The 115,343-nt window shown below is 61.4% G+C and carries 95 protein-coding genes and 4 pseudogenes (2 of these 99 only partly in view); 78 read left to right on the top strand and 21 right to left on the bottom strand.

What is annotated here, in order from left to right; genetic code table 11:
- The 17 genes from aceE to IVB26_RS29705 all read left to right on the top strand — a co-directional run.
- Nucleotides 1–723 carry the end of a pyruvate dehydrogenase (acetyl-transferring), homodimeric type gene (gene aceE / locus IVB26_RS29785; RefSeq protein ID WP_247968637.1) on the top strand. Its footprint begins 1,965 nt before the window's first position, so the window shows 723 of its 2,688 coding nt (coding positions 1,966–2,688); its start codon lies off the left edge, out of view; it ends in the stop codon at nucleotides 721–723.
- A 23-nt stretch (nucleotides 724–746) separates the two neighbouring features.
- Nucleotides 747–2,312 (top strand): dihydrolipoyllysine-residue acetyltransferase, encoded by a 1,566-nt coding sequence (locus IVB26_RS29780; RefSeq protein ID WP_247968636.1) that lies wholly within the window; start codon nucleotides 747–749, stop codon nucleotides 2,310–2,312.
- 16 nt (nucleotides 2,313–2,328) lie between these two features.
- Nucleotides 2,329–4,071: a dihydrolipoyl dehydrogenase gene (gene lpdA, locus IVB26_RS29775; protein ID WP_247968635.1), complete on the top strand. Its 1,743-nt coding sequence runs from the start codon at nucleotides 2,329–2,331 to the stop codon at nucleotides 4,069–4,071.
- A gap of 47 nt (nucleotides 4,072–4,118) precedes the next feature.
- The gene (locus IVB26_RS29770) at nucleotides 4,119–5,450 is read left to right on the top strand and encodes a dicarboxylate/amino acid:cation symporter (RefSeq protein WP_247968634.1); all 1,332 of its coding nucleotides are present in this window, start codon (nucleotides 4,119–4,121) and stop codon (nucleotides 5,448–5,450) included.
- 39 nt (nucleotides 5,451–5,489) lie between these two features.
- A complete protein-coding gene (locus IVB26_RS29765; RefSeq protein ID WP_247968633.1) occupies nucleotides 5,490–6,662 on the top strand; it encodes an acetyl-CoA C-acetyltransferase in 1,173 nt (390 codons plus the stop codon).
- 106 nt (nucleotides 6,663–6,768) lie between these two features.
- Complete coding sequence (gene phbB, locus IVB26_RS29760; protein ID WP_247968632.1) at nucleotides 6,769–7,494, top strand: acetoacetyl-CoA reductase; 726 nt, start codon at nucleotides 6,769–6,771, stop codon at nucleotides 7,492–7,494.
- Nucleotides 7,495–7,497: 3 nt separating this feature from the next.
- Nucleotides 7,498–7,890 (top strand): acyl-CoA thioesterase, encoded by a 393-nt coding sequence (locus tag IVB26_RS29755; RefSeq protein WP_247968631.1) that lies wholly within the window; start codon nucleotides 7,498–7,500, stop codon nucleotides 7,888–7,890.
- Nucleotides 7,891–7,911: 21 nt separating this feature from the next.
- Nucleotides 7,912–8,337: a TIGR01841 family phasin gene (gene phaP, locus IVB26_RS29750; RefSeq protein WP_247968630.1), complete on the top strand. Its 426-nt coding sequence runs from the start codon at nucleotides 7,912–7,914 to the stop codon at nucleotides 8,335–8,337.
- Nucleotides 8,338–8,406: 69 nt separating this feature from the next.
- Complete coding sequence (locus tag IVB26_RS29745) at nucleotides 8,407–10,683, top strand: NADP-dependent malic enzyme (protein WP_247968629.1); 2,277 nt, start codon at nucleotides 8,407–8,409, stop codon at nucleotides 10,681–10,683.
- A gap of 50 nt (nucleotides 10,684–10,733) precedes the next feature.
- Nucleotides 10,734–12,056 (top strand): NAD(P)/FAD-dependent oxidoreductase, encoded by a 1,323-nt coding sequence (locus tag IVB26_RS29740; RefSeq protein ID WP_247968628.1) that lies wholly within the window; start codon nucleotides 10,734–10,736, stop codon nucleotides 12,054–12,056.
- 50 nt (nucleotides 12,057–12,106) lie between these two features.
- A complete protein-coding gene (locus tag IVB26_RS29735) occupies nucleotides 12,107–13,498 on the top strand; it encodes a cytochrome ubiquinol oxidase subunit I (protein WP_247968627.1) in 1,392 nt (463 codons plus the stop codon).
- Nucleotides 13,495–14,499 (top strand): cytochrome d ubiquinol oxidase subunit II, encoded by a 1,005-nt coding sequence (locus tag IVB26_RS29730; protein ID WP_247968626.1) that lies wholly within the window; start codon nucleotides 13,495–13,497, stop codon nucleotides 14,497–14,499. Before IVB26_RS29735 ends, IVB26_RS29730 begins: the two co-directional genes overlap by 4 nt.
- 214 nt (nucleotides 14,500–14,713) lie before the next feature.
- Nucleotides 14,714–16,387 carry a sensor histidine kinase gene (locus IVB26_RS29725; protein ID WP_346732841.1) on the top strand — a complete coding sequence of 558 codons (1,674 nt, stop codon included), beginning with the start codon at nucleotides 14,714–14,716 and terminating at the stop codon, nucleotides 16,385–16,387.
- Nucleotides 16,377–17,753 carry a sigma-54-dependent transcriptional regulator gene (locus IVB26_RS29720; RefSeq protein ID WP_247968624.1) on the top strand — a complete coding sequence of 459 codons (1,377 nt, stop codon included), beginning with the start codon at nucleotides 16,377–16,379 and terminating at the stop codon, nucleotides 17,751–17,753. Before IVB26_RS29725 ends, IVB26_RS29720 begins: the two co-directional genes overlap by 11 nt.
- A 131-nt stretch (nucleotides 17,754–17,884) precedes the next feature.
- On the top strand, nucleotides 17,885–19,603 hold the full coding sequence (locus tag IVB26_RS29715; protein WP_247968623.1) for a PHA/PHB synthase family protein: 1,719 nt from the start codon (nucleotides 17,885–17,887) through the stop codon (nucleotides 19,601–19,603).
- Nucleotides 19,604–20,384: 781 nt separating this feature from the next.
- On the top strand, nucleotides 20,385–21,440 hold the full coding sequence (locus IVB26_RS29710) for a sugar phosphate isomerase/epimerase family protein (protein WP_247968622.1): 1,056 nt from the start codon (nucleotides 20,385–20,387) through the stop codon (nucleotides 21,438–21,440).
- Between the two features lie 13 nt (nucleotides 21,441–21,453).
- The gene (locus IVB26_RS29705) at nucleotides 21,454–22,626 is read left to right on the top strand and encodes a Gfo/Idh/MocA family protein (protein WP_247968621.1); all 1,173 of its coding nucleotides are present in this window, start codon (nucleotides 21,454–21,456) and stop codon (nucleotides 22,624–22,626) included.
- Nucleotides 22,627–22,654: 28 nt separating this feature from the next.
- On the opposite strand, the gene IVB26_RS29700 is transcribed toward IVB26_RS29705, so the two are convergent.
- From IVB26_RS29700 to IVB26_RS29690, 3 genes are all read right to left on the bottom strand, one after another.
- The gene (locus tag IVB26_RS29700; RefSeq protein ID WP_247968620.1) at nucleotides 22,655–22,846 is read right to left on the bottom strand and encodes a hypothetical protein; all 192 of its coding nucleotides are present in this window, start codon (nucleotides 22,844–22,846) and stop codon (nucleotides 22,655–22,657) included.
- A gap of 662 nt (nucleotides 22,847–23,508) precedes the next feature.
- Entirely contained in the window at nucleotides 23,509–24,315 is an 807-nt protein-coding gene (locus IVB26_RS29695) for an enoyl-CoA hydratase/isomerase family protein (RefSeq protein ID WP_247968619.1), read from the bottom strand.
- Nucleotides 24,316–24,417: 102 nt separating this feature from the next.
- Complete coding sequence (locus IVB26_RS29690; protein ID WP_247968618.1) at nucleotides 24,418–25,350, bottom strand: winged helix-turn-helix transcriptional regulator; 933 nt, start codon at nucleotides 25,348–25,350, stop codon at nucleotides 24,418–24,420.
- Nucleotides 25,351–25,370: 20 nt separating this feature from the next.
- Between IVB26_RS29690 and IVB26_RS29685 the strand changes: the two genes are divergently transcribed.
- From IVB26_RS29685 to IVB26_RS29655, 7 genes and pseudogenes are all read left to right on the top strand, one after another.
- Complete coding sequence (locus IVB26_RS29685; RefSeq protein WP_247968617.1) at nucleotides 25,371–26,345, top strand: enoyl-CoA hydratase/isomerase family protein; 975 nt, start codon at nucleotides 25,371–25,373, stop codon at nucleotides 26,343–26,345.
- Between the two features lie 96 nt (nucleotides 26,346–26,441).
- Complete coding sequence (locus tag IVB26_RS29680; protein WP_247968616.1) at nucleotides 26,442–28,172, top strand: class I adenylate-forming enzyme family protein; 1,731 nt, start codon at nucleotides 26,442–26,444, stop codon at nucleotides 28,170–28,172.
- A 47-nt stretch (nucleotides 28,173–28,219) separates the two neighbouring features.
- The gene (locus tag IVB26_RS29675; protein WP_247968615.1) at nucleotides 28,220–29,437 is read left to right on the top strand and encodes an ABC transporter substrate-binding protein; all 1,218 of its coding nucleotides are present in this window, start codon (nucleotides 28,220–28,222) and stop codon (nucleotides 29,435–29,437) included.
- A gap of 71 nt (nucleotides 29,438–29,508) precedes the next feature.
- Nucleotides 29,509–30,753: an acyl-CoA dehydrogenase family protein gene (locus IVB26_RS29670; RefSeq protein WP_247968614.1), complete on the top strand. Its 1,245-nt coding sequence runs from the start codon at nucleotides 29,509–29,511 to the stop codon at nucleotides 30,751–30,753.
- Entirely contained in the window at nucleotides 30,750–31,823 is a 1,074-nt protein-coding gene (locus tag IVB26_RS29665) for a phosphotransferase family protein (protein ID WP_247968613.1), read from the top strand. The genes IVB26_RS29670 and IVB26_RS29665 overlap by 4 nt, the downstream gene beginning before the upstream one ends.
- 21 nt (nucleotides 31,824–31,844) lie before the next feature.
- Nucleotides 31,845–32,601, top strand: a pseudogene (locus tag IVB26_RS29660) (acyl-CoA dehydrogenase family protein); the annotation flags it as partial.
- Nucleotides 32,602–32,909: 308 nt separating this feature from the next.
- On the top strand, nucleotides 32,910–33,842 hold the full coding sequence (locus IVB26_RS29655; protein ID WP_247968612.1) for a winged helix-turn-helix transcriptional regulator: 933 nt from the start codon (nucleotides 32,910–32,912) through the stop codon (nucleotides 33,840–33,842).
- Between the two features lie 16 nt (nucleotides 33,843–33,858).
- Here IVB26_RS29655 and IVB26_RS29650 read toward each other — a convergent pair whose 3' ends face one another.
- Nucleotides 33,859–35,070, bottom strand: coding sequence for an ABC transporter substrate-binding protein (locus IVB26_RS29650; protein ID WP_247968611.1), 1,212 nt, complete (start codon nucleotides 35,068–35,070; stop codon nucleotides 33,859–33,861).
- 157 nt (nucleotides 35,071–35,227) lie between these two features.
- Between IVB26_RS29650 and IVB26_RS29645 the strand changes: the two genes are divergently transcribed.
- The 17 genes from IVB26_RS29645 to IVB26_RS29565 all read left to right on the top strand — a co-directional run bounded on the left by IVB26_RS29645 (nucleotide 35,228) and on the right by IVB26_RS29565 (nucleotide 51,984).
- On the top strand, nucleotides 35,228–36,043 hold the full coding sequence (locus tag IVB26_RS29645; RefSeq protein ID WP_247968610.1) for an ABC transporter ATP-binding protein: 816 nt from the start codon (nucleotides 35,228–35,230) through the stop codon (nucleotides 36,041–36,043).
- Complete coding sequence (locus tag IVB26_RS29640; RefSeq protein ID WP_247968609.1) at nucleotides 36,040–36,765, top strand: ABC transporter ATP-binding protein; 726 nt, start codon at nucleotides 36,040–36,042, stop codon at nucleotides 36,763–36,765. Before IVB26_RS29645 ends, IVB26_RS29640 begins: the two co-directional genes overlap by 4 nt.
- A 2-nt stretch (nucleotides 36,766–36,767) precedes the next feature.
- The gene (locus tag IVB26_RS29635; RefSeq protein ID WP_247968608.1) at nucleotides 36,768–37,655 is read left to right on the top strand and encodes a branched-chain amino acid ABC transporter permease; all 888 of its coding nucleotides are present in this window, start codon (nucleotides 36,768–36,770) and stop codon (nucleotides 37,653–37,655) included.
- A gap of 2 nt (nucleotides 37,656–37,657) precedes the next feature.
- Nucleotides 37,658–38,671, top strand: coding sequence for a branched-chain amino acid ABC transporter permease (locus IVB26_RS29630; protein ID WP_247968607.1), 1,014 nt, complete (start codon nucleotides 37,658–37,660; stop codon nucleotides 38,669–38,671).
- A gap of 39 nt (nucleotides 38,672–38,710) precedes the next feature.
- Nucleotides 38,711–39,862: an iron-containing alcohol dehydrogenase gene (locus tag IVB26_RS29625; RefSeq protein ID WP_247973301.1), complete on the top strand. Its 1,152-nt coding sequence runs from the start codon at nucleotides 38,711–38,713 to the stop codon at nucleotides 39,860–39,862.
- Nucleotides 39,859–40,317: an acyl-CoA thioesterase gene (locus IVB26_RS29620; RefSeq protein ID WP_247968606.1), complete on the top strand. Its 459-nt coding sequence runs from the start codon at nucleotides 39,859–39,861 to the stop codon at nucleotides 40,315–40,317. The genes IVB26_RS29625 and IVB26_RS29620 overlap by 4 nt, the downstream gene beginning before the upstream one ends.
- Nucleotides 40,318–40,332: 15 nt before the next feature.
- On the top strand, nucleotides 40,333–40,797 hold the full coding sequence (locus IVB26_RS29615) for an SRPBCC family protein (RefSeq protein WP_247968605.1): 465 nt from the start codon (nucleotides 40,333–40,335) through the stop codon (nucleotides 40,795–40,797).
- A 33-nt stretch (nucleotides 40,798–40,830) separates the two neighbouring features.
- Nucleotides 40,831–41,595, top strand: coding sequence for an enoyl-CoA hydratase/isomerase family protein (locus tag IVB26_RS29610; protein WP_247968604.1), 765 nt, complete (start codon nucleotides 40,831–40,833; stop codon nucleotides 41,593–41,595).
- Nucleotide 41,596: 1 nt separating this feature from the next.
- Nucleotides 41,597–42,478 carry an FAD binding domain-containing protein gene (locus IVB26_RS29605; RefSeq protein WP_247968603.1) on the top strand — a complete coding sequence of 294 codons (882 nt, stop codon included), beginning with the start codon at nucleotides 41,597–41,599 and terminating at the stop codon, nucleotides 42,476–42,478.
- Nucleotides 42,471–42,968, top strand: a complete 498-nt coding sequence (locus IVB26_RS29600) for a (2Fe-2S)-binding protein (RefSeq protein ID WP_247968602.1) — start codon at nucleotides 42,471–42,473, stop codon at nucleotides 42,966–42,968. Before IVB26_RS29605 ends, IVB26_RS29600 begins: the two co-directional genes overlap by 8 nt.
- Nucleotides 42,965–43,726 carry an N-acyl homoserine lactonase family protein gene (locus tag IVB26_RS29595; protein WP_247968601.1) on the top strand — a complete coding sequence of 254 codons (762 nt, stop codon included), beginning with the start codon at nucleotides 42,965–42,967 and terminating at the stop codon, nucleotides 43,724–43,726. The genes IVB26_RS29600 and IVB26_RS29595 overlap by 4 nt, the downstream gene beginning before the upstream one ends.
- Nucleotides 43,719–46,154, top strand: coding sequence for a xanthine dehydrogenase family protein molybdopterin-binding subunit (locus tag IVB26_RS29590; RefSeq protein WP_247968600.1), 2,436 nt, complete (start codon nucleotides 43,719–43,721; stop codon nucleotides 46,152–46,154). Before IVB26_RS29595 ends, IVB26_RS29590 begins: the two co-directional genes overlap by 8 nt.
- Entirely contained in the window at nucleotides 46,138–46,890 is a 753-nt protein-coding gene (locus IVB26_RS29585) for an SDR family oxidoreductase (protein WP_247968599.1), read from the top strand. The genes IVB26_RS29590 and IVB26_RS29585 overlap by 17 nt, the downstream gene beginning before the upstream one ends.
- Nucleotides 46,891–46,918: 28 nt before the next feature.
- On the top strand, nucleotides 46,919–48,472 hold the full coding sequence (locus IVB26_RS29580) for a class I adenylate-forming enzyme family protein (RefSeq protein ID WP_247968598.1): 1,554 nt from the start codon (nucleotides 46,919–46,921) through the stop codon (nucleotides 48,470–48,472).
- A gap of 7 nt (nucleotides 48,473–48,479) precedes the next feature.
- On the top strand, nucleotides 48,480–49,964 hold the full coding sequence (gene gabD / locus IVB26_RS29575; RefSeq protein ID WP_247968597.1) for an NADP-dependent succinate-semialdehyde dehydrogenase: 1,485 nt from the start codon (nucleotides 48,480–48,482) through the stop codon (nucleotides 49,962–49,964).
- A 79-nt stretch (nucleotides 49,965–50,043) separates the two neighbouring features.
- Nucleotides 50,044–50,811: an SDR family NAD(P)-dependent oxidoreductase gene (locus IVB26_RS29570; RefSeq protein ID WP_247968596.1), complete on the top strand. Its 768-nt coding sequence runs from the start codon at nucleotides 50,044–50,046 to the stop codon at nucleotides 50,809–50,811.
- A 39-nt stretch (nucleotides 50,812–50,850) separates the two neighbouring features.
- Complete coding sequence (locus IVB26_RS29565; RefSeq protein ID WP_247973300.1) at nucleotides 50,851–51,984, top strand: NADH:flavin oxidoreductase/NADH oxidase; 1,134 nt, start codon at nucleotides 50,851–50,853, stop codon at nucleotides 51,982–51,984.
- A 71-nt stretch (nucleotides 51,985–52,055) separates the two neighbouring features.
- Here the strand turns inward: IVB26_RS29565 and IVB26_RS29560 are convergent, their stop codons facing one another.
- On the bottom strand, nucleotides 52,056–52,472 hold the full coding sequence (locus IVB26_RS29560; protein WP_247968595.1) for a MarR family winged helix-turn-helix transcriptional regulator: 417 nt from the start codon (nucleotides 52,470–52,472) through the stop codon (nucleotides 52,056–52,058).
- A gap of 319 nt (nucleotides 52,473–52,791) precedes the next feature.
- Between IVB26_RS29560 and IVB26_RS29555 the strand changes: the two genes are divergently transcribed.
- The 10 genes and pseudogenes from IVB26_RS29555 to IVB26_RS29510 form a co-directional block, all read left to right on the top strand.
- Nucleotides 52,792–54,570: an AMP-binding protein gene (locus IVB26_RS29555; RefSeq protein ID WP_247968594.1), complete on the top strand. Its 1,779-nt coding sequence runs from the start codon at nucleotides 52,792–52,794 to the stop codon at nucleotides 54,568–54,570.
- Nucleotides 54,571–54,580: 10 nt separating this feature from the next.
- Nucleotides 54,581–55,765: a beta-ketothiolase BktB gene (gene bktB / locus IVB26_RS29550; RefSeq protein WP_247968593.1), complete on the top strand. Its 1,185-nt coding sequence runs from the start codon at nucleotides 54,581–54,583 to the stop codon at nucleotides 55,763–55,765.
- An 18-nt stretch (nucleotides 55,766–55,783) separates the two neighbouring features.
- The gene (locus IVB26_RS29545) at nucleotides 55,784–56,968 is read left to right on the top strand and encodes a lipid-transfer protein (protein WP_247968592.1); all 1,185 of its coding nucleotides are present in this window, start codon (nucleotides 55,784–55,786) and stop codon (nucleotides 56,966–56,968) included.
- A 12-nt stretch (nucleotides 56,969–56,980) separates the two neighbouring features.
- The gene (locus IVB26_RS29540; protein ID WP_247968591.1) at nucleotides 56,981–57,424 is read left to right on the top strand and encodes a MaoC family dehydratase N-terminal domain-containing protein; all 444 of its coding nucleotides are present in this window, start codon (nucleotides 56,981–56,983) and stop codon (nucleotides 57,422–57,424) included.
- Between the two features lie 9 nt (nucleotides 57,425–57,433).
- Nucleotides 57,434–57,853, top strand: coding sequence for a MaoC/PaaZ C-terminal domain-containing protein (locus IVB26_RS29535; protein ID WP_247968590.1), 420 nt, complete (start codon nucleotides 57,434–57,436; stop codon nucleotides 57,851–57,853).
- A 22-nt stretch (nucleotides 57,854–57,875) separates the two neighbouring features.
- On the top strand, nucleotides 57,876–58,703 hold the full coding sequence (locus tag IVB26_RS29530; RefSeq protein ID WP_247968589.1) for an SDR family NAD(P)-dependent oxidoreductase: 828 nt from the start codon (nucleotides 57,876–57,878) through the stop codon (nucleotides 58,701–58,703).
- Nucleotides 58,704–59,146: 443 nt separating this feature from the next.
- A complete protein-coding gene (gene panD / locus IVB26_RS29525) occupies nucleotides 59,147–59,620 on the top strand; it encodes an aspartate 1-decarboxylase (protein ID WP_247968588.1) in 474 nt (157 codons plus the stop codon).
- Between the two features lie 7 nt (nucleotides 59,621–59,627).
- Nucleotides 59,628–60,515: a 3-methyl-2-oxobutanoate hydroxymethyltransferase gene (panB, locus tag IVB26_RS29520; protein ID WP_247968587.1), complete on the top strand. Its 888-nt coding sequence runs from the start codon at nucleotides 59,628–59,630 to the stop codon at nucleotides 60,513–60,515.
- Nucleotides 60,512–60,631, top strand: a pseudogene (locus tag IVB26_RS29515) (pantoate--beta-alanine ligase); the annotation flags it as partial. The gene panB and the pseudogene IVB26_RS29515, both read left to right, overlap by 4 nt.
- A 138-nt stretch (nucleotides 60,632–60,769) precedes the next feature.
- Nucleotides 60,770–61,349: pseudogene (locus IVB26_RS29510) on the top strand (NAD(P)H-dependent flavin oxidoreductase); the annotation flags it as partial.
- 307 nt (nucleotides 61,350–61,656) lie between these two features.
- Here IVB26_RS29510 and IVB26_RS29505 read toward each other — a convergent pair.
- Nucleotides 61,657–61,893, bottom strand: coding sequence for a hypothetical protein (locus IVB26_RS29505; protein WP_247968586.1), 237 nt, complete (start codon nucleotides 61,891–61,893; stop codon nucleotides 61,657–61,659).
- A gap of 928 nt (nucleotides 61,894–62,821) precedes the next feature.
- Nucleotides 62,822–63,160 carry an H-NS histone family protein gene (locus IVB26_RS29500; protein WP_247968585.1) on the bottom strand — a complete coding sequence of 113 codons (339 nt, stop codon included), beginning with the start codon at nucleotides 63,158–63,160 and terminating at the stop codon, nucleotides 62,822–62,824.
- A 482-nt stretch (nucleotides 63,161–63,642) separates the two neighbouring features.
- On the opposite strand from IVB26_RS29500, the gene IVB26_RS29495 reads away from it, so the two are divergent.
- From IVB26_RS29495 to IVB26_RS29420, 16 genes are all read left to right on the top strand, one after another.
- Nucleotides 63,643–64,347, top strand: coding sequence for a hypothetical protein (locus tag IVB26_RS29495; protein WP_247968584.1), 705 nt, complete (start codon nucleotides 63,643–63,645; stop codon nucleotides 64,345–64,347).
- A gap of 2,322 nt (nucleotides 64,348–66,669) precedes the next feature.
- Nucleotides 66,670–77,403 carry a VCBS domain-containing protein gene (locus IVB26_RS29490; protein WP_247968583.1) on the top strand — a complete coding sequence of 3,578 codons (10,734 nt, stop codon included), beginning with the start codon at nucleotides 66,670–66,672 and terminating at the stop codon, nucleotides 77,401–77,403.
- A 514-nt stretch (nucleotides 77,404–77,917) separates the two neighbouring features.
- On the top strand, nucleotides 77,918–78,133 hold the full coding sequence (locus IVB26_RS29485; RefSeq protein WP_018458240.1) for a hypothetical protein: 216 nt from the start codon (nucleotides 77,918–77,920) through the stop codon (nucleotides 78,131–78,133).
- A gap of 101 nt (nucleotides 78,134–78,234) precedes the next feature.
- A complete protein-coding gene (locus tag IVB26_RS29480; RefSeq protein ID WP_038974510.1) occupies nucleotides 78,235–78,741 on the top strand; it encodes an A24 family peptidase in 507 nt (168 codons plus the stop codon).
- Between the two features lies 1 nt (nucleotide 78,742).
- Nucleotides 78,743–79,708, top strand: coding sequence for a Flp pilus assembly protein CpaB (gene cpaB / locus IVB26_RS29475; RefSeq protein ID WP_247968582.1), 966 nt, complete (start codon nucleotides 78,743–78,745; stop codon nucleotides 79,706–79,708).
- Complete coding sequence (locus IVB26_RS29470; protein WP_247968581.1) at nucleotides 79,708–80,913, top strand: AAA family ATPase; 1,206 nt, start codon at nucleotides 79,708–79,710, stop codon at nucleotides 80,911–80,913. The genes cpaB and IVB26_RS29470 overlap by 1 nt, the downstream gene beginning before the upstream one ends.
- The gene (locus IVB26_RS29465) at nucleotides 80,910–82,334 is read left to right on the top strand and encodes a CpaF family protein (protein WP_247968580.1); all 1,425 of its coding nucleotides are present in this window, start codon (nucleotides 80,910–80,912) and stop codon (nucleotides 82,332–82,334) included. Before IVB26_RS29470 ends, IVB26_RS29465 begins: the two co-directional genes overlap by 4 nt.
- On the top strand, nucleotides 82,331–83,263 hold the full coding sequence (locus IVB26_RS29460; RefSeq protein ID WP_247968579.1) for a type II secretion system F family protein: 933 nt from the start codon (nucleotides 82,331–82,333) through the stop codon (nucleotides 83,261–83,263). The genes IVB26_RS29465 and IVB26_RS29460 overlap by 4 nt, the downstream gene beginning before the upstream one ends.
- Nucleotides 83,260–84,168, top strand: a complete 909-nt coding sequence (locus tag IVB26_RS29455; RefSeq protein WP_247968578.1) for a type II secretion system F family protein — start codon at nucleotides 83,260–83,262, stop codon at nucleotides 84,166–84,168. The genes IVB26_RS29460 and IVB26_RS29455 overlap by 4 nt, the downstream gene beginning before the upstream one ends.
- 2 nt (nucleotides 84,169–84,170) lie before the next feature.
- Complete coding sequence (locus tag IVB26_RS29450; protein ID WP_247968577.1) at nucleotides 84,171–84,818, top strand: methyltransferase family protein; 648 nt, start codon at nucleotides 84,171–84,173, stop codon at nucleotides 84,816–84,818.
- 51 nt (nucleotides 84,819–84,869) lie between these two features.
- Nucleotides 84,870–85,316 carry a hypothetical protein gene (locus tag IVB26_RS29445; RefSeq protein ID WP_247968576.1) on the top strand — a complete coding sequence of 149 codons (447 nt, stop codon included), beginning with the start codon at nucleotides 84,870–84,872 and terminating at the stop codon, nucleotides 85,314–85,316.
- A gap of 9 nt (nucleotides 85,317–85,325) precedes the next feature.
- The gene (locus tag IVB26_RS29440) at nucleotides 85,326–86,663 is read left to right on the top strand and encodes a pilus assembly protein TadG-related protein (RefSeq protein WP_247968575.1); all 1,338 of its coding nucleotides are present in this window, start codon (nucleotides 85,326–85,328) and stop codon (nucleotides 86,661–86,663) included.
- Nucleotides 86,660–87,079: a TadE family protein gene (locus IVB26_RS29435; RefSeq protein WP_346732839.1), complete on the top strand. Its 420-nt coding sequence runs from the start codon at nucleotides 86,660–86,662 to the stop codon at nucleotides 87,077–87,079. Before IVB26_RS29440 ends, IVB26_RS29435 begins: the two co-directional genes overlap by 4 nt.
- A gap of 444 nt (nucleotides 87,080–87,523) precedes the next feature.
- Nucleotides 87,524–89,176, top strand: coding sequence for a type II and III secretion system protein family protein (locus IVB26_RS29430; RefSeq protein WP_247968573.1), 1,653 nt, complete (start codon nucleotides 87,524–87,526; stop codon nucleotides 89,174–89,176).
- Nucleotides 89,177–89,188: 12 nt separating this feature from the next.
- Nucleotides 89,189–89,587 (top strand): hypothetical protein, encoded by a 399-nt coding sequence (locus IVB26_RS29425; protein ID WP_028144167.1) that lies wholly within the window; start codon nucleotides 89,189–89,191, stop codon nucleotides 89,585–89,587.
- Between the two features lie 167 nt (nucleotides 89,588–89,754).
- Entirely contained in the window at nucleotides 89,755–90,204 is a 450-nt protein-coding gene (locus IVB26_RS29420) for a tetratricopeptide repeat protein (protein ID WP_247968572.1), read from the top strand.
- A gap of 37 nt (nucleotides 90,205–90,241) precedes the next feature.
- Here the strand turns inward: IVB26_RS29420 and IVB26_RS29415 are convergent, their stop codons facing one another.
- The 12 genes from IVB26_RS29415 to IVB26_RS29360 all read right to left on the bottom strand — a co-directional run bounded on the left by IVB26_RS29415 (nucleotide 90,242) and on the right by IVB26_RS29360 (nucleotide 101,277).
- Nucleotides 90,242–91,006, bottom strand: a complete 765-nt coding sequence (locus tag IVB26_RS29415) for a hypothetical protein (RefSeq protein WP_247968571.1) — start codon at nucleotides 91,004–91,006, stop codon at nucleotides 90,242–90,244.
- 211 nt (nucleotides 91,007–91,217) lie between these two features.
- Nucleotides 91,218–94,340 (bottom strand): efflux RND transporter permease subunit, encoded by a 3,123-nt coding sequence (locus IVB26_RS29410; protein WP_247968570.1) that lies wholly within the window; start codon nucleotides 94,338–94,340, stop codon nucleotides 91,218–91,220.
- Nucleotides 94,337–95,578 (bottom strand): efflux RND transporter periplasmic adaptor subunit, encoded by a 1,242-nt coding sequence (locus IVB26_RS29405; protein ID WP_247968569.1) that lies wholly within the window; start codon nucleotides 95,576–95,578, stop codon nucleotides 94,337–94,339. Before IVB26_RS29405 ends, IVB26_RS29410 begins: the two co-directional genes overlap by 4 nt.
- Nucleotides 95,579–95,631: 53 nt before the next feature.
- The gene (locus tag IVB26_RS29400) at nucleotides 95,632–95,913 is read right to left on the bottom strand and encodes a hypothetical protein (RefSeq protein WP_247968568.1); all 282 of its coding nucleotides are present in this window, start codon (nucleotides 95,911–95,913) and stop codon (nucleotides 95,632–95,634) included.
- A 37-nt stretch (nucleotides 95,914–95,950) separates the two neighbouring features.
- On the bottom strand, nucleotides 95,951–96,229 hold the full coding sequence (locus IVB26_RS29395; protein ID WP_247968567.1) for a hypothetical protein: 279 nt from the start codon (nucleotides 96,227–96,229) through the stop codon (nucleotides 95,951–95,953).
- A 15-nt stretch (nucleotides 96,230–96,244) separates the two neighbouring features.
- Nucleotides 96,245–96,802, bottom strand: a complete 558-nt coding sequence (locus tag IVB26_RS29390; protein WP_247968566.1) for an HdeD family acid-resistance protein — start codon at nucleotides 96,800–96,802, stop codon at nucleotides 96,245–96,247.
- A 139-nt stretch (nucleotides 96,803–96,941) separates the two neighbouring features.
- Nucleotides 96,942–97,421 (bottom strand): DUF992 domain-containing protein, encoded by a 480-nt coding sequence (locus IVB26_RS29385; RefSeq protein ID WP_458309377.1) that lies wholly within the window; start codon nucleotides 97,419–97,421, stop codon nucleotides 96,942–96,944.
- Between the two features lie 6 nt (nucleotides 97,422–97,427).
- Nucleotides 97,428–98,021: a hypothetical protein gene (locus tag IVB26_RS29380; RefSeq protein ID WP_247968564.1), complete on the bottom strand. Its 594-nt coding sequence runs from the start codon at nucleotides 98,019–98,021 to the stop codon at nucleotides 97,428–97,430.
- An 11-nt stretch (nucleotides 98,022–98,032) separates the two neighbouring features.
- On the bottom strand, nucleotides 98,033–99,154 hold the full coding sequence (locus tag IVB26_RS29375; protein WP_247968563.1) for an AI-2E family transporter: 1,122 nt from the start codon (nucleotides 99,152–99,154) through the stop codon (nucleotides 98,033–98,035).
- Nucleotides 99,155–99,195: 41 nt separating this feature from the next.
- Entirely contained in the window at nucleotides 99,196–99,435 is a 240-nt protein-coding gene (locus IVB26_RS29370; RefSeq protein WP_247968562.1) for a hypothetical protein, read from the bottom strand.
- A 30-nt stretch (nucleotides 99,436–99,465) separates the two neighbouring features.
- A complete protein-coding gene (locus IVB26_RS29365) occupies nucleotides 99,466–100,905 on the bottom strand; it encodes a basic amino acid/polyamine antiporter (protein ID WP_247968561.1) in 1,440 nt (479 codons plus the stop codon).
- Between the two features lie 147 nt (nucleotides 100,906–101,052).
- Nucleotides 101,053–101,277 carry a DUF6894 family protein gene (locus IVB26_RS29360; protein WP_247968560.1) on the bottom strand — a complete coding sequence of 75 codons (225 nt, stop codon included), beginning with the start codon at nucleotides 101,275–101,277 and terminating at the stop codon, nucleotides 101,053–101,055.
- Between the two features lie 255 nt (nucleotides 101,278–101,532).
- On the opposite strand from IVB26_RS29360, the gene IVB26_RS29355 reads away from it, so the two are divergent.
- Complete coding sequence (locus tag IVB26_RS29355) at nucleotides 101,533–102,246, top strand: Bax inhibitor-1/YccA family protein (RefSeq protein WP_247968559.1); 714 nt, start codon at nucleotides 101,533–101,535, stop codon at nucleotides 102,244–102,246.
- Between the two features lie 18 nt (nucleotides 102,247–102,264).
- Here the strand turns inward: IVB26_RS29355 and IVB26_RS29350 are convergent, their stop codons facing one another.
- Together IVB26_RS29350 and IVB26_RS29345 are read right to left on the bottom strand one after the other, a co-directional pair.
- On the bottom strand, nucleotides 102,265–102,768 hold the full coding sequence (locus IVB26_RS29350; RefSeq protein ID WP_247968558.1) for a DUF1269 domain-containing protein: 504 nt from the start codon (nucleotides 102,766–102,768) through the stop codon (nucleotides 102,265–102,267).
- 361 nt (nucleotides 102,769–103,129) lie between these two features.
- Nucleotides 103,130–103,291, bottom strand: a complete 162-nt coding sequence (locus tag IVB26_RS29345) for a DUF3551 domain-containing protein (protein WP_247973299.1) — start codon at nucleotides 103,289–103,291, stop codon at nucleotides 103,130–103,132.
- A 394-nt stretch (nucleotides 103,292–103,685) separates the two neighbouring features.
- Between IVB26_RS29345 and IVB26_RS29340 the strand changes: the two genes are divergently transcribed.
- The 10 genes and pseudogenes from IVB26_RS29340 to IVB26_RS29295 form a co-directional block, all read left to right on the top strand.
- Nucleotides 103,686–104,789: an efflux RND transporter periplasmic adaptor subunit gene (locus IVB26_RS29340; protein ID WP_247973298.1), complete on the top strand. Its 1,104-nt coding sequence runs from the start codon at nucleotides 103,686–103,688 to the stop codon at nucleotides 104,787–104,789.
- Nucleotides 104,786–107,842 (top strand): efflux RND transporter permease subunit, encoded by a 3,057-nt coding sequence (locus tag IVB26_RS29335; RefSeq protein WP_247968557.1) that lies wholly within the window; start codon nucleotides 104,786–104,788, stop codon nucleotides 107,840–107,842. Before IVB26_RS29340 ends, IVB26_RS29335 begins: the two co-directional genes overlap by 4 nt.
- Before the next feature lie 144 nt (nucleotides 107,843–107,986).
- The gene (locus IVB26_RS29330; RefSeq protein ID WP_247968556.1) at nucleotides 107,987–109,420 is read left to right on the top strand and encodes a basic amino acid/polyamine antiporter; all 1,434 of its coding nucleotides are present in this window, start codon (nucleotides 107,987–107,989) and stop codon (nucleotides 109,418–109,420) included.
- Nucleotides 109,421–109,446: 26 nt separating this feature from the next.
- Nucleotides 109,447–110,709 (top strand): annotated as a pseudogene (gene arcA, locus IVB26_RS29325) (arginine deiminase).
- Between the two features lie 142 nt (nucleotides 110,710–110,851).
- Nucleotides 110,852–111,670, top strand: coding sequence for a hypothetical protein (locus IVB26_RS29320; protein WP_247968555.1), 819 nt, complete (start codon nucleotides 110,852–110,854; stop codon nucleotides 111,668–111,670).
- A gap of 33 nt (nucleotides 111,671–111,703) precedes the next feature.
- Nucleotides 111,704–111,940, top strand: coding sequence for a hypothetical protein (locus IVB26_RS29315; protein WP_247968554.1), 237 nt, complete (start codon nucleotides 111,704–111,706; stop codon nucleotides 111,938–111,940).
- Between the two features lie 517 nt (nucleotides 111,941–112,457).
- On the top strand, nucleotides 112,458–113,489 hold the full coding sequence (locus IVB26_RS29310; RefSeq protein ID WP_247968553.1) for a sensor histidine kinase: 1,032 nt from the start codon (nucleotides 112,458–112,460) through the stop codon (nucleotides 113,487–113,489).
- A gap of 86 nt (nucleotides 113,490–113,575) precedes the next feature.
- A complete protein-coding gene (locus IVB26_RS29305) occupies nucleotides 113,576–114,205 on the top strand; it encodes a response regulator (protein WP_246919229.1) in 630 nt (209 codons plus the stop codon).
- A gap of 162 nt (nucleotides 114,206–114,367) precedes the next feature.
- Nucleotides 114,368–115,003: a response regulator transcription factor gene (locus IVB26_RS29300; RefSeq protein WP_247968552.1), complete on the top strand. Its 636-nt coding sequence runs from the start codon at nucleotides 114,368–114,370 to the stop codon at nucleotides 115,001–115,003.
- 103 nt (nucleotides 115,004–115,106) lie between these two features.
- A protein-coding gene (locus IVB26_RS29295) for a PepSY domain-containing protein (RefSeq protein WP_346732837.1) crosses the window boundary here: on the top strand, nucleotides 115,107–115,343 show its 5' portion. The gene runs 84 nt beyond the window's last position; 237 of the gene's 321 nt are visible here — the first part of the coding sequence; it begins with the start codon at nucleotides 115,107–115,109; the stop codon falls past the right edge of the window.

The following is a 115,343-nucleotide window of genomic DNA, read 5'->3' as shown; positions in this document are numbered from 1 at the left end:
ATCTCCTACGATCCCACCTTCGCCTACGAGGTGGTGACCATCGTGCGCGAAGGCATGCGCCGCATGTATGAGGCGCAGGAGGACGTCTACTATTACATCACGCTGATGAACGAGAACTACCCGCACCCCTCGCTCGCCGAAGCGGGCAAGGGGGCGGAGGAGGGCATCCTCAAGGGACTCTATCTGCTGAAGAACGGTGGAGAGACGGCGAAGAAGGGACCTCGCGTCCAGCTCGTCGGCTCGGGCACGATCCTTCGCGAGGTGATCGCGGCGGCGGATCTGCTCAAGGCGGACTTCGGCGTGACCGCCGACATCTGGAGCGCGACGAGCTTCAACGAGCTGCGTCGCGACGGCATGGCCACTGAACGCTGGAATCTGCTGCACCCGACGGAGCCGCGCCGCAAGAGCTGGGTCGAAGCGAAGCTCGAAGCCCATTCGGGCCCGGTCGTGGCGTCGACCGATTACATGCGCAACTATCCCGATCAGATCCGAGAGTATGTCCAGGCGGCCGGCCGCCGCTACGTCGTGCTCGGCACCGACGGCTTTGGCCGCAGCGACTATCGCGTCAAGCTGCGAAAATTCTTCGAGGTCGACCGGCACTACGTCGCGATCGCCGCGCTGAAGGCGCTGGCCGACGAAGGCACGATCAAGCCCGCGATCGTCGCGGAGGCCATCGCCAAGTACCAGATCGACGCCGGGCGCGCTGCGCCGTGGACCGTGTGAGACAGCGAGCCGAGGGCAGAGCGATGAGTGGTCTGATCGACATCAAGGTTCCCGACATCGGCGACTTCAAGGACGTGCCGGTGATCGAAGTTTTCGTCAAGCCGGGCGACAAGGTAAAGGCTGAGGATCCGCTGGTTGCGCTGGAATCCGACAAGGCGACCATGGAGGTGCCGTCGCCTCGTGAAGGCGTGGTGAAATCGGTGGTCGTCGAGGTCGGGGACAAGGTGAGCGAAGGCACGGTGATCGTGCAGTTCGATGGCGCAGGAGGCGAGCTGGCCGAGGCGCGGCCGGTCGTCAGCGCTCCGCCGTCACCCGTCAGCGCGCCGGCCGGCGTCGCCGAGGTGCGCGTTCCTGATATCGGCGACTTCAAGGACGTCCCGGTCATCGAGATCTTCGTGAAGCCCGGCGACAGCGTGAAGGCGGAGGATCCGCTGATTGCGCTCGAGTCGGACAAGGCGACGATGGAAGTCCCGGCGCCGCTCTCGGGTACCGTGCGCGAGATCAAGCTGAAGACCGGTGACAAGGTCAGCGAGGGTGCGGTCATTCTCGTGCTCGCAACCGGCGAGGGGGCGGTGGCTGCGCCAGCAGCTGCTGCGCCGATACCTGCGTCAACGTTACCTGCCGCGGCCCCCGCGGCGCAGGCCGGTGCGGTGGACGAGAAGGCCTTTGCGCTCGCCTATGCGGGCCCCGCAGTCCGCAAGCTAGCGCGCGAACTCGGCGTCGATCTCGGCAAGGTCAAGGGTACAGGCAATCATGGCCGTGTCCAGCGCGAGGACGTCGAGGCCTTCGCCAGGGGCGGGGCCGCACCCGCCAAGCCGCAGCCTGCGGCAGCAGGCGGCAGCGGCGTTGGCGGCATCGATCTGTTGCCCTGGCCCAAGATCGATTTCGCCAAGTTTGGTCCGGTCGAGCGCAAGGAGCTCGGCCGCATCAAGAAGATTTCGGCGGCCAATCTGCACCGCAACTGGGTCGTGATCCCGCACGTCACCACGCATGACGAGGCCGATATCACCGAACTCGAGCAGTTCCGGGTGAAGATGAACAAGGAGCTGGAGAAGAGCGGCGTCAAGCTCTCGCTGCTGCCCTTCATGGTGAAGGCAGCCGTCGCTGCGCTGAAGAAGTTTCCGGAATTCAACGCCAGCCTCGATGGCGACACGCTCGTCTACAAGAATTACTGGCACATCGGCTTTGCCGCGGACACGCCGAACGGCCTGATGGTGCCAGTCATCCGCGATGCCGACAAGAAATCGATACCGGACATCGCCAACGAGATGAACGCGCTCGCCAAGCTGGCGCGCGAGGGCAAGATCAAGCCCGACCAGATGCAGGGCGGCACCTTCTCGATCTCCTCGCTCGGCGGCATCGGCGGCATCTATTTCACGCCGATCATCAACGCGCCCGAGGTCGCGATCATGGGCGTCTGCAAGGGCTACTGGAAGCAGCATTCGGCGGACGGCAAGACCTGGACATCGCGTCTGACCTTGCCGCTGTCGCTGTCCTGGGATCACCGCGTCATCGACGGTGCGGCGGCCGCGCGCTTCAACGTCTATTTCGCCAATGTGCTCGCCGATCTGCGGCGCGTGATGTTCTGAGGTTGGGGAGCGCAGTATGGCTCAGATCGAAGTCAAGGTTCCCGATATCGGCGACTTCAAGGATGTCGCTGTCATCGAGGTGTTGGTGAAGGCCGGCGAGACCGTCGCGGTCGACACCAGCCTCATCATGGTCGAGTCCGACAAGGCGTCGATGGAGATCCCGTCCTCGCACGCCGGTATCGTCAAGGAAGTCAAGGTCAAGGTCGACGACAAGATCAGCGAGGGATCTGTCATCCTCATGCTGGAGACGGCGGGAGCCGCGGCTGCAGCAACGCCGGCCGCGGCATCGCCGCCGGCCGCAGCGGCGCCACCCGTCGCACCCGCCGCCGCGTCCCATGCGGGCAAGGCAGATCTCGAATGCGACATGCTTGTGCTGGGTGCGGGCCCCGGCGGCTACTCCGCCGCCTTCCGCGCTGCCGATCTCGGCATGAAGACCGTGCTGGTCGAGCGTTACGACACGCTCGGCGGCGTCTGTCTCAACGTCGGCTGCATCCCGAGCAAGGCGCTGTTGCACACGGCGTCCGTGATCGACGAGGTCAAGCATCTCCCCGCCCATGGCATCACCTTCGGTGCGCCGCAGGTCGATCTCGACAAGCTGCGCGGGTTCAAGGACGGCGTCATCAAGAAGCTGACCGGCGGCCTTGCCGGCATGGCAAAGGCTCGCAAGGTCGAGGTCGTGACCGGCATCGGTACTTTCCTCGATCCGCATCACGTTGAAGTGGTCACCGCGGCTGGCAAGAAGACGGTCAAGTTCGCCAAGGCCATCATCGCTGCGGGCAGCCAGGCCGTGAAGCTGCCGTTCCTTCCCGAAGATCCGCGGATCGTCGATTCGACCGGTGCGCTGCAACTGAAATCTATCCCCAAGCGCATGCTGGTAATCGGCGGCGGCATCATCGGCCTCGAAATGGCGACGGTTTATTCGACGCTCGGCACGAGCATCGATGTCGTCGAGATGCTCGACGGCCTGATGCAAGGAGCCGACCGTGACCTGGTCAAGGTCTGGGAGAAGATGAACGCGCGCCGATTCGACAAGGTCATGCTGAAGACCAAGACGGTCGGCGCGAAGGCAACCGAAGCCGGGATCGAGGTGAGGTTCGAGTGCGAGCAGGCGCCTGCGGAGCCGCAGGTCTACGACCTCGTTCTCGTGGCGGTCGGCCGAAGCCCGAACGGCAACAAGATCGGCGTCGGAAAGGCCGGTGTTGCCGTAACCGAGCGCGGCTTCATCAACGTCGACAACCAGATGCGCACCAACGTCGCGCATATCTTTGCGATCGGCGACATCGTCGGCCAGCCGATGCTGGCGCACAAGGCCGTGCATGAGGGGCATGTCGCCGCCGAGGTCGCGCACGGCGAAAAGTCGTATTTCGACGCGCGGCAGATTCCGTCCGTCGCTTATACCGATCCCGAAATCGCCTGGGCGGGCAAGACCGAGGACCAGTGCAAGGCCGAAGGCATCAAGTTCGGCAAGTCGGTCTTCCCCTGGGCGGCATCCGGCCGTGCCATCGCCAACGGCCGCGACGAGGGTTTTACGAAGCTGCTGTTCGATACGACGACCCACCGCGTCATAGGCGGTGGCATCGTCGGCACGCATGCAGGCGATCTCATCAGCGAGATCTGCCTTGCGATCGAGATGGGCTGCGAGCCTGCCGACATCGGAAAGACCATTCATCCGCATCCGACGCTCGGCGAGTCCATCGGCATGGCGGCAGAGGTGTTCGAAGGCCACTGCACCGATCTGCCGCCGCAGAAGAAGAGATAAAGCCGGTTGCCGATCCGGGCGGCCGCAGCGAGACCATGGAGGAAAAGATGTCTGGAACCATCGCCGCGACAGTGACGACGCAGAAGAAGCCATTCTACCGAATTCTCTATGTTCAGGTGATCGCGGCCATCGTGCTCGGCATCATCGTCGGCTGGGTTTCGCCCGAACTCGGGAAGAACGAGTGGATCAAGGCGATGGGTGACGGCTTCGTCAAGCTCATCAAGATGGCGATTGCGCCGATCATCTTCTGCACGGTCGTGTCCGGCATCGCTCACATCTCGGAGGTCAAAAAAGTCGGACGGGTTGCGGTCAAGGCGCTGATCTACTTCGAGATCGTCTCGACGCTTGCGCTGGCGCTGGGCCTGATCGTCGGCAACGTTATCCAACCGGGGGCAGGCTTTCAGGGGCAATCGAACGCCGCAGCAGTCGCCGGCTATGCCAAGCAGGCGAGCGAGATGAAATCGGTCGATTTCGTCCTGCATGTCATTCCGGACACCGTGGTCGGCGCGTTTGCCCAGGGCGAAATCCTGCAGGTCCTGTTCTTTGCCATCCTGTTCGGCTTTGCACTGATGGGGCTCGGCGAACGAGCTCACACCGTGCGCTCCTTTATCGACGACGTCGCGCACGCGATGTTCGGCGTCATTTCGATCGTGGTGAAGGCCGCGCCGATCGGGGCTTTCGGTGCGATGGCCTACACGATCGGGCGGTACGGCCCGCAGGCATTGGGTAACCTGGCCGGACTCATCGCCACTTTCTATCTGACCGCGCTGCTCTTCGTGTTCGTCGTGCTGGGTTTGATCGCTCGTTTCGCCGGCTTCTCCATCTTCCAGTTCCTCAAATACCTCAAAGATGAGCTGCTGATCGTGCTCGGCACGTCGTCCTCGGAGAGCGCGCTGCCACAAATGATGGAAAAGCTGGAGAAGCTTGGCTGCTCCAAGCCGGTTGTCGGCCTGGTCGTCCCGACCGGCTATTCTTTCAATCTCGACGGCACCAACATCTATATGACGCTGGCCACGCTGTTCATCGCCCAGGCGATGAACGTGCAGCTCAGTTTCGGCGAGCAGATGACGATTCTCATCGTCGCCATGCTCACGTCGAAGGGCGCCTCGGGTATCACGGGTGCGGGCTTTATCACGTTGGCGGGCACGCTCGCGGCCGTCAGGCCAGAACTGCTTCCCGGCATGGCAATCGTGCTCGGCATCGACAAGTTCATGAGCGAATGCCGTGCGCTGACCAATCTGTGCGGCAACGGCGTCGCCTGCGTGGTGGTGGCCTGGTGGGAGGGCGAGCTCGATCGCGACAAGCTGCGCCTCGGACTCCAGCGCGACATCGACCCGACCGACTTCGAGACCGCGGTGTCGGAGGGAAGGGGTATTTGACGTTCGGATCTTTGAATCGAAACAAACAGGGAGTTGGTGATGACTGAGGTCGTAATTGTGTCCGCCGCGCGAACGCCGGTAGGTTCCTTCAATGGGGCATTCGGTTCGCTGACCGCCCATGAACTCGGTGCTGTGGCGATCAAGGGTGCTCTCCAGCGCGCCAAAGTCGCTCCTGAAGAGGTCGACGAAGTCATTCTCGGCCAGGTCCTCGCCGGCGGCGAGGGGCAAAATCCGGCACGGCAGGCCGCGATGGCAGCCGGTATTCCGCAGGAGAAGACGGCGTGGGGCATGAACCAGCTCTGCGGCTCGGGCCTGCGCTCGGTCGCTCTGGGCCTGCAGCAGATCGCCAATGGCGATGCCAAGGTCATCGTCGCCGGCGGCATGGAATCCATGTCGATGGCTCCGCACCTGTCGCACCTGCGCAACGGCACCAAGATGGGCGACGTCAAGTTCGTCGATTCCATGCTGATGGATGGCCTGCTGGATGCGTTCCACGGCTATCACATGGGCGTCACGGCGGAGAACATCGCCGCCAAATGGCAGATCACCCGGGAAGAACAGGACGCGTTCGCGACCGGCTCGCAGAACAAGGCCGAGGATGCTCAGAAGGCCGGCCGCTTCAAGGACGAGATCGTTCCCGTCACCGTCAAGACCAGGAAGGGGGACGTCGTCGTCGACCAGGACGAATACATCCGTCCCGGCACGACGCAGGACGCGCTCGCCAAGCTGAAGCCGGCGTTCAACAAGGAAGGCTCGGTGACCGCGGGCAATGCGTCGGGCCTCAACGACGGTGCAGCGGCCCTGGTTCTGATGAGCGCGGACGAAGCCGCCAAGCGTGGTCTTACCCCGCTTGCCAAGATCGTCTCCTGGGCGACCGCGGGCGTCGATCCCGCCGTCATGGGCTCGGGGCCAATCCCTGCTTCCCGAAAAGCGCTCGAGAAGGCCGGGTGGAAGGTCAAGGACCTCGACCTCGTCGAAGCCAACGAAGCCTTTGCGGCGCAGGCCATCGCCGTCAACAAGGATATGGGCTGGGATCCGTCGATCGTGAATGTGAACGGCGGTGCCATCGCCATCGGCCATCCGATCGGGGCCTCCGGCGCGCGCGTGCTGACGACGCTTCTGTTCGAGATGCAGAAGCGCAACGCAAAGAAGGGCCTTGCCACGCTGTGTATCGGCGGCGGCATGGGCGTCGCCCTGACGGTGGAACGTTAGGCCTGACTTAATCCGCAAAACAGCGCGGGCGGCGCGCGCCGTCCGCGAGAAACCGAGGTTCGCGAGAGCCGAGGCAAAACAAGACGAGCCAATTACAGGAGGGATCATGTCCAGAGTTGCGGTGGTGACCGGCGGAACGCGCGGCATAGGTGAAGCCATCTCGGTTGCTCTCAAGGCGGCCGGCTACAAGGTGGCCGCGAGCTACGCCGGCAACGACGAAGCGGCCGCCAAGTTCAAGGCCGAGACCGGCATCAACGTCTACAAATGGGACGTGTCGAGCTACGAGGCCTGCGCCACCGGCCTAAAGCAGGTCGAAGCCGACCTTGGTCCGGTGGATGTGCTCGTCAACAACGCCGGGATCACCAAGGACGGCATGTTCCACAAGATGACGCCGGAGCAGTGGTACGCGGTCATCAACACCAATCTGAACTCGTTGTTCAACATGACCCGGCCGGTGTGGGAGGGCATGCGTGAGCGCAAGTTCGGTCGGGTGATCTGCATCTCCTCGATCAATGGCCAGAAGGGCCAGATGGGGCAGGTCAACTACTCCGCCGCCAAGGCGGGCGACATCGGCTTCGTGAAGGCGTTGGCCCAGGAGGGCGCGCGAGCCGGCATCACCGTGAACACGATTTGCCCGGGCTATATCGCCACCGAGATGGTCAAGGCGATCAACCCGGAGGTGGTGGCCAAGAACATCCTGCCGCAGATCCCAGTCGGGCGCCTGGGCGAGCCGCACGAGATCGCGCGTACCGTCGTGTTCCTGGCGTCTGATGATGCCGGCTTCATCACGGGATCGACGATCTCGGCGAATGGCGGCCAGCATATGGTTTGAGCCATGTCGATCCAGCCACGAGGGGATCTCACGACGCGAACGCTGGCCATGCCGGCGGACGCGAATCCGAGCGGCGACATCTTCGGCGGTTGGGTGCTTTCGCAGATGGACATCGCGGGCGGCATTCATGCCGGCCAGCGCGCGCAAGGCCGCGTCGCGACGGTGGCGATCGAGGCGATGCATTTCATCAAGCCGGTCCATGTCGGGGATGTCCTCTGCGTGTACGCGTCGCCCGAGCGTGTCGGGCGCACGTCGCTGGCGATTCGCCTGGAGGCCTGGGCGCTGCGCAGGCGCCTGGGGGACCGTGTGAAGGTGACGGAAGGCATCTTCACCTTCGTCGCGCTCGATGCCGAGGGACGACCTGCGCCCATCCCGCCCACTCAAGCTGACCAGTAACGACCAATGAAGGAGAGGGAAATGTCCGACAGCAAACCGAAAGCAGGCGCCGCCGACTGGGGCCTTCCGGGGGTCGACTTCGCCAAGCTCGTAGAATCCTGCCAGATCAGCGGCGTCGATATGAAGGCGTTGCTCGACATGGAAAAGAAGAACATTGACGCCCTGATCGAGGTCAACCGCTCGCCCTATGAGAGCTGGCGAAACCTGATGGCGCGACAGGCGGAGGTCTTCCAGGAAACGATGACGGCGATCGCTGCCGAAGCCGGCAACGAGGCCGCGGTGGGAAGGCGCACCGAGATCGCCCGGCAAGGCTTCGAGACGGCCCTCGCCAACATGCGCCAACTCGCTCAGATCGCGACCGAACAGCAGAAGCAGACGATCGACATACTGCGGCGGCGTTTCGAGGAGGGTATGGCCGCGATGCGCACAAAGGGCGGCAGCACCTAGAGGTCGACTGCCGCATCTCGCAGGCGCGGCGCAATCTGCCTAACGAATAGGGTAAAATCGGGGAATACGATGGATCAGAATCTGAGGGAAGCCGCACTCGAATATCACCGCCTGCCGAGGCCGGGAAAGATTTCGGTGGTTCCGACCACGGCAATGGCGACTCAGCGCGATCTGTCGCTGGCCTATTCTCCCGGCGTGGCCGAGCCTTGCCTGGTCATCGCCAAGGATCCCCTGCAGGCCGACCAGTTGACCGCGCGCAGCAATCTCGTAGCCGTCGTCACCAACGGCACCGCTGTGCTCGGGCTTGGGAATATCGGCGCGCTTGCGGGCAAGCCCGTCATGGAAGGCAAGGCGTGCCTGTTCAAGAAGTTCGCCGGCATCGACGTCTTCGACATCGAGCTTGCCGAGGAGGATCCCGATGCGCTGATCGAAACCATCGCCAGGATGGAGCCGACCTTCGGCGGCATCAACCTTGAGGACATCAAGGCGCCGGAATGCTTCTACATCGAACAGCAGCTTCGCAAGCGCATGAAGATTCCGGTCTTCCATGACGATCAGCACGGCACTGCGATCATCGCCGCGGCGGCGATCCTCAACGGATTGAAGCTAGTCAAGAAGAATATCGCTGACGTGAAGCTGGTGTGCTCGGGCGCCGGCGCTGCGGCGCTGGCGTGTCTCGATCTCATCGTCAGTCTCGGTCTGCCGCAAAACCGGATCATCGTCACGGACGCGAAGGGCGTCGTCTATGCCGGCCGTACCGAAGGCATGGACGACAACAAGGCGCGCTATGCCGTGAAAACGGAAGCGCGAAAGCTCGACGAAATCATCGACGGCGCGGATATCTTTCTCGGCCTGTCGGCCGGCAATGTGCTGACCCAGGACATGGTCAAGAGGATGGCGCGGGATCCCCTGATCTTCGCCATGGCCAATCCGATCCCGGAAATCATGCCGGAAGACGCTTTGGCGGTGCGCCCCGATGCGATCCTCGGCACCGGGCGCTCGGACTACCCCAACCAGATCAACAACGTCCTCTGCTTTCCCTTCATCTTCAGGGGCGCGCTCGACTGCGGAGCGACGATCATCAATGAGGAGATGAAGCTTGCGACGGTGCGTGCGCTGGCAGATCTCGCGATGGCGGAAGTGCCCGAGGTGGTCGCTGTCGCGTACAAGGGGGAGAATCTGCGCTTTGGCCGCGACTATCTCATTCCAAAGCCGCTCGATCCGCGGCTGATCGAGGTCGTGGCCCCGGCGGTTGCCAAGGCTGCGGCGGACAGCGGCGTCGCCAGGCGCCCGATTGCGGACATGGAAGCCTATCGCCAGCAGCTGAGCCGGTTCGTCTACCATTCCGGCAACGCGATGCAGCCGGTGTTCTCGGTGGCGAAGGAAAGCGGAAAGTCGCTGATTCTGGCCGAGGGTGAAGACGAGCGCGTGCTGCGCGCGGCACAGGTGGTCGTCGACGAGCGGATCGCAAAGCCGTTGCTGGTCGGCCGGCCGTCGACCATCGAGGAGCGGATCAGGTCTTTCGGTCTCCGACTCAGACCAGGGAGCGACTGCGAGATCATCGATCCGCTCGATTCAGAGGTCTATTCCCAATGTGCGGATGTCTACCACGGGCGCAGGAAGCGTGATGGAGTGTCAGCGGCGCTGGCGCTTTCCGAGACGCGCAGCAACGCGACTGTGCTCGCCTCGATCCTTCTCGAAAGGGGGCTCGGCGACGCGATGCTGTGTGGGGTCATCGGCAGGACGTCCGATCACCTGACGGCGATCCGCAACGTGATCGGCACGCGTGACGGCCTGCGGACGCTCGCCGTGATGCAGATGCTCATCCTGCAGCAGCATCAGCTGTTCATTTGCGACACCCACTGCAATCTCAATCCGACCGCCGAGCAGGTTGCCGACATCGCATTGATGGCGGCGTCGGAGGTGAGCCGATTTGGCATTACCCCTCGGGTCGCGTTGCTGTCGCATTCGAGCTTCGGAAGCTCCGCGGTCCCGGATGCGCACAAGATGCGCGAGGCGCGGGCGATTATTCTCGAACGATCCCCCGATCTCGCGGTCGAAGGCGAGATGCGCGGCGACGCGGCGTTGTCGCCGTCGGTGCTGCACCACGAGTTCCCGGAGTCTGGTTTCGAGGGGCCCGCGAACGTGCTGGTGATGCCGAATCTCGACGCCGCCAACATCTCCTACAATTTGCTCAGGATGGCGGCGGGCCAGGGACTGACGGTCGGCGGCATCCTGCTCGGCGCGGCAAAGCCGGCCCACATCCTCACGCCATCGTCCACGGTTCGGCGAATCGTGAACATGGCGGCGGTCGCGGTCGCGGATGCAGTGTCCGAGAGGGCCTGATCCGGAGGATATGCTTGGGCGGGTTGTGAGCGCGCTTGGTCGAGGCCATCATGAGTAAGCCGCAATTGGGAAAACCCCGGATTGTGATCGTCGGAGGCGGAGCCGGCGGATTGGAACTCGCGACGCGCCTCGGCGACAAATACGGACGCAAAGGTAAGTTCGACATCACGCTGATCGAGCGAAACCGCACCCATGTGTGGAAGCCGAAGCTGCACGAGATTGCAGCCGGCAGCATGGATATCTCGGCTCACGAGGTCGACTATCTCGCGCAGTCCTATTGGCACGGCTTCCGCTACCGCATCGGGGAGATGATCGGGATCGACCGGGACAAGCGGCAGGTGCTGGTGGCGCCCTATCTCGATTCGGAAGGCCGGGAAGTCACTCCGAAGCGAATATTCGACTATGACGTCCTCGTGGTGGCCGTTGGAAGCCAGAACAACGATTTTGGCACGTCCGGTGTTGCTGATCATGCCATCAAGCTGGAATCGCAGCTTGATGCGCGGCGGTTTCATGAACGCATGGTCAATGCCTGCATTCGCGCGCATGCCCAATCTGCGCCTCTGGGATTACACCAGTTGAAGGTCGCAATCATTGGCGCCGGCGCGACCGGCGTGGAGCTCGCGGCCGAACTGCACAGGACGACACGCGAAGTGGTGGCGTACGGCCTCGACCAGGTCGATCCCCAGAAGGACATCAGGATCACGCTGATTGAAGCTGCTGATCGCGTGCTTCCCGCGCTGCCCGAACGTGTGTCGAAAGAGACGGAGAACCTGCTCGCCAGACTGGGTGTCAATGTGCTGACCGGCGCCAAGGTGTCCGAAGTCGGCTCCGACCGGGTGAGCCTGACCGACGGTCGCACGATCCCTGCCGAACTGATCGTCTGGGCGGCTGGCGTCAAAGCGCCCGATTTCCTGAAGGATATCGCCGGCCTGGAGACCAATCGCATCAATCAGCTGGTGGTCCGGCCGACATTGCAGACGACGCGCGACGACGGCATTTTTGCCATCGGCGATTGCTCGGCCTGCTCATGGGGTGAGCGCGGCAACGTCCCGCCGCGCGCGCAGGCGGCGCATCAGCAGGCGTCCCATCTCTATTCCCAGATTCCGCGCCATCTCCGGGGCGAGCCGCTGAAGGATTATCGCTACAGGGATTTCGGCTCACTGGTATCGCTCGGCGAATTCAGCACGGTCGGCTCGATGATGGGCGCGCTCGTGGGCGGCAGCCTCGTGTTCGAAGGCATGTTCGCGCGGATGATGTACCTGTCACTCTACAAGATGCACGAACACGCGCTGCATGGTTCGGTCAAGGTCGCGCTCGACACGCTGGCCCGGCTGATCACCCGGCGCACCGAACCGCATGTGAAGCTGCATTGAGGCGCATTTCATTCACGTAGCAGGTGCTGCGTGAACCCGGAGGAATGTCGATGGACGCCGTGTTCCTTGCTCGCATGCAGTTCGCCGGCAACATCACGTTCCATATCCTGTTCCCGTCGATTTCGATTGCGCTCGGCTGGGTGCTACTGTTTTTCAGGTTCAAGTATCTGCGCGCGACCGATCCGCAGCAGAAGATCGACTGGCTTCGCGCTTACCGTCAATGGACCAAGGTGTTCGCCCTGACTTTCGCGCTTGGCGTCGTCAGCGGCGTCACCATGAGCTTCCAGTTCGGCACCAACTGGCCGGGTTACATGGAGCGTGTCGGCAACATCGCCGGCCCGTTGCTCGGCTATGAGGTTCTGACCGCCTTCTTCCTGGAAGCGGGCTTTCTCGGCGTCATGCTGTTCGGCCATCGCCGGGTCGGCGAGATGGTTCACCTCGGTGCGACCATCCTCGTCGCCTTCGGCACGCTGATGAGCGCATTCTGGATCCTCGCGCTCAATTCGTGGATGCAGACGCCTGCCGGATACGACATTGTGGACGGTCAGTTTCATGCGCGCAGCTGGCTGGAGATCATCTTCAATCCGTCCTTCCCGTATCGCCTGGTCCATATGATACTGGCGTCCACATTGACCTGTGCGTTCCTGCTGATCGGCGTCAGCGCCTGGCAGCTGCTGAAAGGCGTCGCCACGGCTAGTGCGTCACGGGTGCTGCGGACCGGGCTTATCCTGGCCGCGCTGGCCGCACCGGCGCAGATGGTGGCGGGCGACTTTCACGGGCTCAATACGCTGAAGCATCAGCCGCAGAAGATCGCGGCGGTCGAAGGCATCTGGGAAACGACCCGAGGGGCGCCATTGCTGCTGTTCGCGATCCCGGACGATGCGGCGAGGACAAATCGTTTCGAATTGGGCATACCGAAGCTTGCTAGCCTGATCCTCCGGCACGATCCCGAAGGGGAGCTCAAAGGGCTGAATGAGTTTCCCTCGGCGCATCCGCCAGTCCTGCCGCTGTTCTGGTCATTTCGGATCATGGTGGGTGCCGGCATCCTGATGCTGCTGGTCAGCTGGCTCGGTCTGTGGCGGCATTGGCGCGATGGCTGGGATTTCGCGAAAATGCCGCAGTCGATGCTCGGGATATTCACAGGGATGACCTTTGCCGGCTGGGTGGCGACCATTGCCGGATGGTACGTTACGGAGATTGGCCGGCAGCCTTTCATCGTTTCCGGTCTCATTCGGACCGCTGACGTTGCTTCACGCGTGCCGTCATCGAGTATCGCTGTGACATTCGTCGTCTATGTCGCGCTCTATCTGGTGCTGCTCGCCGCCTATATCGGCGTCCTCAAATATATGGCCGAGACTGCCGACAAGAAGTCGTACGCGAGTACGTCGGCCGCCCTGCCAGGGGAGCCGCAGCCATATCAGCGCGAGGGAGAATTCGCATGACCTCGATGTCGTTCGATGAACTGCTGCCGCTCATCTTCATCGGCTTGATGGGCGTGTCGCTGCTCGTCTATGTCGTGAGTGACGGATACGATCTCGGGGTCGGCATGCTGATGCACCGGGCGACACCCAAGGAGCGCGATACGATGGTCGCATCCATCGGCCCGTTCTGGGACGCCAACGAGACCTGGCTGGTGCTCGGCGTTGGGCTGCTCCTGATTGCTTTCCCCAAAGCGCATGGGCTGGTGCTGTCGGAACTGTACCTGCCGACCGCGCTCATGCTGGTCGGCCTGATCCTGCGCGGCGCGGCCTTCGATTTCAGGGTCAAGGCCAGGGCCAGCCGGAAGGCGATGTGGGACCGGCTGTTCATCGCCGGCTCAATGCTCGCGTCGGTCTGTCAGGGCTGGATGCTCGGCCGCTATATCAGCGGCTTCGGAGAGGGGTGGAACTATCCGATCTTTGCCGGCGCCATCGCCGTCGCGCTGCCGATGGCGTACGCGCTGCTTGGCGCCACCTGGCTGGTGATGAAGACGGATGGCGCACTGCAGAGCAAGGCGATCGCGTGGAGCAAGATTGCCTGGCCGCCCATGGTCATCGGCCTGATCCTGATTTCGATGGCGACACCCTGGATTAGTGAAACCGTCCGCGTGCGGTGGTTTACCTTGCCGGCGATCATCGCCGTCGCATCGATTCCGATGACCGCAGCCATCGCGCTCGTGGCAGTCCGCGTGTTGCTCGGCTCACCTGCAGTGCGTGGCGCGCTCTGCTGGTTGCCGTTTGCCTTGCTCGTGCTCGTTTTCCTGCTCAGCTTTCTCGGCCTCAGCTACAGTATCTATCCCTTCGTGGTGATCGACCGGCTCACGGTCTGGGACGCCGCCAGCAGCCCGGATTCGCTCAAGATCATCCTGATCGGGGTCTGCCTCACGCTGCCCGTCATCATCGCCTATACCGGATTTTCCTATCGCGTATTCCGAGGCAAAACCATAGAGTTAGATTATGCGTGAGCCATCCTTTGCCATGGCCCATGCTCCTCGGTTTGTTCTGGTTCACAAGATGACGGAGCTTCCATTCCCCGTGAACATCAAAAGGGGCGGTGAAGTCGGTTCGACGGCGTCCAGCTCCATGCGTTGGCTTGTTCGCGGAACAGCTGCCCTTGCCTTGGTCGCAGCCGCTTCCTGGCTCGGATATGCCCTGGCCTTGCAACGTGGACTTGACCGTTTGCACGTTGCAGCTCAGCAGCGGCTTGCGGTGGAAGCGGCCAGGCTCGACGGTCATCTCTCCAGGTTTGAATATTTGCCGTCACTGCTCGAGACGTCCGCGAGCGTCTTCAAATTGCTCGGCGATCCCACCGATCCCGCGCTGCAGCAATCGGTCAGCCTATATCTGAAGTCGATCAATCTGCTTGCCGGGGCCGACAACCTTTACGTCCTGAGCGTCTCGGGTGAAGCCTTGGCCGCCGCCGACTTCGATGATCCCGGCACGCCCGTCGGCCGGAATCTGTCATATCGCCCTTATGTGAGCGAAGCCCTCGCGCGTGGCCGGGGCGCGTTCTTCGGTGTCGGCATCACCAGTGCGCGCGCCGGCTATTATCTCTCCTATGCTCTGAAGGAGGGCGGGGCGACCAAAGGGATCGCCGTGGTCAAGGTCAATTTGGATTCGTTCGAGCGCGGTTGGCGCGATCTTGCCGGCGACGCACTGCTCCTCGACGAACGGGGCGTGACGATACTCGCCTCGCGCGACGTGTGGCGCTACCGCCCGGCGGCACCGCTATCGCCTCAATTGCGCGACGAGATTGCGCGGTCCAAGCCTTACGCCGATTACGATCTGAGGCCGCTCGGATGGACTATCCTGGCTGCGTCCGAGGGTGGTAGCGCGCATGTCGCCACCGAGGACGGGGCGGCGTACATGGTCACGGAGCTTTCGATCAATCGGGGCCTCTGGAGGCTCGTGCTTCTCGACGATGAGGCCCCGGCCCGGCAGACCGCGCTGATCATCGGCGCGTTGTCGGGGCTTGCCTCCATCGTCGCTCTGCTGGGGCTCGGGCTCGTGTTGCAGCGCCGCCGAGAGATCAAGCAACGCCTGGCCAACCAGGCGGCATTGCAGGCGGCAAATGATCAGCTCGAGACACGGGTGCAGGAACGGACCGCCGAATTGCGCGCTGCACAGGACGAGCTGGTTCATGCCGGCAAGCTGGCGGCCCTCGGACAGATGTCAGCCGGAATTGTGCATGAACTGAACCAGCCTTTGGCGGCGCTGCAGACAGCGGCCGACAATGCGATCCTGCTGGTCGATCGCGGATCGGTCGGCGATGCCCGCGGAAACCTCGCCCGCATTGGTGAACTGGTGCGTCGGCTCGGAAGGCTGACCGGGCAGCTCAGAGTCTTCGCCTACAAGTCGAGCAGCCCGCTTGACGCCGTTCCGGTCGAACTGGCCTTGAATGAGGTGCTCAAGATACTCGCCGGACGCGTCAAGGAAGGGGGCGTGAACGTCGTGACCCACATTGACGCCGATCTCGGCGTGGTCGCCGACCAGGCAAGGCTCGAGCAGCTGTTGTGCAACATTGTGGCGAATGCACTGGATGCGGTCGAGAGCGCGGAACGCAAGTCCATCGTGATCCGGGCGACCAGGGAAGAAGGGCAGACCGCCCGGTGCCGCATCGCCATCAGCAACAATGGCCCTGCGATCGCTCCCGACGTTCTCAGGCGCATGTTCGAGCCGTTCGTGACGACCAAGCCCGCGGGCAAGGGCCTCGGCCTCGGCCTGATGCTGTCCAACCATATCGCGCGTTCCTTTGGCGGCGAATTGCACGGGCGAAATCTTCCAAGCGGCGCCGAATTCGTCGTGATCCTTCCATTGGCCGAGCTGACAGAGGCGGTTTCGCATGGGCGATGACCTATCCATTGGCGTGATCTACGTCGAGGACGACGAGGACGTCCGCATTGGCGGCGTTCAGGCGCTCGAACTTGCAGGGTTCTCCGTCTCCGGTTTTGCGTCAGTCGAGACCGCCCACACGTCCGTGCGTGCCGACATGCCCTTCGTCGTGGTCTGCGACGTGCGGCTGCGCGGCAAGAGCGGTCTTGATTGGCAGTCCGATCTGCGCAGATTGGATCAGGACCTGCCCGTGATCCTGATCACGGGACATGGCGATATCTCCATGGCCGTGCAGGCGATGCGAAATGGTGCCTACGACTTCATCGAAAAGCCGTGCTCATCGGAGCAACTCGTATCCGTGGTCCGCAGGGCGGCTGAAAAGAGACGCCTGACCCTCGAGGTTCGCTCGCTTCGGTCTGCGCTGTCGGACCGTCAGGGAATCGAGGCAAGCCTACTCGGCCGGTCCCCGCAGATCCAGGAAGTGCGCAGACTCGTATCTACCCTGGCCTCGACCAATGTGGACGTGACGATCTACGGCGAGACCGGTACAGGAAAGGATGTGGTCGCGCGTTGCCTGCACAATCACAGCGGGCGCCGCGGTGGCAATTACGTCGCTGTCAATTGCGGCGGACTGCCCGAGTCGCTTGTCGAAAGCGAGTTGTTCGGCCACGAAGTCGGAGCCTTCACCGGAGCCACCCGCCAGCGTATCGGGAAGATCGAATATGCCAACGGCGGAACGCTGTTCCTCGACGAAATCGAGAGCATGCCGTTGAGCGTCCAGGTGAAGCTGCTGCGATCACTCCAGGACCGCTCGATTGAGCGGGTCGGAACCAACAAGCCGATCGCGGTGGACTGCCGTGTCGTGGCGGCGAGCAAGTCGAACTTGCTGGAGCTGAGTGAAAAGAAACTATTTCGCGCGGATCTCTACTACCGTTTGGGGGTCGCGTTCATCGAGCTGCCGCCGCTTCGGGAACGACGCGAAGACATTCCGCTGCTGTTTGAGCATTTTACGCTGGATGCCGCGAGACGCTTCGAGCGCGATGCGCCGATACTTGACGATCAGACGATGTCCGCGCTGCTGGCTTATTCGTGGCCCGGCAATGTACGTGAGCTTCGCAACGTCGCCGACCGTTTCGTGCTGGGCGTGCTCGACGGCAAGGCGATCAACAAATCCGGGTTTGGCACGTCGGATCTGTCGTTGCCTCGACAGCTCGAAAACATCGAGCGGTCAATCGTCGAGGACGCTTTGCGCCGCAAGCAGGGTGACGTGCAGGCGACTGCGGTGCTGTTGGGGATCCCCAAGCAAACCCTCTACGACAAGATCAAGCGTCTCGCCGTCAATGTCGACGGCATCCGGGAAGGCTCGGTCGTTCGCTCCGGCGCCTGACGTTCCGGAGCAGCTGTGCCGTGCACGCGGCGAGGTTGGCATGCGCATGGCGAAGGAAGAAGGGCGCCGGATAGAAGCTGCCCATGCTCGAATGCAATACATCATCCCGGTTGCAGAGTGAGGAATATCCAATGGATCGGCCATTCAATATACCTGATGAGTTCGTCGATGGCTTCGCGAAGGCGGGCGCGAGCCTGTGGCGATCGTTGAGCTGGCCGATAAATGGTGAAAGCGACGGTGCAATGCGCAACTCGCCTCTGGCTCCTTCGGGGCGTATCGCCGAGTTGCAGGCTGACTATCTGAAGGGCTTATACCGACTTACAGAGCACTTCATGACATCGGCAGCAGGCGGGCAGGGCAACGGGGGTATCGAACCCGCGCGCGGCGATCGCAGGTTCAACAGCGCGGAGTGGCGGGAGAATTCGCTCTACAGCCTGCTGAAGCAATCTTACCTGCTGAATTCGCGCTACGCTACCGAGTTCGTCGAAGCGCTGGATATGGAAGATAAGGAAAAGCATCGGCTTCGCTTCTTCACGCGTCAACTCGTTGAAGCGATGAGCCCGACCAATTTTATCGCCACCAATCCCGATGTGATCAAGCTTGCGACCGATACCGATGGTCAAAGCCTCAAGATAGGCCTGGACAATTTGGTGGCGGATCTGGGCAAAGGCAATTTGACGATCACGGACGAGACCGCATTCGAGGTCGGAAAGGACGTCGCAACGTCCAAGGGCGCGGTCGTATTCGAGAACGAGCTGTTTCAGCTCATTCAATACGATCCGGCAACCGAGCAGGTGGCCGCGCGGCCCCTGTTGATCGTGCCGCCCTGCATCAACAAGTTCTATATCCTGGACCTGCAGCCGGCCAATTCCTTCGTGCGGTTTGCCGTTGAGCACGGGCAGACCGTGTTCGTGGTGTCCTGGCGCAATCCTGACGCTTCCTGCGGGCATTTTGGCTGGGATGACTATGTCGAACACGGTGCGATGCGGGCCATCGAGATCGTCCAATCGATCTCTGGTGCCGATAAGATCAATGTCGTCGGCTGGTGTGTCGGAGGTACCATCTTGTCGTCGGCGCTGGCGATTCTGCGGACGCGCGGCGACGAAAAGGTCGCCAGCGTCACCCTGCTGACCACCATGCTCGATTTCCGCGAGCCCGGCGATCTCGGCGTCTTCGTAGACAAGGAAAGCGTGCGCCAGCGCGAATTGACGATCGGCAATGGCGGCATCTACCGCGGGGCGGAGTTGGGATTCGTCTTCCAGACCCTGCGTTCGAAAGAGCTGATATGGCCGAATGTGATCAACCATTATTTGAAGGGGAAGCTGCCCGAGCGCTTCGATCTCCTGTTCTGGAACGCGGATGTCACCAATCTGCCTGGGCCGATGTATTGCTGGTACATCCGCAACATGTATCTGGAGAACAATCTCCGGAATGCCAACAGATTGTCGATGTGCGGCACTCCGGTTGATCTGGGGCGGGTCGACCTGCCAGCCTACGTTCTGGCGACCGTCGAGGACCACATCGTGCCGTGGCGTTCCGCCTACCGCACGACAGGCCTGTTCGGCGGCGACACCCGGTTTGTTCTGGGCGCGAGCGGGCATATCGCCGGCGTGATCAACCCGGCATCGAAAAACAAGCGAAGCTACTGGGTGTCTGGCGAGCGATGCGAGGATCCGGCAGCATGGCTGGCGGGTGCGGAAGAGAAGGCGGGCAGCTGGTGGAACGATTGGATCGGCTGGCTCAAGCCGCAGTCGGGAGAGCAGCTGCCGGCGCGCGCGCAGCTCGGCAGTAACCTCTATCCGCCCGGCGAACCGGCGCCCGGCCGATACGTGAAGGCGAAGGCGGACTGAAGGCCGGCAAGCTGGGTGCCTACGGCCTGCGAGCACCGCGCAAACCGTTACTTCGGAACGTGGGTCGGAGGTGGGATTTAGTATTGAAGGACAGTCAGGGGCTCGACGTCCGACACGAAGGGGAAAACCGTCGGTTAGATCGAAAGCCGCACGAGAACGCAGCAGAAAAAAGATCAGGGGTCGGCGTCGCATTTCTGGCTAGTGTGGAGTGGAAATCGCATGCCTATGCGCGCCAACGGATACAGAATCGGCACCTGGGACTCACAGTCTCGAGCTTCGTCTGGCTGGCTTCACTTGCGGGCCAGCGAGATAGATCCAGCAAACAGACCGTTATGAGGGACGGCATATCGACAAGGTTCGGCAAGCCGTTCGCTGGAACGCGCTCTGTCATGCCGCGGAAACCGGCGCGCCGACGGCGCTGCCGATCGGCAGGGCCTATCCGAAATATGGTGGGTGGGGCCGGGAGGGGGAGCGGGTGAAGAGTTCGAGCGACGCAAAAGCGGATCACATCATCAAGTCCGGTAGACCGCACTAAATCTTTGAGACTGCGCGTGCAGTCGAGATAATCGAGCGCACTGGACTGCGCCCCTGCAGTGAGACACGATAATTTACAGTGGCAATGTGGGGCGCCGTAACGCCGTGAGGCGGGAACGCGTCAGCCCCGTGGTGGGTAGTGTTCGAACATCTTGTCTGGAAACAAGCGCGGGGAGACGCGTTTTGGTGCGATAGGTAGCTCAGCGGCTGCGCCGCGTGGCGCATCCCGCGTATAAGGACGCATGCGATGAAGATGATCAAGGGACCGGCGATATTCCTCGCCCAGTTCGCGGCCGACGCGGCGCCGTTCAACTCCTTCGACAAGATCTGCGGATGGGCGGCTTCGCTCGGCTACGCGGGGATCCAGATTCCGAGCTGGGATGGGCGACTCTTCGACCTGAAAATGGCCTCGGAATCGCAGGACTATGCCGACGAGGTGAAGGGCGTAGCGGCTCGCCACGGGCTTACGATCACCGAGCTCTCGACCCATCTCCAGGGCCAGCTCGTTGCCGTTCACCCGGCCTATGACGCGGCATTCGACGGCTTCGCCGTGCCGGAGGTGCGTGGCAACGCCAAGGCCAGGACGGAGTGGGCCGTCGACCAGGTCAAGCGCGCGATCCTGACGTCCAGGCGGCTCGGGATCACGGCACAAGCGACCTTCTCCGGCGCGCTCGCCTGGCCCTATGTCTATCCCTGGCCGCAGCGTCCTGCCGGTCTCGTCGAGACCGCTTTCGACGAGCTCGCCAGGCGCTGGCGGCCGATCCTCGATTTTGCTGATGAGCACGGCGTCGACCTCGCCTATGAGATCCACCCGGGCGAGGACCTTCACGACGGCATCTCCTATGAGATGTTTCTCGAGCGGGTGAACGGTCACAAGCGCGCGAACCTGCTCTACGACCCCTCGCACTTCGTGCTGCAGCAGCTCGACTATCTCGACTACATCGACATCTACCACCAGCGCATCAAGGCATTCCACGTCAAGGATGCCGAGTTCAATCCGACCGGCCGCCAGGGCGTCTATGGCGGGTTCCAGAGTTGGGTCGACCGTGCCGGCCGCTTTCGATCGCTCGGCGACGGTCAGGTCGATTTCGGCGCCATCTTCTCCAAGCTCACGCAATACGATTACGACAGCTGGGCGGTGCTGGAATGGGAATGTGCGCTGAAGCATCCCGAGCAAGGCGCGCGCGAGGGGGCCGAGTTCATCAAGAGCCACATTATCCGCGTCACCGAGAAGGCCTTCGACGATTTCGCGGGCGCCGGCACCGACGACGCAGCGAACCGCAAGATGCTCGGCATCTCCTGAGGGAGGAGAAGACATGACGATCGAAGCAAGCAACGAAGCCGGCAATCGCGGTCGCATCCGGCTCGGCATGGTCGGCGGCGGCCAGGGAGCCTTCATCGGCGCAGTCCACCGCATCGCCGCTCGCATCGACGACCAGTTCGAGCTCGTGGCCGGCGCGCTCGCCTCGGATCCAGTCCGGGCTCAGGCCTCCGCGAAGGAGCTCGGCATCGCCGACAACCGCGCCTATGGCTCCTTCGAGGAGATGGCGAAGGCGGAAGCCGCCCGAGCCGGCATCGAGGCGGTCTCCATCGTGACGCCCAACCACATGCACAGTCCGGTCGCGAAAGTCTTCTTGGAAGCCGGAATTCACGTCATTTGCGACAAGCCACTGACGACGACCGTCGCAGAGGCCGAGGAGCTTGTGGCCTTGGTCAGGAAGACGGGCCGGGTTTTCGTGGTGACGCACAACTACACGGGTTATCCCATGGTCCGGCAGGCCCGGGCCATGATCGCGAATGGGGACCTCGGCGAGATCCGGCTGGTCCAGGCCGAATATCTCCAGGATTGGCTGACGGAGCGATTGGAGGCAAGCGACCACAAACAGGCGGCATGGCGCACGGACCCGGCCCGGTCGGGCGCCGGCGGGTGCATCGGCGACATCGGCACCCACGCCTATAATCTCGCCTGCTTCGTCACCGGCCTTGAGCTCGACGAGCTGCTCGCCCAACTGTCGACATTCGTCGAGGGCCGGCGCCTCGATGATGATGTTCAGATTCTTCTCAAGTGGAAGGGGGGCGCCAAGGGCATGCTGTGGGCGAGTCAGGTCGCCGTCGGCAACGAGAACGGCCTCACGCTGCGCGTCTATGGCAGCAAGGGCGGTCTCGAATGGGCGCAGGAGAATCCGAACCAGCTCTGGTTCACCCCGTACGGCCGGCCCAGGCAGCTGCTAACCCGCGGCGGCGCTGGTGTCTTGGGCGAAGCGGCCCGTGTCACCCGCGTGCCTTCTGGTCACCCTGAGGGCTACCTTGAAGGTTTCGCAACCATTTATGCCGAGGCAGCGCGCGCCATTCGCGCCGCAAGAACCGGTGAGAAGCCCGATCCCGAAGTCATCTTCCCGACCGTTGAGGATGGCTTGGCAGGCGTGAAGTTCATCGATGCTGCTGTAACGTCCTCGGCATGCAAAGGCACCTGGGTTCGGATCACCTAACGGCTCGCGTCTGTCATGAGGCGCTCGGTCAGGCCATCGACGTACCCTTTCCACGGGATCGCTTTGCCGCTTCGAAATTGATGCCAAGGACCGGATGAAGCGCCAGGACTTCGTCGAGCAAATCGAGGCGATGGCTGACAAGGAAGCGCAGCCGGAATTCAAGCCCGCAAGCTAAAGGGCCGGATTGTTCTGCGAGGAAAGGCACGGCCCCAAGCGCCATCAAAAGGCAAGGCGCTCTCAATCTCGCGCACATCCTTGGAATCTCGTCAAGGAATGTGCATGTTTGTTGGGCAGGGAGAAACTATGCGGATTCTTTTTGCGTTGTTTTGATGTTGATTTCGGCTGCGGGTGGATATTTCTATGCGAAGTCAGAGCCGCCGTATTTCTCCAAGGCGTTTCCTGACGTGGGCGCTAAACCCTCGACACTGAATTTGGGTTGTGAAGCTGTATCCCAAGGCTCTGTCTATGAGGATCGGGCCAAGCATACTGCGAACGCGCCGAGTGCGCGGCATGGCAGCTGTGGTTTGCGGGCGCGAAGTCCGAGTTCAATGTCCAAGGCAAGGCGCTGTGGCTGCCAGCCGTGACGAGCGAGCGCGAACCAAGCGCTCTTGTGGTTGGATTTCCCTTTGTAAGCCATTGATCTCCAATGACCGGCTTTTGACTCAGTTGGAAAATTTTTCCTGAAAAATCGACACTGGCAGCGTGTCTCTTAATCAGCGGGTCCCAGGTTCGAGCCCTGGTGCGCCCACCACCCTTAAGAGATTGGCCCGCAAGGGCTTTTTTAAATTGTTCGGCAGAACAAGCCGGGTCTCGTGCGACGTTCCGAGTTGCACGCTGTCCTGCTGTATGACTTTTCCTCGGCCAAGGTACGCAGCACGGCGCTCAGAGGCCGCGGAACCGCGGCTTGCGCTTCTCGGCAAAGGCTTGGATCGCTTCCTTGTGGGTGGGACTACGAAGGGTCAGGAATTCGTAGGCCATGGAAGCATCGAGGATCGAGTGCGCAAGCTGCTGTAACCCTACATTGGCGCATACCTTGCTCCAGCGGATAGCATCTCGCGGGCCGTCCGCGAGCCGTTGCGCCATCTCTTGTACTTTGCGATCGAGACCATCTCGCGGGACCACGTGGTTCACCAGTCCCATGCGTTCGGCATCGCGTGCCTGAATGGCATCTCCGGTCATGAGATATTCCTTCGCTCGAGCGTATCCAATGAGCTGGGGCCATATGATTGCCCCTCCATCTCCAGCGACAACGCCGGCTTTGACATGCGGATCACCGATCGTAGCATCGTCCGCCATGTAGATGATGTCGCAGAAGAGGGCGATCGTAGCCCCCAGTCCCACGCACGGGCCGTTCACTTTCGCGATGATCGGCTGCTCGAGGTCGAGCAGCGAATAGATGATCCGCTTCGCGCTCACCCGGGAAAGATAGTTGCCCGGACCTCCGTGCTCGTCGGCGTGCTCCTTCATCGCACGGAGATCGCCGCCAGCGCAGAACGCCTTGCCGGCTCCCGTCAGCACGACGACATCTGTCTCTTCGTCTTTCGCAACGTCGTAAAAGATGTCGGATAGCTCTTCATGAAGCTCGTGATTCACGGCATTGTACTGTGCCGGCCGATTGAAAGTCAGCGTCAGGATGCGCGCCTCACGCTCGGCCCTGATTTCGCGGTAGCGTGTATAGTCGACACTCATTTCATTTCCTCCTCGGGTTAGATAACAATATTATCTATTACTGCGCGGCGATACTTCGAGTTGCCTGTGGAGCGAGCTTCAGCCCGACACGGTCAGGCCGTGCTATCTTGCACGGAAAGCCAGATCGTCAAAGGCCGCGCGAACTCCGCAAGATCCGCAGCAGAACAGAGCGCGCAACCGGTGGCCGCAAGGGATGTGCGTAAGCTCCGTCAGGCTTTCGCCACGCGCGAGCCAACGCTCGCCCCAGGTAAGAAGTGCTAAGGGCACTTCATAGAGGTCGTGCCCCTTTTCCGTCAGCCTGTAGACAAAGCGCGTCCCTTGGTCGGAAATTGGGCTCGCGATGAGAACACCGAGTTGAGCCAGCCGCTCGAGCCGGCTCGACAGGATGTTGGGAGCAATTCCGAGATGCTCCTCGAATTCGCTGAATCGTTTTGTTCCCAGGAAGCACTCGCGGATCACCAAAGAGCTCCAACGGTCTCCGATAACGCGCAGCGTGTATGCTATCGGACATGTCCCTGAGCGATCGATCACATCAAGATCGGGCATGCGCTGCCGCTTGTGACCGATAAGGTCCGCAGAGGCTCGATGCATCGAAACGACCGCGATGTCGCGGGAACGGATGGGTTCTCGGCAATGCGAGCAGCGGAATTCGGCCACGAACGGATGCCCGCCTCTCTCGTGAGTGACGACGGTCCTCTGGCGCGGCCTCGCCTTGGTTTCCTGCCACCGCGATCCCCATCTCATTGCGCTGAGGAGGCACGCGGTGAAGTCTCTTCCCATGTCTGTCAGTCGATATTCGACCGGGGCGCCACGACCTTCGAGCATATGCCTCTCGAACAGCCCGCCTTCTGACAGCATACCCAACCTTGCCGTAAGGACTTTCGGCGAGATAGCCAAACGCTCCTGAAATTCGCCGAACCTTGTGGCGCCTTCGAAAATTGCTTCGCGAAGAATCATCCAGGACCAGGCGTCTCCCAAAAGCTCGCCCGTCCGGTAGATCGGATCAAAATGTGATGTGCCCTTCCCACGTTTCATAATTCCGTATCGAACGGATTTTGATTCCGTACAAGGGTTATGGAGTTCGCAGCGCACTCAGATTCCTCACGAATATGCCGATGCGGCAACGCAGCGACGATTGTAACTTGCGTAAGGGAAGTAATCATGTATTCTTCCCTTATGCAAGCATGCATATGGAGGATCAAAATCAAATGGCATACGAGAAACTGATCTACGATCGTAAGGGCGAGATCACGACGGTCACGCTCAACAGGCCGAAGGTTCACAACGCGCTGGACAAGCAGCTTTCGGCCGAATTGAACCAAGTGTTTCGTCAGGTGAGGGCCGATCGGGCCTGCCGCGTCCTGATCCTAAAGGGGGCCGGCGACACATTCTGCGCGGGCGACGACATCAAGGAGTTCAATCAGTGGGAGCCCGACGACGCATACTGGCAGGTCGAGCTGTACCAGGAGACGGTCAACATCCTCGAGAACCTCACACCGGTGACGATTGCGGCGGTCGACGGCGTCTGCACCGGCGGCGGTCTTGAGCTCACTCTGGTGTGCGATTTCGTAATCGCAACGGATCGCTCCCGCTGGGGCATGCCGGAGATCGATTGGGACATCACCCCGGGTTGGGGCGGCATTTCTCGCATCAACCGCTTTGCCGGTCGCCGCAAGGCAAAAGAATGGAACATGATCGGCGCCCTGTTCAGCGCGCAAACCGCAGAGCGTTATGATCTCGTGAATCGCCTGTGCGCGCCTGCCGAGCTCGACAAGGAGGTCGATGCCCTGGTGAAGGTCATGCTCGCCAAGAACCCCATCTCGCTCCGTCGAACCAAGTTCGCCCTGAACAAGAGCGCTGACATGACCGTCGACCAGGCGCTGTCTCTCGAACGCCCGATCCAGCCGCATCCATTCCTGAAGCCTGTGACCGGCGTGCCGAAGGATTCGACCGCGGGCATCTCCGATTTCACCACGAAGGAAGGTCGTGAGAAGCGTCGGCGTCTCTCCCGGGACTTTTGGCAGAGCTAGTCGTCTGTCGCTCCCGGAGGCCAATCGTTTCCGGGAGCGAGCGCTGCAAAACAACAGCTGCAAAACGGCAGCGGATATCACGGGTGGAATCAATCCATGGTCGCGCAAGGAACAGATGCCGCATTTCCAAGCCGTTCGGACGTCGACCGGTTGCTGACCGAGCCGGGGGGGCCGTTCGAGATGCACAGCATCGGAATCGGTCCAACGTCGGCGAGGGTCTACAAGAGTACTCCCCTGCATCTTGGTGCTGTGTTTGAGCGCGGGCAGTCATGGCCCGATCGAGAATACCTGGTGTACGATAGTGAGCGACTGACGTTTGATCGTCATCGTCAGATGGTCCGGCGGCTCGCTCGAGAGCTGCTGGAATCGTATGGAGTGAAGAAGGGCGATCGAATCGCGATCGCCATGCGTAATCTTCCGGAGTGGTCTGTCGCCTTTTGGGCCGCGGTGACAATCGGTGCGATTGCGGTGCCCCTGAACGCCTGGTGGACCGGCGCCGAACTGAGCTATGGAATTGACGACTGCGGCGCGCGGGTCGTGATCCTCGATGCGGAGCGATATAGCCGTCTTCGGACCTTCATTCCAAAGAACAAGATCAGCGCCACTATCGTCGCGCGTGGTACCGAAATCACGCCAGAGGTGCGAACCTTCGCATCGATCGTGGATCGCAATGACGATGCCGAAGCCGATTGGCCCAGTGCGGTCGAGATCGACCCGGATGATCCCGCAACAATCTTTTATACATCGGGAACTACGGGACGCGCCAAAGGCGCGCTCAGCTCGCATCGCGCCGTCTGCACGTTCTTGAGCAACGTGTCGATCGCTCGCGCCCGCACCGTCCTTCGCGAGGGCGCGACGTTACAGCAGCTTTCCCAGATGTCGGCAGGGCAATCCACGGCTCTTCTTGCCGTCCCGCTCTTTCACGTGATCGGCTGCTACGCGCACCTGGTTTCTGCGATGGCAAGCGGCGGAAAGATCGTTCTGATGTACAAGTGGGATGCGAACCAGGCGCTCGAGCTCGTCGAAAGAGAAAAGGTCAACAGCTTCACCGGAGTACCGACGATCGTTCTGCAGGCCTTAGCCAGCGCGCAACAATCGGGGCGCGATCTCTCCAGCTTGCAGGCGATCGGATTTAGTGGCGCACCGGCTCCTCCTGAACTTCCCTCCCAGATTGGTAATGCCCTTCCCCGATCTATTCCCGGCAACGGATACGGCTTGACCGAGTCCTCAGGTCTTATCAGCGCGGTGTGGGGGCGCGACTACCTCAGCCATCCAGGCAGCGTTGGGTATCCGCTCCCAGGCGTTGATGTGAAGGTGGTGGATCCAGAGTCCGGCCAGACGGTTGCGACCGGGCAGATCGGCGAGATCTGGGTGCGCAGCGCGGGTGTGATCCAAGGTTATTGGAATAACCCGGAAGCGTCGGCCGCGGCAATTACGGACGGTTGGCTGAAGACGGGAGACCTCGGTCGGCTCGACGCAGACGGCTTCCTGTACATTGTCGATCGTACCAAGGACATCATCATCCGGGGCGGCGAGAACGTCTACTCGATAGAGATCGAGAATTCGCTCCTATCCCATCCGCAAGTCCTTGAAGCCGCCGTCATCGGGCTGCCTCACCCTGAGCTAGGCGAGGAAATCGCCGCCGTCGTCCAAGTCCGCTCCAATGCTTCTACAACTGAAGAAGACCTGATCTCGTATGCGCTTGAGAATCTGGCGCGCTTCAAGGTGCCGAGCAAAATTCACATCAGGAGGCAGCCTCTTCCAAGAAACGCGGCAGGGAAGGTCCTGAAAGGCGAACTTCGAGACGACTTGTCCAGCTCGAAATGAGAGCGGCTGGCAAGGTTCGTCATTCAGCCACAGATGAGGGTAGCGCAATGTTCGCATCAAGGTCAGCTACAGTGATTGCTGGTTTGTTGGTAGTCCTGATTGGAAGCGCCCACGCAGAGAAACTGTATGGACCGGGAGTCAGCGATACCGAAATCAAGATCGGCAATACAATGCCGTACAGCGGGCCGGCATCCTCGCTCAGTACCATAGGCAAGGCGCTCGACGCGTATTTCAAGATGATCAACGCGAAGGGTGGCGTGAACGGCCGCAGGGTCCAGTTCGTCAGCCGCGACGATGCGTTCTCGCCGCCGAAGACGGTCGAGCAGACGCGCAAGCTGGTCGAGGACGACGGGGTTTCCCTGATCTTCGGAACCATTGGCACCGCGCCCAACACCGCGACCCAGAAATATCTGAACACCAACAAGGTGCCTCAGCTATTCATCGGGTCTTCCGCGGAGAAGTGGAACGATCCTGCTCATTTTCCGTGGACGATGGCTCTCTCATGGCAGCCGAACTACGCCGACGAGGCGAAAATCCATCTGCGCTATTTCAGAGGCAAATATCCTAGCGGCAGGGTCGCAATCCTCTATCAAAACGACGACGCCGGTAAGGAGTTCATGAAGGGAGTGAAGGAGGCCTTGGGCAACGACGAGTCGAAGGTCGTAGCTCTGGCTCTTCCGTTCGACCTGCAATATCCGACGATCGATTCCGAAATCGCGCGGCTTGCGACGACGAAGGCCGATGCCTTCATGATCTACAGCGTTACCCCCCGGGCCTGCGCCCAGGCGATCCGGACAGCCTATACCATCGGATGGCGTCCCGACTTGCGCTTTCTTTCCGGTAGTTGCCCGAATATCGAAGCGGTACTGAAGCCCGCCGGCCTCGAAAAAGCGGAAGGGCTTGTCACAATGCTGTCGGTCAAACTGGTGACGCCGGCGACCCAATCAGAACCTGACGTCGCCGAGTTCATTGCTTTCATGAGGGACTATGTGCCCGACGTCGTGCAGAGCGACTCCTACGCCGTCTACGCTTACCTTCTCGGCAATGCGCTCCGCGAAGTGCTCACGCGTTGTGGGGACGATCTGACACGAGAGAACATCATGAAGCAGGCATCGAGTTTGAAAGATATTCGCCTGCCGCTGCTCCTGCCTGGCATCAGCATCAATACGAGCTCTTCGGACTATCGGCCGATCCGAGATGCGTACCTCGCCCGGTTCGACGGAACGGAATGGGTCATCTTCGGAGACGCACTGCGCGGAGACTGATGAGCATTGGCGGTGTCAATTCGCGTCAATGATCGAGCTGCAGCTACCCCTGGCATGAAAGGACCAAGAGAATGGATTTTACTCTGAGTGAGCAGCAGCGCGTCTGGCGCGACCGAATCGTCGGGTTCATGCACCAGCACATCTACCCGTCCGTCTCGACCTACGAATCTCAGATCGCGGGTTTCGGTCCCGATCGTTGGCGCGTCGTTCCGATCGTTGAAGAGCTTAAGCAACGGGCCAAATCGCAAGGTCTTTGGAATCTGTTCCTTCCCCCGTCCGATCATCATGACACAGACGAATTCAAGGGCGCCGGGCTCTCGAATCTCGAATACGCGTTATGCGCCGAGGAGATGGGCAAGGTCTTCTTCGCCTCCGAAGTCTTCAACTGCTCGGCGCCCGATACCGGCAACATGGAGGTGCTTCACCGCTACGGGACCAAGGAGCAAAAAGAGCGGTGGTTGCGACCGCTCGTGCAAGGTGAGATCCGGTCAGCCTTTTTGATGACGGAGCCGGCGGTAGCGTCGTCCGACGCCACCAACATCGAAACCTCCATAAAGCGAGATGGCGACCACTACGTCGTCAATGGAAGGAAGTGGTGGTCATCCGGTGCTGGAGATCCGCGCTGCAAGATCGCGATCGTGATGGGCAAGACTGCGACGACCGGCCCGGCCCATCAGCAGCAGTCTCAGATCCTCGTTCCACTCGACACCCCGGGTGTCAGCATCGAGAGGATGCTTCCGGTGTTTGGATATGATGATGCGCCCCACGGCCACGCACAAATCCTGCTCGACAACGTGCGTGTCCCGGCCGCCAATCTGCTGCTCGGTGAGGGAAGAGGATTCGAGATCGCGCAGGGACGCCTCGGGCCGGGCCGCATCCATCATTGCATGCGCACGATCGGCGTCGCTGAAACTGCGCTGGAGAAGATGACGACGCGGCTGCTGAATCGCACGGCCTTCGGGAAGAAGTTGTCGGAGCAGTCGATCTGGGAACAGCGAGTCGCGGAAGCTCGTATCGACATCGAGATGGCGCGTTTGCTTTGTCTCAAGGCGGCAGACATGATGGACAGGGTCGGCAATAAGGAGGCGAAGCTGGAGATCGCAATGATCAAGGTTGCCGCTCCCCGGGCGGCCCTGCGAGTGATCGACGATGCCATTCAGGCGCACGGCGCAGCCGGCGTAAGCGAAGACTTCGGCCTTGCTCGCGAATACGCCTTGATGAGGATCATGCGCTTGGCCGACGGCCCTGACGAGGTTCACAACCGCCAGATCGCTCATATCGAGTTCAAGAAGCGCCTTGGGGGAAGAAAGTCGTGATAACGAGGAGCGATATCGAAGATCAGCTCACGCCGGTAGCTACTGCGGACGGCCGCTCCCGCACCGTCGGACCCCGCCTGCTCGCCTGGCTGAAAATGAACGTCCCGGAGCTGGCGGAGCCGATCACGATCGCGCAAATCGATGGCGGTCAATCGAACCCTACCTACAAGGTCCAGAGCGCCTCAGGTGCGTACGCACTGAGAAGGAAACCTATGGGCAAGCTGCTACCGTCTGCCCATGCGATCGATCGCGAGTACAAGGTAATGGCGGCTCTTCGAGGAACGGGTTTTCCGGTGCCGCGGCCCATCGCCTTCTGTGCGGACGAGGAGGTGATCGGATCGGCTTTCTATGTGATGGAGTGGATCGATGGCGGGCACCATTGGGATGGTACGCTGCCGCAGCTCAGCGCACGAGAGAGGCGCGCTCTCTACAGAGCCGAGGTTTTAACCCTGGCACGCCTTCACATGATCGATCCCGAGACCATCGGTTTGTCGACTTACGGCAAGCCGGGGAACTATTTCTCCCGTCAGATCGACCGCTGGTCTAAACAGTACCGAGCCTCGGAAACGCAGCGGATCGATCCCATGGAGAGGCTGATACGCTGGCTTCCCGCCACGGTGCCGCCACAGGAGAGGGTGTCGATCGTGCATGGCGATTACCGTCTCGACAATCTGATCTTCTCCAGGAATGACACGCAGATCGCGGCCGTCCTGGACTGGGAGCTTTCCACACTCGGCGATCCCTTGGCTGACTTCACCTATTTTCTGTCCCACTGGGTGATTCCTCCGGATGGTCGGAGCGGGCTCGCCGGATTGGATCTCGATGCATTGGGCATTCCAGGCATCGAGGAAATGGTCGCACTCTATACTGAGCAGACGCACAGGCGGAGCATATCTGACCTGAATTGGTACCTCGCTTACAATCTCTATCGTATTGTCTGCATTGGGCAGGGTGTGATCGGTCGGGTGCGCGATGGCACGGCGGCACATCCACGTGCCGCCGAAATGGAATCGCGGATCGAGCCTCTGGCGCAGACCGCGTGGTCCTTTGCCGAGCGGGCAGGGGCCTGAATCGGAGCGACTCCAAGCGGCGCCTCCACCGAGCCTGGAACCGGATCTGACCTGCAAGGCGTCCGCACGCAAGCCCGGCTCGACGGAGACCACTACGCCTTGAACGGCCAGAAGACCTTCATCACCAACGGGCAGTGCGCGGATCTCGTGGTTGTTGTCGCGCGCACAGGCGGCCCGGGCGCGAACGGGGCTCTCATTAATCGTGCTGGAGACGGAGGATGCGCCGGGTTTCCGCCGAGGATCTCGACAAGATCGGCCTCAATGCGTCAGATACATCCGAGCTGCTTTTTGAAGAGACGATCGTTCCGAGGGGAAATCTGCTCGGCTCCGAGGAAGGCAAGAGCTTCGTCCAGCTCATGCAGCAATTGCCGCGCGAGCGGCTATTGATCGCAATCGCCTCGGTGGCGGCGATGGAGAGAGCGGTGGATCTTACCGCCGAATACACCAGGGAGCGAAAGGCATTCGGCAAGCCGATCTTGGAGTTTCAGAACACGAGCTGGCCGAGAGAAAGGCCGAGGCGACCATAGCGAGAGTCTTCGTCGACTGGTGCGTTGAGCGCCTGATCCAAGGCGAGCTGGATGCGACGACCGCGTCGATGGCAAAGTGGTGGTGCTCCGAAAAGGAGGTCCAGACAGCGGACGAATGCCTCCAGCTGCATGGGGGATACGGCTACACGGAGGAGTACCCTATCTCACGCATGTTCGTGGACGCACGCATTCAGAAGATCTATGGCGGCACTAACGAGATCATGAAAATGCTGATCGCGCGCTCCCTCTGAGCTCTGCCGGGAAGCCGGCTGCCATCAGCGAGGGCAGGTCCGGGCCGATCAGGGGTGGGCCGCATTCTGCAGTTGTGAACTGGCATTCAGTGGTCTAGTTGTCTTTGGAGCAACAGTCCGCATTTTCCGGTCGTTCTCCAGGCATTTGCTCTTGGAGCCGGAAGGACCAGTCCGATTTTGCAGCGCCGGAGTGTTATTTGGCTCGCACGAACCCCGTCAGCAGCCCAAGCGCGCGAAAGACTCGGCCCGCCAGCAAACCCACGGGAACATCCGGCCTCCGGGAGCGGAATTGCTCGGTTGCGCGTACGGTGGTCATCCTCTCGGACGCGTGGACCTTCCTGGTGATTCGAGAGGCATTTTTTGGCGCTCATCGATTCGAGGAATTCCGCTCGATGCTGCAGATACCGAGGGCGACCTTGACGGATCGGCTGCAGCGCCTGGTGTCCGAGGGGATTTTCAAAAGGATCGAGTATTCCCAGACGTCGAGCTGGGTCGAATACCGCCTGACCCGCTCGGGTATCGATTTCTACCCGACCTTCATGGCTCTCATGCAGTTCGGGGACAAATGGCTCTCCGAGAACCACGGCGTACCTCTGCAACTGGTGCACGCCGATTGCGGCAAAGTGAGCAAGCCCTTCGTTGCTTGCTCCCATTGTCTGAACAAGGTGACGGCGCGCCACGTCACCTATCGCGACGGCCCCGGGGCAGGGCTTGTCAACGTCGAACCATCCAAACGTTCGCGGCGGTCGTCCGATGATGAGCAGTTCAATCGGGGGCGGCCAAGCTCGGTTTCGCGTGCTCTACAGGTCATCGGGGACCGGTGGAGCTTCCTGGTCATTCGGGAAGCGTTCTTCGGGGCGCGGCGGTTTGACAAACTGCAGTCCGAGCTAGGTATCGCCCCGAACATCCTGTCCGACCGACTCACCCGGCTCGTCGAGCGCGGGATCTTCATGAAGAGGATGTACCAAAGCGGGCCGGATCGCTTCGAGTACCTTTTGACGCCAATGGGCTTTGATCTTTATGGTCCCCTGGTCACCATGATGGCATGGGGCGACAAATGGAGATCGAACGGGAAGGCACCGCTGATCCTGACCCACATCGATTGCGGTCACGATTTCACGCCAACCGTGATCTGCAACGAGTGCAAGAATCCTGTACAGGCGCACGCGATGCAATATCGCATGCGTTACAATCCAGACCGCTACGGCGGCAAAAAAAGCAGCCGGGCATTGCCCGGCTGAAGTTTGGGAGAACCAGCTACTTCTGGATCAGCGGACATTTGCTTTCGGAAAGTGGCCGGAAGGCTTCGTCTCCCGGGATCACTGCCCGCAGCTTGTAATAGTCCCAGTCATACTTGGATTCTTCGGGCTTCTTCACCTCATAGACGTACATGTCGTGGACGAAGCGGCCGTCTTCCCGGATGCGTCCATTCTTGGCGAAGAAGTCGTTGACCGGGATTTCGCGCATCTTCGCCATCACCGTCTTGGCGTCGTCGGTGCCGGCAGCCTTGATGGCATTGAGGTAGTGCATGGTCGATGAATAGTCGCCGGCGTCGCCCATATGCGGCATGCGCTTCATCTTGGCGAAAAAGCGCTTCGCAAAGGCTCTCGTCTCCTCGTCACGATCCCAATAGAATGCATTGGTCAACACCAGACCCTGCGCGGACCGCAAGCCCATCGAGTGGATATCGGTGATCCAGACCAGCAAGCCGGCCAGCGTCTGCGTGACACCGAACTCCCTTGCCGATTTCAGCGCGTTGATGAAGACCGTACCTGAGCCTGCGATCGCGACGACGTTTGCTTTCGATGCCTGGGCCTGGAGCAGGAACGCCGCATGGTCGTTGGTGTCGATCGGATAGCGTACCGTTCCTGCGATATTGCCGCCGTTGGCCTTGACGACGGCACTGGTGTCGGCCTCGAGGGCATGCCCGAAGGCGTAGTCGGCGGTCAGGAAGTACCATGATTTCAGGCCTTCCTTGATCAGCGCCTTACCTGTGCCCTGCGCAAGCGCATACGTGTCGTAAGCATAGTGGATACTGTTGGGGGTGCAGGAATCGCCCGTCAACCGTGACGTGCCGGAGCCGTTGACGATCGCGATCCGTCCCTTCTCCTTTGCGACATTGGTGACCGCCAGCGCGATGGAGGAGTTGATCAGGTTGGCGATCATGTCGACCTTGTCGACGTCGTACCATTCCCGCGCCTTGGCGATCGCGACCTCGTTGCGGTTCTGATGATCGGCCGCAACGACCTCGATCGGCTTGCCGAGCACGCTGCCGCCGAAATCCTCGACAGCCATCTTCACGGCAGTGACGGAGCCTTCGCCTGACTCGTGCGAGAATTGGCCGGACATATCGGTCAGGACACCGATTTTGACGACTCCGTCGGAAAGCCCAGTGTTTTGTGCAAGGGCTGGGGCCGCCGCCCCTAGCGCCAATGTCACGCCCAAGCTGAACCGAAAAATCACTCTCATTGCTCCCTCCCTGCTTGGCCTTCGGAGATGCCCCGAAAGCGCTCTTGACTTTTGACTTGCATAACTAGACTAATTTGTTATGGTTCTGTCAAGTGACCTCGACGCCGCGTGATGTCGCGCCGCTTGGATCACGAGAAATCAGATGAGGAAGCGCGGGATGAGCCAGGCCGAGCGCAGTCGTGCTGCGCCGAATGATTGCGTTCTCGAAGCACAGAGCTTGCGAAAAGAGTTTCGTGGGTTCGTCGCGGTCGCAGGCGTCAACCTGAAGATAAAGCGCGGCAGCATTCACGCCTTGATCGGACCAAACGGTGCGGGCAAAACCACCGTGTTCAATCTGTTGACGCGCTTCCTTCCGCTCTCTTCGGGGCGGATCAGCTTCGAGTCCGAGGACGTCACCGCCTTGCGACCCGATCAGCTTGCTGCGCGCGGCCTCGTGCGTTCGTTCCAAATTTCGGCTGTGTTCGCCAATCTCTCGGTGGCCGACAACATCAGGCTGGCGCTGCAACGACCCATGCTGTCTGCACTGCGCTTCTGGGCCGGCAATAAGGCTGCGACATTCGGCGAAGACAGGATTTCAGGGCTGCTTGGGCAAGTGGGGCTTGAGAGCTATGCGCGGGAGCGCGCCGGCGATCTGCCATATGGTCGAAAACGGGCGCTCGAAATTGCGACGACCCTCGCGGCCGATCCGAAAGTCATGTTGCTGGACGAGCCAACCCAGGGGCTCGGACATGAGGACGTCGATCGGGTGACCGATCTGATCCGCCGCGCGGCACAGGGCCGCACCGTTGTGATGGTCGAGCATAACATGAAAATGGTCGCCCAGATTGCCGATACCATCACAGTGCTGCGGCGAGGTGAGATCATCGCTGAAGGCGCCTATCAGGAGATAGCCGCGAATCCGGAGGTGGTAGAAGCCTATCTCGGGTCCAAGCATCGAGGCGACCGCTCGCAGTCGGGGGCGCGCGCATCATGACCGCCGAGCTCCTTGAGCCGCATGTCGCTGCGCTGAGTGTGCATAACCTGCACGCTTGGTACGGCGAATCCCACATCCTGCATGGCATGAACCTGTCGCTCGGGCAGGGCGAGATCGTCGCGCTGCTCGGCCGCAACGGTAGCGGACGGACGACGACCTTGCGCGCCATCGTCGGTCTGGTGGACCGCCGCGCCGGATCCATCACGGTGTATCAGCGTGAGGCGATCGGGATGAAGCCACACCTCGTGGCGCGACTCGGCATCGGCTACTGCCCCGAAGAGCGCGGCATCTTTTCCAGCTTGTCTTGTGAAGAAAATCTCATGCTGCCACCGAAGCAGCGCGACGGAGGCATGTCGGTCGAACAAATTTACGAATTGCTGCCAAACCTCGCCGAGCGTCGTCGCGCTCAGGGGACGCGATTGTCTGGTGGCGAGCAACAGATGCTGGCCATTGCTCGGATCCTGCGTAGCGGGGCGCGCATTCTGCTGCTCGACGAGATCTCCGAAGGCTTAGCGCCGGTTATCGTGGACAGATTGTTCGATCTGGTCATCAGGCTGAAAAGCCTCGGCTACACAGTCCTGCTGGTCGAGCAGAACAAGTACTTTGCCCAGCCGCTGGCCGATCGTTTTCTCGTCGTCGAGCGCGGCGAGGTCGTCATGCAGCTAACCCGTGACGAACTCGACGGCAACGCCGCCGCTGTCGATCGCGTCCTTGGTATCTAGAGGTGGTCGCAATGTTCGATATCCCGCTCCAAGTCCTGCTCGGTCAGATTACGATTGGGCTGGTCAACGGTTGCTTCTACGCGATGCTGAGCCTTGGGCTCGCAATCATCTTCGGCCTCTTGAATGTGATCAATTTCGCGCACGGGGCACTCTATATGCTGGGTGCTTTCGGCGGCTATCTGCTGTTGCAGATATTTGGAGTCGATTATTGGTGGTCCCTGGTCATCGCGCCAATTGGCGTCGGAGTGATCGGTGCTGCCATCGAGCGGCTATTCCTGCGCAGGCTGGCTGGGGTCGATCATCTCTATAGCCTGTTGTTCACGTTCGGGCTCGCGATCTTTCTCGAGGGCATCTTCCGCGACATCTATGGCGCTGCTGGCCGACCGTATCCGGTGCCGGCAGCCCTGAGAGGCGTTGTCGACATCGGCTTCATGCGACTGCCGGTCTACCGGCTATGGATCGTCCTGGCGTCGCTTGCGATGTGCGGTGGCATCTGGCTGCTGATCGAGAAGACCAAGCTCGGCTCCTATTTGCGAGCAGGCACCGAGAACCCGAGGCTGGTTCAGGCTCTCGGGATCAACGTTCCGGTCATGATCACGATGACCTATGCGCTTGGCGCGGCTCTCGCGGCCTTCGCTGGTGTGCTCGCAGCGCCGCTCTATCAGGTTCAACCGGCGATGGGCTCAAATCTTCTCATCGTCACCTTCGCGGTCGTGGTGATCGGCGGGTTAGGCTCTCTATCTGGTGCCATCCTCGCAGGCCTAGCGCTCGGCGTCTTGGAAGGACTTTCAAAAGTGATCTACCCGGAAGTTTCCTCAACTGTTGTTTTCATTGCCATGGCGGCGATCCTGTTGATCCGGCCCGCGGGCCTGATGGGACGGGAGGCATGAAGATGCGTACTTCCACCGCGATCCTCCTTGCAATCGTTACGGTCGGCGTGGCCGCGCCGCTCGGCGGGCTCTATCCGCTGTTCCTGACGAAGTGTCTCGCGTTTGCGCTGTTCGCTTGCTCCTTCAATTTCTTCACTGGCAATGTTGGGCTATTGTCGATCGGCCATGCCGCCTTCTTCGGCCTGGGCGCTTATGTCGCTGGACACGCGCTCAAAGTCTGGGGGATGACGCCGGAATTTGCGCTCGGATTGGCCGTGCTTGTCGGAGCGTCGCTCGGCTTTATCATGGGTGGGATGGCGATCCGCCGCCAGGGCATCTATTTCGCCATGGTCACCCTTGCGCTGGCGCAGATGGTCTATTTCTTCTGTCTGCAGGCGCCCTTCACCGGGGCCGAGGACGGATTGCAGCGGATTCCTCGCGGGCGGCTGTTTGGACTAATCCCGCTCGACAATGATCTCGCGATGTATGGTTTCGTGTTGGTCTCGGTCGCTGGTGCCATATGGGGATTGCAGCGGTTGATGGAGGCACCGTTCGGGCAGGTGCTGCTTGCGATCCGGGACAACGAGCCGCGCGCGATGTCGCTCGGCTACGATTGCCGCGGCTACAAGCTCATGGCCTTCGTGATCTCGGCGTCGGTCGCGGCTCTTGCCGGCGGACTGAAGGCTCAGACCCTTGGCCTTGCATCTTTGCCCGATGCGCATTGGACCCAATCCGGCAACGTCATTCTGATGTGCCTGCTCGGCGGCCTCGGCACGGCTGTCGGCCCGATCGTCGGCGCCACTTTCATTGTGGCGCTGGAGGGCTATCTGGCCGACTTCGGAGTGGTCAACATCATGGGAGTAACGATCGATTTGTCGACCAAAATTCCGATCGTGATCGGTGCCATCTTCATGCTGTGCGTGCTGGCGTTCCGCAAGGGAATCGTCGGCGAGATTGTTGACCGGACGAAGCAGCATGTTCGGAACGCGCAAGCCGCCGCGGTCACCAAACAGGTTGACACGCTGCTGCAAAAGTAGTTCAGTTATGAAAGTGAGATATTGAAGGGAACTACCCACGTGCACGGCTTCACGTTTCAATCGACAAAGTCTTCGCTGGTCGAGCCGGGAAGTTCAGCTCGCATCGGCGAGCTGGCGCGTGATCTCGGCTGCCGTTCGGTGCTGCTGATCTCTGATCCCGGCGTCGCGGCTGCCGGGCTGCTGCAGCCCGGCCTCGACGGACTGAAACGCGCGGGCATTGCCGTGACGCTTTTTACCGACGTCAAGGCGGATCCTCCGGAGCACGTGATCATGGCCGGGGTGCAGCAGGCGGTGGCGGCCAAGGTCGATGGCATCGTGTCCATTGGTGGCGGAAGTTCAATGGATACCGCAAAGCTGGTGGCTCTTCTTGCCGTCGGCAAAGAGCAGCTTTCGGACATCTATGGCGTGGGACTTGCCAAGGGGCCGCGCTTGCCGCTGATCCTCGCACCGACAACGGCCGGCACGGGCTCGGAGGTGACGCCGATCTCGATCGTCACAACCGGTGAAAACGAAAAGAAGGGTGTGGTCTCGCCGGTGTTGCTACCGGATTGGGCCGTGCTCGATGCCGATCTCACGCTCGGTCTGCCGCCGGCGGTAACGGCCGCCACCGGTATCGATGCGATGGTGCACGCGATCGAGGCCTACACCTCGAAACGACTGAAGAACCCGGTTTCTGACTGCCTGGCGCGCGAGGCCCTGCGATTGCTGGGCAGCAACATTCATGCGGCCTGCACCAACGGCAACAATCGCGAGGCGCGCCAGGCCATGCTGCTCGGCTCGATGCTGGCAGGAATGGCCTTTGCGAATGCGCCCGTCGCAGCCGTGCATGCCTTGGCCTATCCGGTCGGCGCCCGTTTCCACGTCCCACATGGCCTGTCCAATTCGCTCGTTCTTCCGGGCGTGTTGCGGTTCAATGCGACTGCGGCCCAGCCCCTCTATGCCGAGATCGCCCAGGTCCTGCTTCCCAGCCGGAAGGGCGGCGCGCAGGACCTAAGCGCTGCGCTCATCGACTATCTGTCTAACCTGCCAGTGTCGCTCGGACTGCCCACGCGGCTGCGCGACGTCGGCATTTCACACAATCATCTGCCTCAACTCGCGGAGGACGCGATGAAGCAGCAGCGGCTGCTCATCAACAACCCGCGTGAGGTATCGCTGGACGACGCGCGCGCTATCTACAGCGAGGCGCTATGACAGAGCGTGCCAGCCCACACTGCCGCGCCGATTACGCGCACTTCCGGGCGATAACGACGCGCTGGATGGACAACGACGCCTATTGCCACGTCAACAATGCGGTCTACTATTCCTTCTTCGATACCGCGGTCTGCCAATATCTGATTGAGACCGGCTTTCTCAACGTGCGACAGAGTCAGGTGATCGGCCTGGTCGCCGAAACAAAATGCCGATACTTCAAGGAAATCGCTTATCCGTCGATCGTGCACGCGGGCTTGCGCATCGGGCGACAAGGCCGCACCAGCATCACCTATGAGATCGGCCTGTTCAGGGACGACGAGGATGAGGCGTGCGCGCAGGGATACTTCGTCCATGTTTATGTCGATCGTGCATCGAACCGGCCGGTACCGCTGCCCGAGCGATTAAAGTCAGTCATCGTGCCGCTTCACGTGCGCGGCCACACCGTTGCGGCCTGAGCGGGAGATACCTCCATGGACATGTTCGGAAAGATTGAGCTGAGGGCGTCGCGAGAGCAGGTGTGGCACGCCCTCAACGACCCCCTCATCCTAAAGGCCTGCATTCCCGGCTGCGAGGAGCTCGATCGGACCGCAGATGACGAGTTCATCGCCACTGCGGTCATCAAGGTTGGGCCGATCAAGGCGAAGTTCAAGGGCAAGGTCCGCTTGTCGGATATCCAGCCGATGGTCGGTTACAGCATATCCGGGGAAGGGCAGGGTGGCATCGCCGGCTTCGCCGCCGGCTCCGCCAAAGTTCAGCTTGAGGACATGCCCGAAGGTACTGCGCTGTCGTACTATACGGAGGCCAAGGTCGGAGGGAAGCTCGCCCAGCTCGGCGCGCGATTGATCGATTCGACCGCGAAGAAGCTTGCCGCGCAGTTCTTCGACGAATTTCGCGGGCAAGTCGAGAAGCAGAGCGCCGCCGCCGACCACGCGTGACGTCGGACAGAAGCCTGAATGTGAGGGACTGCCGTGTCGGACATCAGTTGCACTCTTGACGGTCGCGTCGCGTCGGTGACGATCAACCGTCCCCACGTGCGCAATGCCATGACGCTTGCGATGTGGAAGGGAATGGCCACGACTTTCAGGGAGCTGGGCGCGAACAGGGAGGTTCGCACCATCATTCTGACCGGCGCCGGCGAAAGCTTCAGCGTGGGCGCGGATGTCTCCGAGTTCGATGCAATCCGGGCGGATGCGGGCGCGAGCGCGGCCTATGAGATGGCGGTCGATTCCTGTTCCGATGCGATCGCCGGCGTCCCGCAGCCGGTGATCGCGGTCATCACCGGATATTGTCTCGGTGGCGGCTGTCATCTGTCGATGGCCTGCGATTTCCGCTTTGCCGCTCCAACTGCTTCGCTGGGCATACCTGCGGCGAACCTGTCGATCGTCTATGGTGTCCGCAGCACCAGACGGCTACTTGCCCTCGTCGGACTGACCAATGCAAAGCGGATCCTTTATACGGCGGAACGGGTCGGTTCGCGAGAGGCACTGAAGATCGGTTTGGTCGACCGCGTTTGCGACGATCCCCTTCACGATGCCCTGAGCCTCGCCGCGCAGACGTGCGAGAAAGCACCGCTGTCGATCTCCGGTGCCAAATACATTCTCAATGACGCGGCGCTGGCGGACGGAGGTCTCCTCGCGCAGGCGATGATCGATTGTGCCTCCAATAGCGATGACTATCGAGAGGCTCGCAAGGCATTCGCCGAGAAGCGGAAGCCGGATTTCAGGTGGTGCTGACATGAAGCCGCCGCCCTTTGAGTATCTGTCCGTCGACAGCGTGCAAGCCGCGACCGCCGCGCTGGCGGGGGCGAACGGCGATGGCAAGCTGCTGGCCGGCGGGCAAAGTCTAATGCCGATGCTCAATTTCCGCCTGCTGCGTCCTTCGGTGCTGATCGACATCAATCGCATTCCCGGTCTCGCCTATATCAGGGATGAGGGCGATCGGATCCGGATCGGCGCGCTGACGCGACATCGGATGATCGAGACCTCCGACCTGGTCGCAAGGCAACTGCCGGTCATGAGCGAGGCCATGGCCCATGTCGCGCATCTCGCCATCCGCAACCGTGGCACGATCGGTGGCAGCCTCTCGCATGCGGACCCGGCGGCCGAACTGCCGATGATGTCGATGCTGCTCGATGCGAAGCTCGAGCTCGCATCCGCAGAGGGCCGACGGACCCTCAATGCCTCTGAATTCTTCATCGGTGCCCTGACGACGGATTTGTCGGACGCCGAGATGCTCGTGTCTGTCAGTTTCCCAAAAGTGCCACCGAGCGCCGGCTGGGCGTTCGAGGAGGTCGCGCGTCGGTCTGGCGATTTCGCGCTTGCTTGTGTCGCGATTTGTCTCGAGCGGAGTGGCGATCGCGTCTCTCATGTTCGGATCGGTATGATGGGTGTCGGCGAGACGCCGATGCGCGCGACAGAGACGGAGGCGCAGCTGACCTCGGGGCGGCCGTTCGACGATCCCCTCATGGCTGCTGCCGTGAGTTCGATCCGGGCATCCGTCGAACCCAATACGGACCTGCACGCCTCCGCGGACTATCGCCGGCATCTCGTGGGCGTGCTGGCCGAGCGCGCCCTTCGTAAAGCTTGGTCGCGCGCGACGGAGGCGAGACATGGCTAAATCAATCTCTATCTCCGTAATGGTCAATGGCCGCGCGTATCGGCGCGAGGTCGAGCCCCGGCTGCTGCTGTCCGACTTCCTTCGCATCGAGCTCGGTTTGACCGGCACGCACGTGGGTTGCGAGCACGGGGTTTGCGGCGCCTGCACGGTGTTGGTGAATGGTGACAGTGCGCGCTCGTGCCTTCTCCTGGCTGCACAGCTCGATGGTGCGGAGATTACGACGGTAGAGGGTCTTGCGACTCCGGCGGGAGCTCATCCCGTCCAGAAGGCATTCCATGATCACCACGCGCTGCAATGCGGGTTCTGCACACCGGGGATGCTGATAACGGCGGTCGATCTCCTCGAGAAGTCGCCGCTGGCGAGTGATGAGGAGATCCGCGAAGGGCTGTCCGGCAACCTGTGCCGCTGCACGGGATACGAGAACATCGTCCGCGCCGTCAGAGCGGCTGCGGACGCGCTCAAGAGCGAGAATCGGGAGAGCGCGCCATGAAGATGCATTTCCTCTCCGGCGGCCGCTTGCGGATGCGCAAGAGTATCTATTTTCCCGATGCCGATCGTGCCGAGACCGTTGAGCTGCCTGTCTCCAGCGTGTTGCTTCGCCACGCCAAGGGCAATGTGCTGTTCGACACGGGCTGCCATCCCGAGGTTGCGACCGACCCGGACGGGCAATGGGGCGGCATGGCGCGCGTCATGACGCCGATCATGCCAGCCGGTGACAATGTGCTGGAAGGGCTGAAGGCTGTCGGCTTGACGGCGGACGACATCGACGTCGTCGTCTGTTCGCATCTCCATACGGATCATTGCGGTTGCAACCAGTTCTTCCGCAAAGCACAATTCCTGGTCCGCAAGGAGGAACTCGACGTTGCGAGGGGACCGTCCGCCGCCGAGGCAGGCTATTTGCGGGCCGACTGGGATCATGCTCTGGACTATCAGGAAGCAAGCCACGACCTTGACCTGTTCGATGATGGCGCGATCAAGCTCATTCATCTGCCTGGCCATACCCCCGGTCTGATGGGCGCGCTGGTCACGCTTCGCAACAGCGGCCGATTTCTGCTGGCGTCCGACGCGGTCAGCATCCGCGGTAATCTGGATGCCGATATCATTCCGAAGAATACCTGGAACAAGGAGGTCTGCCGCCAAACATTCCAAAGAATCAGGCAGATCGAGGCGCAGGGCGCCACCGTGATCTGCGGGCATGATGCCACCCAATGGGAGAACCTGCGGAAGGGGGCGGATTGCTATGATTGACGGCAAGCCTATCCCGGCTGTCGAGCACGGCTGCTCGGCAGATAGTCCAGCTACCGGGCCCAAAATCGTCGGCGCACGCGTCAAGCGTACCGAGGACGCACGCTTGCTGGTCGGCAAGGGCGCCTTCGTCGACGACCGGCGCACGCCCGGCCTGCTACATGTCGCCTTCCGCCGCAGCGATCATTCGCATGCGTTGATCGAGCAGATCGACTGCGAGGACGCGCGCAACATGGACGGCGTCGTCGCGGTGTTCTCGGCCGAGGACTTGGCCGGCGTCAATGCGATCTTCGCCACGTCGCGGATGAAGAACTATCACGCCACGGCGATCACCGCACTGGCGCGCGACAAGGTACGCTATGTCGGCGAACCCGTCGTCGCGGTCGTGGCGGAGAGCCGCTATATCGCCGAAGACGCGCTCGAGCTCATCAACATCGAATTCGATCCGCTACCCGTCGTGATCGATCCCGAGGAGGCCGCGAAGCCTTCCGCGCCGCTGCTGCACGAGGAGGCCGGCACAAACATTCTCTGCGCGCGCGAGTTCAAGACTGGAGACGTCGATCAGGCGATCGCAGGCGCTGCCGTCCGCGTGTCGGGACGGTTCCGGTTCAGGCGCAAATCGCCACTCGCGATGGAGAACCGGACCTACTTGGCGGAATATGAAGCCGGGCGCGACGAACTGACGCTGCACTCGTCGACGCAGGTGCCGGGCATCGTTCGCGACGCTCTCTCCGAAGCGTTGGATATTCCGGGGAGCCGGTTGCGCGTCATTTCGTCCGACGTCGGCGGCGGTTTTGGCGGCAAGGCGTCGCTCTATGCCGAGGAGATCTTCGTAGCATTCGCCGCGCGGCAACTCGGTCGGCCCGTGAAATGGACGAGCGACCGCATGGAGGATCTCGCGTCCACCAGCCAAGGGTTCGACCAGATCGTTGAGGCTGAACTGGCTCTGGATGCGGAGGGCCGTGCCCTCGCGCTCAAGGCAGACGTCATCGGCGATGTCGGAGCCTATTCGATCTATCCATGGACCGCGGTGATCGAGCCGGTCCAGGTCGTGAGCTTCCTCCCGGGCCCCTACAAGATCCCGAACTATCTCGGGCGTGTCCGAGGTGTTGCGACTTCGAAGCCGCCCATGGGGCCGTATCGCGGCGTAGGCCGCCCGACATCGACCTTCGTTGCGGAACGGCTGATGGACATGGCGGCGCGCAAGCTCGGAATGGACCCCGTGGAGCTGCGGCTGAAGAACATGATCCAGCCGAATGAGTTTCCCTACCGCATCGGATCCGGGATCGTGTGGGATCAATGCGCCTTTACCGAATGCCTGGATGCCGCATGTGAGCAAGCCGACTACCGCGCCTTGCGTGCGCGGCAGGCAGCGGCGCGCGCAGCAGGACATTGGTTCGGGATCGGGATCGCCTGCTATGCCGAGCTGACCGGAATCGGCTCGCGCATTTCGGTTGCCCCGGGCATGCCGATCAACACCGGCACCGAAACCGCTAAAATCGCTATCGATTCCACCGGCGCGATCACCGCCGCGTTCGGCGTCGCCTCGATGGGGCAGGGGCTTGAGACGACGCTGGCGCAGGTCGTCGCCGAGAATCTCGGCGGCCGCGTCGAGGACATCCGGGTGATTCAGGGCGACAGTGCGGCGGTGCCGAATGCCACCGGCAGCTATGCCAGCCGCAGTGCCGTACTCGCCGGCGGTGCCGCGACGCTCGCTGCCCGCGAGGTTAAGGACAAGCTGGTACGAGCGGCTTCGCATCTGCTCGAAGCCAGTCCTGATGATCTCACAGTGCAGGACGGCAAGGTTACCGTGGTCGGCACCGACCGCGCATTGACGTTCCGCCAATTGGCACGTGCCGTCTATCTGGAAATGGGATGCATCCCGGCAGAGAAGCGCGAAGAACTGACCTCGACCAGGACTTACGACCCTATATTCGGCACCAGTGCCACCGCAGCGCATTTGGCCGTCGTCGAGATCGACCCGAACACCTATGAAGTAAGGGTCGACCGCTTCGTGGTGGCCGAAGATTGTGGGCGGCTGATCAATCCCATGATCGTGGACGGGCAGGTTCATGGTGGCGTCGCGCAGGGTATCGGCGCCGCGCTCTACGAAGAGGTCGTCTACAACGACGAGGGACAGAACCTGACCGCCAGCCTCGTCGATTACATCATCCCGACCGCCACCGAAGTGCCCTCGATCGAGGTCGTCCACATCGAGAAGAACTCGCCGACCACGCTCGGCGGCTTCCGCGGCATGGGCGAGGGCGGCACCATCGGCGCGCCCGCGGCGATCGCGAATGCCATCGCGGATGCGCTGTCGCCGCTCGGCATCGACATCTTCGAGCTGCCGGTATCCCCAGAGCGTCTTTTTCGCCTTATCGAGAACGCAACAACAGACCGCAAGGAATTTACTCATGGATATGAAGCTTAAGGGCAAGGTCGCGCTCGTCACCGGCGCGGCGAGAGATGTCGGCCGCGAGATCGCGCTGAGCCTCGCGGCGGAAGGTGCTGCGGTTGCGGTGAACTATAACGGCTCCAAGGAAGCCGCTGCCGCTGTCGTCGCTGAGATCGAGAAGAAGGGCGGCAAGGCGATCGCCTATCAGGCTGACGTGTCCGATTTTGCCGCGGTTGCCGCGATGGTGGACGGCATCGTCAAGGATTTCGGCGGTCTCAATATCGTGGTCAATAACGCTGGCGTCGCCCTGCGCAACCGCTTCACGGATACCAAGCGCGAGGAGTGGGAGAAGCAGATCAACATCTGCCTCTACGGCGCGATCCACGTGTCGAAGGCCGCCGCTCCGCATCTCGAGAAAGCCGGCGACGGCCGCATCATCGCGCTAGTCGGCGACTCTTCGCGGGTCGGCGAATCCGGCCTCGCAATCGTCGCGGCGGCGCGGGCCGGCGTCATCGGCCTCATGAAGTCGCTCGCCCGCGAATTCGGCCGGTTCGGCACTACAGCCAACACGATCTCGCTCGGGCTGATCGAGACCGCACATGACCGAGCCTGGGTCGACTCCAATCGCGACAAGCTAACCAAGTTCTATCCCCTGCGTCGGTTGGGCCAACCGCAGGACATCGCGCCTATGGTGACTTTGTTGGCCTCGCCGCACGGAAGCTGGATTACCGGCCAAGTAATCAGCATCAGCGGCGGGTTCAGCATGGTTTGACAACAAAAACGAGCGACAGGGAGGACACATGCTGCAGACCAGTCTGATTGCGCCAATCCCGGCGCTGATCCAGCGGCATGCCGTGGAACGAGGAAGCAAGACTGCATTCGAGGATGGCGCTGGGAAGATCACGTACGCCGAACTTGCGAGGCGCACGGCGAACCTGGCGGGTCATTTTGCCGATCTCGGCGTGCGCGCGGGCGACACTGTTGCGATCTTCCTTCCCAATTGCGTGCGTTGGGTCGAAACCTGCTTCGCCATCGCCCGGGCCGGCGCGGTCAGCGTACCCATCAGCTATGATGCGACCGAAAGCGAAGTTATCTATCGGCTGCAGGACGCTGCCTGCAGCATGGTCATCACGACCGACGAGCGATCCGATTTCGTTGAGACCATTAGACGCCAGTGTCCCGCATTGAGCAGTGTCGTTCTTGTCGAGCGCGGCTCGAGGACGAGAAAGGGAGCCCGCTACGACGACCTGGCGACGACAGAACCGCGCTCGAATCCGCGGGATTCCCTGTCGATGCATGAACCAGCCTTCATCATCTACACGTCGGGCACGACAGGCCGGGCCAAAGGGGTGTTGCTCTCGACCCATAGCATGCTCTGGATCACGGCGTCGTGCTGGGCGCCCATCGCAATGTTGTCGGAAACGGACACGATTCTGTCGCCGCTACCGCTGTTCCATTCATACGCGCTGAACCTCTCTGTCCTCAGTGTGCTCGCCACGGGGGCTAGCGAGTACATCATGGAGAAATTCTCGACCACCGAAGTGCTCCGGTTGCTCGGCACGGGCAGGTTCACCGTCTTTCCGGGTGTGCCGACCATGTTCCACTATTTGCTGGAGGCGGCGAAGGGCAGGAACGACATTGGGCTGACCGGCGTCCGCCTTGCAATCTCGGCCGGCGCCATCATGCCGGCAACGTTAAATCGCGAATTCGAATCGAGATTCGCGATCAAGTTGCTGGACGGTTACGGCATTACCGAGACCTCGACAATGGTGACCATGAACTGGCCGACCGGCGGGCGAGTGCTTGGCTCCTGTGGCCTACCGGTGCCGGGCCTCTCGGTCCGGATTGTCGATCTGTCCGGGAAGGACGTCCGGTTTGGCGCCGAGGGTGAACTGATCGTGCGTGGGCCGAACGTGATGATCGGCTATCACAACAAGCCGGAGGAGACGGCAAGCGCGCTTCGCGATGGTTGGTATCACACCGGGGATCTCGCGAAGAGCGACGAGAACGGGTTTCTGACGATCACGGGGCGCTTGAAGGAGCTCATCATCCGCGGCGGCCAGAATATCGCCCCCGCCGAAATCGAGGAGATCGTCAATGGCCACGATCATGTAGTCGATTGCGCCGTGGTTGGCGTCCCGCACCAGCATTTGGGCGAGGTGCCGGTGCTGTTCGCGGTAAGTCGCGTCGCGACGCTTGATGAGGAAACGGTTCTTGCGCACTGCCGCAAGCATCTCTCCTCCTACAAGGTGCCCGAAAAGGTGATCTTCGTCGGCGAGATCCCGCGGACAGGCTCCGGAAAGATCATTCGTTTCAAGCTGCGCGAAGCGTTCGACTCCAGAGCCGCAGGATAGGTTTCCAATGACGACACATTTGAAGATCGCCGCGCCCGTGCTCAAGCTCAATGACGCTTCGCTGCTTCGCGATACCTGTCTGGTTGGCGGCGCATGGTCGGCTGCGGACAGCGGCGCGATCCTTACGGTGACCAACCCGGCGTCCGGCGTGACGTTGGCTAACGTACCCAACATGGGCGTCACGGAAACACGCCGTGCGATTGCTGCGGCGGACCAAGCCTGGCCGGCCTGGCGCGCCCGTACCGCCAAGGAGCGTGCAGCAATATTGCGCAAATGGTTCGACCTGATCGTCGCCAACCAGGAAGATCTCGCGGCCATCATGACGGCCGAGCAGGGCAAGCCGCTCGCTGAAAGCCGCGGCGAGATTGCCTATGCTGCATCCTTCATTGAATGGTTCGCGGAGGAAGGTAAGCGCGTCTACGGGGATACCATACCCGGCTTCAGCTCCGATCGTCGCATCATCGTTCTAAAGCAGCCGATCGGCGTCTGCGCAGCCATCACACCGTGGAATTTCCCGGCGGCCATGATCACGCGCAAGGCCGGTCCAGCGCTCGCCGCCGGCTGCACGATGGTGGTCAAGCCCGCAAGCCAGACGCCTCTCTCGGCTCTCGCGCTTGCCGCACTTGCCGAGCGCGCGGGTATCCCAAGCGGCGTTTTCTCGGTTGTCACGGGATCGGCGAGCGCGATTGGCGGCGAGATGACGTCCAATCCGACCGTGCGCAAGGTGACTTTCACCGGCTCGACCGAGGTCGGCAAGAAGCTGATGGCGCAGGCAGCCGCGACCGTCAAGCGCACCTCGATGGAGCTCGGCGGCAACGCGCCTTTCATCGTGTTCGACGATGCAGATATCGACGCGGCAGTGAAGGGTGCGATCGCATCAAAATATCGCAATGCGGGGCAGACCTGTGTGTGCGCCAATCGGCTGTTCGCTCAGGACAAAGTTTACGACGCCTTCGTTGCCCGACTAACCGAGGCCGTGACTGCGTTGAAAGTGGGCGACGGTTTCGAGGCCGGCGTCACCATCGGGCCGCTGATCAACCTCGATGCTGTGGAGAAGGTTGAAGAGCATATCGGTGACGCGGTGAAGAGGGGCGCACGCATTGTCACTGGCGGAAAGCGTCACGCGCTGGGGCACTCCTTCTACCAGCCAACGGTATTGGCGAATGCAACGCCGGACATGCTCATCTTCAAGGAGGAGACGTTCGGTCCGGTCGCGCCGGTGTTCCGCTTCTCCGGCGAGGAAGAGGTGATCAGGCTCGCCAATGCGACAGAGTTTGGACTGGCGGCGTATTTCTATGGGCGAGACATCGGCCGGATCTTCCGCGTGGCTGAGGCGCTCGAGTACGGCATCGTCGGCATCAACGAAGGCATCATTTCCAGCGAAGTGGCGCCGTTCGGCGGAATGAAGGAAAGCGGCAATGGCCGCGAAGGCTCCAAGTACGGGATCGAGGACTACCTGGAGATCAAGTATCTGTGTCTCGGAGGAATCTGAGCTCGTCTTAAAGGCTTGAATGGACTGGAATCCATTCAGAATGCCGGCACTCGCGTCGGTAGGATATTGGGGAGGATGAATGACGCTGTTCGATATGAAGGGCAAGCTCGCGGTGATCACGGGCTCGACGCGCGGCATCGGCCGGGCGATCGCGGAGCGGATGGCGGAACATGGCGCAAAAGTCGTTATCTCATCCCGCAAGAGCGACGCCTGCGATCGAGTGGCCAGAGAGATCAATGATCGGTTCGGCGCGGGCACGGCCCTCTCGATCGCTGCGAACATATCAAGCAAGGAGGATCTTCAACGCCTCATCGAGGAGAGCAACAAGCGGTTCGGCAAGATTGATATTCTCGTCTGTAACGCCGCGTCCAATCCGTATTTTGGTCCTCTCGCAGAGATTTCCGACGACCAGTTCAACAAGGTTCTGACCAACAACATAGTCGCCAACAACTGGATCATCAGCATGGTGGTGCCACAGATGATCGAACGGAAGGACGGCTCGATCATCATCGTGTCCTCGATCGGTGGTTTGACGGGCTCGACTACGATCGGTGCGTACTGCATATCCAAGGCCGCGGACATGCAACTCGCGCGCAATCTCGCGTGCGAGTACGGCCGGCACAATATTCGCGTCAATTGCATCGCGCCAGGTCTCATCAAGACGGATTTTGCCAAGGCTCTGTGGGATGATCCCGAAACGTTGAAATCATCCACCTCGCGCTGCCCGATGCAGCGGATCGGTGTTCCTGACGAAGTTGCCGGCGCGGCCGTGTTTCTCGGCTCGGCCGCCGGAAATTTCATGACGGGGCAGGTTCTCGTGATCGACGGGGGCGTGACGATCAGCTGAGTTTTGTCCGTCCGGCATGATGTCAGGGAATGCTGCCCGATGACTCCTACTCCACTGCTCTTTGCGCCGATCCACCTGCGCGAGCTCTCGTTGAAGAATCGAATCGTCGTCTCTCCGATGGCGACGTATTCGGCGATCGACGGATTCGCGACCGACTGGCACGTTGGACACGTCGCAAAGCTGGCAGCAGGAGGTGCGGGGCTCGTCTTCGTGGAGCAAAGCTCCGTCAACCTGCAGGGCCGGATCACGCATGGTTGCCTTGGCATTTGGGATGATCGCCAGGTCGAAGGGCTGGCGCGACTGGCATCCATCATTCACGATATGAATGCCAAAGCGGCGATCCAGATCGCTCATAGTGGCCGAAAAGGATCATCGCAGCGCCCATGGGAGGGCGGTGGTCCGCTCGGGCCCGCTGATGTTGCAGCCAGCAGCGAAGCCGCGTGGGGCATCGCCGCCTCCAGCAGTCTTCCGTTTGAGGAAGGCTGGCCGGCGCCGCGCACGATGACCGGCGAAGATATCGATCGGGTCGTCGATGATTACCGTGAAGCCTTTCGGCGAGCTAGACAGGCTGGCTTCGACGTCATCGAGTTGCATTGCGCGCACGGCTACCTGCTGCACTCGTTCCTGTCGCCGCTCGCGAACAATCGCAACGACGAATATGGAGGTTGCCTCGCTAACCGTATGCGCCTGCCGCTCCGGCTTGCGGCTGTGATGCGGGAAGAGTGGCCGGCGCACCTTCCTGTCTTCGTCCGGATCTCATCAGTCGATGGAATCGACATCGGCTGGTCCCTCGAAGATTCGGTCGAGTTCGCCAAGGCTTTGAAGCAGGTCGATGTCGACGTCGTCGACTGCTCGTCGGGCGGCATGAAACTACCTCAGGGCAATGCGCTGGTGTCACGCACTGCAGGATTTCAGGTTCCGTTCGCCGAAAGGATCCAGCGCGAGGCGAAGATCCCGACGGTTGCCGTCGGTCTGATCCGCGAGCCCCAGTATGCCGAGAGCGTGCTGGGGGAGGGTAAGGCGACGCTGATAGCGCTTGGCCGTGAACTGCTTTGGAATCCCAACTGGCCGGCGCAGGCCGCGCTGCAGATGGGGTGCGACCCGGATTGGTCGCACTGGCCGGTTCAATATGCCTGGTGGCTCAAGCGCCGCGCTGTCCAGCAAGGAAGATGAGGGTGCAGTTAAAGGTCGCTCGGCCGAACGGGCGTCTCAGAGGTAGGGGCCTCCGACAAGCGGACTTGCGATCATCTGCCTGCGAGCCTCCAGAGATCGGAGAGAATGCTGTCCGGAGTGCCCGCTTTAAGCCGCTTCAGCATGCGTTCTTGATGTTCAGCAAACCGCGCCTTGAGAATCTCAAGCAGCTTCTGTCCTCGGCGGGTGAGATGGATTCGGCGAGTACGGCCGTCTCGGCCGTCGATTACCCGGCTCGCGAGCCCGCTCTCCTCCAATTTGTTGATGATCGGTACCATTCTCGGGCGCTCAACACCGAGGGCGAGGGCGAGGTCGGCCTGGTTGATACCCGGATTGTCCGCGACAATCGCAAGCACAGAGAACTCGGCAGCCGTGATCCTGTCCTCACCGAAAGCGCGGAAAATATCCTCGAACACCGCCATCTGGGCTCGCCGTATCGCGTAGCCGATCGTTCCCTCGAGATAGGACATATCAACCGCTGCAGGAGTGCGCATTGCGGCCCTGGGTTGGCTTCCATTTGGGCTCCTGCCGTATCCAATGGAGGGCGAAGGCCGATGCGCGGCCGGCGACCTGCGTTTGCTCAAAACAACACCTGTCCTCTCAAACTCAGCAATCCTTCTAGTTGAACGATTGAACCTGCGCAGCACGTTTTTGGCTGCGTGAGCGTCACATTGTTCTGGCGCCCAAGCGCGAAGAATCGTCGAATCGTCGGCATAAATAACTTGCATAAAGAAAGTAATAACGTTATCTAGTCCTAAGATAAGGCGGCAATGCCGAGGAGGAAACGCGATGCGAGTGTCGGGCGCTAAACCGCTCGTCTTGGAGGGGCCGAGCCTCTCCGCCCGCGCTTTTCCGAGCTTAGGGGAAATGTTGGCTGCTGCCGCGAAGCGTCACCCCACGAGATCATTTCTCGCGCAGCGCGTTGGCGGCGAGTGGAAATCGCTGACCTATCTGGACGCGCAAATCGAGGCAGGGTTGATTGCGCGCGCCCTGATAGGGCGCGGGCTCGGCGTCGAACGACCGCTGGCGATCTTGTCTCACAACTCGATTGAGCACGCGGTGATCGCACTCGGCGCCATGATTGCCGGGATTCCCGTCGCGCCGATTTCGGCGGTATACTCTCAGCTAGAGGATACAAGCCGGCTGGCTGGGATCTTGGAGACGTTGACGCCGGGACTCGTGTTCGCTCAGGACGAGGATGTCTGTTCGCATGGCTTTCAACTGGCGAAACGCCTGGGGATTCCGACAATCGTCGCTAGGGGTGCATCCCCGGGTGAGGAGAGGCTGGAGCAACTGCTGGACGAAGGGCAGCAATCAAGAGACCCGATCCCTGCGGTTTTCTCCGAGACGATCGCGAAGATACTTTTCACGTCGGGATCAACTGGCACTCCGAAAGGCGTTATCGTGACGCACGGCATGATGTGCTCGAACCAAGAGGCGGTCCGCGAGGTTTGGACGTTTCTGAAGAATGAGCCTCCAGAGATTGTGGACTGGCTCCCATGGAACCATGTTTTCGGTGGCAACCTTGTCTTCAACTGTGTGCTGCGAAACTCCGGTACGCTGTTCATCGACGAGGGAAGGCCGGTACCCGGCCAGTTTGAGCGTACGATAGAGAATATCAAGAGCCGGCCGCCGACCATTCATCTTTCGGTGCCAGGCAGTCTTACGCAATTGACGCGTGCGATGCGATCCGATGCGGAGCTCGCGGAACGTTTCTTTTGTCGTCTGCGCGCTGTGTTCTCCGCCGGCGCCGCCTTGCCACAATCGACCTGGGATGAGCTTCACGCTCTGGCCGCCGAATACGGTCGTCCCGACGTCTCGGTTTTCGTGGGATGGGGAGCGACCGAGACGGGGCCCGTCGTGTCGATCACTCCAAAGGGAAATACTCACTGCAGCAATCTCGGGATTCCGGTCCCCGGGGCCGCGGTCAAGCTGGTGCCTACAGGCGATGCGAACGAGCTGAGAGTCCGTGGTCCAATGGTCGCCCCTGGTTATTGGCGCAATCCGGCGGCGACGGCAGCCGCATTCGACGAGGAGGGATACTATCGAACCGGCGACGCTGGCCGCCTTGTTGACGTGACGGATCCATCGTGCGGAATCCTGTTCGATGGTCGGGTCGCTGAAAACTTCAAGCTGGCGACGGGCACGTGGGTCCAGGCAAGTAAATTGCGTCTCGCAGTCATTGCTGCCGCAAGCCCGGTTGTTCAGGATGTCATCGTCACGGGGCATGATCGCAATGAGGTTGGGCTCCTCATATTCCCGGACGAAACGGGTTGCCGGGAGGTGACTGGAGATATCCATGCAAAGCTCGATGCGTTGATCCGCAGTCGCGAAGTTCGGGCGCGAATTACGTCAGCTATATCTCATCTCGCGCTAGGCGGCTCGGCGTCTCGGATCGGCAGGGCTCTCCTGCTCGCCGATACACCCTCGGCAAAGGACGGCGAGATCACCGACAAGGGATATCTCAACCAGCGGGCGGCGCTGTCTAGGCGCCGTGCCGACATCGAGCATCTGTACCAAGTTCCGACGCCTGCGGATGTCATCACCCTGATTTCTGCAACTGAATGAAAGACCAAAAATGTCGACCGGCATCTTCATCGTGAGCGGTGTCCGCACTCCGATCGGGACTTTCGGCGGTACCCTGAAGGACAAATCGCCGACCGCGCTTGGCGCTGTCGTCGTCAAGGAAGCTATCCGGCGCGCAAATATCGAGCCGGGAATTGTCGACCATTCCGTGTTTGGAACGGTCATTCCGACCGAAGCGCAGGATCTGTTTCTCGGACGGACAGTCGCCATCGAAGCGGGCATGCCCGTCGGTTCGCAGGGGCTGACGGTGAACCGGCTTTGCGGCTCGGGTGCGCAAGCCATCGTCAGCGCGGCCCAGATGATCATCCTTGACGAATCCAGGATCGCGGTTGCTGGAGGGGCCGAAGCCATGAGCCGCGCTCCTCATTCGATTTCCGCGATGCGATACGGTCATAGAATGGGCGACGGCGTCGTCTATGACTGGTTGAGCAACACCTTGGCCGATCCGTTTGGACACGGCGCAATGGGACAAACGGCGGAGAACGTTGCAGATCTGTGTCGCATCACACGTGAGCGGCAGGACGAGTTTGCGCTGACGAGCCAACGACATGCCGCAATGGCAATCGCCGAAGGCCGTTTCAAGGCGCAGATTGTGCCCGTCGAGGTCGATACGCGAAAAGGAGCGATGCTCTTCGATCAGGACGAGCATCCCCGTCCGCAGACCAAGCTCGAGGACTTGGCCAAGCTCAAGCCGGTCTTCAAGCCGGGCGGCACGGTGACAGCCGGAAACGCTTCGGGAATAAACGATGGAAGCGCGGCCGTCGTTCTGGCCAGCGAGGAGGAAGTCAGGCAACGAAACCTCTCGCCGATCGGACGACTTGTATCCTGGGGTCTCGCCGGAGTGTCGCCCGAGATCATGGGCATCGGTCCAGTCAAAGCCGTGCCAATCGCCCTGGAACGGGCAGGCTTGAAGCTCGACGATATCGATGTGATCGAATCGAACGAGGCCTTCGCTGCGCAAGCCCTAGCGGTGACGGATGGGCTCCATCTGCCGCCGGAAAAAGTCAATCCCAATGGAGGCGCAATCGCTCTCGGCCACCCGCTCGGTGCGACCGGAGCAATTCTCACGGTGAAGGCCCTGTACGAGCTGCGCCGCTCGAAGGGGCGCTACGGCGTAGCTACGATGTGCATCGGCGGCGGTCAGGGAATCGCACTCGTCGTGGAAAGTCTGCACTGACCTGATTGGAGGAGCACGATGTCCAAAGTCTATGTGGCTGGGGTCGGAATGATCCCATTCCTCAAGCCCGGAGCGAATGATCCGTACACGGTGATGGGGGCCGAGGCGACGCGTCGCGCTCTTGGAGATGCCGCCCTCGACTATGCCGCCGTGCAACAGGCTTACGTTGGATATGTATACGGCGATTCGACCGCAGGGCAGCGCGCTCTATACCCCGTCGGAATGACCGGGATTCCGATTGTCAACGTCAACAACAACTGCTCGACCGGCTCGACTGCGCTCTACCTTGCGCGCCAGGCTGTCGAAAGCGGCGCCGCGGACTGCGTCCTGGCGCTCGGATTCGAGCAGATGAAGCCGGGAGCCTTGGGGACCATCTTCGCGGACCGTCCGAGCCCGTTCGAAGAGTTCGACGCCTTCGCCGACAAGCTGGTCGATGCGCCAGGTGTACCGCTCGCGCTACGCTATTTCGGTGGTGCCGGCCTCAGTCACATGAAGAAGTATGGCACGTCACTGGCGACGTTCGCGAAGATCCGTTCCAAAGCGAGTCGGCACGCCAAGAACAATCCGCTGGCGCTCTTCCGGAAGGAGGTGACGACTGAGGATGTCATGAACGACCAGGTCATCTGGCCCGGAGTCATGACCCGCCTGAGGGCCTGTCCGCCGACCTGCGGCGCTGCCGCCGCGGTCCTCGTCTCGGAGCAGTACGCCTTGCGCCACGGGCTTCACATGAATGTGCGCATCCGCGCGCAATCGATGACGACCGATACGCCTTCCAGCTTCGAGGCGCGCGACATGATGCAACTCGTCGGCTACGACATGGCCAAGGCGGCCGCGGACAGTGTGTACGAGAGCGGGAGCATCGGACCCGACGACGTCGACGTCGTCGAGTTGCACGATTGCTTTGCCCATAATGAGCTGATCAGCTACGAGGCCCTGGGATTGTGCCCGGCAGGCGGCGCGGAGCGCTTCGTTGCCGACGGCGACAACACTTATGGCGGCAAGTACGTGACGAATCCTTCCGGCGGCCTGCTGTCGAAGGGGCATCCGCTCGGCGCCACCGGACTGGCTCAGTGTTACGAGCTCACCAGACAACTTCGCGGCTCCGCGGAAGCGACGCAAGTTGAGAACGCTCGAATTGGCCTGCAACACAATCTTGGACTCGGCGGTGCGTGCGTCGTCACGCTCTACGAGCGCGCAACCTGAGGAGAGTGGCACATGGTGGACCGAAGCGCCATTGGTCGCGTCTTGCCGTCGGTGAAGGCTCGGGTCGAACCCGGGCGGCTGCGATACTTCCTGAAAACGATCGGCGAATGTAATCCGATCTATCGCGATCCTGAGGCCGCCCGCAAGGAAGGTTACTCGGGCCTTGCCGTGCCTCCGACTTATTCCTTCTGCCTCGAGATGCTAGATGCTGATCAGCCGTTCGCGATGCTCACCGAGCTGGACATCGATTTGGGGCGCGTTCTCCATGGCGAGCAAGCTTTCGCATATTACGCGCCGTTGCTCGTCGACGATTGTCTCACTTTCCAACCGGAGGTAACCGACATCGCCGATAAGAAGGGCGGCGCGCTGACCATGATCGCCATCCGCACGAAGGTCACCAATCAGCGTGGAGTGCACGTCGCGGATTTGACGCGCACCATCGTCGTACGAAACTAGGGGACGGCTATGACAAATGTCGAAACGGGTCGTCTTTCGGTAGGCGACTGTGTCGTACGGAAATCGTTTCCACCGATCACTCGCCATTTGCTCGCACTGTACTGCGGCGCCTCGGGCGATCACAATCCGATCCACGTAGACATCGATTTTGCGAAGAAAGCCGGTTTCTCCGATGTCTTTGCTCACGGCATGTTGGCAATGGCTTATCTGGGCCAGGCGCTGACCGATGGCGTCAAGGCTTCGCGGGTACTGAGTTTCTCGACGCGCTTTGCCTCCGTGACGCCGATAGGTGCCAGGTTGACATGCGAAGGACATGTGACCGAGTTTCTGCAGCATGCGGGTAGAGAGTGCATGAAGCTCGCGCTGAGCGCCAAGGACGAAGCCGGCGATGTCAAGCTCGCCGGCGAGGCAATCGTAGCCCTTAACTAGCAGACAAGTGAGAGAACGGAAAATGGCAAAACTTGGAGGTAAGGTTGCGCTGGTGACAGGGTCCGGCCGGGGAATCGGCCGTGCCATCGCCTTGAAGCTGGCGAGCGAAGGCGCAAAGCTCGTCGTCAACGATCTGGATGCGGATGTTGGCGAAGCTGTGGTGCGCGAGATCAGGGCTGCCGGCGGCGAGGTGGTTGCCGTCAACGGCAGCGTCGTCGAGCCCGGCTTCGCTGATCGTTTCGTTCAGGCGGCCATTCAGACGTTCGGCGGGCTGGACATTATCGTCAACAATGCCGGCTACACTTGGGATGCAACCATCCAGAAGATGACCGACGAGCAGTTCCAGGCGATGCTCGACGTTCATCTCGTTGCTCCCTTCCGCATTCTTCGAGCCGCATCGGAGCCCATCCGTGTTTTCTCGAAAAAGGAAGCGGAGGCGGGGCAGGAGGTGTTCCGAAAGGTGGTGAACATCTCATCCATCGCGGGCCTCTACGGCAACGCAGGTCAAGCGTCCTATTCCTCGGCAAAGGCGTCTCTGATCGGGCTGACGCGTACGCTGTGCAAGGAATGGGGGCGGTACAAGGTCAACGTGAATTGCGTGGCGTTCGGTCTGATAAACACGCGGCTTACACAGCCAATAGACGCACAGCAAAAGACGATCGATGTCCAGGGGCGGGATATCAAAGTCGGCGTACAACCGCACATGCTCGAGTCGATGGCGCGGATCATCCCACTGGGCCGAGGCGGGACCCCTGAGGAAGCGGCCGACGCCGTCTACCTCTTCTGTAGCCCTGAGTCCAACTACATCAGCGGTCAAGTGATCGTCTGCGGTGGCGGTTTGATCCTGTAGGCGAGATGCAGATGTCCTATCGATCGAGCTGGATGGCCGAGGAGCTGGAGGCATTTCGGGACCAATTCCGCCGGTTCCTGGTCAAGGATCTCGCGCCCCGCGCAGAGACCTGGCGGCGTGCATGTATCCATAGCCACCGTGTAGCTGCGGGCATTCATCCGCCGTCTCGACCTGCTTGGCGGCGCGATCTACTAGCTTATGGCGCAGGAGTACGCGATCTCCAGGGCTTTCATCGATGCGCGCATTGGCGCTCGCTCTAAGCGTCCGTCAGAAGGTGCGAAAGCATCCATCGATGGTTGCGCGATCAGTAGGCGTTTGTATGCGCTTGCCGCCCGCTTTGGAGGATAGGTTTTCTTTATTCCTTCCATTGTTGAGAGGTTTCCGCCGTCCTCCTTAGGAAATGCCGCTCCTGCAGACGTGTGAAGCTCACGAGGTCGCTATCGATGAAGAAAGTGCCCGCTGCGAAGTTCCATGGCATCCACGTCACGGACGCCAATCTTCACTATCACGGCTCAATCACCCTCGACCCGGATCAATGCCACGAGGCCGGCATCCTTCCGATGGAATTTGTCGAGATCTGGAACAAGAGCTCTGGAGCGCGCATCTCCACTTACGTGATTTTCGGTGCGCCAGGCTCACGCTGTTGCATTCTCAATGGAGCCGCTGCACGCACATGTCAGGTAGGCGACCAGATCATTGTCTGCAGTTCGTCGTACATCGATGAGACGCGAATCGTCGAGCTGACGCCGAAAATTCTCGCCTTCGACCGCGACAACAGGATTATTGATCGCCTGACGTACGCGGTCAGTTCGAATTCGTCAGAGCGCTACCACTTCGAAATTAGAGGTGAAACGGGTGATCTTAAACCGACGCCTCTACTTGCCGTAGAACCAAATCCGGCGCTGCCCACGAATTGAGGTCCAGATGAGCCATATGCCTGAGCCTTCTCTCAATCATACTACGGTGCCGGTGCTACAGCGTTGGAAACAGGAAGCGCGGCGCATCGTGATGACGACCGCGTACGATGCGGTTACCGCGCGAATCGCCGATAGAGTCGTCGACGTCATTCTTGTTGGCGACAGCGTCGGCAATGTCTGCCTCGGATTCGAAAACACGCTTCCGGTCAGCATGGCGATGATGAACCATCACCTGGAGGCTGTGGCGCGCACAGAGCCCCGAGCTCTGCTCGTAGCCGATATGCCATTTCTCAGCTTTCATCTCAGTCCCGAGGAGACAATTCGCAACGCCGGAGGCTTTCTTCAGCGTGGCGCAGATGCGGTTAAACTCGAGGGCGGAGCCAAGCGCATCGAAATGGTGCGAGCTCTCGTTGATTGTGAAATCCCTGTTATGGGCCATCTCGGCCTCACCCCGCAGAGCGTGAATGTCATGGGTGGCTTCAAAGTGCAGGGCCGGAAGTTTGACGATGCCTCACGCCTGCTCGAGGACGCCCACCGTCTGCAAGAGGCCGGATGTTTTGCCCTCGTCCTCGAAGGCATTCCAGCCGAGCTCGCGAAACGAGCCACGGAGACGCTGACAATACCGACGATTGGTATCGGTGCGGGTTCCGGTTGCTCGGGCCAGGTGCTGGTCTTGCACGATGTGCTGAGCTTGACCGAAGGTCATCGCCCCAAATTCGTTCGAGCCTATGTCGACGGGTTTCAGCTGCTGCGTGAGGGGCTGTCGCGCTGGGCTGCTGACGTTCGCGACGGCAAATTTCCGGCCGCGCAAGAGTCCTATAAGCTGCCAGAAGAGCTTGCTGACACAATCGCGAATTGGACGCCCCCGAGCTCTACCCGATGCAATCCGACATGAAGACAACCACGACCGTTACTGAGCTTCGTCACGTCTTGGCAAAAGCGCGCGCTGACAGCGCACGCGTCGGCTTTGTACCGACAATGGGCTATCTGCATGACGGTCACCTGGCGTTGTGTGCCGTTTGACTTCTACGGATCCGAGATATTGGTGAGGGCGTCTCCAAGCGCCGGCGCAGCGGCGTGCATCAACCGATCCGCACGACCATCTTTCCGAGAGCGGAGCGGGTTGTCATTGCCTTAAAGGCTTCGCGCGTCGTGATGCATAACGCCGTCAATCAGGCGTTTGCCCGGAAGGCGATCGAAAGAGGCGCAGATGGTCTGGTCTTGGTCGCGACCGGAGCGGGGGACATGCAGGAAGGCTCTCGCCATTCGCCTTCGTGAAGGAGACACGACAATGGTTCGACGGCCCAATCGCCCTTTCCGGTGCGATTGCGACCGGAGGTTCGATTCTGGCTGCGCGAGCGCTTGGTGCTGACATTGCCTATGTCGGGTCAGCCTTCATTGCCACGGCCGAAGCGAATGCAAGAGTAGCCTATAAGCAAGGCATCGGGGGCGGTTGCGCCGACGATATCGTCTACACCAACCGGTTCGCAGGCGTGCATGGCAATTATTTGCGCGGGTCGATTGAACATGCAGTTTGATCCAGACAATCTTCCGGAATCGGAACCCTCGAAGATGGACTTTGGCTCGGGTGGCAACTGATGCAAAGGTCTGGCGGGATATCTGGGGCGCCGGCCAAGGCATTGGAACTGTTCGCGCCATCACGACGGTCCGAGAATACATCGACCGGCTTGAACGCGAATATAGGGCGGCTACTGTCGCTCTTGCCTAACGTGCCGCTCTCGGCCGGCTCGATTGGGATGAGAAACTGGTGGGCGCTCCAACTGCACATCGCGCTCAGCGGATTGCGCGACTGTCGATAAAGGCAGCTCGGCACCACTCTTAACAGATTGCCCGCAAGGGCTTCTTAGTTTCCTCGGCAGAACAAACCGGGTCTCGTGCGACGCTTTTAGTGGTCGGCGCGAGCCGCATTGCGGGCGCGGTCGTGTTTCGCGATGGGTCTGCGCTTCCAGGTCTCTTCTTCCATGCGCAAAGATCCGTTGTGCACGCTCGATCTAGCCGGCTTAACCTCTTCCGCGTCAGCCGCGCTTTCGCTGAGAGGGTGGCTTAAACTCCACGACCTCGTGCTGGTCGCACGGATCAGGTGGCCCATTTTTCTTCAGGATTAGCTCAAGCTCGAGAGCCTCGAAGGCGAGCTCATCCGCCAAGCGCTTAAACAGATCGCGCTTTTCTATGTCCGTTGTCTGCTGACTCATCAGCGCAAACTCTCTGGCGTCAGCGCGGACCTTTTCCAAACGTCGTCGGAGGTCCTTCATGTGTGCCGGCTCAGCTTTTAAACTTATCCTCGGCCCGAACGATCAGTTTGCTTGTTCGGATCTCCCGGGAGTCAACTGCCGAAACTGGATATTGGTTCTATGCGGATCACCAAATTCGCCGCTCATCATGCTGCGATATCTAGCCACGCTCTGATGAGCCATCCCTGTCCGGCTCTCGCCGGATGATGCATAGAACTACCATACCTGAAGGGGCATGAATGTCCGAAAGCGCACAGACGCGGTTGTTGCGCCGGGTTAGGCTGCGAGCGATCCTGGACGCTCGCGAAGCGCTCCTCGGGGGGGATACCAATGTGCCGGCTGCGCTGAAGCGGCTCCGTCCGCGAACGCAGTGTTGCCGGCTGTGTGCCGGGTATGAGGCAGGAGTAAGCTCGGCAGATTTCAGATCAAACGATGGTCGTTCTCGTGCGTACTTTCCTTCTCATTGTGGGAATATGGCTACTGGTGAACGTTCTGTTCGTTGTAGTTGTCATGCCCTCGCGCAGACCGGCACCTACTCGGCGAGCGGGAACTCCATCTCCGGTGACGATCAACACGACGGCCCGTCGATCGGACGGTCACGACCCACCACTCCTGCGGCGGGGGATGACGCCGGTTGCAATCAGAGTCCTTTTCGTCGTCCTCCTCCTTCCAGTGCTTCGAGCGTGGAATGCGGTTAGGCGGCACTTCAGAGGGCACCACGACTAGACGCGGGCCGTCGCGCTTGAGATTCTCGTCGATGTCTTCACTGCGCCGCGCGCCCCCCGAGCGATTCAGCGAGACCATCAGCCAGATCGCCAGCGCGCTCGCTATGGCCATGCCTCCAAGCATGGTCATGATCCGCGTTTGAACGATGATGTGAAAAGCTCAGAGCCCCAAGAGGGTAACAGCCGGCGCCAGCATTCCCATCACAAAATGCCGCAATTGGCGCTCAATTTGTCCGCCGCTTTTGGGCTGAAGCCTGATCGATCAGGAAATCGTGCAAATCTCGGCCGCCTCGAAGCTGCGGCCGCAGCCATCGAGGCAGCCTGCCGCGACCCGACCATGTCTCCGCTGGGTTCTTCGGATTGCGGTATTTGGGACGAACGGGCGGGTATGGACGGCGCTTACGATTGAGCCGCGTGGCCTCGTTGGTCAGTCCAATCCTGTGGAGCCTTTCCTCCAAATGTGCTTTTTGCACCAACATTTTCTGAGTGAGTTTGGCGGCGATCTCTTGGTGAAGTATCCAGAGCTCGTCAATGGAGAGCGAATTGAAATGCGCGGTGTTCATGGCTCCATCCGAATCTTGGGCAGAAGGCCCAGGCAGACAAGTCGGGAATCCGGGAGCAGACAAGCCGTCAGTTAAATATTGATCGTGCAATCCACATTTAAATGCGAGGGGAGCAGGGAGAAGGCGCGACAGTGGTAATATCGTGGCGGAGTATTTAATTCGCTGCGAGCGGTATCCACGTATCGTGAGATCGACAATCCCCCCTCGGACAGTTGCGCTTTCGTGTTCGGGGACGAGCGCAATGATAGCGATCTACCGGGTGGCGGCGCCGCGGATCGCGGCGGGAGCGGGGCCCGGCGCAACTCAGGTGGCTCGATGAATCGATCGCGCTGCCTCGTGTTGCACCCCTGGAGTGCCGGACCGGCATATTAAATAGGTGGCCAGACTACAATTAATTCATCGCGCTGCCCGATTTAAGCCCCATGGGAGCCGTTGTCGCCGCTAAGGCTCGAGCGGGGGTGGGGCGCACCCGGGAGTTTTCGATGTCCGGTCGTTTGCGATTGTACTTCGCCAGTTTGGTCCTTGTCGGAGGTTTTTCGGCGGGGCCTGCGTCTTCCAATCCTCTAGCCGAGTTCTTCACTACTGCTACGTCCCAACCCACGGTAACCGCTCCGCCGCAAGCCGAATGCGTGGCGCGTCCCGGTACCTCGACCACTGGTGGACAGCATTGGGTCTACCGGAGGGACGGTCGCCGCAAATGCTGGTTCCTGGCCGAGGGCATCGCGACGGTGAAGAAGCCCATTCGGGCTCGCGTGGCCAAAGACCGCAGCGCCAGTTTGGTCGAAAACGGGACGAGGCGGAGCGCGGTCGTTGATGCGCGCGCGGAGTTGCTGCGCTCCGCGCCGCCCGAGCAATCTCAGCCGCCTGTACCCGAAATGAAGGTAGCTGATGCCGATTCCAGTCTCGGCACGGGCCCTGCCCCGATGTCGGCGCCCCCCGTTGTCGATCTTCCCAACCAGCTCACGCCCGAACACTCCGTGCCGGGCCAAGTCGACGTTGGGCAGCTTCTCGCTGCCGCGCCCGCCGATTCACCGCGAGATATGCCGCTGGGTGCGCGCACTGAAGAGGCGCACGACGAAGCGCGCAGCTGGACGGCCTGGTTCGGTGTGCTGCTGATGACGCTTGGTGGCCTCTCGCTCTTAAGCTCGAGCCGCACGCTTCGGCACGCGTGGAGATCACGCCACTGAGGTCGCTTAGATACGAGGTACAGCCGCCGCGCGATCGGTGGATTCCAGGAGCTGATATAGCCGAACTGCAACAGGTACAGATGTTCCGTGCGCCACATCTAGTTTGGCAGTGCCTTAGATGAGCATTCGAGTACAATGACGATCGCCTTTGGGATCGGACTGCACTATGCGGTACAAGGTGTTCGTGGTGGACGGCAGCCGGCAAGTGATCTGCGCCGCAAAGCTCGACTGCATTGACGAGCAGGCGGCGAGACGCCGAGCTGAGCAAATGCATGACGAGCACGACGTTGAGCTTTGGGAAGGCGATCGACTCGTTGCGGTGTTCCGAAGTGCAACGTCGAATGAAAGTCGGAGCTAACGCGCGATCCTGAATAGACGGCCGGTCTCGCCGCCGAGTTAGTTCGAGCGTTGTGAGGCGACCCCGCCTGGGTGGTTGCCGACATGTCGCTGCGACGTCGTCGCCGAGGCTCACCACTGCGGGAATGAAGGCGCCCGTCCTCTTCAAAATGATGGCAGATGCAAGGAACGCGCGCAATCCGTGCATCGAATCGCGCCGGCGAGCCAACGCGGGTCAACCTTCGACCCGGCGGGTCTCTAGACGGCTCTTGCTTTGCCGCTCGCTTTGGTACGCCGTCTTCTGCCGATTGTTCTTGCTTCTACATGTCGGAGCTTACTTCGAAGCTTCTCCACTTCTCTAAGCTCCTCCAGAAGCGCCTGGTGCCGTTCACTCAGAACAGCACTAGAAAAAATCTGACGCGTACTCGACATCACATGCCTCAGAAAATGACTTGGAGTAAGAAGTCGACGAAAAGCGAAAGGCAAAAGCTCAATGAGCTAAAGCCGCAGCTGCCAGATGCTCCCAGTACTCTGCCTCTGCAAGCAGTTTCCAGCTTCTCTCGGGTTGGAGTGCGGCAGTCTGTCGGCAAAGCAACGCCATTGCACGAAAGCGGCGGGCAGCTTCCATTTCAACCTCCCATGTTTTCCCCAAACATATTTTTCAATTTCGCGTTGGAGTCATCATGATTATATACAATAATCAAATTTCTCATTTAATGGCGGTCTATCTGGTTCCCTTTGTGAGCCGAACGGGAACTGGTTTCGGTTTAAGCTTCACATCGTTTTCGAATGCTTGCTCGCCGGGGCCCCATTGCGCGGTAAAGCGAATGAGAAACGTGCGCGGGACAGCAACACGAGATGCGAAGCTTCGTGCGCGACTATCGCAATGTCAGAAATCCCAACCGAGGATTCTTGTCGCCGCACTCCAGGACGCTTGCGTCGGCGACCGAGCCATAACCCAGCCATTGGATTGCGCTAGCGGTCTGGCTAGGCGCCTCGCTCTTAGAGCGCACCACCATTGAGCCCCGCGATGGTCTCACGCTGTGGAACGTGCACCCGGGCGACAAGGACCGCTACACTGACCCGACCAGGATGATCAGCAACACAGTGAAAGCCAAGTTCGCCGCTTCACGGCGGTGGGCCTGGATCGCGTCGGGTGCGTAGATTAATGATCCACGCGAGGCAAAGATCATCTCGCGGACCGAGTGCATCTCTGAGAAAAGCCGTAAAATTCCGGTGTCTCCTCGCAAGGAGGGGCGCAAGAGCCTCCTTGTTATTGATTTCGATGCATTAATAATTAAATCTGTCTAATAGACAAATAAATGGACTTGAGCTTTAATTTAAAATAGGTTTGATTTAATCAGGAGTGGGCGATCGTGTGGCTTCTTGATCACGGTGTCGCTTCTGAAGCCGCGAGTATTGCAGAATCAATAATTGCCAAAACGTGGGCGGCCAAGCACCGGCCACGATGGGGCAGGGGGAACCGCTAGATCTTTCGCTTAACTTGGCAGGGATTGTCGCTGGGGCGGACCTATCGCCGTCCGAGCGAGCGCTACCAATTTGCGTGAATTGATTTTGCGGCGACGCTCTCTGCTCGGCATTGGCAGACGAGGGTTGCGAATGACGTGCAGGCATTTTGTAGCAATGTTCACTCGGGCTCGGGCAATTTCGAATTCTTCTCCGTCAATTTGCGATCTCTCGATCCAGCCAGGTTTGCGGTTTGCAAACATGGCGGCTGTCAGGCGCGCGATCATGCACGCGACATCCGCCCGCAAGCTCGGGGCGACCTCAGCCCCAAACCGGGCTGAGCGGCACATGTTCTGTTTGCACATTTTCGAAGCGATGAGCAGGACGGCAGGCATGCTGAGCAGCTCGGCATTTTTCTTCAGCAGCGTAGGTAAGGCAACGGCCGATCATCCCCGCGCCATTGTGCAATTTGTGCCGGTCCGTGAATGCGGACGGCGCATCATCCAGAGGATTTAAGCTATGGCGACGCAGACAACGGGCGGCGGCAGCACGGTTTCGTTCGGCAATACTCCGCAAGCCAACACGGACAGTTTCTCGTTTACGGAGGACGCCAGCAACATTCTCATCTTGAACGTGCTGGCAAATGACCTTGGGGGTGCGGCCAAGACGCTGTTCTCCCTGGACAATGGAACGAGCTCCTCCGCATCCACCAAGAACTACGCACCGGCGGACTTGCTGGTCAAAGATGTCGCGTACAGCAGTGATGCCGCCGGAATGGCCGCAACCGGTGACCGCAGCGCCCTCGGCGCACGCATCTGGATCGAAGCGGACGGCACCGTTCATTACGACAAGGGCGACATCAACATTCAGCTTCAGGCGCTGGCGGCCGGGCAAACGCTGACTGACACATTCACCTACGCCATCCAGCTGGGCAATGGCACGCTCAGTTGGGCGACCGTGACACTCCAGTTCAATGGCGCAAACGACTCGGTCTTCATCACGTCAAGTCCGCAAAGCGGCTCGGTGGTAGAAGACGCGAATGCCACACCCGATCTCTCGGATTCGCAGAGCGCGGCCGGCACTATCAGTTTCAACGACGCCGATCTCAGCGACACGCATTCGGCCTCGTTCGCGGCAGCCTCTTCCAATACCACTTCTCTCGGCGCCTTCTCGCTCGATCCTGTCAATGAGGCGGCCAATTCGGCCAACGGCGCGGTGCAGTGGCACTACAATTTGAACAACGCGGCTGCGCAATACCTCGCTGCGGGCCAGACCGTCACCGAAAGCTTCGTGGTGACGATCAATGACGGCCACGGCTCGACAGCCACCCAGACGGTGACGGTCACGATCACCGGCACCAATGATGCTGCCACGGTCTCTTCCGAGGCGAAGTCCGTCACCGAGGGTAATGCCGCCTCCGCGCTCAACACGAGCGGTCAGTTGACGATTGTGGATCCCGATACGGGCCAGGCCCATGTCGTCGCGCAGACCAACGCGCACGGCACCTACGGCGACTTCACGATCGATGCCAACGGCGCCTGGAGCTACACCGGCAACGGCGCCCATGACGAACTCACTGCCGGCCAGCAGGTGCAGGACCAGTTCACGGTCACCAGCCAGGACGGCACCGCGAGCGGCACGGTGACGGTCACCATCACCGGCAGCAACGATGCGGCCACGGTCTCTTCGGACTCGAAGTCCGTCACGGAAGGCAACACTGCCACCGCATTGAACGCCTCCGGCCAGCTGACGATTGTGGATCCCGACACGGGCGAAGCCCACGTCGTGGCGCAGACGAACGAGCACGGGACCTACGGCGACTTCACCATCGATGCCAACGGGGCCTGGAGCTACACCGGTAACGGCGCCCACAATGAGCTCATCGCCGGCCAGCAGGTGCAGGATCAGTTCACGGTGACCAGCCAGGACGGCACCGCGAGCGGCATCGTGACGGTGACCATCACCGGCAGCAACGATGCGGCGACCGTGAGTTCGGACTCGAAGTCCGTCACGGAAGGCGACGCTGCGGCCGCATTGAACGCCTCCGGCCAGCTGACGATTGTGGATCCCGACAGCGGCGAAGCCCACGTCGTCGCCCAGAGCAATGTCCACGGGACCTATGGCGACTTCAGCATCGATGCCAACGGCGCCTGGAGCTACACCGGCAACGGCGCCCACAATGAGCTCACCGCTGGCCAGCAGGTGCAGGACCAGTTCACGGTCACCAGCCAGGACGGCACCGCCACCGGTACGGTGACGGTGACCATCACCGGCAGCAATGATGCGGCCACGGTCTCGTCGGACTCGAAGTCCGTCACCGAGGGCGACACCGCGGCGGCGCTCAACACCAGCGGTCAGCTGACGATTGTGGATCCCGACAGCGGCGAAGCCCACGTCGTCGCGCAGAGCAATGTCCACGGGACCTATGGCGACTTCACGATCGATGCCAACGGGGCCTGGAGCTACACCGGCAACGGTGCCCACGACGAGCTCATCGCCGGCCAGCAGGTCCAGGACCAGTTCACGGTGACCAGCCAGGACGGCACCGCGAGCGGCATCGTGACGGTGACCATCACCGGCACCAACGATGCGGCCACGGTCTCTTCGGACTCGAAGTCCGTCACGGAAGGCGACACTGCCGCCGCATTGAACGCCTCCGGTCAGCTCACCATCACCGACCCCGACACGGGCCAGGCCCATGTCGCGGCGCAATCGAACGTCCATGGCACCTATGGCGACTTCAGCATCGATGCCAACGGGGCCTGGAGCTACACCGGCAACGGCGCCCATGACGAGCTCACCGCCGGCCAGCAGGTGCAGGACCAGTTCACGGTGACCAGCCAGGACGGCACCGCGAGCGGCATCGTGACGGTGACCATCACCGGCACCAATGATGCGGCGACCGTGAGTTCGGACTCGAAGTCCGTCACGGAAGGCAACACTGCGGCCGCATTGAACGCCTCCGGCCAGCTGACGATTGTGGATCCCGATACCGGCGAAGCCCATGTCGTGGCCCAGACCAACGCGCACGGCGCCTATGGCGACTTCACGATCGATGCCAACGGGGCCTGGAGCTACACCGGCAACGGCGCCCACGATGAGCTCACCGCCGGCCAGCAGGTGCAGGATCAGTTCACGGTCACCAGCCAGGACGGCACCGCAAGCGGTACGGTGACGGTGACCATCACCGGCAGCAACGATGCGGCGACCGTGAGTTCGGACTCGAAGTCCGTCACGGAAGGCAACACTGCGGCCGCATTGAACGCCTCCGGCCAGCTGACGATTGTGGATCCCGATACCGGCGAAGCCCATGTCGTGGCCCAGACCAACGCGCACGGGACCTATGGCGACTTCTCGATCGATGCCAACGGGGCCTGGAGCTACACCGGCAACGGCGCCCACGATGAGCTCACCGCCGGCCAGCAGGTGCAGGACCAGTTCACGGTGACCAGCCAGGACGGCACCGCGAGCGGCATCGTGACGGTGACCATCACCGGCACCAATGATGCGGCGACCGTGAGTTCGGACTCGAAGTCCGTCACGGAAGGCAACACTGCGGCCGCATTGAACGCCTCCGGCCAGCTGACGATTGTGGATCCCGATACCGGCGAAGCCCATGTCGTGGCCCAGACCAACGCGCACGGCACCTATGGCGACTTCTCGATCGATGCCAACGGGGCCTGGAGCTACACCGGCAACGGCGCCCACGATGAGCTCACTGCCGGCCAGCAGGTGCAGGATCAGTTCACGGTCACCAGCCAGGACGGCACCGCCACCGGCATCGTGACGGTGACTATCACCGGCAGCAACGATGCGGCCACGGTCAGCTCGGACTCGAAGTCCGTCACCGAGGGCGACACCGCGGCGGCGCTCAATACCAGCGGTCAGCTGACGATTGTGGATCCCGACAGCGGCGAAGCCCACGTCGTCGCGCAGACCAACGCGCACGGGACCTATGGCGACTTCACGATCGATGCCAACGGGGCCTGGAGCTACACCGGCAACGGCGCCCATGACGAGCTCACCGCCGGCCAGCAGGTCCAGGACCAGTTCACGGTGACCAGCCAGGACGGCACCGCGAGCGGCATCGTGACCGTCACCATCACCGGCAGCAATGATGCGGCGACCGTGAGTTCGGACTCGAAGTCCGTCACGGAAGGCAACACCGCCGCCGCACTGAACGCCTCCGGCCAGCTGACGATCGTGGATCCCGACAGCGGCGAAGCCCATGTCGTCGCCCAGAGCAATGTCCACGGGACCTATGGCGACTTCACCATCGATGCCAACGGGGCCTGGAGCTACATCGGCAACGGCGCCCATGATGAGCTCACCGCCGGCCAGCAGGTGCAGGATCAGTTCACGGTGACCAGCCAGGACGGCACCGCGAGCGGCATCGTGACGGTGACTATCACCGGCAGCAACGATGCGGCGACGGTCAGCTCGGACTCGAAGTCCGTCACGGAAGGCAACACTGCCGCCGCACTGAACGCCTCCGGTCAGCTGACGATTGTGGATCCCGACAGCGGCGAAGCCCATGTCGTGGCTCAGACCAACGCGCACGGCGCCTATGGCGACTTCTCGATCGATGCCAACGGGGCCTGGAGCTACACCGGCAACGGCGCCCATGACGAGCTCACAGCTGGCCAGCAGGTGCAGGACCAGTTCACGGTGACCAGCCAGGACGGCACCGCGAGCGGCATCGTCACAGTCACCATCACCGGCACCAATGATGCGGCCACGGTCTCGTCGGACTCGAAGTCCGTCACCGAGGGCGATACCGCGGCGGCGCTCAATACCAGCGGTCAGCTGACGATTGTGGATCCCGACACCGGCGAAGCCCACGTCGTGGCGCAGAGCAACGCGCACGGGACCTATGGCGACTTCAGCATCGATGCCAACGGCGCCTGGAGCTACACCGGCAATGGCGCCCACGATGAGCTCACCGCCGGCCAGCAGGTGCAGGACCAGTTCACGGTCACCAGCCAGGACGGCACCGCAAGCGGCATCGTGACCGTCACCATCACGGGCAGCAACGATGCGGCCACGGTCAGCTCGGACTCGAAGTCCGTCAGCGAGGGCGACACCGCGGCGGCGCTCAATACCAGCGGTCAGCTGACGATTGTGGATCCCGACAGTGGCGAAGCCCGTGTCGTGGCGCAATCGAACGTCCATGGCACCTATGGCGACTTCAGCATCGATGCCAACGGGGCCTGGAGCTACACCGGCAACGGCGCCCACGACGAGCTCACTGCCGGCCAGCAGGTGCAGGATCAGTTCACGGTCACCAGCCAGGACGGCACCGCAAGCGGCATCGTGACGGTCACCATCACCGGCAGCAACGACGCGGCCACGGTCAGCTCGGACTCGAAGTCCGTCAGCGAGGGCGACACCGCGGCGGCGCTCAATACCAGCGGTCAGCTGACGATTGTGGATCCCGACAGTGGCGAAGCCCATGTCGTGGCGCAATCGAACGTCCATGGCACCTATGGCGACTTCAGCATCGATGCCAGCGGCGCCTGGAGCTACACCGGCAATGGCGCCCACAATGAGCTCACTGCCGGCCAGCAGGTGCAGGACCAGTTCACGGTCACCAGCCAGGACGGCACCGCAAGCGGCATCGTGACGGTCACCATCACCGGCAGCAACGATGCGGCCACGGTCTCGTCGGACTCGAAGTCCGTCACGGAAGGCAACACTGCCGCCGCACTGAACGCCTCCGGTCAGCTGACGATTGTGGATCCCGACAGCGGCGAAGCCCATGTCGTGGCTCAGACCAACGCCCATGGCACCTATGGCGACTTCAGCATCGATGCCAACGGCGCCTGGAGCTACACCGGCAACGGCGCCCACGATGAGCTCACCGCCGGCCAGCAGGTCCAGGACCAGTTCACGGTCACCAGCCAGGACGGCACCGCGAGCGGCATCGTGACGGTGACAATCACCGGCACCAATGATGCGGCCACGGTCTCGTCGGACTCGAAGTCCGTCACCGAGGGCGATACCGCGGCGGCGCTCAATACCAGCGGTCAGCTGACGATTGTGGATCCCGACACCGGCGAAGCCCATGTCGTGGCGCAGAGCAACGCGCACGGGACCTATGGCGACTTCTCGATCGATGCCAACGGCGCCTGGAGCTACACCGGCAATGGCGCCCACGATGAGCTCACCGCCGGCCAGCAGGTGCAGGACCAGTTCACGGTCACCAGCCAGGACGGCACCGCAAGCGGCATCGTGACCGTCACCATCACCGGCAGCAACGATGCGGCCACGGTCAGCTCGGACTCGAAGTCCGTCACCGAGGGCGACACCGCGGCGGCGCTCAATACCAGCGGTCAGCTGACGATTGTGGATCCCGACACCGGCGAAGCCCGTGTCGTGGCGCAATCGAACGTCCATGGCACCTATGGCGACTTCAGCATCGATGCCAACGGGGCCTGGAGCTACACCGGCAATGGCGCCCACAATGAGCTCACTGCCGGCCAGCAGGTGCAGGACCAGTTCACGGTGACCAGCCAGGACGGCACCGCGAGCGGCATCGTGACGGTGACCATCACCGGCACCAATGATGCGGCCACGGTCTCGTCGGACTCGAAGTCCGTCACGGAAGGCAACACTGCGGCCGCATTGAACGCCTCCGGCCAGCTCACCATCACCGACCCCGACAGCGGCGAAGCCCATGTCGTCGCCCAGAGCAACGCGCACGGCGCCTATGGCGACTTCACCATCGATGCCAACGGGGCCTGGAGCTACACCGGCAACGGCGCCCACGATGAGCTCACCGCCGGCCAGCAGGTGCAGGACCAGTTCACCGTCACCAGCCAGGACGGCACCGCGAGCGGCATCGTGACGGTGACCATCACCGGCAGCAATGATGCGGCGACCGTGAGTTCGGACTCGAAGTCCGTCACGGAAGGCAACACTGCCGCCGCACTGAACGCCTCCGGCCAGCTGACGATTGTGGATCCCGATACCGGCGAAGCCCACGTCGTGGCGCAGACCAACGCGCACGGCGCCTATGGCGACTTCACGATCGATGCCAACGGGGCCTGGAGCTACACCGGCAACGGCGCCCACGATGAGCTCACCGCTGGCCAGCAGGTGCAGGATCAGTTCACGGTCACCAGCCAGGACGGCACCGCCACCGGCATCGTGACGGTGACTATCACCGGCAGCAACGATGCGGCCACTGTCTCGTCGGACTCGAAGTCCGTCACGGAAGGCAACACTGCCACCGCATTGAACGCCTCCGGCCAGCTGACGATTGTGGATCCCGACAGCGGCGAAGCCCATGTCGTGGCGCAGACGAACGCCCACGGGACCTATGGCGACTTCTCGATCGATGCCAACGGCGCCTGGAGCTACACCGGCAACGGCGCCCACGATGAGCTCACTGCCGGCCAGCAGGTGCAGGATCAGTTCACGGTCACCAGCCAGGACGGCACCGCCACCGGCATCGTGACGGTGACTATCACCGGCAGCAACGATGCGGCCACTGTCTCGTCGGACTCGAAGTCCGTCACGGAAGGCAACACTGCCACCGCATTGAACGCCTCCGGCCAGCTGACGATTGTGGATCCCGACAGCGGCGAAGCCCATGTCGTGGCGCAGACGAACGCCCACGGGACCTATGGCGACTTCTCGATCGATGCCAACGGGGCCTGGAGCTACACCGGCAACGGCGCCCACGATGAGCTCATCGCCGGCCAGCAGGTGCAGGACCAGTTCACGGTCACCAGCCAGGACGGCACCGCGAGCGGCATCGTCACAGTCACCATCACCGGCAGCAACGATGCGGCCACGGTCAGCTCGGACTCGAAGTCCGTCACGGAAGGCAACACTGCCACCGCATTGAACGCCTCCGGCCAGCTGACGATTGTGGATCCCGACATGGGCGAAGCCCATGTCGTCGCCCAGAGCAATGCGCACGGGACCTATGGCGACTTCACGATCGATGCCAACGGGGCCTGGAGCTACGCCGGCAACGGTGCCCACGATGAGCTCACCGCCGGCCAGCAGGTGCAGGACCAGTTCACGGTCACCAGCCAGGACGGCACCGCGAGCGGCATCGTCACGGTAACCATCACCGGCAGCAATGATGCGCCGGTGCTGAACGCCAATGGCGGTTCACTGTCCTATACCGAGGGTCAGGCGACGACCGCGATCGATATGGCGCTGATCGTGTCGGATGTTGACAGTACGAATCTGACCGGCGCGACGGTCTCGATTACAGGCAACTTCGCCTCCGGCCAGGATGTGCTCGGTTTTACCAATCAGAACGGCATCATCGGCAGCTATAACGCCAGCACTGGGGTGCTGACCCTGACGGGTTCGTCGAGTGTGGCGAACTACCAGGCGGCTCTACGCTCCGTGACGTATTCGAACTCGGGTGACAATCCGTCGGGCGCGACCCGCACCATCAGCTACCAGGTTGACGACGGCCAGACGGCCAGCCACGCCAGCAATATCGTGAGCTCGACCGTCGCGGTCATCCCGGTCAACGACGCGCCGGTGAATACGGTTCCGGGAGCACAGACGACAAACGTCAACACGACAAAGGCGATCACTGGACTTAGCATCTTCGATGCCGACTCGGACGGCGCCAGCGAAACGATCACGTTGTCGGTAACCAACGGCACCTTGACCGTTTCAGGAGGTACAGCAGGGATCAGCGGCAGCGGAACGTCGACGGTGACGCTGACCGGAACGCTCAGCGCCATCAATTCTACCCTGGCCTCGACAGTCAACTACGTTCCGACATCGAACTTCGCCGGAACTAGCACTCTGACCATGACGACAAACGACAATGGCCACACCGGAGCGGGTGGGGGATTGACCGATGTCGATACGGTGACCATTTCGGTCACGAGCCCCAGCCCCTTCGCTCTCACGACCGGCACCGATACTGTCTTTTATGTATCGGGCACCAATACCGTGACCGGAACGCAATCTCCCCTAACGCTAAACAACGGTGACATGCTGACTGGGGGAAGCGGTACGGACACTCTCGCCCTCAGTGGTGGTGGTCTGGGGCCATTCACGTTCGGCGATGGTGCAGGAAGCATTGGCCTGACAAACTTCGAAACAATAAGTCTAAGTGACAGCAACAGCGGAAATCACACTGACGTCCTGACATTCCTTTCGACATTCCAAAACGGAGGAACGCTCACGATCGACGGATCGGGCATCACTGGTAACGGCGACCTAGTCGTAGATGCTAGCGCAGTCACGTCCGGATCGTTTGTCATCATGGGCAGCTCAGGAAACGGCGGTGATGATACCCTGAAGGGCGGTTCAAGTAACGATACGATCAACGGTGGCGCAGGCAATGGTGCGGACAGGATCGTGGGTGGTGGTGGCGCAGACGCGCTCACTGGTGGTGGCGGGAACGATACATTCGCCTATCTCGCTGTCACCGACGCGGGTGACCGCATCACCGACTTCAGCACCTCAGGGGATAAGCTGGAATTTACGGTAACCGCCGGGCGATTCGTCATTGGTGATGCCGATACAACCGTTGAAAACGTCAGAACGGGCAACAACGCTGCGATAAATCTCGCCAACACGGAGGTCGGCGTCAAAACGGACGCATCCGTGACGACAGCGACAGTTCAATCAACGATCAACGGTTACTCCAATATCACGACCGGGGCCCTGTTCGTATTTCACAATTCGACAGTGGGCCACGCGCAGGTCTACTACGATCCCAATCCGAGCGTGGCAGGCGGGGCGATACTCGTTGCAGATTTGGACAACCTGACCACTCTGGCCAGCATAACCGGTGCTTTTAGCGCGGCGGACTTTGCGTTTGGGACGGCGCTTGCTCCTGCGGGCGTATCGGGGCAGCCCATCAATCTGGGTCTGACCGACTCGCCCGCCAATGAGGGGCAATTCGCCACGGTCACCGTCGCCAGCATGCCCGCCGGCTGGACACTCAATGGTGGGACGCTGCTCCCCGATGGCAAGTGGACGATCGAGACGACCGACGTCAGCTCGCTAACCGTGACATCGCCAGTCAGTTTCGCCGGAGCTTTGCACCTCGACGTGACCGTGACTCGGATGCAGCCGGATGGCTCGGCCGTAATCGAGACATTCGCCGACAATGTTGAAGCTTTTGCAGCGGGCTCCGCCATCATCGCCATTTCCGGCGACGACTATCTCACGGCGTCAAGTGACAGCGATCTGCTCGTATTTTCACAGCCGATCGGCCATGACGTCATCTATAATTTCGAGATGGCGCATGATCAGATCGACCTGATTGGCTACGCCGGTTTCAAGACGTTCGCGGACGTGCAGGCGCATCTGTCGACCGACAATGACGGTAATGCCGTCATTGCGCTGGCCGACGGTCAAACGATCACTTTGGATGGCGTCGATGCCGGCTCGCTCGCAGCGGACGACTTTGTGTTCGACTTCAAGCCCATAGTCGACAATGCCGCCACAATGACAATCGGCAACGGCGCATTGCTGCCGTTGTCCGGTAACATCCACAATACAGGCACGATCTCGTTGAATTCGACCGGCGCCGAGACCGACCTCCAACTTGTCGGGCACGGCGTTTTGCTTGAAGGTGGCGGTCAGGTGCTGTTGTCCGACAATAGCGAGAACACCGTCAGTGGTGCTGTTTCCGATGTCACGCTGACCAACGTCGACAACACCATTTCCGGAGCCGGACAGCTTGGCGAGGGGACATTGACCCTTGTCAACCAAGGTACAATCATCGCGACGGGCACCAACGCGCTCGAGATTGACACCGGCGACAACACCGTCGTCAATTCCGGGACGATTACGGCCAGCGGCAGCGGCGGCCTGGTCATCGACAGCAACGTGGATAATTCAGGGCTGCTGTGGGCGCATGGAGCCAACATCACTCTCAACGGCAGTGTAAGCGGCAGCGGCACGGCACTGATGGATGGCGTAGCTACGATCGAGTTCGGAGCGGCTTCATCTGCGCATGTCGCGCTCGATGCCGCAGCGACCGGGACAATCGTGCTCCATGACTCCTTCGACTTCAGCGGAGTCGTGTCCGGGTTTGACGGAAATGACCACCTGGATCTCCTCGACGTCGCATTCGGGACCGGCACGACCGCTAGTTATGTCGCAAATCAGGCCGGCACTGGAGGAATCCTTTCAGTGACTGACGGCGTTCATACCGCCAATATCAGCCTGTTGGGCCAGTACGATCCCGCGAGCTTCCAGACTGAGGCAGACAAGAACATGGGAACGCTTATCAGCTACCACGAGTATCTGGTCTGACGCGCTGCGAGGCGATGGCTCGAGGCGCTGGGAGCGATCGCCTCAATCGTCGTGGAAAGATGTCTCGCTTCGCGCCCTCCGCATGTCGCGAAATCTGCTCTATGCGCGCCGGCCTGGTCGCAGCATCCGCTCGATTCTGCGAGTGGATTGACCGGTTGCCAGTTCATTTTGTCATCACATAATTATTGAATCCCGGAATAATAAAATTTACCGCGATCACCCGTACTATTCCGGTGAATTCATATCGGCTCTCAGCCGGCGCTCTGCCCAGGCTTCGATTGTGGGGTCTGCTATCGTCCTTGTATTGCAACGTTTTTGCCGATTTTCGCCCGTCTTTGATTTTCGCCGAGGTTCGTTCCGGGTAAGGTTAATCCAAAAGACATTATATATTAAATGTTGACGATAATAAACATTTAATGGATAGTTTATCGCTGGCGGGGCCGGACATAAATCCGCAGCCGCTGGAAGTTGCCGAGGTGTCTGCAAATTCATCTTGAAAGAAGGGATTCTTCCAATGTTGCAATATTACATCGAGACCAAGGAAGCGTTGAAGCGTCTGCGCACGGACCAGGATGGCGTGGTGTCATTCGAGTACATCATCGTCGCGGTTTGCATCGTTGGCGCAGTGGGTGCTGTGTTCGGTGGTGGAGCTGGTGGGCAGATCGGGGCGGCGCTAACGACCGGGATCACCGCAATCACCACCGCTTTCACTACCGCGATCGCTGGTTGATAGAGCCATTTTGGCACCAGAGGGGGGCAATCCAAGCTGCCCCCCTCCTGCAGGAGTGCTCCCGCTAGTTTGCCTTCCATTTTTTTTGAAACGTGCATTTCATGAGTTGGATTGCTCCCACCATCTCGATCCTGGAAATTCTGTTGTTGCTCTATGTCGCAACGATAGACGTCGCGACGCGCTCGATCCCAAACGAATTTTGTCTCGCGCTGGCGCTCCTTGGAATCGCCGGTCAATTGCCCGGCTCGATACAAGTCGCCGTGTCGCTGATCACAGCCGCGATCCTCTTCCTGCTGCTCTTTGTCCTATATGCGCGCGGAGGAATTGGTGGCGGCGACGTCAAGCTGCTGGTTGCCCTGGCGGTTGGTCTCCCGCCGAGCGGCGTGATGCAGTTGCTGACGGTCACCGTTCTGGCCGGCGGCGTTCTTGCCTTGGTGCATCTGATGATGCGTCACCTGCCGTATCCCAGGTTGGCACCCGCCGGCTCGTCGCTCGCACGGCGGATCTACGCGATCGAGCGTTGGCGCCATTTGCGACACGCCCCGCTGCCTTACGGAGTTGCTATCGCCTGTGGCGGCATCTGGACCATTTTGAGCAAAGGATCGTGAAATGTCATCCGCGCTGCGTCTGTCGATCATCGTGGTGCTTTTGCTTGCAACCACAGCGTTTGGACTGATTGCCTACAGCATGAACCTGCCGAAGGCGCAGCCTCCGGTCCCGGTACAAGTGACGGCGATGCCCCTAGCGCCGGCGGCGCCCGCGACCGCCGGATACTTTGTCGCGGCGCGGCCATTGCCGAGGGGGACGTTGGCCCGCGAAGAGGATTTCACCGTGCGCTCGGTGCCGCCGGAACTCGTTCCCCAGGGGGCTATTCTTGACGCGCCCGAGTCCAAGGCCGGACTTCCGGGTTCTCTCATCCGCAACTTCGTCGAAGCGGGCAGTCCCGTTACGTTGCAGGATATCCTGCGTCCGCGGGACCGGGGTTTCCTCGCCAGTGTCCTGGCGCCAGACAGCCGTGCCATCAGCATCAAGGTTGACGAGGAGGCCGGTGTCGCGGGCCTCATCAGGCCAGGCGATCACGTGGACGTCGTGCTGACCCAGGTCTTCGAGAAAGTCGATACCGCGCGCCGCGCCCTGAGCGAAACCGTTCTGCGAAATGTTCGAGTCATCGCGATTGATCAGGAGATCGTGCAGGGCGCGCGACCCATTAGCGGGATGGCAGGTAAGCAAACGCAGACCGTGTCACTGGAGCTAACGCAGGTGCAGGTCAAGAAGGTCACCGTCGCAAAGCAGCTCGGGACGCTCTCCTTGGCCGTACGTGCAGCAGTCGATCAGTGGGACAAGGCAGACACCGGCGCGATGTCGAGCTGTGATGTGTCCCCTGAACTTGCCCGCCAGTATGCAATTTCCGCGCAGAGAACGGCAGTGGTCGTTCATTCGGGCGGTGAGGTCAAGCAATACACGGTCAGGAAGCAAGAGGAAGACGCGCTCGTCAGCTGCGACGGTGCATCGGAAGCTGTACGCCCGACTGCAACGGCGGTGGGTTACGATAACAGGTTGTCGGAGAAACGTTGATGAACATCGCCATAGCCACTCCGCCTGAAGAATCGACGTCGATCGTCACGCGTAACCGCATCGTCGGTTTCGTAAATGATGAGCTCAGCGCTGCGGCGTTGCGCAAGGGGCTCGAAGGCGCCAACCTCTCGATCAGGCGCGGCACGATCCGCAATGCCATACGGATGCTTGAAACCGACACGGATCTGTTCGCACTGGTGGTAGACATCAGTGGTATCGATGATCCCTTTACTGAACTGGAAAGGCTGGCCGGCGTCTGTCCACCCGATGTCCGCGTAGCCGTGATCGGCGACAACAGGGAGATCACCTTCTACCGCGAGCTCCTGGAGCTCGGCTTGACCGAGTATCTGCCGCGGCCGCTCACGCGCGATATGGTGCTGGACAAGCTGCGCCCCAAGCTGCTCGGCGACGTGGCAGCCAACCAGATCGATCGCGGCGGGCACGTGGTCTCGATCTGCGGGGCGCAGGGCGGCGCCGGCGCCACGAGCATCGCGATCAATCTTGCGCTGCAACTTGCCGAGACAACCAAGGCCAAGGTGGCGCTGCTTGATCTTCATTTGCAGGGCGGCGAGGCCGCCGTGATGCTGGGTGTTCGTCCCGGGCCGGGGCTGCGGATCGCTCTGGAAAATCCGATGCGGGCGGACACACTCTTCCTCGAGCGCGCGGCAATCGAAGTCAACGAAAGGGTTTGCCTGGTCTCGGCCGACGAGGACCTCGACGCGCAGCTCGAAATTACGGAAGCTGGCATACGACACGTGCTGGGTCTGCTGCGTCAACGGTTCAACTACATCGTCGTCGATGTACCCGTCCCGTTTCCGCCGTCGATCTATCCCGTGATTGCGCTTTCCCGTCATGTGATGGTGCTGCTCGAATCCGAGGTGACCGGACTTCGCAATGCCCATGCGCTACGCACCGCCGTGATCAACATCGCGGGCAAGGACCGGGTCTTTACCTTGCTCAACCGGGCCGGTCGTCCCGGGGGCCTTCCGAGGGCGGCGGTCGTCAAGGCGTTGGGTGCAGAGCCCGACATCGTCGTTCCCGATCTCGGCAAGGGCATGACCGAGGCGCTCAATCTCGGAATTCCAGCTCTGAAGCACGTCAGAAAATTGCGGCGTCATCTAGCGCCGATCGTACGGGAGATCAGCGGTGTCGCTGCCGAGCGGGGTAGCTGGTGGAGGAGGGTGCTCACAGCACATCTGCGATGAAGAAGTTTGGTAGGCGCGAAGACGACGCACCAGCTCACGTATCTGCATCGGCGGCAGGCCTCCCTGCATCTGCGATAGGCTTGCCTTTGCCGTCGCCCAGCGCGACTGCAGCCGCACCGAGCGTGCCGTCACCTGCGCCAAGGCGCGACGAACCAGCGATCCACCAACCCATCATTCCGCCTTCGCTGCGTGAACGGGTGATTGAGCAGATCGAACCCGCGGTGGCCGCAACCGTCTCGCGGGAGGTTCTCCGGCGGCAGATTGAAGAGATCATCCATCACATTGCCAACCAGGAACGGCTCGAGCTATCGGGCCGCGAGCAGCTGCAGCTCGCGGACGAAATTGCCGACGACATGACGGGTTACGGGCCGCTCCGTCCGCTACTACTGGACCAATCGATCAACGATATTATGGTGAACGGTCCAAGTAATATCTACGTGGAGCGAAGCGGCAGGCTGGAACGAGTGGCGGTGCGATTCCGCGACAATGATCACATCGCCTCCGTCGCTCAGAAGATTGCCGCGCAGGTCGGTCGGCGCGTCGACGAATCCAGTCCGATGGTGGATTGTCGCCTGCTGGATGGCAGCCGGGTCAACATCATCCTCCCGCCGCTGGCGATCCATAGTCCGTGCATTTCCATCCGCAAATTTCCAAGCCGTCGTTTGGACATCGCCGGATTGATCGAAAACGGCTCGATGACCCCGGCCATCGGACAATTGCTGGAGATCGCCGCCCGCTCGCGGCTCAATGTTCTGGTCTCCGGCGGCACCGGATCCGGCAAGACGACGCTCCTGAACGCGATGAGTCAGTTCATCGATCACACCGAACGTATTGTCACGATCGAGGACGCGGCGGAGTTGCAGCTTCAGCAGCCCCACGTGATCAGCCTGGAGACCCGGCCTCCCAGCCTCGAAGGCACAGGGCAGGTGACACAACGCGATCTGCTGGTGAATGCCCTGCGCATGCGTCCCGACCGGATCGTCGTCGGCGAGGTGCGCAGTTCTGAAGCATTCGACATGCTGCAGGCGATGAACACCGGCCATGATGGCTCGATCTCCACGGTACACGCGAATAGTACCCGGGATGCCCTGACTCGCATCGAAAACATGGTCCAGATGGGACAGGTCAATTTACCGTCGCGCGCCATTCGGAGTCAGATCGTCGCTGCGCTGGATCTCATTGTGCAGGTCGAACGCATGCGGGACGGACAGCGCCGCATCGTTCAGATCAGCGAGGTGATCGGCCTTGAAGGGGAGGTGATCACCACCAATGACATCGCAGCCTTCGAGTATCAGGAGGAGGATGTGAACGGGCGGATATCGGGCAGCTATAAGTCCAACCTTGCAACTCCGAAGTTCAAGAGCCGGCTTGTCTATTTCGGGCTAGATGGTGCTTGGGCCGAGGCCATGAGGCAAATATGACGCTGGAGTCCGTGATCGTCACTGTTCTGGCGCTCGCGATGTGCGCAGCAGCCGTTTCGTTGTGGCTCGACGCTCGGGAAAGACGCATCAATCGCCGGTTGGCGGTTGCTCTGCCAACGTCGCATCCGTCCAACCTGCCATCCATTCGCCGCTTGGAAAGCGGGTCTCAGGATCAGTTTCTCAATCGGCTGTCAAACTACAATCCCGATATACCTTACGTGTTGCATCCCGCCTACGTGCTGCTTGCCGGTGCATTCGGAGCAGCGGCGATCCTTTATGCGAACAGCCAGCTGGGATATTCCATTGTCTACGCGTCCATTGTCGCGGCAATCGCGGCCCTCATTGTGATACGAGGCCTGTTCGGATGGCAGCAACGTCGCTTCGCTCTTCAGCTTTTTCGACAGCTGCCTGATGCGATCCAGCTGGTGACAAGTACCGTGCGATCGGGTCTGCCTGTGCACGAGGCATTTCGTGCCCTCGCGCGCGATATGCCGCAGCCAACGGCCGGGCAGTTTGCCATCGTATGCAGCGAAGTGAATCTGGGAAGACCTGCAGAGGAAGCTGTCCAAGCTGTCTATCGGCGAACGCAGGTGGCAGAGTATGCGATCTTTGCGGTGACACTTGCCGTGCAGTTGAAGTCCGGTGGCAGCCTGGCCGAGACCTTGCAGAACCTGGGAGACACTGTCAGGCAACGTGTTGCGCTGGCTGCTCGCGCCAAGGCGCTGGCAGGAGAGGTGATCTTTTCCTCACGAGCGCTGACAATCTCGCCCTTGATCGCAGGTGGAGTCCTATACGCAGCCAATCCGCAAACGGTTGATCTGTTGTTCACCGATCCGGTTGGAAACAAGCTGCTGGCTTACGCAGTCATTTCGGTGCTTGTCGGAGCCCTGGTGATAAGTTGGATGGTCAGAAGGGAAACAGAACTATGACCTCTGGTCTCAGTCTGGTGGCCCTGGCAGTCGTGGCTGCGACTGCGTCCTGCATGTTGATCATCCGCGAAATACACATTCGTACATTGGACGCCCGGGTATCAAACGCCGTGATGGGCGTTTCTGGCCGGTCTGCGCCCTTCCAGGACGTGACCGGTTGGTTTTCGTCGCTCGGCATGCGGTATCGTCGCTTCTATGCCGAGGAAAATCTGGATCAGCTACGAACCATCCTTCAATCGTCGGGTTTCAACCATCATCGAGCCTTGCCGACCTGGATCGGTATCAAAGCCGTCAGCATGGCGCTATGCCCGATCATCGCCGGGGGGGCCGCTCAGCTTCTCGGGAAGCCGCTGCTGGATGTGCTGGTCTTCACACTTATTGGCGTGGCTATCGGGATTTTGGCGCCGCGATTGATACTGGCGGTGATGAAGCGGCGGTTTGATGCCGCCATTCGACTGGGCACGCCGGACATGATCGATTTGCTGGTTGTGTGCAGCGAATCGGGAATGGGACTGGAAAGCGGGCTGGCACGCGTCGCGCAAGAAATGCAAGAGACCAATCCCGCTATAGCCAGGGTCATGAGCGGCCTTCTTGATGATCTCCGGATCCTGCCAAGCCGCAGCGACGCATTCGAGAAACTGGGAGCTACATCGGATGGGCTTCGCCGTTTCGGAATCATGGTCGGCCAAAGCCTGCAATACGGAACGCCCGTGGGCCAGGCTCTGCGGAGTGTCGCCGTCGACCTCCGGCGCGAACGTATTACCAAGCTTGAAGAAAGAGCACACAAGTTGGGCGCCAAGCTGACCATTCCGATGGTGTTGTTCCTGCTTCCGGCCATGTTCGTCATTTTGGGAGGAAGTCCCATTCTGCACCTCGTGCGTTCGTTCGCCAGCTTCGGTAAGTAGCCATGAGCACGATTGCCCTTTCGAAACCGTCCTCCTACGATCGAACAATGCAACTGTTCGGCGGCATGTGGTTCATGTTGCTGGCGGTTGGCGTGGCCATCAAGATCGGATCATCGGCTCATGATCCCTGGCCGTCGCTCCTGTCGAGTGTTTGCCTCGCTGCCTTCTACGTGCTCCTGGCGCTGTTGATCATCACGCGGCCCCCGGCGAAGGCGCAAGCGAAGGGCCGTCTCCCAAGGATCGCGGCCTTCGTCGGCACCTATATGCCGTGGACGATCGCCTTCTTCGGCGAAACCGACAAGGCGTTGCCGAACCTGGCGTCCACCGCGTGCGTGTTGATCGGCATGATCATGATGCTGGTCACCATCCGACATCTTGGCAGGTCGTTCAGTCTGGTGCCACAGGCGCGCAACGTGGTGCAAACGGGTCCGTATCGGTGGATCAAGCACCCGCTCTACCTCGCGGAAGAAATCGCGGTGTTGGGTGTGGTGTTGAGAAGTCCGACACCGCTGACAGCGGTCTTGCTCGTCTTGCATATAGGCGTTCAGGTTTGCCGAATTTATTATGAAGAGGACCTGCTTCGGCGAAACTGCCCGGAATATTCCGCTTACGAAGCATCGCGCTGGAGAGTGATCCCCTACGTTTGGTGAGTGCTGTTCCGGTCGGCGACCGGAAGGGTGAGTATCGGTGGAGGTCAACTCATGAGCCACAAGAAGTCTTTGATCGTGGACCAACGCGGCGCCGTCGCGCTTGAGACCATGATCGTCTACATTTTCTTGGTGTCATTCCTGCTTGTGCCGCTCGCCGACTTAGCCGCCGCGGGCTTCCAGTTTATCTCCGCATGGTCGGCGCTGCGCTCCTTCGGGCAGTACGTGCAGTACGCTAATCCGCTCGCCCCCGACGGCACAGTGAGCTGGAAGACAGGGCTACAGACGACAGTTGCGGGTCATGCGATCAGCAACCTTCAGGTTTTGTGCGGAGACGCGGGCGCTACCTGCTCGCCGAGCAATCTTGCTTCTCCGAAGTACATTACATTTTCGACAACCATCACTTTGGCCCCGCTTGGGGCCCGCCCGCCTTTTATGGGTTCGTTGCTGTGTCCCACCACCTGCACGTACACGCTGCGTCACTCAGAACGCTTCCAGTAGGGTGTTTCCATGCGTGATCTACTCCATTCCCAACGAGGCTCCGTCGCATTCGCAACAGTCATCGCTCTCGTGCCACTCATCGGAGTAGTCGCACTCGGGGCCGAGGCTGGATCGTGGTACGTCACCCGCCAGCACGCGCAGAACGCCGCCGACTCGGCGGCCTATTCGGGCGCATTGCGGCTCTCATGTACGATGGCGGGTGCGGTCTGCGACACGCAATCAGTGGATTACCGCGGCAAGGAATTCGCGGCGCAGAACGGGTTTTGCAACTACAGTCCCAACGACGCTACCGCCTATCCGGGCAGGGATTGTCCGACGAGCCTTCCGACAAGAACCTCGCGGGTCGTGCAGATCGATATCGGCAATTACAATGCGGGCACGTTTACAACGCCCGTTGCGGGTACGGGCAACGCCGTTCGAGCCAGAGTCAGCCAGCAACAACCGGCGTACTTGTCGGCCGTGCTGGGTTTGACCACCGTCAACATCCCCGCCCAAGCCATTGCAATGGTCCAGCAGCCGACCAAGGCCTGCGTCCTGGCGCTTGGACCTGACTCAGGCGCACTCAAGCTTGCTGGTAACCTCAGCAACAACGGAACTGGCTGCGCTCTGATGTCGGATACCAGTGTTCAACTTGCCAGCACTCCAACGTTCACCGGCTCGGGATGGGCAGTTTATGGTGTGAGTGGCTGCACCCCCACAGGCAGCTGCAGCAATGTTAGCGTGCCGCACAATTATTTTATGACGTACGCTAGCAATCCGCTCAGCAAACTTGACACCGCATCGTTCAACAGCAGGACGGGCAACACAAATATGCCATGCACCCTTCAGGCGGATGGCTGGAAGCATTGCGCGCCAAATAGCGCCGGGACTGGAGCTTACGGCAGTTTCACGGTGCAGAACGGGGACAAGTACGTTTTGGACCCGGGAACATATTTCTTCTTCAAAGCAAATATAAAGATGACCGGCGGACAACTGAAAGGTACAGGCGTAACCCTGGTGCTGCTCGGAGACTCGCAGCTTACCATCAACGGGGGCACGGCTGATCTCTCCGCACCTGCCACTAACACGTTCTCTTCTGATCTAAATGGCGTCCTGATCGATGATCAGGCTCCGAGCAAGACCAGCAACAAGGTCACCATAAACGGTGGCGGTCTGGTTAGCTTGGGCGGGGCCATCTACTTCCCCAAGGTCGACGTTAGCTGGGCCGGTACGACTGCCAGCACCAATACGACCTGTTCGCAAGTGATCGCCAAAACGATCGACATGAGCGGTGGCGGCTACCTCAGCACGCAAGGCTGTGATCCGGCCACCATCGTTTACACCCAAGTTGTCGCTTTGGTGCAGTGATGAGAAAGCTCGACAACCGCGGTATCGCACCGTTTGAATTTATTATGGTGTCCGTGGCGCTTTTCACATTGATGTTCGTCATCTTCGATCTTGGGCGCTATACCATCACGATGCAATCCTTGCGGACGCTCGCGAGTGCTGGCGCCCGTGCGGTCATGATTAGCTGCTATACGCCTGCCTTGCTTCAAAGCCCGCCGCAGTCGCCGGCCGGCTGCACCGGGGATCCCCTGTCCACCTCCGCCAAGCAGAACGCGGCCCCCTTCCTGTTTTTCGGAGGACTCACGCCAACGCTGACCGTGGGGGCCAACAGCAACAGCTTGAGTGTTACAGCTTCCCAGGCAAACTTTACGATGCTGATGCCGATATGGGGCACAACGCTCAATGCGCCGAGCGCCTCCAACCAGATTCCCTTCTAGCGCGAATATGGCAGCATGCCTGACATGTTTCAATCGAGAACTAACTTGGTCGGGTTTGGCCAGGCGCGCGGGTGCGGAGTTGCATCAGACTGATTTGCAATCGCCCAAGCGAATCTCCAAGCGTGCGACCGGATGTCCTTCGATAGCAAAGCCGCGACGCGAGCGCGCGCCAACGGCGGTCGTGCTGCCGGATAGTTCCCCACAGCCCGTGGGAATGATGCGCGTTGGCAACATTGAAGAGTTTTCTTTCCGCTTGCGGCGGTGCGGTAAGTATCACGTCTTGCAACCTGCCTGCATGAGGGAGGATGATCTGGAAACACGAAGTAACGAATTGTAGTGGGACAGATTGTAAGCTCTGCAACGTGGTGCGCAGAGGGGAAATGTTGAGGACGGCGAGCACGTAGATTTGCGGGGATCTCCGTGGATCGCAGTGGGGGGACTCGGATGAGTGGCGATCGCGTTTCGGGTAACAAGGTCGGGAGGCTTCTCGCCTTCGGCGTGATGGGTCTGGGCGCGGCGCTGGCCTCGTCTGGGCTCACTGACCGCGCGGCGGCTGCAGACCGGCGGGGCTCCTCCGGCGGCGTCATCGTCAGCGAGATGAACGACGTCCAGCGGGTCAAGCTCGTCGTCAACAAGTCACGTACCTTCAAGGTCGACACGGCCTTTGCGACGATCGTGGCGGGCTCGTCTGACATCGTCGACGTGAAGTCGCTGAGCGATCACCTCATCTATGTGCAGGGCAAGCAGACCGGCACCACCAACGTCATCCTGTTCGACAGCTCGATGAAGCAGATCGGGATTCTCGACGTCGAGGTCGTGATCGATACCGGTAATCTGCAGCAGAACATCCGGACCAGCACCGGCGGGCAGGGTATCCGCGTGTCGGCTTCCGAGGGGCAGGTGGTGCTGAGTGGAACCGCCGCCGACGCAGTTACGGCCGAGCGGGCCATGGCGATCGCCACCAGCACGGTCGCGAAAGGAGGCGTCGTCGTCAACGCGATGAGCGTTGCGGCGCCGCAACAGGTGATGCTCGAGGTGCGCTTTCTCGAGGTGAGCCGGGAGGCTGGACGCAATCTCGGCGTCAACCTCTATGGAGCGAACGCCAATGGTACCAACGTCGGCAATACCGGGCTCGGTCGTGTGACCGCCGCGGGTCGATCACCGATTGGAGGTATCAACACCACCAACGGTCCCCTCGGTGCTGGAGGAGACCCTGTCGGGCAGGCCCCGACAGGTAGCCTTCCGATCCTCGGAACTCTGGGGACCCTCGCCGGTACAGCAGGAGGCATCGCGCCGGCCCCGTTCGGAAGCTTGTTGACCAGCATTATCAGGACCAGCAGCGGCGGCTCGGTGGACCTATTGATCTCGGCGCTGGAAACCAAAGGATTGGCACGCCGGCTGGCGGAGCCAAATCTGACCACGCTGTCCGGCGATGCCGCCCGCTTTCTCGCCGGCGGTGAGTTTCCAGTACCGATACCGACCCAGACGACAAACGGCTTTCCCACCATCACGATTGACTACAAGAAGTTCGGTGTTGAACTCGCCTTCGTGCCCACTGTGCTCTCGCGCGGTGTGATCAATCTTCGGGTCGAGCCGTCGGTCAGCGAACTTGATTTCGCCAACGCGGTGACGATCCAGGGGACGACCGTCCCTGCGCTGACCCGTCGCGACGCGCGAACCACGGTGGAGTTGCGCGATGGCCAGAGCTTTGCCATCGCCGGCCTGTTGCAGACCCGTAATCGCCAGGACGTCTCGCAACTGCCTTGGATCGGCTCGGTGCCGGTGATTGGAAGCCTGTTCAGCAGCAAATCGTATCAGCAGGAGGAAACCGATCTGGTGATCATCGTGACGCCGCGCCTGGTCGCGCCGGCTGCACCCGGTCAGCAACTGGCATCGCCACTCGACTCCCGCCTGCCGGCCAACGACGTCGATTTCTTCCTCAATGGCCAGATGGAAGTCCGCAAGCGGTACCATGACTACGTCAATTCCGGAGGCGAGGTGAAGGGACCGTATGGCCACATCATCGCGCCTGAAGTGCGGGCCCCCGTCGTCGTCCCGGCTAGTGCCGATCAGACGGTCGTCAAAACTCTAAACTAGAGGACGCGCGAGATGACGATCAGGTATCTGGTTCTGTTTGCGCCCATCCTGCTCGGGGGATGTTACGGCGTCGCCGGTCATGACGAGGTGGACCGCTACTTTCAGCGTTCCGACAGCATCACGATGACCGCCGGCGATGCCAAGCAGGTCAACGCCGTGACCCATACAATCCATCCATGGCCGCGATACGTCGGCGATCGCCGGATCGCATACGACGCGCGGCGCGTGGGTGCCGCCGTAACGCGATACGGCAACCAGCAACAGCCGGTGGATCAGCTTCCCGACATGGGCGATCCGACGAAACTCATGGGCCAGCGGCCTCCGGTCACGCAGAATGTCAACGTAACTGGATTGGGTGCGGGAGCATCGGCGGGAGTATCGGTGCCAGTGGGCGGGGCGGCGGGCAGGTAGCGGCTTTTGGTAGTTGAGTTTACGAGGGACATTTGCGTGCGGTGCAGTGAGTCCGCTGGGCCGGGCGGGGGACAAAGATTATGCGACGTGCCATTCTACTGCTGACCTGTTGCTGGCTGGCGCCAGGCCTTGCGGGATGTGACTATACCACGAGGGAGGCTGCCATCGTGGCTCCGGTCGAGCCACCGGGTGGGGACCCGGTGCAGGAGCCGACCGACGTCAAGTACTACCCGTCGGACGAGCCTGTGCGGCTGGGGCTGGAGCATTACAATCGCGGCAGTTACGGGCTCTCACAGCGCTATTTCAAGGACGCCGTCGAGAAATCACCCAAGGACGTCACGGCCTGGATTGGTCTCGCAGCGAGCTACGACAGGCTGCGTCGTTTCGAGCTGGCCGATCAGGCCTATGCGCAAGCGATCCGGCTGGGAGGCGAAACCGTTCAGATCCTGAATGACCAGGGATATTCGTACATGCTGCGCGGCAATCTGAGTGCGGCGCGACGGAAGTTCGAGAAAGCCTATTCGCTCGACCCAGGCAATCCGGTCATCGCCAATAACCTCGAGCTTCTCAATGGCAGCCGGCGGTTCATTGAAAGACCGCCAAACAACCAGCCATAAGTAGTCGACCGGATGCTGCGGCCACGGCCAGTTCTCGTCAACTTGGTCCGATCACAGCATCGGCGTGACGGCTCCCGCTGCGGAGGATGACAATGATGCCATTGCGAACGGTAAATCGCGCGCCGAGCAGTTTCCGCACCTTCTCCGTGATCGGAAAAGGAAAGGGCACGGCTTCTCCTGCGACGGGATCGCCGACCTTGATCGTCTCGGTCGCGGAGCCGGCAATTGGTGCAGGCTTGATATAGTCTCGGATAAGCTGAATCTCTTCACGTGACAGGATGAGCGGAGCCTGGTCAGGACGGGCCTCCGACGGCGGCTTGGGTGTTTCACTGCTTGCCTTTGTCTCGTTGGTGCTTGCGATCTGGTCGAGCCTGGCTACGCGTAGCTTGAGCGCGATGATGTCACGTTGCAGTGTTGCGATCTCCAATTTGCGCGAGTTGACCTGCATGAAGACAATGATCGCGCAAACGCTGCTCACGACAAAGCCGACGCTCAGCAATGCGATCAACCACCGCTCAAAGTTTCCCATCGACCCTCCGGCCGTCCGGGGGAGTTGATCGCGCTGGAGATGGCTCCGCCAAATGCGGCGTGCTCGGTCCATCCAGTCTGTAGAGCCCATTACGCCGGCCGCCGCCCGGCCCGACCCAAAATGCGCGGGCGACGAGGCGGCTTCCTCTCGGGCCGGATCAACTAACGACGCCGTGTCGGCTTGCTCAAGCTCTAGATCCTCGGGGACGCGATCCTCCGTAGGCAGATGAGCGGCAGGACGGAAGGGATCCATCTGCTTATCGAGCCGGCCCATCTCCGTTCTCCATGGAGCCATCTGTCAACTTCAGCAGTTCTGCCGACGCGGATAGAATAGGGTACCCGAGTATTCGATCAATCGGAACGGAAAAGGCGCCGGGCCGCAGGCGTGAGCCGTTCCAAGGATAGCTTCAGGAGATCGGGGTGCGGCGAGGCGACGAAGAGCCTGGCGGGCTTGCCCGGCCTTTCCGGACTTTCGCCGGGTCAACTCAATGGGCATGCAATGGCTTGCCCTTCATCAGTTCCCGCAGACGCTGGAACGTCACGTAGAGCATCGGCACCAGGAAGATTCCGATCGAGCTCGCTGCGAGCATGCCCGCGAACACGGCTGTACCGACAGCCCTGCGGCTGAGCTCCGCAGCGCCGGTCGCGATCACGAGCGGCACGAGACCAAGGATGAAGGCGACGGAGGTCATCATGACCGCGCGGAAGCGCATATGGGCGCCCTGGATCGCAGCGTCCTCGAGCGCCACGCCTGCCTCGCGTTGCTCCTTGGCGAACTCGACGATCAGAATCCCGTTCTTGGCGGCGAGCGCGATCAGCACCACGAGCCCGATCTGGCCGTAGAGGTCGAGATTGAGGCCAGCGAGCTTGATGCCGATGTAGGAGCCCAGCACGCCGACAACGACGGACAGCAGCACCGGGATCGGGATCACCGTGCTCTCATAGAGCGCCACCAGGAACAGATAAGCAAACAGCACCGCAAGCATCAGCACGATGCCGGTCTGGCCGGCAGCCTGCTGCTCCTGATAGGCGGTGCCGGTCCACGCAAAACTATAACCCGCAGGCAGTACGGCATTTGAGACATCGGCCATCGCGGCCATTGCGGTGCCCGAGGAGACACCGGGGGCCGGGCTGCCGTTCACCGTCACCGAGCGGTAATTGTTGTAGCGGGTGATCACCTGGGGCCCGGTCACGATCCTGATCCCGGCCAGTGATCTGATCGGCACCATCTGCCCGCTGCTATTGCGCAGATAGATGCGCCAGATGTCCGAGATATCGCTGCGATCGAACGCTTCGCCCTGGACGTTGACCTGCCAGGTGCGGCCAAACCGGTTGAAATTGTTGACGTAGATGCCGCCGAGCGTCGCCTGCAGGGCGGTGAAGATGTCGCTGACCGTCACTCCGAGCGCCTGCGCCTTGCCGCGGTCGATGTCGAGATGGATCGACGGATTGGTCGCAGTGAAGGTGGAAAAGACGCGCGCCAAACGCGGATCGGCGTTGGCGGCGCCGATCAGCGCGTTTGTGACGCTCGAGATTTCGGCCGGGCTCTGTCCTTCCAATGCCTGGAGCTGGTATTCGAACCCGCCGCCGGTGGAGAGGCCGATGGTCGGTGGCAGGTTGAACGGCAGCACATTGGCCTGTCGGATCTGCGCGCCGGCCGCGAAAGTCTGCCGGATTAGCGCTTGCGCAGAATCCGCTGCCGCCTTGCGGTCGGCAAATGGCTTCAGGCGGGTGACGACGAGCGCGCTGTTCGATTCCGATGCGCCGTCGAGCAGGGAAAAACCGACGATGGCAAGAACGTGGTCGACAGCCGGCATCTGCTTCAGGATGTCTTCGACCTCTTGGGTGACCTCGCTGGTCCGCGCCACCGACGCGCCGTCCGGCAGTTGGACCGAGGTAAAGAAGGCGCCCTGATCTTCCTCGGGCAGGAAACCCGTCGGCGTGATCAGCGACATGCCGAAGATGCCGGCGGCAAGGAGCGCGACGAGCAGAACGGAGAGGACGGCCACGCGTACGAGGCGCCGGACGCCGCTGCTGTAGCGGTCACGAATCCAGTCGATGGAGCCGAGGACGCGGCCCATGATGCCGCGCCTGGGCCCGGTGTGGCGCAGGAACAGCGCGCACAGAGCGGGCGACAGCGTCAGCGCGTTCAACGCCGAAATCATCATCGCCGCGCTGATCGTCACCGCGAACTGGCGAAACAGCGTTCCGGAAACGCCTGGAATGAAGGCGATAGGTACGAAGACCGACAGCAGCACCAGGGTGATCGCGATGATCGGCGCGGTGATCTGGGTCATGGCCTTCTTGCTGGCCTCGGTAGGGGAAACGGCCGGCTCCTCCTGCATGACCCGTTCGACGTTCTCGACGACGACGATGGCATCGTCCACGACGATGCCGATGGCGAGCACCATCGCCAGCAGGGACACCGTATTCGCCGAATAACCCAGCACGAGCAGGACGGCGAAAGTGCCGATCAGGCTCACCGGAACCGCGATCGCCGGGATCACCGTGGCCCGGAGATTGCCGAGGAAGAGGTACACCACGATCACGACCAGCACGAAGGCCTCGCCCAGCGTCTGCAACACCTCCGCGATGGTGTCGCGCACGAAGCTCGTGGAATCGTATTGCACGAGGTAGCTCAGCCCGGTGGGGAAGTGCTGCGACAGCCGCTGCATCGTCGCCGCCACGGCTTGTGCGGTGGTCACCGCATTGGCGCCCGGCGCCAGATAGATCGCGACCGGAACGGCCGCGCGTCCGTCGATCCGTGCTTCGCTGTCGAGGTTTTGCGCGCCCATCTCGACACGGGCAACGTCCTTCACCAGCAGGGACGAGCCGTCCGGGTTGGCGCGCAGCACGATGTTGGCGAATTGATCGACGGTGGCGAGCCTGCCCAGGGTCTGCACGTTGAACTGGAATTGCTGGTCCTCGCCGATCGGGCGCGCACCGATGCGGCCGACCGGCGCCTGGACGCTTTGCGTGCGAATTGCGGCAATGACATCCGACGGCGTGAGATTGAGGCTGGTGAGCCGCTGCGTGTCGAACCAGATCCGCATCGAATAGTTCATCTTGGCGAACAGATTGGCCTGCCCCACCCCGGGGGTGCTCGCGATCGCATCGAGCACGTTGATGATGGCGTAGTTCGTGATGAAAAGCGGATCCTGCTCGTCATTGGCGCTGTAGAGCACGAGGAATTGCAGGATCGAGGAGGACCGCTTGCGGACCGTCACCCCCTGCTGCTGCACTTCGGTCGGCAATTGCGACAGCGCGCTCTGCACGCGGTTGTTGACATTGACGGTGTTGATGTCGGGGTTCGTGCCGAGCGCGAACGAAACCGTCAGTGTGTAGCTACCGTCGCTGGCGCTGGTCGATTTCATGTAGAGCGCGCGGTCGACGCCGACGATCTGTGCCTCCAAGGGCTGGGCGACGCTGCTCTCGACGACTTCGGCGGACGCGCCCGGGAAGGTGCCGGAGACGGTGACCTGTGGCGGCACGATGTCCGGAAATTGCGCCACCGGGATCTGCATCAGCGCGAGCGCACCGGCAATGGTGATGATGAAGGCGATCACCATCGCAAGCCGGGGACGATCGATGAAGACCGCGGACATCATGGCTTGTCGTCCGCCCGGCCGGCCTTGCCGGAGGTGCTGGGAGCTGCTTGCGGGGCCGCACCATCCGCAGCTTTCATGCGCGACAGGATCAGTGGACTTGCCGGCCCCGGCGCAACGACCTGGCCGGAGCGAACCCGCTGCAGGCCTTCGACGATCACCCTGTCGCCGGCCGCGAGTCCGGCGATGACCGCCGCGATGGTCGGGGTCGATTGCCCGAGCTGGATGCGGCGCTGCTCGGCCTTGTTGTCGGCGCCGACAGCGAGAACATAATCGCCCTGCTGATCGGAGAGCACGGCGGAGCGCGGGATCGCCAGCACCTCGATCGGCTGGACGCCCTCCAGCACGACGGTCACGAACTCGCCGTCGGTCAGCTCGTGAACGGTGACGCCGGCCGCCGAGGACGCCCGCAGGATAGGATTGCCGATCTCGCCGCGCACGGTGATCGTGTCGGTGTTCTGGGCAATGGTGTTGTCGACGAAATTCAGTTTGCCGGACTGGCCGTACATGCGGCCGTCGGGCAGTCGCAGCCTGATGACGACGGCTTCCAGGCCGCCTTGCGGCCCGTATCGTTCCCGCAGTTCCAGTCCTTGGCGCAGCGGCACGGGGAAGGTGACGTACATCGGGTCCTGGCTGACGATAGTGGTCAGCACGCCCGAGCTTGGACCGACCACGTTGCCTTCCGTCAATGCCGTGCGTCCGATCTTGCCGGCGATCGGTGCGCTGATCTTGGTGTAATCGAGGTTGATCCGGGAGGCCTGGACCTGGGCTTGCGCGGCCTGGACCTGGGCTTCGAGGCTGAGCTGGTTCGCGATGGCGGCGTCGTAGGTGGACTGTTGCCCGGCAGGGCCTCCGAGCAGGGTCCGGGCGCGTTCCGTCGTCTGTTTGGCATTCTCCAGTGTCGCCTGAAGCTGCGCCACCTGCGCCTGTTTCGATGCCAGATCCGCTTCGAAGGGACCGCGCTCCAGCCGGTAGAGCTCATCGCCCTTGCTGATCTCGGCGCCTTCCTCGAACAGGCGACGTTCCAGGAATGCGGTGACCCGCGCAACGACATTGACCCGATTGATCGCCTCGATCCGCCCGAGAAATTCACTGCTCTCGGTGATCGGTCGCCTTGTCGCTTCCACGACGCCGACCGCGGGCGGGCCCGGCGCGGCGGGTTGGGGCCGGGCCAGCCCGCCGGCGATGATCGTCAGGAGAGTTGCCGCCAGCAACCTGATCGAGACGCCAGCAAGGTTCATTGTCCGCTCCTTGCAACGGGGCTTGGGACCGCCGATGCTTCACCGGCGCCTCGTTACTCCCGCGGTGTTCGATCGCTGCGCACGGGCTCGTCGTAACCCTTGCGGCGGCTATAGAACATCAGTGCGATCAGGCCGCAGCCGGACACCAGCATCAGGATTGCAGCCCCCGCCAGGATGGCGTTGCGGTAAAACGGCATTGATGGCGTTTCCTGCCATACCGCCACGGAGTACCAAGTCGCCACAACGAGAAGCGCTGCGAGAATGGCTCCGAGAAGCCATAGGTTGGTGTGGCGCACGATCTCCTCCATCGTCTGCTTGGGTTGCGCGGCCTTCACAACCCATCGGCCGCCTGCGGATTGCGCAAGGGTGGGCCTAGCGCCACCGCCATCCGCAGCGACGACGGCCGCGATGCCACCAGCAAACCCAGCGGCGGCTGCGCGGTCGCCGACGGCGCCAGCCAGGATGAGGCGGCGGTCCCCATTGGGCCTGCGTCAGGAGATCCGACGGCCGGTCGGTCTGGCCGAGCTTGGGTGCGATCGGCATCGCTTCCGCAACCGCAATGAAGCGGACGCCGATGGCGCCGATCGCCGCAGCAGCCACGGCATTTTGAGCAAGGCCAAGGAAAGCGCGACGGTTGGGGGTGTCCATCATCTTCTTCTCCTTATGTTACGCAGTCCTCCGTACGGACTGAAGCGCGTAAAGCAGCCAGGCGAGGCCGTGCGAGATCAGGTCGACGCCAAGCAGGAATCCGAGGATCCACAGGCTCATGGTGGGGAAGCTGAACAGGATCAGCGCGCCGGCGACCAATCCGAAGACGCCGGAGATCAGCATCATCCATCCGCTCTGGCGCCAATGGGCAAAGCTCAGAATGCATCGAATGACGCCCGAGGCGATCAGGACCGCGCCGAGGAAATAAGTGAGGATCAGGGCGCCGGAGGCGGGCTGGGTCAGCAGCACGAGCCCGAAGGCGACATAGAGGGCGCCGAGCAGGATCTGCCACAGGAAGCCGCCCCATCCTTTGGTCCAGAAAGCGTGGACGATCTCGAATGCGCCGGCCGCGATCGCCGTCAGTCCGATCAATTTCACGCTGATGATGGTCGCGAACGCCACGTCGCTGAGAGCTGCGATACCGGCGGCGATCATGACGGCGCCGAGAAGAGCGCAGACCCACAGGGGTGGAGGGCCCAGAGCTGCGATGCCGGACCGGCTGTCATAGACTGTCATGCCACGCTCCTGATCTACTAAAGATCGCCGCCCCGACGCGACGGTAGCTTCGGAGCCGGAGCGTCGACATCCGACGAAACCCTGAGCGACCGGGCGGGAATGTTCGCATGGAGTCTCGGGAGGGATCCTGTGAACGGCGCTATCGCCTGCCGCGCGGACCCAGAGTCAGGTTGGTCACGCCCGCCGCGAGATTGATTCCGATGGATCGTTCGATCGACAGCGGCTGCAACATCACGCTGCGGCGCGAGCCGCCAATCAGGATATTGGCCCCGAGACCGGGGCCAAACGCGACATTGCCGCTCGCGCCTACATAGTTTCCGCGCAGCGTACCGGGGCCGATCCGCGAATTCTTGGCGAAGACGGCCCAGGAGAGAGAACCCGCCGAGGTCACTCCCAAGTCGAGCCCGACGCGCCTTATGCGTCCCTCATAGATATATTGTCGAGGAGGTCTGCGTGCATAGAAGAAAGTACAGCGCAGCGACTGAGCCGATCCAAGGACCAAGCCCACGCGCGGGGAGCTGAGGCATAACAGTCTGCCGACCCGGAATGCGTCGGCGCGGGCGGGCGAGGCGGCGGTGCAAAGCAACGCGCATGCGGCAATGCAGAGGAACCGTATCATTGGCATTCAAGCCTCCATCTGGTTGTTCATGGACGCGGCCGCCGGCCGGCGGTCCTGGCGAAGCCAGAACGTGATGCCGAGGCCGATCAGCAGGACCGCGCCAAGCAGGAAGAAGAAGACAGATTGCTTCAGCCAGGATATCGCCGGGACGGTCACGCCCATCGCAAGGCCGAGAAACGAGATCTGTAGCGACAGAAGGCTGACGCCCGCGAGGAACGTGCCAAGCGCGAGCAACGTCAGCAAAACCAAGCCGGTTGCCGGTGTCGGAAGCAATTGCTGCACACCCGACATCAGCATGACGTTCATCGTGACCAGGACGGCGATCCAGTGCAGCGCCTGGGTCCAGATCAATCGGAGCTGCGCCTCCTTGCCTTGCGTCTCCGGCCATTTCGTGACGACGCAGACCACGCCGATGGCGAGCGCAAGGAATTCCCAGTAGCCGACGAGAGGCTGGCGGGAGACATTGGTGTAGGCGACGCCTGCGACGGCGAGCACCAGCGCCACCACATAAGGGAGTTGCTGCCACAGGAAACGGGTCATCCTGAATTGAGGCGGGGCAGGCTCCGTACCCTCATTACGTTGTAGATCGGTCTCGCTCATGGGCCATCCACTCACGATCTGTTGCTGCTGAATGTCAGCTTGGGGTCGTCGCCGAGATAGTCCTCGACGTAGAACCGGATGATTGCGACACGGCCGATCGCGACCAGGGGCATGGCCATCGCGATGCCCAGGACGCCGAACAGCGCGCCAAGCATGACGATCGCGACCAGCGTCCAGGCGGGAGGGATCTCGACCGCCTGACGTTGGATCAGCGGGCCGATCACATAGCCTTCGATCGACTGGATGATTGTGTAGATGAGCACGGCCCAGATCAGCAGCGAGCCGCCGAGTGGCATTGCGACCAGCGCGATAGGAAGCGCCGCCACGATCGGTCCGAGGTATGGAATGAAGTTCGACAAGCCTGCCTGCAGTCCGAGCACGAGAGGTCCGGGCAGTCCGACCAGATAGAGTGCGACCCAGACGCACAGCGTCATGAGAATGATCCGGATGAACTGTCCGATCAGCCACAACCGCATCACGCTGCCCATCTCGTCCATGACCGCTCTTGTTCGCGCGCGGTAGGGTCGCTTCACCAACATGATCAGGCTCTCGCGATGGCTGGTCGGATCGAAGGCGAAGAGGATTCCGAGGAACACGATGACCAGCGCGCCGGTCAGAAGACTCGATGCTCCACCGAGCAGGAATTGAGCGTGGCTGAGAAAACGCCCCTGATCCGAGAACAGCCATTGCGCAAAGTCGCGGCCCCATTCCGGGCCGAGCAGGTCGACGCCGTATGACAGGAGGTGCTCCTGCAGGACGTCGATCTGGCTGTCCATGACCTTCAGCAGGAGGCGTGTCTGCTCCGGTAGCTTGCCCGCGCCCCATACCAGTCCAAATCCCGACAGAGCGGAGAACAGCATCAGGACCAGCGTCAGCCGCCAGGCGCGAGCGAGCGGAAGGACCGGGGCCAGCGCCCTTGCGCAGGCATCGAGAAATGCACCGAACAGCACGCCTGCAAAGATGAGCAGGAGACTGGACACGGTCTGCCACGCCAGAAACAGGAAGACGCAGGCAGCGAGCAGGCTGAGCCCGGTCGCGAGAACGGCGCGCCCGGCGCGCTCCGGCACGCTGGAGGAATCGTCGTGTGGGGCGAGTTCGCGAAGCCGCTCCGGCCCTGTCCTGGAATCGCTCATGGATCGGTCCAATCGCGAGGGTGGATGATGGCTCGCCGCACCTAAGTGCGGACGCGCCGGCTGCCAAAGTGTGGATGCTTGCCGCCGCGATGACGCCAGTAGCGGTGCTTGGTCGGGTTCGTATTCGTATTGGGTGCCACGTTCTTCGGCGTCGATGCGCCGGTGTCCTTTGGCACCAGCCCCCCCTTGTCAGTCGACTGGGCCAGCAACGGGGTCGGAGATGCGGAAAGCGCCACTAACCCGCCCAGGATCAGGGCGCCCAAGATGGTTCGGATGCTCATATTCGTCTCCATGCAGCCAAGGACAAGGACTCAAATCGAGATGGCTCCCGTAGACAGTGCGTAGACGCCGGCACATGCGGCGACCGTGATCGCCGCGAAGAGGATCGCCTCGAATGGCCTGAACGCCGCTTCCTTGCGCTCGCGCTTGGCGAGAAGGAACAGCAGCGTGCCAGGCGCATAGAGGATCGACGACAGCAAGAGAAACTTCGGCCCGCCTGCGTAGATCATCGCGGCCGCGTAGACCGTCGCGACAGCCGAGCGGATCCAGTCGCCAACGCGGGCGCGCTCGCTGGCGCGATAGGCCTCGCCGGTCCAGGCGAGCTTGAGACCGTAGGCCGCAACAAAGAAATACGGGATCAGCGTCATCGCGCTCGTCATCTTCAAGGCGAGCGTGAATGCATATTCCGCAAACCAGGTGATGAGGAGGAAAGTCTGGATCACGCAGTTGGTGAGCCAGAGCGCTCCAGCGGGGACCTTGTATGCGTTCACTGTTGCGAGAAAGGAGGGCATGGTGCGGTGGACCGCGGCGGAATGCAGCACCTCAGCCGCCAGGAGTGACCAGGACAGGTAGTTGCCGAGGACCGAGATCAGGAGTGCCACGCTGATGAACATGCCGCCCCAGCGGCCGACGATCGCCTCCATGACGCCGGCCATGGATGGTGTCGGCAGATCCGCCAGTTCCGGTCGCAGCAGCACGCCATAAGACAGCAGTGTCACGAGGACGAGCAGGCTGAGCACCGTCAGAAAGCCGGCGATGGTTGCGAATCCAACGTCGGTGCGGCTCCGGGCGTAGCGGGAATAAACACTGGCGCCTTCAATCCCGACGAACACGAACACGGTCAGCAGCATCGTGCCGCGAACCTGGGCGAGCACATTTGAATGCTCCGGCTGCTCCGTTCCAGCGAAGTTTATGGAGAAAAGCCTGCCATCGAAGGCGATGGCGGCGGCTGCGATGAACAGCAGGATCGGAATGATCTTGGCGTAGGTCGCGATCGTATTGAGCGTGGCGGCGCTCTTGATGCCGCGCAGCAGCAGAACGTGCACTCCCCACAGCAGGACGGACGCCGACGCGATCGCCACCGCCGTTGTGCCGTCACCGAAGACAGGAAAAAACTGTCCGAGTGTTGCCTTGATCAAGACGAGACAGGCGACATCCGCAAGGCAGCATCCGATCCAGTATCCCACGGCCGAAGCAAAGCCGATATACTCGCCAAACCCGGCCCTGGCGTAGGCATAGATGCCGGCATCGAGGTCCGGCTTGCGGTGTGACACGGTCTGGAACACGAAGGCCAGCATCAGCATGCCGGTGCCTGCGATCGTCCAGGCGATCATCGCGCCGAGCGCACCCGTGGTCCGCCCGAACGATGCGGGCAGGGCGAAGATGCCGGAGCCGACCATCGACCCAACCACGAGCGCGATGAGCGCATTGCGCGAGAGTTTTTGATCGACCTCGTTCGGCGACGGAGCCATGGCAAGATGGCCTTCCAATCCGCGATCGGCGGGCACTGATGCCGGCCGATCCCGGCAGACCTTAGAGGCGGCTTTCCCCCTCGCACATCAGGGATTCTCTGTAGGGAGCGGGGGCAGGAAATCGCCAAGCGGTTCTGCGCGCCGCCTTCAGGCCTTTGCCGTGAGGTCGGTCGCGTCTTCACCGGGACTGGATGATGGTCCGGCAACGGCAGCCAAAAGCACGACGCCGGAACGGCAGAATTCGCCGGCCTTCGCGAGCTCGGCCGCAATGCGTTGGGCATGCAGAACCGCCGTATCCTGATCGGCGTATTCGCATCCGGTCCCATCGGGAGTGAGACCGTATTTATCGACGATGTGGAAATAGAAGCGCATGCCAGCCGATTAGGCCGCGCCGCGATCATCTCCTAGTGACAAACGCGTAAGGCGCCCCCTCCGAAAGGAGGACGGTGAAGCTGCGGTTCCAGGTTGCCGGCTTTGTAATGGGAGTGTGGTCGCTGCGGATCGCCGGCAATTGCAGGGGCAACAGGGTGATTTCCCCTCCGGCATTCGGGTGATTGTCCGATGCCGTCCTCTGAGCCCGAGGGGTAGCGTAGGCCCCTGTCAGCAAGCTCTGAGAGGAGACGAGCGATGTCGAATTACGATCAGGACCTGGCGGCCTCGCGTGCGGGCGGTGGTGGCACAATCGCGGTGGACACCGGACTGCGTGACTACATGCTGCGCATCTACAATTACATGACCGCCGGCGTCGGCCTGACCGCCGTCGTCGCGTGGCTGACCTATCAGCTGACCGGCCCCGCCTTGCTGCAGAGCCCGTTGATGTGGGTCTTCATCCTGGCGCCCCTTGCGCTGGTCTTCTTCATCGGTTCGCGCATCAATACGCTGTCGGTAGCAACGGCACGGCTTCTGTTCTTCATCTATGCCGCCCTGGTCGGCGTGTCGCTCTCGACGCTGCTTCACATCTACACCAGTGCATCGATCACACGCGTCTTCTTCATCGCGGCGGCGACTTTCGGGGCGCTCAGCGTATTCGGCTACACCACTCGGCGCGACCTGTCCGGTCTCGGCACGTTCTTGTTCATGGGGCTGATCGGCGTGATCATTGCCAGCCTGGTCAACCTCTTCCTGCAGTCATCCGGGCTCGATTGGCTGATCTCGGTCGTGGGCGTCGGTGTCTTCGCCGGACTCACGGCCTACGACACGCAGCGGATCAAGGCGATGTACGACAGCAGGGATGATGAAACGTCGGCCGGCCGCAAGTCCGTGATTTCGGCGCTGTCGCTCTACCTCAACTTCATCAACCTGTTCATGATGCTGCTGCGCCTCGCCGGCGGTCGGCGCTAGCGAGCCAAAGGCGGCCGTTCAGGCCGCAGGCCGTTCCGCCGCACTCGCGAGCGCGTCGCGCAGGGCCTGTTCCTTGTTGTCATCCAGGGACGTCTTCAGCACGGTCCCCCCGGCGTCCTTGATTTCCTTCAGCACCTTGTCCGCCGTCATGTTCTTGATCAGGACAAATAAGGCGGCGTTGCCGGTGTGGAGCGAGGTAGACAATTCCTTCATGAAGGCGTCGTCGATGCCGAAATCGGACAGGGCGCCGCCGAGCGCGCCGGATGCCGCGCCGACCGCGACACCGAGGATCGGATTGAGGAAGATCACGCCGATCAGGAGGCCCCAGAAACTTCCAGTCATCGCGCCCACCGCCGTCGTGTTGACGAGTTGATTGAGCTTGATGCCGCCGGAGTCGGTCTTCACGGCGATCACCGCGTCGCTGAGCGTGATCAGATATTCCTTCTGCAGCCTGAGCAGCCGTTGACGCACTTCTTCGGCCTTCGCCTCGGATGGATACACGATCGCTACTAGATCGGACATGCAAGCCTCCTGCTGGGTCGAGTCCCGCCGACCAAGCCCTGGTAGGCCCGGCGGGACACGCTGAGAGATTAGCTGTCGGCACCCCGGCGCGGCATCGGAGAAAACCCTAAGGACATGGGGATGAATGTTCCTGACGTGCGAGGTTGCCATGCCCCCTGAGGCGATCACGGCGGCATCGCATCGAAAGCCGTAATTGCGGCGGCGGCTCCGCTCTCGGTATCCGCAGCCGGGAATCGCTCGGCAAGTCGAAGCGACAATTGGCGTAGCGATACAACAGCATCCACACCGGTTCGAATGGCGCCCACGAGCGGATCGTTCGGCGCCATCGCTTTGGAAGGGCTCTTGCGGCCCTGCCGCGCAATTAGCGCGACGCCCGGGGGAAGCAGGTGCCGCCTCTGCCGCTTCGCGACGCGCGGCACTGATCCTCGGTCGAGTACTTGCAGTTCACCATTCCCTTGAACTTGGAGCACCATTGGTTCTGCTGGGCTTGCGCAGGTGCCGTCGATGGCACGACCAACAGCATTCCCGTGATCGCGGTTGCCACTAAGACAAGCTTTCGCATCGAAAATCCTCCTGGTTGATCGAGACCGCGCTCGATTGCCTCACTGAGCGCGGCACGGTGCGCTGCGGACAAGGACAGCGATATCGGGTGATTGCCTGATCACGTCTTGGGAATTTCCTAGAGCGGTCCGGGAGTCGTCGTTGACGCGCCGCGCCGCGCTCCGACGGCGCCCTCATCTGCATTCCGCAATCGCGATTGCATCCCGCCACACCAAGTAGATTTGCCGATGTGTGCGACTGTCCGCCAAGGCAAGAATACCAAGGCAAGAATACCGGGAGCGCGATACGCAAACCTGCAAGCTCGGGAAGATCGATCTGCCCGGCGGCATTTCAGGAAACGTGAGGGGCGCATGGCCATGCACTGTCGCCGAACGATGCCTCGGCAGGTCCTTGCATCGACGCTGGCTGTGGTCATATCCGCGCTGAACCTTGCGGCATGCAGCCCTCAAGCGGAGACGAAGCAGCTGCCTCCGCGTCCGGTCCGGACCGCCACGGTCGAGAAGCGCGAGAGCCCGGTGCCGCTGACTTTCACGGGGCGGGTCGAGGCCGAGGACGAAGTGAGCGTTGCCTTCCGAATCTCCGGACGCTTGCTTGCGAACCACACCAAGCTCGGTGACCGGGTTGAGGGCGGCCAGCTGCTGGCCCAACTGGAGCCTCAGAACGAGCTGAGCGCATTGCGCCAGGCGCAGGCTGCTCTTTCCGCTGCACAGGCCCAGCTGACGCAGGCGCGTAACCATTATGAGCGTCAGGAGACGCTGTTGGCGCAGGGGTGGACCACGCGTGCCAATTTCGAGACGGCGACGCAAGCACGACACACGGCGCAGTCGCAGGTCGAGGCCGCGGAAGCGCAAATCAGTTCCGCGCACGATCTCGTCAGCTTCACCGAGCTGCGAGCCGACGCGCCCGGCAAGATCACCGCGACGGGGCCGTCGGCGGGCGAGGTCGTTCAGGCCGGGCAAATGATCGCGAGGATCGCGCGGCAGGATGGCCGTGACGCGGTCTTCGACGTCCCGGCTCAGATGGTCAGATCCGCGCCGGCCGACGTGCGGGTGACCGTCAGCCTGGCCGATGACCCCACGATCACGGCACAAGGCCGCATCCGTCAGATCGCCGCGCAAGCCGATCCTGTCACTCGCACGTTCGAGGTCAAGGTCGGCTTGACGGATCCGCCGGCAGCCATGCGGCTCGGCGCCACTGTGAACGGACGTGTCGAGACCGGCTCCGGGCCCGTGATCGACATACCGGCAACAGCGTTGACGCGGATCAATCGGCAACCGGCCGTCTGGATCGTCGATCCCTCGACGAACGTGGTGTCGGCACGAAACGTCGACATCCTGCGCTTCGACCAGGCCGACGTCATCATCTCGCAGGGATTGGACGCGGGCGAGATCATCGTCACCGCTGGGGTACAGGCGCTTCATCCCGGCCAGAAGGTGCGCGTGCTCGGGGCGGCGCCATGAGTAGGCTCAACCTTTCCGAATGGGCTCTCAAACATCGCTCGCTGGTGGTCTACGTCATGCTGGTTGCCGTGATCGCCGGCTATCTCGCGTATTTCCGCCTTGGCCGGAACGAGGATCCATCGTTCACCATCAAGACGATGGTGGTTCAGGCGGCTTGGCCGGGGGCAACGGCCGAAGAGACGATGAAGCAGGTGACGGAGCGGCTCGAGCGACGATTGCAGGAGACGCCCCATCTGGACTTCCTGCGCAGCTTCACCCGGGCGGGCTTGGTCACGATCTTCGTCAACTTGAAGGGAAGCGCGAACGCAAGGCAGGTTACCGATACCTGGTACGAGGTGAGGAAGAGCGTCGGCGACATGCGCCATACGCTGCCGGCGGGAGTTATCGGCCCCGGCTTCAACGATGATTTCGGCGACACCTTCGGTATCATCTATGGCTTCACCAGCGACGGATTCACCCAGCGGGAGTTGCGTGATCACGTCGAGGATATCCGCTCGCGATTGCTCCAGATTCCGGACGTATCGAAGATCGAACTGCTGGGCGCACAGGACGAGGTGATCTTCGTCGAGTTCTCCAAGCAGGAGCTTGCGACCGTCGGCGTCGATCGGGCGGCTCTTCTCGCCGCGCTGCGATCGCAGAACATCGTTCGTCCTGCGGGCGTGATCCAGACGGGCAAGGAGACCATTTCCGTTCGGGTGTCCGGCGGCTTTCAGTCCGAGCAGGACATCGCCGGCGTCAATTTCGTCGCAGGCGGTCGCACCATCCGCCTGAGCGACATCGCGCAGGTGCGGCGCGGCTACGTGGATCCGCCGCAGCCGATGTTTCGGGTCAATGGTCAGCCGGCTATCGGCCTCGCCATCGCAATGCGCGATGGCGGTGACATTCTCGCGCTCGGTCGCAACGTCAAAGGCGTGATGGCGCAGATCACGGCCGACCTGCCGATCGGAATCGAGCCGACGCTCGTCGCCGACCAGGCCGTCGTGGTCGGCAACGCGATCGGCGAATTCATGACCTCGCTGCTGCAGGCGATCGCCATCATCATGGTGGTCAGTTTCATCAGCCTCGGAATCCGCCCGGGCCTCATCATCGCGCTTGCGATCCCGTTGACGCTGGCCATCGCGTTTCCGATCATGGAGATGGCCCGCATCGACATGCAACGGATATCGCTGGGAGCGCTGATCATCGCGCTCGCGCTGCTGGTCGACGATGCGATGACGACTACGGACGCGACACTCAACCGCCTAGCGCAAGGCGACAGCAAGGTCGACGCGGCGACGTTCGCCTACCGCAGCCATGCCTTTGCCATGCTCGCGGGAACGCTGGTGACGATCGCCGGCTTCATCCCGGTCGGCTTTGCAGCGAGTTCGGCCGGCGAATATACATTCTCGCTGTTTGCGGTGGTCGCGATCGCGCTCCTGGTGTCGTGGCTGGTTGCCGTGATCTTCACGCCATTGCTGGGTGTGATCATTCTCGTTCCACCGAAACAGCAGGCCGCGGCCGCGCCCGGCAGGATATTCCGCCTTTATCGGCACGTTCTTACCGTGGCGATGCGCGCAAAATGGCTGACGATCGCGTTCTCGCTGGCGCTCTTCGTCGCGTCGATTGTCGCGTTTCCGCTGATTCCGCAGCAGTTCTTTCCATTGTCGGATCGGCCCGAATTGCTCGTGGATATCAGCCTGCCGCAGAATGCCTCGGTTCTCGCGAGCGAGACGGCAGCGAAGCGGCTGGACGCGGCCTTGACCGGGAATCCGGACGTCGATCACTGGAGCACCAATGTCGGGCGCGGCGCGATCCGGTTCTACCTTCCGCTCAGCGTGGAGCTTCCGAACGATTCGTTCACGCAAGCGGTCGTCGTGGCAAAGGACGTTGCCGCGCGGGAGCGCCTGCACGTGAAGCTGGAGCGACTTCTTGCGGAAGAGTTTCCGGCGGCGGTCGCCTCGGTTTCGCCGCTCGGCCTCGGCCCCCCGGTCGGATGGCCGCTGCAATATCGCGTGAGCGGACCGGATGTGGAGCAGGTGCGGGAGATTGCGCTGGCGCTTGCACAGATCCTGGCCACCGAACCCAGGACCAAGGGCGTCAATTTCGATTGGATGGAGCCGCAGCGCCAGCTGCGCATTGACGTCGACCAGGATGAGGTGCGTCGTCTCGGACTGAGTTCGGAAGCCATATCGAACGTGTTGAACACCGTGATATCGGGCGCCGTCGTTACCCAGGTCCGCGACGACATCTATCTGGTCGACGTCGTGGTCCGGGCCGTCGATGAGCAGCGCATCTCGCTATCCACCCTGCGCACGCTTCAGGTGCCGCGGCCTGGCGGCAGAACGGTGTTGCTCGGCCAGTTTGCGAGTTTCGGATATCACCAGGAGAATCCACTGATCTGGCGGCGCGACCGCATTCCGACTCTGACAGTGCGCGCCGACATTGGCGGCGGAACGTTGCCCGACACGATGGTGGAGGCTCTGTCGCCGGCGATCGGTAAGCTGAGGAAGGCGTTGCCTGCGTCGTACGACGTGGCGATCGGCGGGACCGTGGAGGAGAGCCAGAAATCTCAGGCGTCCGTGCTCGCCGTGGTGCCCATGATGCTGTTCGTCATGTTCACAATCCTGATGATGCAGTTGCAGAGCTTTCCGCGGCTGTTGATGGTTGTCAGCGTGGCGCCGCTCGGCATGATCGGTGTTGTCGCCGCGCTTCTGCTTTCCGGCAGGCCAATGGGCTTCGTCACAATTCTCGGCGTTCTCGCCTTGCTCGGCATGATCAGCAAGAATGCCGTGATCCTGATTGGTCAGATCGATGCGGAACGCGCAGAGGGCAAGAGCGCCTGGGAGGCGGCGCTGGATGCCAGTAGCTCCCGCTTTCGTCCGATCATGCTGACCGCAGTATCGACCGTGCTCGGCATGATCCCGATCGCTCCGACCGTGTTCTGGGGACCGATGGCTGTCGCAATCATGGGCGGCCTGCTGGTGGCGACCGTGCTGACGCTGGTCCTGCTGCCGACACTCTACGTGACCTGGTTCGGAGGAAAGGTAGTCGCCGAAGCTTCCGCTTCGTCGTGAGCGCTCCTTCGCCGGCGAGGAGAATCCCGATCCTCGACTAGGTAATCACCCGATATTCCAGCCCCGGCGCAAGGCGCATGGTGCAACCGGTGGGCAAGTCGATCGACCGGGATGCACCGCACGCTCGTGTCGCGAGGACTTCACATGACTGAGACGTCGTCAATCCAAAAGCTCTCGCTGTTCGCGTTGACCGCGATGGTGGTCGGCTCGATGGTCGGCTCGGGGATCTTTTCGCTGCCGAGAACCTTCGGCATCGCCACCGGACCGTTCGGAGCCATCTTCGCCTGGTGCATCGCCGGCGGCGGCATGTACACCCTCGCGCGGGTATTCCAGGCGCTGGCGGAACGAAAGCCCGAGCTCGATGCCGGCGTCTACGCCTATGCGAAGGCGGGGTTTGGCGACTATCCCGGCTTTCTGTCGGCATTCGGATATTGGATCGGCAGCTGCATCGGCAACGTTTCCTATTGGGTGCTGATCAAGTCGACGCTGGGCGCTTTCTTCCCGATCTTCGGGGACGGGAACACCGTGATCGCGATCGTCGTCGCCTCGATCGGAATATGGCTGTTCCATTTCATGATCCTGCGCGGTGTGCAGCAGGCGGCCGCGATCAACACGATCGTGACGATCGCGAAGATCGTGCCGATCCTCGTCTTCATCGTCATCCTGATCGTCGGCTTCAAGGCGGACCTATTTCGAACGAATTTCTGGGGCGGCGAGGGTATGCCGGACAAGGGTTTGTTCGAGCAGATTCGCGCGACCATGCTGGTCACCGTGTTCGTCTTTCTCGGCATCGAGGGCGCCAGCGTCTATTCACGCTATGCCAAGGAACGCGCGCACGTCGGCGCCGCGACCATTCTGGGATTTGCGGTCGTGACGAGCCTGATGGTGCTCGTGACCATGCTGCCCTATGCCGTGCTTCCTCGCGCCGAGATCGCCGGCATGCGGCAGCCGTCGATGGCGACGGTGCTGGAGGCTGTCGTCGGACATTGGGGCGCGATCTTCGTCAGCGTCGGGCTTCTGGTTTCGGTATTGGGGGCCTATCTCGCCTGGTCGCTGATTTGCGCCGAAGTGCTCTCCGCCGCCGGCCGGACCAGGGACATGCCCGCCCTGTTCGGCACGGAAAATGCGAACAAGGTGCCGGCTGCGGCGCTTTGGCTCACCAATGCGATCGTTCAGCTCTTCGTCATCAGCACCTATTGGTCGCAGGATGCGTTCGCGTTGATGCTCAATCTGACGAGCGTGATGTCGCTGATTCCGTTCTTCCTCGTCGCCGCTTATGGACTTCTGCTCAGTAGGCGAGGTGAGACCTATGGGAAGGACAGCCGCGACAGAACACGCGACATGATCTTTGCAGGCATCGCCGTCGTCTACACGCTCTTCCTGATCTACGCCGCCGGAATGAAGTTCCTGCTGCTGTCCTTGATCCTCTATGCGCCCGGTACGGCACTCTACTTCTGGGCGCGTCTGGAACAGAAGGCGAAGGTCTTCACCGCCGTCGAGTGGGTCATCTTCATCGCCGCCGCCATCGGCGCTGCTGTCGGGATCCACGGCTTGGCCACCGGTTACATCACCATCTAGGCAAGGCAACTCCCCGGAGAATTCCCATGGCAAAGCAGGCGTCGGACAGCTCGGTTTCCTTCGGGGTCCATTCGGAGGTCGGTCAGCTCCGGAAGGTGATGGTCTGCTCACCCGGTCGCGCCCATCAGCGTCTCACGCCGTCCAATTGCGATACCCTGCTGTTCGACGATGTGCTGTGGGTCGAAAATGCCAAGCGCGATCATTTCGACTTCGTGCAGTAGATGCGCGACCGCGGTATCGAAGTCGTCGAGATGCACAATCTGCTGGCGGAGACGGTCGCGATCCCCGAGGCCAGGAAGTGGATTCTCGACAACCAGGTCGTTCCCGATCAGGTCGGCCTCGGCCTCGTCGATGAGCTGCGGGGCTACCTGGAAAGCCTCAGGCCGCGCGACCTGGCCGAAACGCTGATTGGGGGCGTTTCGACTCATGACTTCCCGGACGCCCATGGCGGCGAGATGCTCAAGCTCGTCCGCGAGGCCGCCGGCATGACCGAGTATCTGCTGCCGCCGCTTCCCAACACGCTGTATACGCGGGACACGACCTGCTGGATCTACGGCGGGGTCACGCTGAACGCGCTCTACTGGCCGGCGCGGCACGAAGAGCCGATCCTTGCGACAGCCATCTACATGTTCCATCCGGATTTTGCCGGCAAGGTCAATGTCTGGTGGGGCGACCCGACACGGGACCACGGTCTTGCGACGCTGGAAGGCGGCGACGTGATGCCGATCGGCAAGGGCAACGTGCTGATCGGGTTGAGCGAGCGCACCTCGCGGCAGGCGATCAGCCAGGTCGCCGCGGCCTTGTTCAAGAAGAAGGCGGCGGAGCGCGTGATCGTGGCTGCGATGCCGAAGCTCCGTGCCGCGATGCATCTCGATACCGTCTTCACGTTCGCGGACAGGGATTGCGTTCTGCTGTATCCCGACATCGTCAACAACATCGCGGCCTTTTCCTACCGGCCAGCCGACAATTCGGCCGGCCTCGAGCTGCGCAGGGATGAAAAGCCGTTCGTGGACGTCGTGGCCGAAGCCCTTGGCTTGAAGAAACTGCGTGTGATCGAGACCGGCGGCAACGCCTATATGCGCGAGCGCACACAGTGGGACAGCGGCGCCAATCTGGTTTGCGCCTCCCCGGGCGTAGTGTTCGCCTATGACCGCAATACCTACACCAACACCTTGCTGCGCAAGGAAGGGATCGAGGTGGTCACCATCGTCGGGGCAGAGCTCGGGCGGGGTCGGGGAGGCGGTCATTGCATGACCTGCCCGATCACCAGGGATCCGGCGGACTACTAGACCATGCGGATCGACCGGGTTGGGTCGTGAGGCCGGCGCCCATCGATTCAATCACTGATTTTGAATCATACCACTAACACGCCACAATCGTCGCCCAGGCTAAGACGATTCCTGGTGCACGCAAAAGCCATCGAGGAACACCATGCGTGGGTCGAGAGCTCTTTTGCCGGCCTTGGGGTTGTTGGCAGCCGGCACTGCTTGGGCAGCGGACGTTGATTCCACCGAGCTGAAGGCGAGCAGCCCCGTACCGTACTACTCCGCTCCGTCCTGGAGTGTCGTCGGCTCCGTCACGTCGAACTTTACCGACAATGCCTTGTTCAGCCGGGACAACCGCAAGTCGGATTTCTTCTATGAGCCGGACGTGAGCGTCAGGCTGGACGGGAGCCTCACGGATGACCTGTCGTACCGGCTCTATGCACGCGCACAATATGACGCCTTTGCGAGAGAGAAGGACGGCAATGCCGCAGTGGCGCGGATGGGAGCACGCCTGACGGAGAATTGGGACGGCTGGCGCTTCTCCGCCATCTACGAGCACCGATACGATTTCGACGGCGTCTATCGCGATCTCGCTTTCACGTCAGACGACGTGATGGGCTCGGTGGCCCGCGACTTCCGCGTGAACAATGTGACATTCTCACCGCTGTTGCTGTTGACCTACCGGTTTTCCGACCTTGCGGAAGCTCGCCGTTGGCGCTTCGATGCCTTGCTCGGCATTGAGGTCAAGCTCGATCCGAAATGGTCGATCGTGAGCACGCCCTTGTTCGAAGCCTTCTGGTTCACCGACGGGCTGAACAGGGGACGACAGGATCAAATCTACTCCGCGGATATCGGCTTGAAGTACAATTTTGCCGGCAACGTTTCGCTTACGACGAGTGTGCTGTACGAGGCGCGCGAATCGAACGTCATGGTGCGGCGCTACAGGGATCTCAGGATCGGTCCCCGGCTTGATTTTGCCTTTTGAGAGGTCTGCAGGATGATGTCGAGGCGTGCTTGGGTGCTGTTCGGGGTCATTGTCGGTTTGACGGCGGCATCCGCAGCCGCCGCGGACCCGCGCGACTCTGTGGACCGGAGCCAGCGTCTCGATACCGATGCACTCAGGGACGATGTCGGCACACAGCGGCTACGGGGGCCGTCTCATCCGCTGATGATTGCGCCGCCTCAACAGGCAGTTCCAAACGCGAAGAAAGGAAAGAAGAACAAGTCGAGCACGAGCGGCGATATCAGCCGCTAGCACATCGCGTCCCAGCCATTAGTGCGATCGCCGCGGCGCAATCGTGAAACCTGTTTGCTGCGCTTGAGTATCTGTTGCACCATATTTGAATTGCAGCGGGATAATCTGGCAAAAACTGCACATCCGATCCCTCCCGATGTCGCCTCACCGATGCAAGATTTTATTCCGTTGGCAATACTACTTGGTGGTGTGGGCAACCCGACGGTGTATACTCTGCCCACCCCAAGGGCGCGTCTCCTGATCCGTTGATGGATACTCGCCGGCGGGGGAGGGAGGAGACTCTCGACCTTCAGCTTCAATATATTGAGCTTCGATATGTTGAGCTTCGACGTCGGGCGTCACCGGTGAATAGTGAGTGCGTACCGTGAAGTTACACAACTCGCCCGCCTGTGAGTCGAGTGGAACCAGGGTCAGAGGGTGGTTGCGACTTGGCTCGGAAGAAACCAGCGAACGCCTTTACTGGGTCTTCTCGCCCGACCTTCTCTTTGCAGCACGCCCTTCGTTTGGAGTGCACTTCGTGTATGAGGGGATCAATCCGGCGTTCGAGCTTCGTCTCGGCATCTCGTCGGAAGACATCCGGGAGATGGATGTCTCCAACTGTCTCGGCAGGGACGACGCCAGAGCCGTCAGCGAAGCTCTCCGTGCGTGTCTCGCGGAAGGAACGGAGGTCAGGATTCGCCACCGCCTTGCATTTGGCGGCCAGCGCCAGAACATGGAAACGACCATCGTTCCGATCATGGACGCCGCGGCCGGTGGTGTGGTCCGGTTGATCGGCAGCCATTGCGTCGCGCGCAATGGACTTTTCGAAAACGGCGTTGAACGACCGGACGCCGCGCAGGCGAGCGTTAATTTGCTCTCCATTCAGGAGGATATCCAGCAGCGGATTGCGTCCGATCTGCATGACTCGACATGTCAGCACCTGATTGCCGCGAGTCTCGGTCTGATGCGGATCCGGCGGAGCATGGGCGATCCCGTCGGGGCCGAGCGCCTCTGCGATGAGATCGACGCGTCGATCGATGAGGCGCTCAGGGAAATCCGCGCTTTTGCCTACCTGCTGCACCCGCAGAATCTGACAGCCGAAGGGCTCAAGGCCACGATCGAGCACTATGCCGATGGATTCGCGGCGCGCACGTCGTTGCGGGTCACAACCAGGATCCTGGCCGGCGTCGATCGATTGCCCTACGAGAAGCAGCGCTCATTGCTTCGGGTTGTTCAGGAAGCTCTCACGAACGTATTCCGCCATGCAAAGGCAACGGAGGTGAGCATCGTCATTGACGGGACCGGCCGCCATTTTCGGCTGACCGTCAGCGACAACGGGCGCGGGCTTCAGGCCGGCCGCGCGAACCAGGCGATATCGACCGGCGTTGGAATTCCAGCCATGAGAGCAAGACTTGAGCAGATCGGAGGTTCGCTGGAGATCCGCTCCGATCCGGCAACGCATCGTTCCGGCACGGTTCTGTGCGCGGTCTTTCCGCATGCCTTGGTCACGAACAGGCGAAACCGGCGAAAGGACGCCACTGTCATGGGAGTCCCCGCAGGCACACACTGAGGGAAGAAAAACACTGATCACCGGCGGTAGGTGGAAACGAGTTCGTTCGGCCCCAGCCGCCGAGTGGAGACACTGGAGTGCTCGCCATGAAGCGTTTTCTCATCGCTGATGACCACGAGGCGGTACGGTCGGGCTTGCGGGCGGTGCTCGAACAACGAGCGGATTGGGAAGTGGTCGCCGAGGCGAACGACGGCGGCAAGGCGCTGACAGCGGCGATCGAAAGCCGACCTCACGTGGCCATCGTCGATTTTTCCATGCCGCGGATGACCGGACTGGAGGTCGCGCGGCGGATCAGGGAATATCCGCTGCAGACCGAGGTCCTGATTTTCACGGTGCACAACTCCGGTCTACTCGCCCAGCAGGCATTTGAGGCCGGTGCGCGCGCCTTCCTGGTGAAATCGGACGCAAACAGATTGCTGATGGCGGCCGTCGACTCTCTTCTGGCGCACAAGCGGTTCTGTAGCGAAAAGTGCCGGAACGAACTGAACGGCGGATCTGGCAGCAATGCAGACAGGCACCCGGGGCTCACTCCGCGCGAGCAACTCGTCGTCAAACTGGTTGCCGAAGGCTACAGCAATAAGGGCATCAGTGCGATCCTCAACCTCAGCGTCAAGACCACTGAGGCTCATCGGGCCGCCGCGATGCGCAAGCTGGACGTGAGTTCGACTGCGGGCCTGGTCCGATACGCCGTCCGCGCGCAACTGGTCGAGGCATGACAATTCCTTGCTGGGGGTTGGTGGTCGCGGTCGCGTCGGTACATTCGCCCGGCCATCTCGGGGTTTTGCAGGATAATGCTCTGGCCCGCGATCGGTATCATTGCTCGACTGTTCTGCTGCCGACTATCTCCGCCGATTGCGGTCGGATAGGAGAACGATGCCGTGAAGCGGATCTTGATTGCGGATGATCATGAAGTCGTGCGTTCAGGGCTGCGCGCGATCGTCGACACGCGCTCCGACTGGATCGTCGTCGGCGAAGCAACGAATGGCGAGCAGGCCGTCGCATTGGCTTTGGAGACGAAGCCGGACGTCGTGATCGTCGACTATTCGATGCCCCTCATGAATGGGTTGGAGGTCAGCCGCCGATTGAAGTCACTTCACCTGCGCAGTGAAATTCTGATTCTGACGATGCATGAAAACGAAGAGTTGCTGACCGAGGCCATTCTGGCGGGGGTCCGCGGCTTCTTGTTCAAATCGGATGCGAGGAAGCATCTGCTGTCCGCCGTCGAAGCGCTGCTGGATCGCAGACCTTATTTCACCAGCGTGTTGCTGGAGAAATTGCTCCATGACTACCAGCTCAACAAGCTGAACAAGTCGGATATGCTTCTCACCTCCCGCGAGCAGAGCGTGGTCCAGTTGATCGCGGAAGGACATACCAACAGGTCCATAAGCGTCATTCTGCAGTTGAGCGTGAAGACCGTCGAGACCCATCGCGCTTCGGCGATGCGCAAGCTGGGGATGTCGTCGACCGCTGAACTGGTCCGTTACGCCATCCGCAAGAAACTGGTGGCGCCCTGAGAGACCGCCCGCCGAACAACCGAGCGATTGGAGGCCCGCTTTGCTTATGTCACAGCCGGTGCTGTCGGTATTTATCCCTGAGCGCCCTAGGCTGAATTCGGGAGTGTCCTGGTTCCGCAATGCTGCGAGACTTGTCAGCACCCGCAACAAGGAGGTTCTCATGAAGAGGAGTGCACCTGTTGTTCTCGCAGTTGTTCTGTCGGCAGTTGCCGTCGGCGTCGCGCATGCCGACCGGCCGGGGGCTGATTGGATGCCCATTCAGCAAGTCATCGACAAGGTTCTCAAGTCGGGCTTTACGCTCGTCAGCAAAATAGAAGCCGACGACGGCCGTTGGGAAGGC

The sequence above is a fragment of the Bradyrhizobium sp. 195 genome, assembly GCF_023101665.1.
GTDB lineage: Bacteria > Pseudomonadota > Alphaproteobacteria > Rhizobiales > Xanthobacteraceae > Bradyrhizobium.
Note: the sequence above shows the minus strand (reverse complement) of the source record. Positions and strands in the feature narration are given on the sequence as shown.

Bases quoted from the DNA above. Each gene is read 5' to 3' on its own strand.
- IVB26_RS29780 (WP_247968636.1), top strand. From the start codon at position 747: ATGAGTGGTCTGATCGACATCAAGGTTCCCGACATCGGCGACTTCAAG.
- lpdA (WP_247968635.1), top strand. From the start codon at position 2,329: ATGGCTCAGATCGAAGTCAAGGTTCCCGATATCGGCGACTTCAAGGAT.
- IVB26_RS29770 (WP_247968634.1), top strand. From the start codon at position 4,119: ATGTCTGGAACCATCGCCGCGACAGTGACGACGCAGAAGAAGCCATTC.
- IVB26_RS29765 (WP_247968633.1), top strand. From the start codon at position 5,490: ATGACTGAGGTCGTAATTGTGTCCGCCGCGCGAACGCCGGTAGGTTCC.
- phbB (WP_247968632.1), top strand. From the start codon at position 6,769: ATGTCCAGAGTTGCGGTGGTGACCGGCGGAACGCGCGGCATAGGTGAA.
- IVB26_RS29755 (WP_247968631.1), top strand. From the start codon at position 7,498: ATGTCGATCCAGCCACGAGGGGATCTCACGACGCGAACGCTGGCCATG.
- phaP (WP_247968630.1), top strand. From the start codon at position 7,912: ATGTCCGACAGCAAACCGAAAGCAGGCGCCGCCGACTGGGGCCTTCCG.
- IVB26_RS29745 (WP_247968629.1), top strand. From the start codon at position 8,407: ATGGATCAGAATCTGAGGGAAGCCGCACTCGAATATCACCGCCTGCCG.
- IVB26_RS29740 (WP_247968628.1), top strand. From the start codon at position 10,734: ATGAGTAAGCCGCAATTGGGAAAACCCCGGATTGTGATCGTCGGAGGC.
- IVB26_RS29735 (WP_247968627.1), top strand. From the start codon at position 12,107: ATGGACGCCGTGTTCCTTGCTCGCATGCAGTTCGCCGGCAACATCACG.
- IVB26_RS29730 (WP_247968626.1), top strand. From the start codon at position 13,495: ATGACCTCGATGTCGTTCGATGAACTGCTGCCGCTCATCTTCATCGGC.
- IVB26_RS29720 (WP_247968624.1), top strand. From the start codon at position 16,377: ATGGGCGATGACCTATCCATTGGCGTGATCTACGTCGAGGACGACGAG.
- IVB26_RS29715 (WP_247968623.1), top strand. From the start codon at position 17,885: ATGGATCGGCCATTCAATATACCTGATGAGTTCGTCGATGGCTTCGCG.
- IVB26_RS29710 (WP_247968622.1), top strand. From the start codon at position 20,385: ATGAAGATGATCAAGGGACCGGCGATATTCCTCGCCCAGTTCGCGGCC.
- IVB26_RS29705 (WP_247968621.1), top strand. From the start codon at position 21,454: ATGACGATCGAAGCAAGCAACGAAGCCGGCAATCGCGGTCGCATCCGG.
- IVB26_RS29700 (WP_247968620.1), bottom strand. From the start codon at position 22,846: ATGGCGCTTGGGGCCGTGCCTTTCCTCGCAGAACAATCCGGCCCTTTA.
- IVB26_RS29695 (WP_247968619.1), bottom strand. From the start codon at position 24,315: ATGAGTGTCGACTATACACGCTACCGCGAAATCAGGGCCGAGCGTGAG.
- IVB26_RS29690 (WP_247968618.1), bottom strand. From the start codon at position 25,350: ATGAAACGTGGGAAGGGCACATCACATTTTGATCCGATCTACCGGACG.
- IVB26_RS29680 (WP_247968616.1), top strand. From the start codon at position 26,442: ATGGTCGCGCAAGGAACAGATGCCGCATTTCCAAGCCGTTCGGACGTC.
- IVB26_RS29675 (WP_247968615.1), top strand. From the start codon at position 28,220: ATGTTCGCATCAAGGTCAGCTACAGTGATTGCTGGTTTGTTGGTAGTC.
- IVB26_RS29670 (WP_247968614.1), top strand. From the start codon at position 29,509: ATGGATTTTACTCTGAGTGAGCAGCAGCGCGTCTGGCGCGACCGAATC.
- IVB26_RS29650 (WP_247968611.1), bottom strand. From the start codon at position 35,070: ATGAGAGTGATTTTTCGGTTCAGCTTGGGCGTGACATTGGCGCTAGGG.
- IVB26_RS29645 (WP_247968610.1), top strand. From the start codon at position 35,228: ATGAGCCAGGCCGAGCGCAGTCGTGCTGCGCCGAATGATTGCGTTCTC.
- IVB26_RS29640 (WP_247968609.1), top strand. From the start codon at position 36,040: ATGACCGCCGAGCTCCTTGAGCCGCATGTCGCTGCGCTGAGTGTGCAT.
- IVB26_RS29630 (WP_247968607.1), top strand. From the start codon at position 37,658: ATGCGTACTTCCACCGCGATCCTCCTTGCAATCGTTACGGTCGGCGTG.
- IVB26_RS29620 (WP_247968606.1), top strand. From the start codon at position 39,859: ATGACAGAGCGTGCCAGCCCACACTGCCGCGCCGATTACGCGCACTTC.
- IVB26_RS29615 (WP_247968605.1), top strand. From the start codon at position 40,333: ATGGACATGTTCGGAAAGATTGAGCTGAGGGCGTCGCGAGAGCAGGTG.
- IVB26_RS29605 (WP_247968603.1), top strand. From the start codon at position 41,597: ATGAAGCCGCCGCCCTTTGAGTATCTGTCCGTCGACAGCGTGCAAGCC.
- IVB26_RS29600 (WP_247968602.1), top strand. From the start codon at position 42,471: ATGGCTAAATCAATCTCTATCTCCGTAATGGTCAATGGCCGCGCGTAT.
- IVB26_RS29595 (WP_247968601.1), top strand. From the start codon at position 42,965: ATGAAGATGCATTTCCTCTCCGGCGGCCGCTTGCGGATGCGCAAGAGT.
- IVB26_RS29590 (WP_247968600.1), top strand. From the start codon at position 43,719: ATGATTGACGGCAAGCCTATCCCGGCTGTCGAGCACGGCTGCTCGGCA.
- IVB26_RS29585 (WP_247968599.1), top strand. From the start codon at position 46,138: ATGGATATGAAGCTTAAGGGCAAGGTCGCGCTCGTCACCGGCGCGGCG.
- IVB26_RS29580 (WP_247968598.1), top strand. From the start codon at position 46,919: ATGCTGCAGACCAGTCTGATTGCGCCAATCCCGGCGCTGATCCAGCGG.
- gabD (WP_247968597.1), top strand. From the start codon at position 48,480: ATGACGACACATTTGAAGATCGCCGCGCCCGTGCTCAAGCTCAATGAC.
- IVB26_RS29570 (WP_247968596.1), top strand. From the start codon at position 50,044: ATGACGCTGTTCGATATGAAGGGCAAGCTCGCGGTGATCACGGGCTCG.
- IVB26_RS29565 (WP_247973300.1), top strand. From the start codon at position 50,851: ATGACTCCTACTCCACTGCTCTTTGCGCCGATCCACCTGCGCGAGCTC.
- IVB26_RS29560 (WP_247968595.1), bottom strand. From the start codon at position 52,472: ATGTCCTATCTCGAGGGAACGATCGGCTACGCGATACGGCGAGCCCAG.
- IVB26_RS29555 (WP_247968594.1), top strand. From the start codon at position 52,792: ATGCGAGTGTCGGGCGCTAAACCGCTCGTCTTGGAGGGGCCGAGCCTC.
- bktB (WP_247968593.1), top strand. From the start codon at position 54,581: ATGTCGACCGGCATCTTCATCGTGAGCGGTGTCCGCACTCCGATCGGG.
- IVB26_RS29545 (WP_247968592.1), top strand. From the start codon at position 55,784: ATGTCCAAAGTCTATGTGGCTGGGGTCGGAATGATCCCATTCCTCAAG.
- IVB26_RS29540 (WP_247968591.1), top strand. From the start codon at position 56,981: ATGGTGGACCGAAGCGCCATTGGTCGCGTCTTGCCGTCGGTGAAGGCT.
- IVB26_RS29535 (WP_247968590.1), top strand. From the start codon at position 57,434: ATGACAAATGTCGAAACGGGTCGTCTTTCGGTAGGCGACTGTGTCGTA.
- IVB26_RS29530 (WP_247968589.1), top strand. From the start codon at position 57,876: ATGGCAAAACTTGGAGGTAAGGTTGCGCTGGTGACAGGGTCCGGCCGG.
- panD (WP_247968588.1), top strand. From the start codon at position 59,147: ATGAAGAAAGTGCCCGCTGCGAAGTTCCATGGCATCCACGTCACGGAC.
- panB (WP_247968587.1), top strand. From the start codon at position 59,628: ATGAGCCATATGCCTGAGCCTTCTCTCAATCATACTACGGTGCCGGTG.
- IVB26_RS29505 (WP_247968586.1), bottom strand. From the start codon at position 61,893: ATGAAGGACCTCCGACGACGTTTGGAAAAGGTCCGCGCTGACGCCAGA.
- IVB26_RS29500 (WP_247968585.1), bottom strand. From the start codon at position 63,160: ATGAACACCGCGCATTTCAATTCGCTCTCCATTGACGAGCTCTGGATA.
- IVB26_RS29495 (WP_247968584.1), top strand. From the start codon at position 63,643: ATGTCCGGTCGTTTGCGATTGTACTTCGCCAGTTTGGTCCTTGTCGGA.
- IVB26_RS29490 (WP_247968583.1), top strand. From the start codon at position 66,670: ATGGCGACGCAGACAACGGGCGGCGGCAGCACGGTTTCGTTCGGCAAT.
- IVB26_RS29485 (WP_018458240.1), top strand. From the start codon at position 77,918: ATGTTGCAATATTACATCGAGACCAAGGAAGCGTTGAAGCGTCTGCGC.
- IVB26_RS29480 (WP_038974510.1), top strand. From the start codon at position 78,235: ATGAGTTGGATTGCTCCCACCATCTCGATCCTGGAAATTCTGTTGTTG.
- cpaB (WP_247968582.1), top strand. From the start codon at position 78,743: ATGTCATCCGCGCTGCGTCTGTCGATCATCGTGGTGCTTTTGCTTGCA.
- IVB26_RS29470 (WP_247968581.1), top strand. From the start codon at position 79,708: ATGAACATCGCCATAGCCACTCCGCCTGAAGAATCGACGTCGATCGTC.
- IVB26_RS29465 (WP_247968580.1), top strand. From the start codon at position 80,910: ATGAAGAAGTTTGGTAGGCGCGAAGACGACGCACCAGCTCACGTATCT.
- IVB26_RS29460 (WP_247968579.1), top strand. From the start codon at position 82,331: ATGACGCTGGAGTCCGTGATCGTCACTGTTCTGGCGCTCGCGATGTGC.
- IVB26_RS29455 (WP_247968578.1), top strand. From the start codon at position 83,260: ATGACCTCTGGTCTCAGTCTGGTGGCCCTGGCAGTCGTGGCTGCGACT.
- IVB26_RS29450 (WP_247968577.1), top strand. From the start codon at position 84,171: ATGAGCACGATTGCCCTTTCGAAACCGTCCTCCTACGATCGAACAATG.
- IVB26_RS29445 (WP_247968576.1), top strand. From the start codon at position 84,870: ATGAGCCACAAGAAGTCTTTGATCGTGGACCAACGCGGCGCCGTCGCG.
- IVB26_RS29440 (WP_247968575.1), top strand. From the start codon at position 85,326: ATGCGTGATCTACTCCATTCCCAACGAGGCTCCGTCGCATTCGCAACA.
- IVB26_RS29430 (WP_247968573.1), top strand. From the start codon at position 87,524: ATGAGTGGCGATCGCGTTTCGGGTAACAAGGTCGGGAGGCTTCTCGCC.
- IVB26_RS29425 (WP_028144167.1), top strand. From the start codon at position 89,189: ATGACGATCAGGTATCTGGTTCTGTTTGCGCCCATCCTGCTCGGGGGA.
- IVB26_RS29415 (WP_247968571.1), bottom strand. From the start codon at position 91,006: ATGGGCCGGCTCGATAAGCAGATGGATCCCTTCCGTCCTGCCGCTCAT.
- IVB26_RS29410 (WP_247968570.1), bottom strand. From the start codon at position 94,340: ATGATGTCCGCGGTCTTCATCGATCGTCCCCGGCTTGCGATGGTGATC.
- IVB26_RS29405 (WP_247968569.1), bottom strand. From the start codon at position 95,578: ATGAACCTTGCTGGCGTCTCGATCAGGTTGCTGGCGGCAACTCTCCTG.
- IVB26_RS29395 (WP_247968567.1), bottom strand. From the start codon at position 96,229: ATGATGGACACCCCCAACCGTCGCGCTTTCCTTGGCCTTGCTCAAAAT.
- IVB26_RS29390 (WP_247968566.1), bottom strand. From the start codon at position 96,802: ATGACAGTCTATGACAGCCGGTCCGGCATCGCAGCTCTGGGCCCTCCA.
- IVB26_RS29385 (WP_458309377.1), bottom strand. From the start codon at position 97,421: ATGATACGGTTCCTCTGCATTGCCGCATGCGCGTTGCTTTGCACCGCC.
- IVB26_RS29380 (WP_247968564.1), bottom strand. From the start codon at position 98,021: ATGAGCGAGACCGATCTACAACGTAATGAGGGTACGGAGCCTGCCCCG.
- IVB26_RS29375 (WP_247968563.1), bottom strand. From the start codon at position 99,154: ATGAGCGATTCCAGGACAGGGCCGGAGCGGCTTCGCGAACTCGCCCCA.
- IVB26_RS29370 (WP_247968562.1), bottom strand. From the start codon at position 99,435: ATGAGCATCCGAACCATCTTGGGCGCCCTGATCCTGGGCGGGTTAGTG.
- IVB26_RS29365 (WP_247968561.1), bottom strand. From the start codon at position 100,905: ATGGCTCCGTCGCCGAACGAGGTCGATCAAAAACTCTCGCGCAATGCG.
- IVB26_RS29360 (WP_247968560.1), bottom strand. From the start codon at position 101,277: ATGCGCTTCTATTTCCACATCGTCGATAAATACGGTCTCACTCCCGAT.
- IVB26_RS29355 (WP_247968559.1), top strand. From the start codon at position 101,533: ATGTCGAATTACGATCAGGACCTGGCGGCCTCGCGTGCGGGCGGTGGT.
- IVB26_RS29350 (WP_247968558.1), bottom strand. From the start codon at position 102,768: ATGTCCGATCTAGTAGCGATCGTGTATCCATCCGAGGCGAAGGCCGAA.
- IVB26_RS29345 (WP_247973299.1), bottom strand. From the start codon at position 103,291: ATGCTGTTGGTCGTGCCATCGACGGCACCTGCGCAAGCCCAGCAGAAC.
- IVB26_RS29340 (WP_247973298.1), top strand. From the start codon at position 103,686: ATGCACTGTCGCCGAACGATGCCTCGGCAGGTCCTTGCATCGACGCTG.
- IVB26_RS29335 (WP_247968557.1), top strand. From the start codon at position 104,786: ATGAGTAGGCTCAACCTTTCCGAATGGGCTCTCAAACATCGCTCGCTG.
- IVB26_RS29330 (WP_247968556.1), top strand. From the start codon at position 107,987: ATGACTGAGACGTCGTCAATCCAAAAGCTCTCGCTGTTCGCGTTGACC.
- IVB26_RS29320 (WP_247968555.1), top strand. From the start codon at position 110,852: ATGCGTGGGTCGAGAGCTCTTTTGCCGGCCTTGGGGTTGTTGGCAGCC.
- IVB26_RS29305 (WP_246919229.1), top strand. From the start codon at position 113,576: ATGAAGCGTTTTCTCATCGCTGATGACCACGAGGCGGTACGGTCGGGC.